This is a genomic window from Pseudoalteromonas sp. S554, from assembly GCF_005930865.1.
In the GTDB taxonomy this organism is placed as follows: Bacteria; Pseudomonadota; Gammaproteobacteria; order Enterobacterales; family Alteromonadaceae; genus Pseudoalteromonas; species Pseudoalteromonas marina.
Genome location: NZ_PNDV01000005.1, coordinates 115,343 through 200,710, shown reverse-complemented (window position 1 = coordinate 200,710; position 85,368 = coordinate 115,343). Strand labels below are relative to the sequence as shown.

Genomic DNA, 85,368 nt, shown 5'->3' with positions numbered 1-85,368 from the left:
TCCAGCTGAGCTATGCGCCCGTCTTTACGTTTACAAGATTTCGCCATTTAAAAAATGGTGGAGAGGGAGGGATTCGAACCCTCGATAGAGCTACAAACTCTATACTCCCTTAGCAGGGGAGCTCCTTCGGCCACTCGGACACCTCTCCGTCTTGTGGGGCGTATAATAAAGATTTCAGAAAATATGTCAAACACTTTTCTATCAAAAGTGTCTATATGGTTACAGAACACACATATGTTATGTTTTTATATTAAAGAAGCCTAATTTTTAAGCTAATTAACTCTCTTCGTTAGGCGTATGTGTGTCGTCGGTTGGGTCGCATTTATCTTTTAAACTAGCTAGGTACTGCTCTTGATAACCTAGTTGTTGAAACTCTGCAATGCATGCTCGGTAAAAAGCTTCTCGCTCTCGCTCTGTTTGACTGAGTTCTTCCGACTCTTCGATAGTTTTATCTGTCATTTTATTATTTTGTAAATCCGTTTTTATTATTTACAGCACCTAAAAGTTAGGTCGTTTAAAATTTGGCCGTATTGTAGCTAACAAAGTTACAAAAATACAACATAATGTTTAAATGTTACTCATTAATTTGTTATATGCACATAAAAATTTTCATAAAAAATTACAACTAAATATCAACAGCTTAATATATGAATAATGATCTTATTAGCTATGAATAAACAAAGTAAAAACAAAAACGCCGCAATTAAGCGGCGTTTCAAGGTGTTATTTTTCGTTAAGCTTAGTCAGCTTGCGGACGCATATGCGGGAATAAAATAACATCTTTAATTGTAGATGAGTCAGTAAATAACATTACTAATCGGTCAATACCAATACCCTCACCAGCAGTAGGCGGTAAACCGTACTCTAGTGCGCGTATGTAATCTTCATCGTAATGCATTGCTTCATCATCGCCTGCGTCTTTTTCTTCAACTTGGCGAGTAAAGCGTTCTGCTTGGTCTTGTGCATCGTTAAGCTCCGAGAAACCATTTGCAAGCTCACGTCCGCCAACAAAAAACTCAAAGCGGTCGGTAACAAATGCATTGTCGTCGTTACGACGTGCAAGTGGCGACACTTCCCATGGGTAACCTGTAATAAATGTAGGTTGGATAAGCATGTGCTCAGCCGTTTCTTCAAATATTTCACATAAAAACTTGCCTGGGCCCCAAACACAGTTTTCAGGAATTTTAACGTGCACTTGTTTAGCGTACGCTTTTAATTCTTCAAAGTGGTTTTCTGGGTCATTAAATACCGCAGCGTCAAACTCAGGGTTATATTTTAAGATAGCATCAGCCATGCTTAGGCGCTCAAACGGCTTACCAAAGTCGTACTCTACTGAGTCGATTACTTCGCCGTTCTCATCTTTCGTTGTATTAACAACAATTGGGCTGCCTAAAACGTTTGTTGCAACGGTACGTAGCATGTCTTCGGTGATGTTCATCAGATCGATGTAATCGGCGTATGCTTGGTAGAACTCAATCATAGTGAATTCAGGGTTGTGACGCGTTGATAACCCTTCGTTACGGAAGTTACGGTTAATTTCAAATACGCGGTCAAAACCACCTACCACTAAACGCTTTAGGTAAAGCTCTGGCGCAATACGTAAATACATGTCGATATCAAGCGCGTTATGATGAGTCACAAATGGACGCGCAGACGCACCGCCAGGAATAACCTGCAGCATTGGCGTTTCTACTTCCATAAAGTCACGATCTGCTAAAAAGCGGCGAATACCTTCAACTACTTGTGAACGAATACGGAACGTTTCGCGCGTCGCTTCGTTTGTAATTAAATCAACATAACGTTGGCGATATTTTGTTTCTTGGTCTGAAAGACCATGAAATTTTTCTGGTAATGGGCGTAGTGACTTAGTAAGTAATTCGTACTCGGCCATATCTACGTATAAATCGCCTTTGCCTGATTTATTAAGTGGACCTTTAACACCAATAATATCGCCAATATCAAGCTGACCATATTTTGCTTTTAAGTCTTTTTGTACGTCTTTTGATGCGTAAACTTGTACACGGCCTTTCATATCTTGAATAGACATAAATGGACCACGCTTAGCAAGAATACGACCAGCAATTGATACTACGTGCTGTAGCTCAATTAATTCTTCTTTTGTTTTATCACCAAACTCAGCTTGCAAATCAGCCGTGTAATGTTCACGACGGAATTGGTTTGGATGACCGTTGGCTGGGCAATTTTCGCGAATAGCATCTAACTTGCCGCGACGCTCAGCGATTAACTTGTTTTCGTCTTGGATTTTATCAGTCATTTTTTAGCTCTTTATTAGCTTGGTGGTTATAGGCCAGATTTAAGGCTGGCTTCAATAAATTTGTCTAGGTTACCGTCAAGTACCGATTGGGTATTGCGGTTTTCAACGCCGGTGCGTAAATCTTTAATACGCGAGTCATCAAGAACGTATGAACGAATTTGACTGCCCCAACCAATATCTGATTTTGCATCTTCTTGCGTTTGTTTTTCAGCATTTTGCTGCTGTAACTCAAGCTCAAATAATTTAGCTTTTAATTGCTTCATTGCTTGGGCTTTATTTTTATGCTGCGAACGCTCGTTTTGACATTGCACTACCGTGTTTGTAGGCACGTGAGTAATACGTACTGCCGATTCGGTGGTGTTAACGTGCTGACCACCTGCGCCCGATGCACGGTACACGTCTATACGTAAGTCAGACGGATTAATATCAATTTCAATATTGTCGTCTATCTCTGGGTATACAAACGCAGAGGCAAACGATGTATGACGACGGCCACTTGAGTCAAATGGGCTTTTACGAACTAAACGGTGTACGCCTGTTTCTGTACGTAACCAACCGTAAGCGTATTCACCAACAAAGCGAACTGTTGCGCCTTTTATTCCGGCCACATCGCCATCGGTTGCTTCTACTAGCTCAACTTTAAAGCCTTTTGCTTCCCCCCAGCGTAGGTACATGCGAAGTAACATGTTACACCAGTCTTGAGCTTCAGTGCCGCCTGAACCTGATTGTAAATCAAGGTATGCATCATTTGCGTCGTGCGTGCCCGAAAACATTCGACGAAACTCTAAACCTTCTAATTGCTCGTTTAGGCCTTCAAGCTCTGCATTTGCTTCGTCAAAGGTGTCTTCGTCTTCCGCTTCTATTGCAAGCTCAAGCAAGCCTTCAACGTCATCAGCGCCAGCAACTAAGTTGTCAATTGTTTCAACAACCGCCTCTAATGCTGACTTTTCACGGCCAAGTGCCTGTGCGCGTTCAGGTTCATTCCATACAGCTGAATCTTCAAGTTCGGCGTTAACTTCTTCTAGGCGCTCTTGTTTAAGAGCGTAGTCAAAGGTACCCCCGAAGCAGTTCAGTACGATCGCGAATTTCCTTGATTTGATTAATCACAGGATTCACTTCAAACATGTACATTACTCCAAAATGGCTAGATTATTACGGCCCGACTTGAGGAATATCCGCAATAAATTATCGTCAAATGATAAAAACGCCCGATTTTAACAAAAAATCGCGCGCTTTATTAGCCTTTTATGCATGTATTGTGCATATTTTTTAGTGCACTTTTTCAAGCTCTCGTACAATTAGCTGCAAGCTAAATTTACCTCTAAACTCGTTTATATCAAGTTGATAAGCCACTTTAACAAAGCGTGCTTCGGTATCTGGCCACTCTTTTACGTCTATACCAAAAGCAATAGCGTCAACTAATCGCCCTGATTGATGTTTAAGCACCAGTTTTAAATGCTTTTCACCAACAATACGTTGCTGAATTAATTCAAAGGTATGTTCAAACACAGGCTCTGGAAATTGCTGCCCCCATGGGCCTGATTGCTTTAATAATTGGGCAAACTCCATGGTAAAGCAGTCGTTTGGCAGCTCGCCGTCGGTAAATACAATACAACGCTTACTTTCTTCGCTTAATTGCGCACTGACTGCGGCATCAAACGCTCTTTTAAAGTCGTTAAAATTTTGCTCGTCTATGCTTAAACCCGCAGCCATTGCGTGGCCACCAAACTTATTTATTAAATGGGGCGTGGCGGTATTTAACCCTTCGAGTAGGTCACGCATATGCAGCCCTTCAATAGAGCGGCACGAGCCTTTAATTTCGCCATTTTCACCACCGGCAAAAATAACGGTTGGGCGGTGGTACTTTTCTTTTAAACGGCCAGCCAAAATACCAATTACGCCTTGGTGCCAGTCATCTTGAAACAAACAAATAGCATCGGGAATGTTATCGTCGGTAAAGGCGAGCCTATCAAGCACAGCTTGTGCTTCAGCTTGCATACCTTGCTCTATTTCACGCCTTGCATGGTTTAAGCTGTCGAGTTCGCTTGCGATACGCCTTGCTTGGTTTATATCGTTACTCAGTAAACACGCTATGCCCAAACTCATGTCGTCTAGTCGCCCTGCTGCGTTTAAACGTGGCGCAAGTGAAAAACCAAAATCGCTGGCGCTTAAACGCGCTGCATTTCTGTTGGCCACTTCAATAAGTGCTGTAATACCTGGGCGTGTTTTGCCACTGCGAATACGCGCTAAGCCTTGGTGTACTAATGTTCGGTTATTTGCATCAAGTGCAACTACATCAGCGACTGTACCCAGTGCAACTATGTCTAATAAGTTTGCTAAGTTAGGCGGTGTTTGTTGCGTAAAGTAACCTTGTTCGCGCATTAGGCTTCTTAGTGCTATTAATAAGTAAAACGCTACGCCTACACCAGCAATAGACTTTGACGGAAAGTTACATTCGTGTCTGTTTGGATTTACAATGGCATCGGCATTGGGAAGCTGTTCACCTTGTAAATGGTGATCTGTAACCAACACTTTTATACCTACCGATTTTAAAATATCAATACCGGCAATACAGGATATACCGTTATCTACGGTGATCACTAAATCGGGCTTTATTTGTACTATTTGTTCGGCCAGTGCGGGGCTTAAGCCATAACCTAAGCTAAAGCGGTCTGGAATGAGGTAATCTAAATTTTGAAAACCAAACATTTGCAACCCCTGCATTAAGGTTGCAGTACTGGTTGCGCCATCGGCATCAAAGTCGCCCACAATTAAAATGTGGCTTTGCGCCTTAAGCGCATCGACTAGTAACGCACTTGCTTTGTCGATGTCTTTAAACAATTTATAATCGTGAAGCGTAGCAACACCGTTATCGAGCTCTTGGGCATCAACCACACGACGAGTCGCGTAAATTTGTTTTATTACCGGATGCAAATGACTCGGTAAGTGCGAGTCGTTAACGTTTTCGCGCGCAATGATCAGTTTTTTCATGCAGTTTTTTAACTTATTAAGTCGTATTAAAAAGACAAAAAAAGGCCATTAAGGCCTTTTTGTAAACGTAAACACGTTATTAAGATGCTTTATTAGCATCTAACGCTGCTTTTAATGCAGCAGCAGGTTGGTAACCTGGGATCATTGTGCCATCGTCTAAAATAATGGCTGGCGTGCCACTAATACCAAAGCTTTGGCCTAGCTGGTAGTGTTCAGCAATGGGTGCACTACAACCTGCAACTGCCGTGGTACTCTCACCAGCTTTAGCTTCTGTTAACGCCTCTTGCTGATCTTTTGCACACCATACATTCATTAAATCTGCATAGCCTGAACCTTGAAGGCCACCACGCGGAAACGCTAAGTACTTAACGGTAATACCCGCATCAAGTAAATCGTTTAGCTCACGGTGTAATTTACGACAATAACCACAGCTAATATCGGTAAATACAGTGATGCTGTGTTTTTCGTTTGGTGCTTTGTACACAATCATCGACTCTTCGTATTCTGTAATACCTTCAGCACGCACGCTATTTAAAGCTTGTTCTGTTAGGTTATTACGGTTGTCTAAATCGATTAACGTGCCTTGCATTAAAAACTGGCCGTCTGGGCTTGCGTATAACACGCCTTTATTTGTAATTAGCTCTTTTAAACCAGCTACTGGGCTTGGATTTATTTGCTTAACCGTAACGCCAAGTGCCGCAAACTTAGTAACAATAGGATCATTAGCATTTGGCGTTACTGCAACGTCATTTGCCAATGCACTCATACTTGTGCACAACATGGCACCTGCTAACATTAATTTTTTCATAACTTCTCTCTATCCTAAAAATACTTAATATATTGACCGGCTTAATACTATTTAATTTCAAATTAAGCGCGCGGATGATGCTGCGCGTGTACCGATTTTAACCGTTCATTAGCAACATGAGTATAAATTTGCGTTGTTGATAGGTCGCTGTGTCCCAGCATCATTTGCACAACACGTAAATCGGCCCCATGATTTAATAAATGCGTAGCAAATGCATGGCGCAATGTGTGGGGTGATAATGGCGATTCAACCGATGCCAAAATAGCATAGTGTTTGATTCTATGCCAAAAGGTTTGTCGAGTCATGCCTACACCACGTTTTGACGGGAATACAAAGTCGGTGGCGTGTTTGATCATTTGTGCGCGGCCCACTTTTAAAAAAAGCTCAAGCCAATGCATGGCTTCTTCGCCCAGCGGCACTAAACGTTCTTTGTTGCCTTTACCTTTTACAAACACAACCGCTTGGCGTAAGTTAATTTGCTCCATACGTAGCCCAACCAACTCACTGACACGCAGGCCTGTGGCATAAAGCAATTCAAGCATGGCTTTGTCTCGTAACCCCATGGGTTCTTCAGTATTGGGGGCGTTAAGAAGCGCTTCTACTTCAGTTTCAGAAAGTGTTTTAGGTAACGATTGCCCCGCTTTGGGCTGGGCAATATTTAGCATTGGTGTGTCGGTAATCATTTTTTCACGCACAAAGTACTGATAAAACCGTTTTAGCGCACTGATACTTCTCGCTGTACTGCGCGGTTTTAGGCCTAAATCAACCCGATGCGCTAAGTAGCTTTCAATGTCATGCCCTGTTACCGTCATTAAGTTTTCGCCTTTTAAAAACTGGCAAAACTTATCTAAATCGCTACGGTAAGCACTTAATGTGTTTTCGCTTACACCTTGCTCTAAATAAAGGCTATCTAAAAAGGTTTCTAGGTAGTCGCTATTGGTGCTCATACTGCTTTTATTTTCTGAAAAATCGTCAGATAGCGTTGTCACATTATGCTCTCATGCTTTGCTAAGGTATCAATTAAAAATACCTTACGGTAAACTTGAGCCTATCATATCAGGCAATTACACAGTGATAAATACGATGCAAATTGGTTTATTTTTTGGCTCTACTACGTGCTACACCGAAATGGCAGCAGAAAAAATACGTGACCTTATTGGTGACGATATAGTTAGCCTTCACAATATTAAAGACGAACCACTAAAAAATGCAGAGCAGTACGACTTTATCATCTTTGGTATTTCAACATGGGACTTTGGCGAAATACAAGAAGACTGGGAGTCTAAATGGGACGACATAAAAGACGTAAACCTAAATGGTAAAACCATTGCTTTATTTGGCATGGGCGACCAACAAGGTTACGGACAGTGGTTTCAAGACGCTCTAGGTATGCTGCACGACGAAATAAACACACAAACATTTACACAACTTGGCTTTTGGCCGAACGACAGCAGCTACGAGTTTGAAGCCTCAAAGGCACTCACCCCCGACGGCAAACAGTTTGTAGGGCTCGCCCTTGACGAAGACAGCCAGTACGAGCTGAGCGATGAGCGCATAGCCAGCTGGGTTGAGCAAGTAATGACCGAGTACGGCGAAACGCTTTAACTGCTTAAGCGTAATACTTGCCACGCTATATAACAGCGATTTAACACATTACCAATATTGTTTATGGTAAAAAGCCAAACACGCTTAGGTGTTTGGCTTTAGTAATAATGCACATCGCTAAATTTAACGAATAGGTTTAAAAGTTACGAATATCTACATTTGAGCTATTAAATTCAAACATATTTATTTTTCCACATTGTGCCACATGGTTAGTGCTGGCAAAGGGTGTATTGGCTTGGTTTATATCGCTTTCCCAGCCTTGGCCATTTTTAACAAATGCTTTTACCTCAAACCACCCATTTACTGCTTTGCTGCAATCCATGTCTACATCCAGCATCCAATAGTGTTCGCCCCAAATATTAAGCGGCGTAACGCCAAAGCCGTCGTTAGTTACTGTTTTTTGGGCACCATATGTACTTGGCCACACGTTTGTAGTCCAATCGGCTGCGGTACCTTCTGCCTGGGCGCTTTGCCCGCTTTCAATACCGTACCAATCTAGATAGTTATCGTTTACTTTCCATGGGCTTGTAGTGGCATTTTTTAAATTGTTATGACGAATAGGCATCGCACATTCCACATTAGTTGTTTGACAGTTTCTACCTAAATTTGTATTTGCATAGGTATGATCTATTCCGCCGCGTACAAACATGTCTTGCCCACTTTGAGTTTGTGCGTTAATAAAAATGACGGTACGCTGCCAATCACCACTCGGATTTGAAGTCGAACCTTGTGATAACTTAGCGTTTTTATGAATTGCCATCGCATCCCAAGGTGCCACATTTAGATCAATAGTGCCGTTACTATTAACTGTAATAACCTCACCGCTACAACTTTTAGCATCGCCCGATAATTCACCTTTTAATACATTACAATATTGGCCAGGCGCCATGTCTGTTTGCACAGTAGCATTGAGCGCTGCGTCTTCTTTGTTAATGGCCATATGACCTGAGCTACCGCGGCCAAATGAAATCTGATTATTAGTGTTATCCCACCAATTTGTCACAGCCCAGTTGTCGGCGGTGTTATTTCTAAAATCGACGCCACCCGCTATGTATGACCAACGATGCTCACATTTCCAATTGCTTGCAAAACATTCTAAATTACCACTGTTATGAACGGGAACACTCGGCCCGCCCGCATCGGTATCACCATGGAAATCGTAACTCGACATTACTTTTGGATAGCCATACGGATACGCCAACATAAATACGTTAGCTAGGTCGTATAAGCGGCCATCTTCAAAGGTAATTACGTTACCCGCACCACCATGCCCCCGCTGATTATCATGATTATCTACAAATACGACCGCTGACGAGCTTGGCATAAAGCCCCACCCTTCACCAAAATTACTTAACCATGCAAGCGAGCCGTTTCTAAATGTATTACCGAGTTGTGTACTGTATTTAAACTCGGTAACTAGCCCTGTACTTAAATACTCAGAGGCATCAACGGCTTCAGTTCCCTGATCAATCACTTCATGAAACACTAACGGCGAGCCATTTATTTTAGCCATAAGGCTTTGAATATCGCTAGCTGCTACGTGTTTAGCCGCATCAAATCTAAAACCTTTTACTCCAATAGCCTGAAGGTCGTTAATATAAGCAGCGAGAGTATTTTGCACGTAATTTGAAGACGTATTCAAATCAGCAAGTCCTACTAACTCGCAGTTTTGAACGCGGTAACGATTATTACCGTAATCTTCTGGATTTATACTACAGCTTTCATGAAAGTCTTGTGGGCTATAAATTGGGTATTGTTTATTACCAAACGTGCTACCCGCAACGCCATTACCACTGCCAGCCGCCATGTGATTAATTAAGGTATCTACATAAATATCGACCCCTGCACTTTTACAACGGTTAACCATATCTACAAACTGCGTTCGGTTACCGCCTCGGCTTTGCAGTTGGTAGCTCACAGGTTGATAGCGAGTCCACCATTGGTTGCCTGTAATATGCTCGTTTGGCGGGGACACTTGTACAGCAGCATACCCTTTTGGCCCTAAAAACTGCTCGCATTCTTGTGCAACATCGGGCCAACTCCATTCAAATAAATGAACAAACGTAGTGGGTGCAGCAGCTGCAAGGTTAGGCAAAAGCAAACCTAGGCTTAAACCGGCGGTGGTGACCATTTTATTCAGCTTCATAGTGTGTGTTTCCAAATGTTGGCGGGCTAAACAACATGCCCAACGTTATTTACAAGTGGTTAACACTAGTCCTGAGGTTGATTAAATAACAACTGAATACGTATGCATTATGGGTAAACTATCCTTTATTATTAGATAATACCCCTCACAATTACGCCATCTTTAAATAAAATGCCTTACACAAAGTAATGTAATCAGTAGTGTAATTATTGTTTAACTCTCTAATGCATAGCGTTGAATTGTCGGTTTGTGATTCTAGATAACTAAACGTCATTAAACTGCGGCTTATGGGTTTGCTAGGTGTCGCTTTTACTTGGCAATGTGCATTTAAATAAAGCCCTTTTTGAGTAGCAAGCTCAATAAATACTAAAGCCTCAGTGTTTGGCAGTATTAAACTAAACCGTGACTGTGAATGGCTAAGCCGCTTAAACGCGTTAATTAGCTCCTCAAAGCTCAAACCATCGGTGTGACGCGCAGTGTTTCGGGCGGCATTATTGCCTTTTAAACTGTGATTGAAGTAAGGCGGATTAGAAATGATGACATCAAAGGGAGCGTCACTATTAAAGCTTTGAATAGTTTGATGCTTAATAGCTATATTGGGCCACGGACTATTTGCTACGTTTTGTAATGCTTGATTGTATGCGTTTTCATCTATTTCAACCGCAGTAATACTTAATGCTGGCCTGCGCTGTTTACACATTAACGCCAATAACCCCGTGCCAGTACCAATGTCTAGTAACGAGTTTGCACCAGCTAAGTTTGCCCACGCACCAAGCAAAATGCCGTCGGTTGAAACCTTCATTGCGCAGAGGTCGTGCTCAACCTTAAATTGTTTAAATGCAAAACCAGACATTTTTTCACCTTTTCATTCACCAAGCGCAGCATAGCGCGTATAATCAAGGTAATTGTCCACTATTTTAGACACTCTATGCAATTTTCTGAATTTGATCTTGATACCAAATTACTCGATGCCATTGATAAAATGGGCTACGAGAAGCCAACCAGTATTCAACAACAAGCTATTCCTGAAGCTCTTCAGGGACGTGATATTTTAGCGTCTGCGCCAACTGGCACAGGTAAAACAGCGGCATTTTTAATTCCTGCGATTCAATACTTATTGGATTTTCCGCGCCGTGAGCCTGGTTTTGCCCGCGTATTAATAATGACGCCAACACGTGAGCTGGCTTATCAAATTCATGAGCAATGTGAGTTACTAGCCAAACGTACACACCTAAAAATAGGTGTCGTGACCGGTGGTATAAACTACGGAACGCATAAAGAGATTTTTGAAAAAAATAACGACATATTAATTGCTACACCAGGGCGATTAATGGAATACCTTGAAACTGAAAACTTTCATGCTGAACATGTCGAAATGCTTATTATTGATGAAGCCGACCGTATGCTAGACATGGGTTTCAAAAAAGAAATGAGCCGTATTTGTGATGAAGCTAAAAACCGCCGTCAGTGTTTTTTATTCTCAGCAACCCTTGAGGGTGACAGCGTAGAGCGATTTGCAGAAACCACATTAAACGATCCGGCTTTGTTAGAAGCTGAGTCGTCTCGTAAAGAAAAAGCTAAAATTCACCAGTGGGTTCATCTTGCTGATGATTACCACCATAAACTCGAGCTTTTAGTCAACACCCTTAACGGCCCAGACGTGAGTAAAGCCATTGTATTTGTTAAAACCCGTGAGCGTTTAGAAACTCTCATTGGTGAATTAACTAATAACGGTGTAAAAGCCGCTTGGCTGCGAGGTGAAATGCCACAAGACAAGCGCATGAAAGCAATGGAAAACTTTCATAGTGGCCGCACTAAAATATTAATTGCAACAGATGTAGCTGCTCGCGGTATTGATGTATCTGACATTAGCCACGTTATTAACTTTGATATGCCACGTACCGCCGACGTATATGTTCACCGTATTGGCCGTACTGGTCGTGCAGGTAAAAAAGGCATCGCTATTTCATTAGTTGAAGCGCATGATATTGGTATTTTGTACAAAGTAGAACGCTACATTGAACAAAAGCTTAAACGCCGTGTAATTAAAGGAATAGAGCCTCAGCATAAAGAGGCTAAGCCACCGGTTAAAAAGCGCAAAGATCCGGTAAAAATGAAAGCAAAGAAAAAAGCGAAAGTTAAAAAGAAAAAGTAACTTAGCATATTTACCAAAGCCGGCGTATGCCGGCTTTTTAATGCGTGTAACATAGGTAACCGGTGCATGTAACACCTACCCATTTAAATGTAATTATTGCCCACCTGAATTCCCACTTAATAAAATAACCTTATATTTCAATAAATTAAAACTGGCACTGAACTTGTAATATTAAACACAGAATAGCCAGAATATTTAATGGTTTGGCTAAATTTTTAATTGATATAAAAGGATTGAGTTATGAACCGCTTAAAGTTAACTATCGCGTTAGTTTCGTTTTGTTGTTTATTTTTGTTAGCCTGCGCTACCAAAGTGAGTGCAGCAACACACCTAGCCGTAGTCAGCAGCGTAGCAACTCAACCTAACCTTCAGCAAACCATTACAAGCACGCTTCGTACTAACCCCAACTTTGCATTAAGCAATATTCGCGTACAGGTTAAAGATGGCGAGGTAATATTACATGGTCAAGCGCAAACCGGTTTTGAACGTGCGCTTGCTCAAAAGTTTTTAGAAAATATGGATGGTGTTAAAATCATCCGTAACAAAATTAGTGTTATTTGAATCGCATTTTTATTAACTCAATTGATCCTAGGCGCAGCATGTTACTCCAACACATGCTGCGCTTTTTTTGTGCCAGTATTTACTTGCAACTCACATTAACTACAATAAAGAACTCGCTTTAATTACCTCTTACTTACCGCCTAATACCAATTGTAAATTGCATACATTACAACCTAATATTTGCCAAAATAATCCGCTCTTTAAATAATAAATTTATATTAAGCCTAGGCCTGTTTAACTGACATTATTAAAGCGTGTTCTATCAAGGAGCAACATAATTACGGTGTGCGATTTGTGACCCAGTAAGCTAAGTACCTACTCCTGCATTATTTTAATGACTACGCCTATGTAGGTATAACTTAAAGTCGTATACAGCTTATACGCCCTACTTGCTCCTTATTACCTATTATTTAGGCAACAAGAAGAAGCAACCTATGAGGGAAGGGACCACAAAAGTTACTGCATGTTTTATATTTATGTTGCGTTATCGTCAGTTTCGGGAAGTAACTACACAATAGGCTTAGCCTTATCGATATATCACATAGCCCGCTTTCAATTTCACCCCAAAAGGTAAATAGGCCTTAATCAATAATCAATTAACGTTGCTCTCACCTTCTCAAACACTTAAATAGCCATAAAAAAATGCAGCTTTATAAAGCTGCATTTAGTCGTTGTGACTCATAAGTCATTTTTATTTAAGCCCACAACGCGTATTTAAATGTAAAATTGCGTTGCGAGTGAGTAAATAATTCCCACTGGTATTAATGGCTCATTTATTCGTTTTGGCCTGAATCAGCTCCACCAGCGTTGCCTTTATTTGATGATTGCTGACTTATTTTATCGCTGATCATGGCATCGAGTTTTTCACCGCCTTTAATACCAAAATCGAGCGTGCGAATAGGGAATGGAATACTAATATCAGCTTCATCCAACGCTTGTTTAACGGCAACTACACCTTTATGGCGTACTGTCATAAAGTCTGGTTCACCTGGGTATTTAATCCAAAACCACACCAATAAATTAATGCTACTGTCGCCAAAGCCTTCAGCATAAACATCGGTTTCGTTTTTACGAATGACAAAGTCCAAATCGTTAATTTTATCTACAATAACTTCTTTCGCTTTTTCAATGTCGTCACCATACGAAATGCCTACCGGTACCTCTATGCGCCTAACTCCAAGTGTGGTGTAATTTTTTAACACATTTCTGAATAATACCTTGTTAGGTACTAAAATTAACTGCCCATAAAAGCTCTCTATTAGCGTGTTACGCAGGTTTATTGAGTGCACTGAACCAAACACGTCGTCGGTTTCGATTACGTCTCCTGTTTTAAAGGGCTTGCGTATACCCATTGCTATGCCCGCAATCAAGTTTTCGGTCATATCTTGAAACGCAAAACCTATGGCTAAACCAACAATACCCGCACCGGCTAATAAAGAGGTAACCGTGCCTTTTAAACCCACAAAATCCAGCGCTATAAATACCCCAACGCACAGTACAATAACCTTAAATATTGACGCCATTAAATCGGCTATTTGTTGAGAGTCGAGTGAACGGCGCAATATGTTTTTCGTTAGGTTGCCAGCAAAGCGCGCTAGCATTGAAAATATAATGGCAATAATAACCGCCACTATAAAATTAGGAATGTGACTTATAACAACATCAAACCAACCGCCGAGTTTTTCTTCTATTAGCTTTTCAGCTTCACTAATTGAGGGAATACTAATCATTTAATTTGCACCTAATGTATGAAATGAATAGAACCACTTTGCAAATTTAGTACCAGCAAAAAAAGTTAACGACCTGCAAAAGGTCAAGTCGGTGCACATAGCGAAGGTTTAAAATAAAAAGTGACTATAGATGAAAGTTTTGTAATAAAAGACAATGCTCGCTCGGTTCAATAAGCGGTGCAAAAGAAATTGCCAAAAAAGTGAATACCCTGGCGCTGCAGGTGACGATTTAATGCATAACTAACGCATATAAGGGCTCAGATATAAGCCAGTGATGTTACTCTATATGCTATTTTTTGTGCGCACTAGAGTGATTATTCTTTTTTCCTACTACTGCATAGTAGGGCAAAATGACTCCAACACCTATGCAAATGAGAACTCGAAAATAAAATAAAAATGGGTCATTTTCTTTTGTATAAATACGATTTTTCCCCACCATTTCTCCCTCTATTGCACTATACCCTCCCCAGCAGATAAAAATAATGCCAAGGATGAACACAAAGACTCGACGACCCATCATTACATTTTCACAGGAGCTTGGAGGTATATCTGAGTTAGGGATGTTTGAGTTCGCTGCAACGGTTCGTTTTGTTATTTCACAATAAATTTGCTCTAGTCGCTCAGGGTATCTAGCTTTGTCTATCGTCTCTAGCGCTTCGCGCAGCTCTTTAAGAGAGTAACGGGAGTAATCGGGTGACAATGACGTGTTCCTCTAAATTTACTTTTTTTGCTAAATAAGGTAAAACCCCGGCTTACTTTGCTTTTGAAAAGCGAAATAAGCTTGGGGTTGTAAATATTAATTTCGCTCGTCGCGTAAAAATACCGGCTCTAATTCTTTCGCTGTCGCCTCTGCACTATAGTAATACCCGTCTACGGTAAATTCTTTTAACTGACTTAACTGCGTTACTTGGTTTTCTATAATGTAACGCGCCATCATGCCACGCGCTTTTTTAGCGTAGAAACTAATGACCTTATATTGCCCATTTTTACAGTCTTTAAACTGCGGCGTAATAATTTGCGCGTTGAGCGCTTTTTTATCTACCGCTTTGAAGTATTCGTTTGAAGCTAGGTTAACGAGATATTGTGCATCTTGTGCTTTTGTTACTTCATTTAGCTTATCAGCAATAATACTGCCCCAAAACTCATACAGGTTTTTACCACGAGAGTTTTCAAGCTTAGTGCCCATTTCTAGTCGGTACGCTTGCATTAAATCAAGCGGTTTTAACAGGCCATATAATCCAGATAATATACGCAAATGACTTTGCGCGTAATCAAGGTCGCTTGCAGTTAAAGTACTCGCCTCTAACCCACCGTATACATCACCATTAAAAGCAAGCGCGGCTTGTTTGGCATTATTAATGGTAAAGGGTTGCGACCATTCGCTAAAGCGAGCAGCGTTAAGGCCAGAAAGCTTATCGCTAATTTTCATTAAACTGCCAATTTGCGCAGGTGTTAGTTCACGGCATACTTTCATGAGTTCCTCGCTGTGCTCGAGTAATTCAGGCTGAGTGAACTTATCGGTTGCCGGTGGCGTGTCGTAATCAAGATTTTTTGCAGGTGAAATAACAGTGATCATAGTTAGCTATTGACTTGTAAATTATTTAATGTCAATTTCAACATTAAATGAAACGAAAAGCACGTTTTGTTTATATAAATCCTCCCTTAAAAATTCATACATTGCCGTTTTTTAATTGATAAGGACATAAGACCTATCAAGCATTGTCACACTGTTGCAGTATGGATGGTATATATTAAGGGTCGATTTTTCTTTTAACTTGCTTGGAATGAGGAAAGCAAATGACTTCAGCTCTACAAAGGCTAAAACAACATTCATCTATCGTAGCCGACACTGGCGATATTGAAGCGATCAAAAAGCATCAACCAGAAGATGCAACCACAAACCCGTCGCTTTTATTAAAAGCGAGCGAGATTGAAGCTTATAAGCCTTACCTAGATAAAGCTTGGAGCTATGCAAAAGAAACCGAGCAAGATCCAGCTAAACAACTAGAACTTGCATGTGACTACTTTGCTGTTTTACTTGGTAAAGAAATTAGTGAGATTGTACCGGGTTATATTTCTACCGAAGTAGATGCACGTTTATCGTTTGATACTCAAGCAACTATTGATAAAGCACACACATTACTTAGCCTTTACGAAAAAGAAGGTGTAAGCAAAGACAAAATTTTAATTAAAGTTGCGTCTACGTGGGAAGGTATTAAAGCCGCTGAGCAGTTAGAAAAAGAAGGCACTAAATGTAACCTTACTTTATTATTTAGCGACGCCCAAGCCCGTGCATGTGCTGATGCAAATGTATTTCTAATCTCGCCATTTGTGGGCCGTATTTTAGATTGGCACGTTGCTAACGGCATGGAAAAACCAACGGATCCACTACAAGATCCAGGTGTTCAATCAGTACGCAGCATTTTTGAATTTTACAAACGTCATGACTACAAAACAGTAGTGATGGGCGCAAGTTTCCGTAATACGGGCGAAATTATTGCACTAACAGGTTGTGACAAGCTAACTATTAGCCCTAACCTTTTAGAAGACTTAGGTAACCTTGAAGGCGCACAAGAATATTTACTAGAAAGTGATATTCCTAAAGAGCCAAAACCTGAGCCGCTTACAGAAGCTCAGTTCCGTTGGTTACATAACCAAGATGCAATGGCAACTGAAAAGCTAGCTGAAGGTATTCGCTCTTTTGCTGATGCACAAGAACAGCTAGAAGCACGTTTTAAAGCAATGTAATTGGTTTGAACGTACTTTAAAAAACGTCGCAATTGCGGCGTTTTTTTATGCCTGTAAAGTACGGACTAATAACCCGACCTCCCTCATACATTTTAGCTGTAAAAAAAAATAACCCTCATCGACTTAAATTTGTTTGTAAATTTTATACAACGTGTTTTTGTATTTAAAAGCAATACTTTACTTGTATAAATCTTCATTTAAACATCACAACTTTGTAACATCTCTGTCACTTTTTTATTCTATTTTAGCTGGGCCTGTGGTATAGGTACTCTTGAGGTCAATAAAATCAATAGGAGAAGTTCATGGATAGCCTAAACGATATATTAGAGATACTAGAAGGTCCTGATGAAAAAAGAAAAACCTCTCAGAAGAACAAAAAAAGAAAATGGCGCGAAATAGAAGCAATAAAAGATAAACAACGTCTACGTAAAGAATTAGAGGAGTTTGATTACTTTGCAGACACAATTGCAATTGATGAGCTAGATTTTTAATTTCTATACCCACCAATTACACAAAAGCCCTCATTTATGAGGGCTTTTTTAATGCTTAAGCTTATGAAGCTAAACCTGCCAATTTATAGGTTTTTTACCTTGCGCTAACAGCAGTTCGTTAGTTTTCGAAAAGTGCTTACAACCAAAAAAGCCTCGGTGAGCCGACAGCGGCGACGGATGTGGCCCACTCAAAATAGAGTGGCGAGTGCTATCTATGCCTTTCCCTTTTTTTTGCGCATGCGCTCCCCACAAAATAAACACAACTCCATCACAGTTCGCGTTGATGTGAGCAATAACATTATCGGTAAATTGCTCCCAACCTAAATGCTTATGAGAATGGGCTTGCCCTTGCTCTACTGTTAAAACAGTATTTAGTAAAAACACGCCTTGTTCTGCCAAGCTTTGTAAGTAACCATGCTCAGGAATAACAAAGCCCTCAATATCTGTAGCTAACTCTTTGTATATATTTTTAAGCGAGGGTGGGAGTTTTTTTACCTCGGGCATAACAGAAAAACACAGCCCATGAGCTTGTCCTTCGCCGTGGTAAGGGTCTTGCCCTAAAATTACCACCCTAATATTGTTTAGCGGCGTGGCATTAAATGCATTAAATACGTACGGCTCGGGAGGGTAAACAGCAATACCTTCCGCTCGGCGGTTTTCAACTGCATTTAAAGTTTGCTGCATATAAGGGTGCTGTAGCTCGTTTTGTAAAAATGTATCCCAGTCGCTCATTACATACTCTTTATTATTTTTCGTGACGCGTCTATTTTATCACACATATCAGCAAGGCCATCTAACATACGCGGTGTAAAGCGGTGCAGTAAATCGGCATTAACGCGAATAAACTGGTTATTTGTAACTGCAGGCACTTCTGGCCATGCCTGCCAATTAACATTAGGCTGCGGGGTGTTAGATTTTTCGTCAGGAATAATAATAATTTGAGGCTTAGTGACAATGACATTTTCAATGCTGATTTGTGGATACGGGGTCGTGCTATTAGCAAACACATTATTTACGTGACAGGTATTTACTAGTTGGCCAATCCATGTACTTTCACTGGTGGTCATCATAGGCTCAGCCCATAACTGATAAAAGCCAGATATAGGCTGCTTCCCTTGCTGGTTTTTAATAATAGCGGTTAACTTTTGCTTAAAAGCTTTAGCAACCTGTTGGCTTTGCTTTTCGTACCCTGTTAGTTTACCAAGTGTTAGTAGCTCAGTTTGCACGGCTTCTATGGTTGTAGGGTTACTTAAATGAACTTTAATACCCAAGCGCTCTATTTGTGCGATATCTTCCTGCTGATTTCCGCTTTTCCAAGCAATCACTAAATCAGGTTTTAAGGCTAATAATTTCTCAAGCGAAATACCATAGTACCCGCCAATGCGAGCTATATTTTTTGCTTCATATGGGTAATCGGCATAGTCAACGGTGCCCACAATATTGCCACCTGCACCAATGGCAAATAGGTTTTCAACTATGTGTGGGGCAAGCGCAACTATACGTAGTTTTTTAATCTCAGGCGCTGAGTTCGCCACAGCATTGCCGTGTAAACTAAGCAGCATTAAACCTATAAAAAGCAATTTAAACACTAGTAGTCAAACCCTTCTAACGCTTTTACACCTGAGTCGAATGCGTGTTTTACATTACGTACTTCGCTCACTGTATCGGCAAGGTCAGTCAATGCTCTGTGCGCTGCGCGTCCTGTGATAATGACCGACTGCATAGCTGGGCGATTATTAAGTGCGCTTAGTACTTCGTCTAAGTCAATATAACCATAAGTCACCATGTAGGTTAGCTCATCAAGTAACACTAAGTTAATACTGCTGTCGGCAAGCATGCGCTTTGCCTCTTGCCATGTTGCTTGTGCTGCTAAGGTATCGGCCTCTTTATTTTGTGTATCCCATGTAAAGCCAGTATTCATTACAGCAAATTCAACCCCTGCGCCTAGTAATAAATTACGCTCACCACACTCCCATGTCCCTTTTATGAATTGACACACAGCGGCTTTTTGACCGTGGCCAACACAGCGTGCTACCACGCCAAAACCAGAAGTCGATTTACCTTTACCATTGCCAGTAATAACCTGAAAAATACCTTTAACCTCTTGCGCGGCTTCAACACGGGCATCTACGTGTTCTTTTACTTTTTGCTGGCGCTGTTTGTGTTTGTCGTTTGTTTGTTCAGTCATTATTATGCCCTTTATAAATCGAGGTAATTTGCGCTATATCTAAATGTGTTTCGCACATGGTTGCTAAACGCGCTAACTGCTGTTCGCGGTGTGTATCAATACTTATTGGATCAATATTTAAATCTGGCTTTACCCATTTTAAAATTTCCATCGTGGCGTTGGGCTCATCAAATAAACCGTGTAAATAAGTGCCCGCAATTGCATTATCGTCACTTATAAAACCATCTGTTTTAAACCCATTTGGATGCTGACTAAAAGTAATTAAAGGGGTCTTTAATGCATTGCCTTTACTTACTCCCGCATGGATTTCATAACCACTACATAAAGTTTGTCGATTATTTAGCTTTAAAGTGGCCGTCACTTTACTTAATACTTTTTGCGATGTGAGTGTGGTTTCAAACTCACATAATGCCAACCCACTTACCCTTTTTAATGACGACTCAACACCCTCGGGGTCGTAAATTATATTACCCAGCATTTGCATTCCCCCACAAATTCCAAGTACTTTTCCACCATAGCGTAAGTGACGTTTTAACTGATTATCCCACCCTTCGTTTATCAAAAAGGTTAAATCGCCAAGTACGTTTTTACTACCTGGCAATATAATAAGATCAACATCAGGAATGACCTGCGTATGGCGTATATAGTTAACATTAATATTTGGGTGTAAACGCAGTGCATCAAAATCGGTATGGTTACTAATATGCGGCACTAATAATATTGCAATATTGATAGTTGCATGGGTAACGTTATTGTTTATTGCAACAGCATCTTCCGCGTCGAGAGTTAAATCGTGAAGGTATGGCAGCACTCCTAAAACAGGCTTACCCGTGTATTGCTCTAACCAGTCAAGCCCTCCTTGAAGCAAACTTATATCGCCTCTAAAACGGTTAATTACAAAACCCTTTACACGTGCTTGCTCTGATTCGCTAAGTAATGCCAATGTCCCCACTAAATGAGCAAATACACCGCCTTTATCTATATCAGCAATAATAATCACTGGGCAGTCTACTTTTTCAGCGTAGCCCATGTTAGCTATGTCGTTTTCACGCAGGTTTATTTCAGCGGGGCTTCCCGCACCTTCCACCAATAAAAGATCAAACCGTTTTGCTAAACGCTCGTGTGATGTAATGACAGCGTCCATGGCGACTTTTTTATAATCGTGGTACTTGCCGGCTTCCATGTTGCTAATCGCTTTACCATGAATAATAACTTGGGCGCCTGTATCGCTATTGGGCTTAAGTAATATCGGGTTAAAGTCGGTTTCGGGCTCTACCTTAGCAGCAATAGCTTGCAAAGCTTGCGCACGGCCAATTTCGCCACCGTCGTTTGTCACTGCGCTATTAAGTGCCATATTTTGTGGCTTAAACGGTGCGACTTTTATGCCTTGATTTGCAAATACTCGGCAAAGTGCAGCCACTAAGGTGCTTTTTCCCGCATCCGAGGTAGTACCCTGTATCATGAGTGTTTTCATGGCTACACCTTAGACTTTCTAAAAAAGAGTAAACTTAAGAAAAACGCACTCCCCATAGCGGCCGTGATCACCCCTACTGGCAACTCTTGATTTTGAAGTAAAGAACGAGACAGTACATCGACCCACACCATAAATGTACCTCCTACTAAGCTTGTTATTAATAGCCCTGCAACGGTTCCTTGTGAAATAAAAAAGCGCACAATATGTGGCACCATTAATCCAACAAAACCAATACCGCCACACATTGCCACCAGCACAGCGGTTATTAATGAGCTTAAAATTAGCATCAGCAACCTAAATCGATGCACTTTAACACCAAGGGTTATGGCACTTTCGTCACCTAATAACATGGCATTAAGCTGGCGCCTAAAACTAATCATTACGCAGGTGCACAGTGTAATCACTAAAAAGGGTATCCAAAGCGTTGCCCACTGGGCACGTGCAAAACTTCCTAAGGTCCAAAATAAAATAGCTGCAACGGCTTGCGGCTCGCTCCAATAAAGCAACAAACTCGTAAATGCACTAAATAAAAACGAGAGTGCAACACCAGCAAGTAACATAGACTCAACTTGCCCGCCCTGCTGCCTTGTGGCAATTAATATAAGTAAGCTCATTGCTAATAAGCTACCAAGCAAGGCTGCGGCCGAAAGCATAAAACCTGCGCTAATTCCCACAAATGCCATAAGTACAACTACACCAAACGAAGCACCTGACGATATACCGAATAAGTAAGGATCTGCTAGTGGGTTACGTGTCACGGTTTGTAAAATTAGCCCAGCGATAGCTAACCCGGCACCGGCTAAAAACGCCAATAATGTACGGGGCATTCTTAATTCAAAAATAATACGGCTGGTGAATGAAGCATCATTTAAATAAATAAAACTGTTAAATACATCCTGTATTGAGGTATCTGCAGCACCAAAGCTCAATGCTAAAAATAAACTTACTAAGGCAATAGTAATGCAAATAATCAGTGCAACTGAATGGCGTACATGCATTGCTAACATATTATTTGTAACCATAAAAGTAGGTAATATGAGGCGTAACTTTACCCAATTGAGATTCTTGAGGATGGTTACTAACCTGAGCGCATACACCAAATACATCATCAAGCATGTGCTCAGTCAGTACCTCTGCAGGAGAGCCGGTATGCGTTATTTCTCCATTTTTAATGACGACAAGCTCATCACACATAGCGCTAGCCAAATTAAGATCATGAAACGAAGCAAATACTGTAACACCAAGAGACTTTGCCAGCTCCATAACCTGTATTTGGTACTTAACATCAAGGTGGCTAGTGGGCTCATCCATAATTAACAGCTGAGGTTGCTGAACAATAGCACGTGCAATGAGTGCCCGCTGCTTTTCGCCCCCAGAGAGCGATTCAAAATTTTGATTTGTATGCAGCTCAAGCCCTACCGTTTTTATAGCTAGAGTGATTTGTTGTTTTTCGCTTTGCGATGTAGAGCTAAATAACGATTTATGAGGCGTTAGGCCAAGAGCCACAACATCAAATAACGACAAATTAAAATGCGATGGCGCCTCTTGTAAAACAACAGCAACGCACTTTGCATATTCATCACTTTTAAGCTGCCAAATATCATGGTTATTAAACTCTATAACCCCTTCATTAGGCTTATTAAAACGATATAAACAACGCAGTAAACTCGACTTACCTGCACCATTAGGGCCAATTAAGCCCACAAATTTACCTTCAGGTATTTGCACATTAATGTGTTTGAGAATAGGTTTATTTGCTATTCCCCACGAGAGATTTTGAACGTTTAATAATGGTGCTTTAGTTTGCAATACTCTGTCCTAGACACGAGTACCCACTTGTAATGCAACCACCAAAAAGGAGTACATTAAATTTAGCATGAGTAGGCCCGCTCATTAAAAATTGATTTGTATCTGACTTAAAGCATAGCGCTAATTACAGTTGCGGGAACAGTTGAGGAATTGCACCTCATTCCAAATGAAGCTCTATTATGGGCGGGTAAGTAAATAATTTAAAGCAAAAAAAACCGCGCTAATTACAGCGCGGTTAAAAAGGGAGTGTTTTAACTCGTCGTTAAAACTTATATTCCATACCTAAACCTAAGTAATCTTGGTCTACGTTGTTGTCCATATCAAAGCTTGAGTAAAAGCCAAATACTTTAATGTTTTTGTTAAGCTTGTGATCCACACCCACTGAAATAGCTGTTTTATCATCGCTATCGTCAAAGTCCATTGCTTGGTACTGAACTTTAAACGTGTTTTTACCCATGCTGTATGCTGCATTTAATAAGTAACCGTCACCTTCAGCTGAACCGTCTACTTTTTCTTGAGTTTGGTACATAGCACCGAGTTTAAAGTCTTCAACTTTACCTTGGATTGACGCACGTACTACATCGTAGCCATTTACTTCACTATCGGCTGCGATAGAGGCATATACTGCGCTCTTTTTAAGTGCCACGTCACCGTAAGTAACCGCCATTGAGTAACCGTTATCAGCGTCTACATCATCTTCAGCTACAAAAGTAGCAAGTACTTTAAAACCTTCGTATGAGTTTGATGAATAACTAACAGTATTCCCTAAACGGTTTTCACCTTTAAATACATTTTTAATATCGCCTTCAAGGTCGTTAAACAAGTCTAACTTACCTTGAGATTGTTTAAGCGCAGTATCGTTACGACCAATAACCACTTGGCCAAACGCACCTTTTAAACCAACGTATTGGTTACGCGCAGAAATATTGTCGTCGTTATCGCCTTTTGAATCAGCATCAGACACATCAACTTGAAACTCAAACTTATATACCGCTTCTAAACTATCATTTATTTTTTCAGAACCTTTAACACCAAGACGAGATGCATTACTTTTTATCTCAGTAAAAGATCCTTCGCCGTCATCAGATGATTGCACTGTTACATTCGCTTTACCGTAAATGTCTACATCGGCAAGTGCATTAAAAGATAAACCACTTAATAGTGCTAAGCATAAGCTCGATTTTACAAATTTCATGTTATTTCCTTGGATAATCACAAAAGACTAATTTTTAAAACGACTGCAGTTTGTCACCACTAAATGACAGAAATATTACAAATGAAATATTTTTGACTTTTAAAGTTAATAAAACTGCATTATTTATGAAATCAAAAGGACATGAACATCAATCATACAAATATGTACCCACTTAAAACCCAATTACTAAGCATGTGCCTTAATAGTAGGTAGTAAATTTATGAGTGTTTCTATCAGTTCCTTTTGTTCGTTATCTCTATGGTAGGCTACAAATATATCTCTTGACGTATTTTCTACATTTTTTACATGAAATAATTCACCATTTTCTAAATGTTGCTCAACCAAAACATGTGGAATAAATGCGCTACCACCACATTGTAGTATTAAATCTAACGCAATTCGTCCGGTACTTGTTCTAAAGTAAGGAGGCGTTTTACCGGTAAACTGGCGTGCATGCCAAAGTGAAAATGTCGTTCCCCAGTCAACATACACGTACTGATTATCAAAAAAGTTTTCGTTTGTTGCAGTGTCATACCCACTTACAGGAATAATAGGCAGTTCACAAATACGCTCAACAACTAACTCATCTACTTTTGGTGGATCAAATAAAATGGCTAAATCAAGCGTGCGCTCAAGCAATAGTCGCGTGCTTTCTTGTTGAGCTTTAACTTCAGCCACCAAAGAGACTCCAGGCATAGCCGACACAATATTAGTAATACCAAACTGCAAAAAGGCATCCCAAATATTAGGCGTCCCTGCCAAGCTAATTTGTTTATGCATATTATCAGCAAGGGCTACATCTACTTTGGCGCGCTGCATGCCTGTTATGATCATTTGCGCATGAGGTAATAACCGCTCACCAGGCGCTGTTAATTGAATATTATTACGCTGGCGAATAAATAAATTAACACCAAGCCCTTGCTCTAATTGACGAATACGAAAGCTAACCGCCGATTGCGTTATATAGAGGTTCTCTGCGGCTTTACCGAAATGACGCGTGCGCACTACTTCAACAAATGTTTTTAATAAATCGATATCCACTTTTTTATCCTCACGATAAAAATAACTTGTTTAAAAAATTGCCAAACTTGCATCATACTCCAACTAATTAATAGGGTATGAGGATATAGCTATGAGCATTAACATTTCACTACTACGCCAAGCATTTGTTAGCCAACGTCAATTTTATGATGATCAAAATTTTCCACGTGGTTTCAGCCGCAGCGGAAATTTCACCTTATTAGAAGCCAGTATACTAGAACAACATGGCATTGTTTTAAAAGGTTTATATAGTAAGACGATTGAACCACAAAATGAGCACCAAGAAAATTTTGTAGCCGTAGTAACTGGCTCACAAGAACCCACTAATCCGATTGAACGAGCATGGCTGAAATACCTAAAGCTCACTACTTGTAAAACGAAGTTTCATACCTTATTTGGCCGCTCAAAAATATCGAGCCCTGCGCCAATAAATCATGAACGTTATTCAGAATCAGATAGCCTATAACACACTCAGCTATTTGCTTTTTGGCGCTTTTACAGTTACAAAGTGTATTAAGCAATTTTTTTGCATAATATAAACTGGGTGTTCCGTGAAGCGAAAAATATTAATAGTTGAAGATACACCTGCTATAGCGCTTGTGCAGAAACATATAGCGCTAAAAGTAGGCTACGAAGTAGATGTAGCAGAAACGTTAGCACAAACAAAAATACTAATTAGTCAAAATAATTACTTTTGCGCTGTTGTAGATTTTATTTTGCCTGATGCGCCTAATGGTGAAGCAGTACCGTGCACAATTAACGCAGAAATCCCTACCATTGTCATGACGGGTAGCATTGATAAAAGAACACGTGATACTGTTGAAAAATTCCCAATAATTGATTACATAATAAAAGAAAATAAACAAGCTTATCAATACCTTGAAAAACAACTTAAGCGTTTGCCTCGCAACGAAAGTGTAAAAGTATTAGTTGTTGATGATTCTATATCTACCCGCCACTATATTGTGAGCTTATTGTTACGTCATAAATATCAAGTATCTGAAGCTGAGGATGGCAAGCAAGCACTTGAAATGTTGGCAAAGTCACCCGACATTTCAGTGATCATCACTGACAACGAGATGCCCAACATGAATGGCGATGAGTTATGCAGTGAAATTCGCAGATTATACAATAACGACGAAAAAGCAATTATTGGTATTTCAGGCGCTGACTCGTCGGAGCTATCTACTTTATTTTTAAAAAATGGCGCAAATGACTACCTCCATAAACCCTTTAATAACGAAGAGTTATATTGCAGGCTAAGCCAAAACGTCGACATGCTTCAACAAATAGCCACAATTAAGCGCCAAGCGAATACGGATTACCTTACTGACCTACCTAATCGTCGTTACTTTTTTGAGCAAGCAAATACGTCTTTAAAAGCGCTCAGCCTTAAAAAGGCAAACGGCTCACTGGCTATGATTGATATAGACCACTTTAAATCTATTAACGACACATATGGCCATGATGCAGGCGATCAGGTTTTAAAAGGGCTGGCTATTTGCTTTAAAAAATACTTTGAAAAATATTTAGTCGCGCGTTTAGGTGGCGAAGAATTTGCCGTTTACTTTGCTGATGAAAACACCCCAGAAGCACTGAAGATACTGGAAGGGTTTAGGTATTTTGTAGAAAATAACAGCCAAGAGTTTAGTAAAGAAAAAATAAAACTGACCATTTCAATAGGCTTTTCTGGCGGGCCCGTTTATCAAATGGATACATTATTAAAACAGGCCGACCAAAAACTTTATGAGGCTAAAGAAGCTGGTCGCAACCAAGTAACTAGCTAAATAAATAGTTAAGCAACTTCGGCGGCTGTAATGGCCGCTTTTTTACGCTTACGTGATTGATGATAAGAATCCCAACTAAAGATAGCCAGAGCACTCCAAATACATGCAAAGGTAATAAGCCTTTCTGTATCAAATACCTCATCGTAAAACACCACAGCAAGTATAAACATTAAACTAGGCCCTATATATTGAAAAAAGCCTAGGGTTGTATATTGCAAGCGCTTAGCGGCACCTGTAAAGCAAAGCAGCGGCAATGTGGTAACAATACCAGCACTAATAAGAAGTAAATTAGTAAGCCAATCGTTATTTGGCAGGCTTGAAGTAGCAGAAGGTGCCATCATCCACCAATAAACCAACGCCACTGGTAGTAATATTAACGCCTCGAGCAAAATGCCCGGCAACGCCTCAACAGGAAGCTTTTTTCGTAACAGGCCATAAAGTGCAAACGATATCGCGAGTGAAAAAGCAACAACAGGGAACGAGCCAAAACTCACCAACTGTAATATCACACCCGAGAACGCAAGCCCAACAGCCACACCTTGAAATTTTCGGAGGCGTTCACCTAAAAAAAGCATGCCTAATAAAACATTTAACAGAGGATTTATGTAATAGCCTAAACTTGCATCGAGCATATGGTTATTGTTAATCGCCCATATAAATAATCCCCAGTTAAAACCAAGTAGCCCCGAGGTGACAACCAGCATTAGCATCAGTTTGGGCTGTATTATAATGTGCTTAATTTTACGCCAGTACTTTAGAACACTCACCACTAAAATTAAAAATACGACTGACCACACAACACGATGCATTAATATTTCAAATGCAGTCACATGTTGTATTAACTTGAAGTAAATGGGAGCAAGACCCCACATAACAAAAGCAAGACAGGCAAATATTGCGCCTTTACGCTGCTCGGTAACAATTGGCATAGTAAACACTTAGTGATTTAAAAGGTCGCCAGTTTACTCGCCAAATAGGTTTTATCCAACTAAATACGTGCCCGTGCCAAAAGCGATTTGTACAGATTGCTCATTATGTAATTCCATTCGGCACACGCACACTTTATTACCCGAACGAATAAGCGTGGCACTGGCGGTAAACACATCCCCTTTTCCTGGGCGCAAATAATCGGTGCGTAAATCAATAGTGCCCAGTGTTGCTAATTTTTTTTGTACACTGTTCATATCTAAATCGGTCAGCTTATCTATCACACTCGCCGCTGCGAGCATACCACCGACGTTATCGAGCACCGCTGAAATAATCCCACCATGAAGAATTTTTTGGGCTGGGTTACCTATAAAAACATCCTGCCACGGGAATGTAATTTTAGCTTGTTCTGGGCTAAGTGATTCTACCGATATATTTAAAAATTGATTAAACGGCATACCATTTACGAATAGCGCTCCCATTTGTTCAATTAACATTTCTTTATTCATTATTATTCTCTGATATTAATAGGTACATCGAGTAAAACATACCTTGTTTAAAACTACGAGCGTAAAGCTAAAGACATCTTATAAAAAAAACACTAAAATACCCGCCAATGAATACATCTACACTACCTTCAAGCACCTTAGTGCGAAAACCCGAGACTGTCCTCAAGCAAGTGTTTGGTTACAGCGAGTTTCGAGATGGCCAAAAAGCCGTTATTGATGCCGCTTTAAATGCTCAGGACACACTTGTTTTGCTACCCACTGGTGGCGGAAAATCTGTGTGTTATCAAATTCCGGCGTTAGTTCTTGAAGGGGTGACCATTGTTATATCGCCACTTATTTCGCTTATGCAAGATCAAGTCGCGCAGCTTCAAGCTTTGGGTGTAAAAGCGGCATATGTTAATAACAGCCTAGCTCGCGAAGAACAACAACGTGTTTATCAGCAACTTCACCAAGGGCTAATTAAACTATTGTATGTAGCCCCCGAAAAAGTATTACAACGTGATTTTTTAGAGCGATTATCGCATTTAAAAATTAGCTTATTTGCGATCGATGAAGCGCATTGTGTGTCGCATTGGGGTCATGATTTTAGACCGCATTATTTTCGCTTAAACGAACTTAAGCAACGCTTTGCCCACGTGCCTATGATGGCCCTTACAGCGACGGCCGATAAAGCCACACGCTTTGATATTGTTGAACAGTTAAAACTTCAGCAGCCTTACATTCATACTGGCAGCTTTGATAGACCTAACATTCGTTACACCATAGAAGAGAAATTTAAACCTATGGTGCAACTATTACGCTACTTGAAAGAACAAAAAAACCAAAGTGGCATTATTTATTGTACTAGCCGAAAGCGTGTTGACGACATAGCAGAAAAACTTGCCGACGCAGGCCTTAATGCAGCCGCTTACCATGCAGGTATGAGCAACGAACAACGCCAGTTTGTGCAAACAGGGTTTGCCCGTGACGATATTCAAATAGTGGTGGCAACCGTGGCTTTTGGTATGGGGATTAATAAGCCCAATGTACGTTTTGTTTTGCACTACGACATTCCCAAAAGTATAGAAGCATACTATCAAGAAACAGGAAGAGCAGGACGCGATGGCTTAGCCGCCGAAGCAATTATGTACTTTGACCCTGCCGATATAGGCCGTGTAAGGCGCTTTTTTGAAGATATTGACGACGAACAACGTCGCCGTGTAGAAGAGCAGCGCTTTAATGCCATGGCAAGCTTTGCTGAGGCACAAACGTGCCGCCGTCAGATACTACTTAACTACTTTAGTGAATACCAACGCGAGCAATGTGGTAACTGTGATATTTGCTTAAACCCACCAAAAAGCTTTGATGGTACGCTTGTTGCCCAACAAGCGCTTTCGTGTGTATACAGAGCTGAACAGCGATTTGGTTTAGGATACATTGTAGAGCTATTACGTGGCGCCAATACGAGTCGTATTCGCGATAACAACCACCATCAGTTGAGCACTTACGGCATAGGTAAAGACAGAAGCAGTGAGTTTTGGCTAAGTATTTTACGCCAATTAATCCACCAAGGATTACTAAGCCAAGATATAACACAAGGCGCCTCTTTGCGCTTGACCGAAGCCGCCCGTGCTATATTAAAAAGCGAATACGCGCTGCAATTAGCTGAACCTCGCTTACAAGCAAAACACGTATATCAAGATAAGCTAGCGCAATTTAATTACGATAAAAAACTATTTGCTCGCTTGCGTTCATTACGTAAAGAACTTGCAGATGCCGACGATGTGCCACCGTATGTGGTATTTAATGATAAAACGTTAGCCGAAATGGCGCAGCTAATGCCCACGAACGACAGTGAGTTTTTAAAAGTGTCAGGCGTTGGTTTTACCAAGTTAAACAAATACGGCGGAGCTTTTTTAACAGCAATTCGCAACTACTTAGCCACACAATAAGCCAATTATGAGCAAAATAGATTACGACCACACGCACCAATGCATCATCATTACCCCAACAGAGCCGCCACACGATGAAGACTTTGAGCTGTGGAGTACCTTATTCCTACATTCAGACGATATCGCTATTAGCGAGTATTCGGCGGGAGCGGATAGGCATCAGGTACGTTTTTCTTATAGCCAACAAACGTTTAATTTAAATTACGAGCATTACAGTCAAAGTATTTGGATTAACGGCGAAGGGCCTGAAGCTGAGCACTTATTAGCAGCGCTGGCCTATTACTTAAGCTAAATTAATTATTTTGTTAACACCCATGCTTTTTACTTACAATTAAATAACAATGATGTAAGCTGATATCACGGTAGTCGTTTGCTACGCAGTAGATAAGAGGCTTAATGGTTAGTAATACGTGGTTTTCGCCCTATTGTGGTGGGTTAATTTGTCTTTTTTTATTAATGCCTTGCGCCTTTGCTGAGCAATTTCCTTCAAACATTGGTAGCTGTCCTCTTGAGTCATCAATAAATTTGAGCGAAGAAAAACTACGTCGCCAACTCAGCGATGAAACGCTTCTCGTTGCTACAAAACCAAATGCAAAAATTGCCACCATTACGCTTGAGCAACTCAACGTATTTAATACCCACCTTGAAGAAGAAAATAACGCACTGTTTAGATTTGCTAACCGCGCACACATTCAAACTGAGCCTGAGGTAATTAAAAATTTACTGCTTTTTAACTCTGGCGATCTTTACGATGCTAAAAAGCTTTCTGAATCGGAGCGCCTGCTGCGAAAAGAAAACTACCTATACGACGCACAAATTAGCGCAACAGAAAACTGTGATGGCGATATAGATGTTAAAGTAATTACCCGTGATTTATGGACGCTCTTACCAGAAATAAACTTTAGCCGTAGCGGAGGCGAAAATAAATCGAGCATTGGTTTTAGAGAATCAAACTTGTTTGGCTGGGGTAAAAGGTTGTCTTTTTCTCGCACAACCGACAGCGACCGCAGCGGTTATTTATTTGTTTACGACGATCCTAATATTTTTTCTAGCCGTTACCGTGGTCGCGTAGAGTATGCCGATAACAGCGATGGAAAGCGTCATTTACTTGAGCTTACTTATCCATTTTATGCCATAGACACACCTTACAGCTACGGTATTTTAAGCTACTCAGAACAACGAGAAGAATCCTTATATCGGCGCGGTAAAGAAATTAGTGAATTTGATCAAACAACCGATCTCAATCGCATTTTTATTGGTCATTCTAAAGCATTAAGTAATAGCTGGACCCAGCGAATTAGCTTAGGTTATGTAGATGAGCAGCATACATTTACTGCTATTCAAAACACGTTTGAGCCTTTAGCTAAAGATAGAAGCTACAGTTATCCCTATATTAGCGGCCATTGGTTTGAGGATAATTTTATTAAAGTACGAAATTTTGACAGTATTTATCGCACTGAAGATTTAAACCTAGGCTGGAATGCACAAGCATTACTCGGTTACTCAGATGAGTCATTAAGTAATGACGATAGCCGCTTGGTGTATTCGCTTAATGTTAAAACAGCGCATTTTTCTGGCGATAATACGCTTTGGCGTTTTAGCACAAACCTAGAGGGATTTTGGAACAAAGAACAAAAACAACTCGAAAATTTTAAAGCAATTTCGCAAGTACAATATTATCTAAATACGAGTGTTGATCAGTCTTGGTATGTCAAAGGTCGCGTACAATATGCAAAAAACCTAACAGCCGACCAACAGCTTACCTTAGGTGGCGAGACAGGCCTGCGTGGTTACCCTATGGATTATCAACATGGCGACCGTAGCTTTTTAGTGAGCCTAGAAAAACGCTATTACTGGGAGTACGATTTGCTACAACTATTTAAAGTAGGTGGCGCAGGCTTTATAGATATTGGTAGGGCATGGTTTAATGACCAAACAAATGGTGAAAATAATCATGTTCTCAAAAATGTAGGCGTTGGTTTGCGCCTAGCACCAAGTAGAGCAAATGCAAGAACTATGATCCACCTTGATATAGCCGCCCCCATAGATAGCGCCGACGATGTCGACTCTGTACAGTGGCTTGTCAGTGTAAAAAAATCTTTTTAAATAGCTACTTAGCACCAAAATAACACGCTAAACTAAGGCCTTTAAGCTAGTTAAGACTCATCTAACACGTTGCTTTATTTACTACTTTTAATTGTCACATAACTGCAAAAGGCGCTCTTTTGAAATTTTTAGATGTTTTAGAATTACTCACCAATCAATATAAACTTATAGTCACCATTATTGCCTTGTTACTGTTTCCAGTGCTTTTAAAGCTAACTAAAAAGCTACTTGAAAAAGCCATTAAAGGTAAAGTTGATTTGCACCGTAAATACCGCGCAGAGTTACTTCTTAAAATTATTCTTGCCTTTGTCATGTTGTGTTTAGTGCTGGTATTTTGGGGTATTGAACTAAGAGGATTATTGGTTCTGGGCTCGTCACTATTTGCAATGTTAGGTGTAGCGCTATTTGCAGCATGGTCATTATTAAGTAACCTGACCGCGTTTTTATTAATGTTTATTCAAAACGACTGCCGTGTTGGCTTTTGGGTACGCATTGTTGATGGCGCAAACCATATTGAAGGGCGAATTGTCGAAATGGGCTTAATGAATGTCGTCCTTGAACATATTGATGGGCACCGCGTCATTTACCCTAATAATTTATTTGTTACGCGCCCTGTACTCGTTTTAAACGCAGAGCCTAAACCATCAAAAGCACTTGCTGTTAAACGTATTATAGGCCCTAAAAAGTCATAATTTTTATATAAAAAAAGCCGCTTTAATGATTAAAACGGCTTTTTACTAATTGCTTAAGTATTAGTTATTTAGCTCTGCAGTTTTTAGCTCATCTTCTAAATCATTTATTCCATCAATAAATGTTTCTAGCTGCTGCTCAACCACGCTATTGTCGTTTGCAAAGTAAGCAATGTGGAATACAGCATCGCCTTCATTTACTAATGGCATAGTTTGCTGACCTATAATAATCCCACTTCGTGGCGCACGCAGTTCTAGCTCAGAATCACCAAGTGGACTACTTATAAACGCCAGTACTTGCCCTTTTGTAACACGCTCTCCTAACGAAACTTGAGCGCGCACAATACCATCTACTTCAGCACGCACCCAACTTGTTGAACGCGCAATGATAGGCTCAGGTATTTTTTTAGGGCGTTTACCACGCATCATTTTTAAATGACGCATTACATAATCAACACCTTGTACACCTGCGGCTATTGCTATGGGATCAAAACGCAGCGCTTCACCCGCTTCGTAAGTGATAACCGGTATGCCTAAATTCGCCGCTTCACTTCTTAATGAACCATTACGCAATGACGCATCTATTACTGCTGGGGTGCCAAAGGCTTTGGCCATCTGCGCCGTAGCTTCATCCGCCAAATTTGCACGTATTTGTGGCAAGTTTGTTCGGTGTATAGCCCCCGTATGTAAATCAATAATATGTGTGCAATGCACTGCAACTTGATTAAAAAACATATACGCCATACGACCCGCTAGCGACCCTCTTTCAGAACCTGGAAAACTGCGGTTCATGTCACGACGGTCGGGTAAATAGCGCGACTTATGAATAAAACCAAACACGTTAACAATGGGTACCGCGATAAGCGTGCCACGTAGCTGGCTTGGATCTATTTTAGCCAGTAATTGACGTACAACTTCTACACCATTTAACTCATCACCATGAATAGCGGCACATACCATCAATACTGGGCCTTCCATTACGCCATTAACAACCTCTATAGGTATATTAAGGGGTGAGTGGGTATAAAGCTTTGCAGCTTCTAAAGCTAACGTTTTGCGTTCACCAACACCAATGCTTTCACCTAATAAAGTGAAAGGACGGTTAATTTTAACCTTTGCCACGAGTTGCTGTTCCTTTGATTGAGGCATTTTTTTCAATGAAATCAATCACCATGCCCGCAATGTCTTTACCTGTTGCTATTTCTATACCTTCAAGACCTGGTGATGAGTTAACCTCCATCACTAGAGGCCCACGAGATGAGCGAAGTAAATCTACACCCGCTACATTTAAGCCCATAGCTTTTGCTGCAGCAACGGCGGTTTTACGCTCTTCAGGCGTAATGCGAACTAGTGTAGCGCTACCGCCACGGTGAAGGTTTGAACGGAACTCACCTTCTTGCGCTTGGCGCTTCATCGCTGCAATTACTTTATCGCCTAACACAAAACAGCGAATATCCGCACCACCCGCTTCTTTAATGTATTCCTGAACCATAATATTGGCTTTTAAGCCCATGAAAGCTTCGATTACACTTTCAGCAGCTTTGCGCGTTTCAGCAAGTACAACACCAATACCTTGTGTGCCCTCTAGTAATTTAATCACAACCGGTGCACCGCCAACCATTTCGAGTAAATCTTTCACGTCATCAGGTTTACTCGCAAAACCTGTAACAGGCATGCCTACGCCCTTGCGTGACAATAACTGCAATGAGCGTAATTTATCGCGTGAACGAGAAATAGCCACAGATTCGTTTACAGGGTATACCCCCATCATTTCAAATTGGCGTAAAACGGCACAGCCATAAAATGTTACCGATGCGCCAATACGCGGCACAATGGCATCGAAATCTTTTAAGTTTTCACCGCGATAGTGAATTTCTGGCTGTTCAGAGTTTATATTCATGTACGAGCGAAGTGCGTCTATCACTTTCACTTCGTGCCCACGAGACTCTGCAGCCTCGATTAAACGACGTGTTGAATATAGCTTTCTGTTACGAGATAAAATACCGATTTTCATAGTTAAAACCTTAACTAAATTTTATAGCATTAGTGCTTAATAGCTGCTTTTTATGCAACTTAAGCCCAATACTTTTTATAATAAATGAGATAATGCCGTGTCAACAATGACACGATTCTCCATGGCTGTTCGACCTAGCAACATTCTAAACTTCATGGTTGCACGGCTTGTGAGGGTGACTTCAATAGGCCAGCTATGTTCACCCGCATGTAATGTTGTTTCTATAAAATAACGTAGCTGTTTTTCACCACTGGAACTGGTTACGTATTTCATTTTTTTCACTTTAGCATTACAAGTAATTTGAGTTTCTTCGTCATCTTGTAACGGTTGAGCTGTAAATTTAACCCACTTTTCGCCATCAACTTCGTATTCTTCAATGTTAATTGCATGAATACATGAAGTGCGTGCACCAGTGTCAACTTTAGCCTTGATCCGCTCAATACCAAGCTCAGGTAAACTTAACCACTCACGCCAACCTATTGTTATTTTTGTCGTCATAAATGTGCCCTTAGTAAAAAAGAGGTTTATACGCTACGGGTGAAAAAACACCAACAAAATAAATTTATCTAGTCGATGAGTAAATTAAATTGATCTTTTAAGGTAACTCATCACACAATGCGCGCCTTGCTGAGCATAAAATTAAATCAGCACTATGACTCTACTTAAATTGAATATGTTTTAACTTATTAAAAGTAAATATGTTTTGGGTATGTAGATACACTATAGTTTACAGTATTAAAAATACACTATTATGAGACATTATTATGATTAATGGTTTGCTTCATGCCCTAGTGCTTGATGAAAAAGGCGGTACACGTGCTGTTAAAAGCAGCGAAGACCTTCACAACTGGCAACCTGAGCAAGGTAAATTATGGGTCCATATGGATTACAGCCAAACCGACGTAGTCAACTGGCTCAAACACTGTGAGCTTTTAACCGATTATGAGCTAGAGTCATTTACGGCGGATGAAACACGCCCACGTATCACGCAGTCTGCAAATGGACACATGCTGTTTTTGCGCGGTGTAAACTTAAACCCGGCGCAAAGCCCCGAGGACATGGTGTCGGTACGTTTATTTATTAACGAAAATATAGTCATCACTTCTCGTAAGCGTCGCCTTTTATCTATTGACGATGTACTTAACTCGTTAAAAGACAATAAAGGCCCGTGTTCTATATCAGAGCTTGTGTGTGCTATTACACAAAAGCTGACTTCACGTATGCAAAGTGTTATTAACTCTTTAGATGAAACACTTGATGGCTTTGAAGAAGAAATAGACGAGCCAAGTAAGCGTTTTGACAACCAAGCGCTATCGCAGTTACGCCGCCAAACTATTGCGCTTAAGCGTTATTTAAAGCCTCAAAAAGAGGCGCTCACTACAATGGTAAACGGTCATTATGAGTGGCTTTTAGATGACGATAAGGCAAAGCTAAACGAAACCACTAACTTACTTATTCGCTACCTTGAAGAATTAGACAGCTCAATAGAGCGTGCACAAATTATTCAACAAACAGTTACTAACCATGTTTCTGAGCAGCTAAACCAACGTATGTATGTGATGTCGGTAGTAGCTGCCTTGTTTTTACCGCTAGGCTTTTTAACAGGTTTGCTTGGGGTAAACGTTGGGGGAATTCCTGGTACAGACAACCCCTATGCATTTACGCTATTTATTGTGTTTTTAGTGATACTTACTGGTGGTATTGGTGTGTATTTTAAAAATAAAAAGTGGCTCTAATAGTATTAAGTGATCTATCTGGAGGCTGAAAAACCTTGTCGATGACAGGGCAAATATTTTGTTATTCTAAATACCTAAGTTTAAACAATTGCCTCCCAGGTTTAGCCCTTCAAGTTTATTAAGTATTGATATGAACCTGATATAGCAATCAATTAAAAACTAAAAAGGCGCGCATTATTAAATGCTCGCCTTTTTTATTTTTCATACTTGAGTCGCTAATTACTCTTGAAAGTAAGTGCCCCAACCGTCGTACTCAACGTCGCATTCAACAGCAAGTGCTGCTAGTTTATCAACGTCTTCCATAATAACGTCTACGTCTAGCTCAGCTTCTACTACTATGTCGAAGCTCCAAATTTTGCTGCCGTCTTCAAGCTCAAGCTCTGCTGGCTCTTCAACATCGTAGCCTAATTTAAAAGCAGCCAATGCTGCTTGCTCTAGTTTAGGGAAGTCTTCACACACAAAGTGGTGCTCTACTTCATAAAGTATTTCAGGATCTGATCCATCTTCAAGTAGTGAACTTACGATGTCTTCACTTATTTCGCGCCAGTTTTCCATTATTTCTCTCTCACTTGAGCATCTAATTCGTTTATTTTAGCAGCCATAACAGTATGTACGTTTTGAGCGTGCTCTCGCGCACTTATACTTTTATCAAGTGATATAGGCGCTAACATTTCGATGTAAATTGTACCATTATCCCAACGATTTAGCTTAATGGTTTTATGCGTTGTATTCATACACACGGGAACCACTGGCACGTCCGCACTCATCGCGGTATGAAAAGCACCTGTTTTAAAAGGTAATAAACCGCGCCCATAGCTTCGTGTACCTTCTGCAAATACCCATATAGATAACCCATTTTTCTTAATTTTTTCAGCTGCTTTTGAAATAGTACCAGCCGCTTTTGAACGATTTGCTCTATCTATTAAAATATTGCCCGACAGCCAATAAAGTTGACCAAAAAACGGGATCCACTTTAGGCTCTTTTTACCAAGACTTACACAGTTTTTTGGTACCATTGCTGGTACTGTAAATAAATCATAACTATTTTGATGATTTGCAACGTACACTGCAGGGCCAATATTTTCAGCATCTTGATGGCGTGTCAGCACTAATTTAACACCGATCATTTTGGCCATAGAACCAAACCAACCTGCAATTATGTGAACATTATTTGGGTGAAAAGGCCTGACTAATGAAAGTAATAAACCAAAAATACAACTCAATAATATAAACATAAACATAATAAAAACACGTATTACAGCTAACAAACTCGTTCTCCAAATCAATTGTGTGCGGTGCGCATGTCATTGTGCACTATGACACTATTATAGCGTTATTTTGTGACACAGACGAGACAATAGCGAACAACTGTACGCTGAAATAGAGTCAATGCTAAAATTAATTGCTCAACACATAACAATAAAATGGTAAAAACTGGGCTCTACATACAAAAACGGCCTGCAATTGCAGGCCGTAATACGTTAGCTCAAAGCTTATGATTCATCTGCCGTACTTTCAACAGGCTCTTCATCTTGAGGCGTTAGCTCAACAACAGCTTCATCAACACGCTGCAAGCCTCGCGGTAACTTGTTACCTCGACGACCTCGTTCACCATGGTAATGCTCTAAATCTGTTGGTTTAAGGGTTAGCTTGCGTTTACCAGCATGCAATGTAACGCTACTTCCTAGAGGGACAACAGCCAGTACTTTCACAAACTCTTCACGAGCCTGTACCTTTGCACCAGGGATAGAAATAATTTTATTACCCTTACCCTTACCTAGTTTAGGTAAATCGCGTAGTGGGAATAAAAGCATGCGTCCTTCGTTAGAAATAGCCATACAGTAATCGCTAGCTACATCGCTCACTCTAATTGGTTGGAGTAAAATACCGCCTTTAGGCACACTCACTAACGCTTTACCGTTTTTGTTTTTACTCACAAGGTCTTTAAAATCAGTGATAAAACCGTAACCCGCGTCCGATGCCATAAGTAATACTTGACTATCTTCAGCCATAACAACGTGCTCAAAATTTGCACCGGTTGTTAAGTTAAAACGCCCAGTCATTGGCTCGCCTTGGCTACGTGCCGACGGTAAACTATGTGCATCAGTTGCAAATGCACGCCCTGCTGAATCTAAAAATACGGCGGGCTGATTACTCTTACCGCGAGCTGAAGCTCTGTAGGCATCGCCTGAGCGGTAACTTAATCCTTGCGCATCCAAGTCATGACCTTTACCAACACGTGCCCACCCTTTGTCTGAAAGAACAACAGTCACTGATTCCGATGGAATTAAATCTTTTTCGTTTAAAGCTTTCGCTTCCGAGCGCTCGATAACAGGAGAACGACGATCGTCGCCATACATTTCTGCCGCTTCTTGAATTTCTTTTTTAAGCAACGTTGACATACGGCGGTCAGAACCAAGCGTGAGTTCTAATTTATCACGCTCTTTAGCAAGCTCGTCTTGCTCACCACGAATTTTAAACTCTTCAAGTTTAGCTAAATGGCGGAGTTTTAACTCTAAAATAGCTTCTGCTTGTATATCGGTTAAATCAAAGCGCTGCATTAAAATAGGCTTTGGCTTATCTTCACTGCGAATAATTTCAATCACTTCATCAATATTTAAGAATGCTGCTAATAAGCCTTCTAAAATATGTAATCGCGCCAGTACTTTATCTAAACGATACTGCAAACGACGACGAACAGTCTCGCGCCTAAATATGAGCCACTCACTTAAAATACTACGCAAATCTTTAACCTGCGGACGACCATCTAGCCCCAGCATATTTAAGTTTACGCGGTAGTTTTTTTCTAAATCGGTGGTCGCAAACAAGTGAGCCATTAATGGCTCTGCTTTAATACGATTAGAGCGTGGTATAATCACTATACGTGTTGGGTTTTCGTGATCTGACTCGTCACGTAAATCAGCAATCATAGGCAGTTTTTTTGCGTTCATTTGCGCTGCAATTTGCTCAAGTACCTTACCGCCTGAACATTGATGCGGAAGCGCGGTGATCACAATATCGCCTTGCTCTTCACTATACACCGCACGCATTTTAATTGAGCCTCGGCCGGTTTTGTATATTTTATGAATATCGGCTTTTGGGGTAATTATTTCGGCATCGGTTGGGTAGTCAGGTGCGTGTACTAGCTCTAATAATTCATCAAGCTCTGTCTTTGGTTTATCGAGTAATAAACAACATGCACTGGCTACTTCTCTCACGTTATGAGGCGGAATATCAGTTGCCATACCAACAGCAATACCGGTAATACCATTAAGTAAAATATGTGGTAAGCGTGAGGGCAATACAACTGGTTCGTCTAGTGTACCATCAAAGTTTGGTGTCCAATCTACCGTGCCTTGGCCAAGCTCTTTAAGCAGTACTTCAGAAAACTTAGATAAACGCGCTTCAGTATAACGCATTGCAGCAAATGATTTTGGATCATCAGCAGCACCCCAGTTTCCTTGACCATCGACAAGTGGATAGCGATACGAAAACGGTTGCGCCATAAGTACCATGGCTTCGTAACAAGCACTATCGCCATGAGGGTGATATTTACCGAGTACGTCACCCACGGTACGAGCTGACTTTTTGTATTTAGCTGCGGCCGATAAGCCTAATTCGCTCATCGCGTAAATAATACGACGCTGCACTGGTTTTAAGCCATCACCAACATGTGGCAAAGCACGATCCATGATCACGTACATAGAATAGTTTAAATAGGCGTCTTCAGTAAAGCGCCCCATTGTTTGTTGCTCTATTCCTTGCATTAGCAAGGTATCTGTATCACTCATTAAAGCTTACCTAGTTTTTCTTATAGCTTACGCGGTAGATTACATTGGCGTAATCGTCACTTACTAACAGACTGCCGTCACCTAACTCTGCAAATGCAACTGGGCGTCCAAATGTTGTTTCGTCTTTCATAAAGCCGGTAATAAACGGCGTGTATTTAGTCACACGGCCTTGCTCTATTGTGGCTATAGCTACTTTGTAGCCTGCTTTTTTACTACGATTCCATGAGCCATGTTCAGCAACAAATAACTGCTCTTTGTAGCTTGCTGGGAATTGTTTTGCGTTGTAAAAATGAATACCTAATGGTGCCACATGGGCAGGCAATGCGAGCGCAGGAGACGTGTAATCAGCAATATTTTTTCCTTCACCAAATTCAGGATCAACAATCGCACCGGCGTGAATATAAGGGAACCCAAAGTGCTCCCCTTCTTTACTTACGCGGTTTATTTCATCTGGTGGAATATCATCGCCCATCATGTCGCGGCCATTATCACTAAACCACAAAGCCTGAGTGCTTGGGTGAAAATCAAAGCCAACGGTATTTCGAACGCCCTGCGCTATTGTTTTAATTTGCTTGGTTTCTACGTTTAGTGAAAAAATACGACCAAAGCGCTCGTCTTCGGCGCAAATATTACACGGTACACCGACAGGAATAAGCAATTCGCCTGTGGGTGTGAAGCGTAAAAACTTCCAGCCATGATGGCGCTCTGAAGGCAATGCGTTGTAGATCACATCAAACTTTGGATCTTTTAATTGGGTGTCTATATTTTTAAAGCGAATAATACGATGCACTTCACCTACGTATAAATCACCCTCTTTAATAGCCAGCCCTGAGGGCATATTTAAACCCTCTGCAATCACAATTTTTTTATCGGCTACGCCATCGCTATTATGATCGATAAGCGCATACACATTACCTGCTTTGCGCGAGCCTGCGTAAACAATGCCTTTTTTTGATACTGCAATTTGGCGCGCATTTTCAACGTCGTCTGCAAATAAACTAAGTTCAAAACCAGGTGCAACACTAAGCTTGTCTAGTATGTTTTTAGCCATTGCAGGCGCACTTATTAAACTCAGTAACAATACACTTGCTAGTAGTTTATTCATTTCTATCTCCTAGTGGCCAACACGCATCATTATACTTGTGCCTTGTTACCATGATCTTCTAACCATTGGCGCCTGTCTGGCGAACGCTTTTTAGCAAGTAACATATCCATCATTTCCATGGTTTGAACTTCTTCATCAAGTGTTAGCTGAACTAAACGTCTTGTGTTTGGATCCATGGTGGTTTCGCGAAGTTGCAGTGGGTTCATTTCACCCAATCCTTTAAAACGCTGTACGTTTACTTTACCGCGTTTTTTTTCTGCTTCAATACGGGCCAAAATACTGGTTTTTTCATCTTCATCTAAGGCGTAATATACCTCTTTACCAATATCTATTCTAAATAATGGTGGCATTGCTACGTATACATGACCTGTTTTTACTAACTGCGGAAAGTGTCGAACAAACAAAGCACATAACAGTGTGGCAATGTGAAGACCATCAGAGTCAGCATCGGCCAATATACAAATTTTATTGTAGCGTAGCCCGCTCATGTCGGCTGAATCAGGATCGATCCCTAAAGCCACAGAAATATCATGCACCTCTTGCGATGCTAATATTTGCCCTGACTCAACTTCCCACGTATTTAAAATTTTACCACGCAGCGGCATTATTGCTTGAAACTCACGATCTCGCGCTTGCTTAGCCGAGCCACCAGCAGAGTCACCCTCTACTAGAAATAGTTCGGTACGGTCGTTATCTGCTGCGCTACAGTCGGTAAGTTTACCTGGTAATGCAGGGCCCGCTGTAACGCGTTTACGCACTACTTTTTTAGCGGCTTTTAAACGACTTTGTGCGTTTGATATACACAGCTCAGCTAACAACTCTGCTGTATCTGTATGTTCATTTAACCAAAGGCTAAATGCATCTTTTACAACACCCGAAACAAGTGCCGCACACGTGCGTGAAGACAGTTTTTCTTTTGTTTGGCCGGCAAACTGAGGGTCTTGCATTTTAACCGAAAGCACATAACTACAGCGCTCCCATATATCGTCTGGGGTAAGTTTTACACCACGAGGTAATAAGTTTCTAAATTCACAAAACTCGCGCATGGCTTCAAGTAAGCCTTGGCGTAAACCATTAACATGTGTACCGCCTTGCGCAGTGGGGATTAGGTTTACATAGCTTTCAGCTATCGATTCACCGCCCTCTGGCAGCCATACCACAGCCCAATCAACACCTTCTATAGCGCTTTTAAACTCACCTACAAATGGGTCTTGTGGCAGCGTTTCGAAACCTTTAACCGCTTCAATTAAATAATCTTTTAAGCCGGTTTCGTAAAACCATTCTTGCGTTTCTTTTGTTTGTTTATTAACAAATTTAATACGCAAACCAGGACAAAGTACCGCTTTGGCTTTTAATAAATGATTAAGCTTGGTAATAGAGTAATTAGCAGAGTCAAAATAGCTGGCATCGGCCCAAAAGCGAACGGTAGTCCCGGTGTTACGTTTACCGACAGTGCCTATAACGTTTAAATCTTCAACTTTATCACCGTTTTCAAAGGCCATTCTGTATTGCTGCGCATCACGGCGAACTGTTACTTCTACACGTGTAGATAATGCATTTACAACTGAAATACCTACCCCGTGTAAACCACCTGAAAACTGATAGTTTTTGTTTGAGAATTTACCACCGGCATGCAGCTTAGTAAAAATAAGCTCTATACCTGGAATACCTTCCTCTGGGTGAATATCAATGGGCATACCACGACCGTCATCACTTACTTCAAGCGAGTTATCTTCGTGTAGAATTACATCAATCTTAGTTGCATGGCCCGCCATAGCTTCATCGACACTGTTATCGATTACTTCTTGGCCTAAATGATTTGGGCGCACAGTATCGGTGTACATCCCGGGGCGTCTTTTTACCGGATCTAATCCATTAAGTACTTCAATGGCTTCGGCGTTATAATTTTGATCACTCATAGTTTTTATCTTTATATGCGCTAAGGCTGTGCTTAACTAGTTTTACGTGATTTTAAGAAAATCTACAATACTTGCAAAGGTTTGTTCAAAGCCAAGATAGCTATGATCGCCACCAAACTCGATCCTTTGCTTACATTGCGAATAATAGTTTACTGCGTGTTGAAAATTTAACACTTCATCGCCTGTTTGCTGTAATAAATACAGTAATTCAGGGTGCTTTAGGTCATCAACAGCCAACGCTTTTAAAGCCGCTATGTGGCTGCTATTCAATTCATAATGATAATCTTGATACGGATTATAATTTAAACCAAGCAACGGCTTTAATAAAGTGTATGGCGCAACCGCGGGATTTATAACCACAGCAGGAATTTGATAACGCTGCGATAAATACGTGGCAAAAAATCCACCTAATGAGCTACCTAATAAAACAGTATTAGGTGTAAGTAATTGCTCAAGCGCTATGATGGCTTGTATGGGCTCATGGTTTAGGCACGGTACACAATAGTCAACGTCATAGTGTGCCATAAGCTCGCCAAAGCGCACAGCTTTATATGATTTATCTGAGCTATTAAAACCATGAATATAGATTACCCGTTTAGCCATACTACTTCCATATCTGTGCTTATATTCTCTTTTTTCGTGCTAATACATATCAACCTGTATGCTGGCCCATAGTCTTGCTGTATCCATTCGGGGCTGTGTTTTTTAAACTGCACTGAGCTGGCTGGAGTCGCGTAAATGGGAAGCGCTCTAAACGTTTGCATGTATTCGTTATGCACATGACCATGAAACAAGCCGAAAACGTTTTCGCTATTAACTAATATATTAAGTAATTGCGGCCCGTTTTCGAGCATGTGTTTGTCTAGGTAGCCATCAATGGGGAGTGGGTTATGGTGACAAAACATAATTTTGGAACTCGCCGAAGCAAACAGCCGTTCGGTAATTTCATTCAAATGCGTGCCTGTTACCCACCCTGCAGGCGTTGGCCCTTTAGAATTAATAAGAAGTAACTCAACGCCATTTGCCACTATATGTTTAGCGCGATTTATTTGCCCACCACTCATTCGGTTAAGCTGGGCAATATCATCATGGTTACCTGGAACCCAAAAAACAGGGCATGTTAAATCACTTTGGTTAATCAGCTCACTAAATAAAAAATAAGACTCTGCGCTGTGATCTTGCGTAAGGTCGCCGCCAAATATTACAAAATCAAGGGATTGCTTAGCCATATGAGCCAGCGCCTGTTCAAAGTAAATCGCCGTATTTACGCCAAAGTACTCACCGGCTTTATTTGAGAATAAATGACAATCGGTAATATGTGCTATGCGTAACGACGACTTATCAATGAGGTAAGGTTCATCAAACCAAGCCATTATTTACATCCCAATTCAGCGTTGCTTGTCCGTGTTCTACACAGGCTACAAGCCAGTCGTATAAAAATGCATTAAGTTGATATTTTTCATCTTTTTGATGCATTTTTGGATTAGGGTAACCATAAGAAGGCTTAATACGCTGATGGTAATCGTGATGGATAATTTCAGCCACTTTAGCATCGTGATACAACCTCACAGTTAAATAAAGCGGTGCAATTCCCTTTACCATGCCGCTTAGCTGCTTAATAGAAATATCCATAGTGTATTTTGCACTGCCATCAACCTTAGTCGCAAACTCACTGTTCCCCAACTTCACTTCTCGGCTGCAGCCAATCGCTCGTTCAGCCGGTAACAATTTTAAAAGTCGTAAGTAGTTGTGCTCACAAAGCGTTAAATACTTTGGGAGGCTTTGGATATATCTATTTGTTGCTAATTGTACTGTCAAAATACCACCATTATACTGTGAGCCAATTTGTGGCTATGAAGAAGAATCTGTCCACTTGTGTTTCATTTTTTCATGGTTAAGCGCAAGCCACTGCATGCAAATAACGGTTGCAGCATTATCCATTTCACCATTGTTGAGGCGAGTTAGCGCATCATCAACGCTGAGTACGTGAGTTTTTATATCTTCACCTTCGGTTTCAAGGCCATACACACCAGACTCAACGTCACTTAAATCGGCTCGTGCAAGATATAAATGTAACCGCTCTGTTGTACCACCAGGGCTTGAAAGGTACGAAAGCATAAATTCAAGCTCTGTTAAATTAAGCCCAGCTTCTTCGTACGCTTCTTTCTTTACGACCGATTCATAATCGTCACTGCCGTCAGTCATTCCAGCAATACATTCTAGTAGCCAAGGTGAATGTTTGCTTTTAATAGCCCCTATACGTATTTGTTCTATTAAAAGCACAGTGTCTGATATGGGGTCGTAAGGCAACACAGCAATGGCGTCTCCACGCTCTAAAATCTCGCGACTAATAAGTTCTGATTTACCGCCCGCAAACAAGGCATGTTCAAACTGATACAAATCAACCTGAAAAAAGCCTTTATACAAATTTTTGACCGGCTTTACGCTGACATCTTTATGCGTAAACTGAACAAGTTTTTTATCTGGCACGTAAGCATCCTCTACTTATTAAAAACTTTGAAGTACGTTAATATATTCTGTTACATTTCGACGCACTGTTTTACTCTTTTTATTTTTAGTTATTACGTAAAACAGGTTACCATGGTTTTAGTATAAAAATTGTCTAAGGACCGAACAACATATGAAAAAGAACATTCTTGCGGCGCTAGTTAGTTTATCATGCGCATTAGGCACAACAGCAGCAAGCGCTGAAGATTTACTACAAGTTTTTGAAATTGCAACGGCCAACGATCCTACCGTTTTAAAAGCAAAAGCCCAAGCAGACGCACAATCTTACCAAGCAGATACTGCAATGGCTGCATTATTGCCGCAAATTGGTTTAACAATGGGTTATACAAAAAGTGACTCAACCTCTTTTCAAAGTGTGACGGACCTGACAAGCCAAGTTAAAGTCGAAAGCGACTCTGATCAGTTCACCCGTGGTCTTAGCTTAAGCCAAACTTTATTTGATTTAGGCGCATGGAACTCATTAGACATTGCAGACAAACAAGCGTTGCAAGCAAATGCTCAATACGACTCGGCGAAACAAAACTTAATTGTTCGTGTTGCGGAAGGCTACTTTAACGTTTTAAGTGCGATTGATAACCTTGAATTTATTAAAACGGAAAAACGCGCCATCGAACGCCAGCTTGAACAAACTAAACAACGTTACGCTGTTGGTTTAACGGCAATTACCGATGTACACGAAGCACAAGCACAGTTTGACAACTCTGTTGCACAAGAAATTATTGCTAATAACTCAGTAGAAACAGCGCGTGAGCAACTACGAGAAATTACGGGTAAATATCACGCTAAGTTAGACTTTTTAAATACAGAGACATTTTCTACAACTAAGCCAGCTCGAGACTCTAGCGACTTTTTAAATATTGCTAAAGATAAAAATATTAGCTTGCAAGTTGCTAAAGTAACCGTAGATATAGCGCAAGATCAAATTAAACTGGCAAGAGCGGGTCACTATCCAAAGCTAACCCTAAGTGCAAGTTATGGCGACTCTTTAACAGATACAGATATAAATGGTACAAGCCTAACTAGACAACCTCGTGCAGACTCAACCTCAGTAGGCCTTAACTTTAGCCTGCCTTTATACTCTGGAGGTGCAACAGTTGCAGCTACTGATCAAGCACGTGCATTTTACGTTGCAGCTAGCCAAGATTACGAAGCCAATTACCGCGCAATTACCCGCACGGTTATTACGTCTTACAATCAAGTAGTGTCTGACATTGCAACTTACAAAGCGTTAGAGCAAGCTGTTGTATCTGCCCAAAGTGCTTTAAAAGCAACAGAGGCAGGCTTTGAGGTCGGTACGCGTACAATTGTTGATGTACTTGTAAGCACACAAAACCTATACAATGCTAAACGTAACCTTGCTGATGTACGTTATCGTTATGTGCTGTCTACTCTGCGCTTAAAGCAAGCAGCGGGTACACTAACAAGCAAAGACCTAGTAGCTATAAACCAGGGTTTAAAAGCAGTCTAAGCAGTCAAAAAACACATACAAAGCCAGCTACATGCTGGCTTTTTGTATTTTACAGCGCTTAGCGTTAAACTAGCGTTTTTAATTTTAGAGCAATTTTTGTGGTCACCTCATCTCCTTTTAAAGCATCTTTTTTAGGCCCTCGATACTGGCTAACGTGGATTGGCGTTTTTTTCTTATACCTAATTTCTTGGCTTCCGCAAAAACTTCAATTAGCCCTGGGCAAACTACTTGGCCGTTTAGTTCATAAATTTATGAAACGCCGCCGACACATTGCCGAAGTAAATATTAAACGCTGCTTTCCTGATATGAGCGACGAAGATCAAAAAGCATTGGTGCTAAAAAATATGGAAAACACTGGCATTGCGATGGTTGAAACCGGAATGGCATGGTGGTGGCCGCAGTGGCGAGCGAAAAAAGCTTTAGGGTCTTTAAAAGGGCTTGAACACTTCGAACGAGTGCAACAATCTGGAAAAGGCGTACTGTTACTAGTACCTCATGTTTTACACCTTGAAATGGCAGGCCGATTAATGGGGTTGGGCTGTATGGGTATTGGTTTTTACCGCCCGCACAACAACCCACTAATGGAGTACTTTACGACTAATGGCCGCCTTCGCTCTAATGAATACTTGGTCGGTAAAAAGGACGTAAAAGGCTTACTAAAAGCCTTAAAAAATAAAAAAGTGTGCTACTACCTACCCGATCAAGACTACGGCCGTAATCGCTGCGAATTCGTCCCTTTTTATGCAGTGCAAGATACCGCAACTACAACAGGTACACTGATGTTTGCTGGCAGTAAAAATTGCGAAACTATGAGTTTGATTACCCGCCGAGACGAAAGTGGAAAGTACCATTTAGAAATTATTCCAGAGCTTGAAAACTTCCCAAGCGGTGATGACAAAGCCGATGTCACGCGTGTTAATCAACGCATGGAATTATCAATTAATGCCGCACCAGAGCAATACATGTGGCTACATCGCCGTTTTAAAACGCGACCAGATAAAAATACTCCTTCATTTTACAAATAGTAATGGTATAACAATAACAGGAACAAATAAGGGTGGTTGTTGTAATGTGGTTTTGGATTAGGTACTTGTCATTTGCAGTCATATTAATAGCGCTTGCTGCGTACTTTTTAATGGGAAATGTTCCAACATTAGATTTAAAAGAATCTAAAAATGCCGCTGCCGAAGGATTATCTCGCTTTTATGCCTCGATTCGAAATCAAGTTAAAAGCAACAAAGAGCGTGACCAATACGTATTGAGTTTAAAAAAGCCAGATCAAACTGTCGATAGAGTTTTAGAGCAGCGTACGCGTACTGTTACCCCCATGCCAGCAAGTTGGACAGGAAGTGTGGAGCCTAGGCGCTTCGAAAACGGTTCAACATTGAAAGATGTTTTAGTTGAGTATGCTAAAAGCGAAGGCATTGAGCTCTATTGGTACTTAAGTAAAGACTATGTCGTTAAAGATCATTTTAGGGTCGACAGTAATTTCACCTCAGCCCTGTACCAAGTAGGCAGAGCTATAAATGATGACTTTGAACACGAGGTTTACACCTACTTTTGTAATAAGCAAAGAGCGGCAGTAATTACTGAATTGCCCTCTGAGTTTGTGCGTGCTAACTGCTTAAAACTCAACATTTGAGTTAAATAAAAAATCACGCTTTTGCGTGATTTTTTATTAAAGCACATCACTTAGAGCGTGTTTGCTTATAAAGCAAATAAATATGATTGAACAAATCCTACAGCTCAAAAACCGCTTTCCAAATGGCAGTCACATTAGTGATGTCTTGTAAAAACTGCTCGCGTTCAACTAACTTTCCTTGCTGATCTAGGCTGAGTACGTGGTAACACGAACGGTAGTCAATATACGCTTTAATTAACTGCTGCTTTTGCTCTTTTGTAATACAGCCTATTTTAGCAGCATCAGTAAGTATTCTTACATTATCTGAAAATACACTTAGTTGCTCGCTATCGTGTGCATTTTTAAGAACAAGGTATTGTGTAATAAATTCAATGTCGGCCATGCCACCAGCATCTTGTTTTAGGTCAAATAACTGCGTGTTCCCTTTTGCAAGGTGGCCGCGCATTTTCTCTCGCATTTTAATGACATCATCTTTTAACACAGGCGTTTCACGCGCTTGGCAAAGTATATTTTTACGTATTTGCGAAAAGCGTTCTTCTAACTCATTTTGACCTAAAATAATACGAGCACGAACCAGCGCTTGATGCTCCCATGTCCACGCTTGTGTTTGTTGATAGTGATTAAAGCTCTCTAAATTGATAGCAAGTAAACCCGAAGCACCCTCTGGGCGAAGACGTGTATCTAACTCGTATAAAATACCCGACGCCGTTCGCGTATTAAATAAGTGCATTAAACGTTGGGCAAGTTTTAAATAAAACTGGCGAGAATCAATCGCTTTATCGCCATTGGTCTGACTCGAGCCATCGTGATTGTGAACAAACACAAGATCTAAATCTGAGTCGTAGCCCACTTCAAAACCACCCGTTTTACCATAGGCAATAACGGCAAAACCCTTGTGTTCATTGTCAGTGTTTGGCGGCATGCCAAAGCGCTTTACCGTGTTATGCCATGCAATGTTTACGGCCTGCTCGACTATAGCTTCTGCCAATGCGGTTAAGTGATCGCTTACTTTCATAACATCCAAAACGCCGGTGGCGTCTGCGGCAGCTATCCGTAATTGATGAGTTTGTTTAAACTGCCTTAACGACTCCATTTGTAGCTCTAAATCGTCGTGCTCTATGCGTAAAAAATATTGACGTATTTCGTCTTTATAAGCGCTAAGTGGTGTTGGTTTATAAAGCACAGCAGGGTCAATTAATTCATCAAGTAAAATTGGGTAACGAGAAATATGCTCGCCAATCCACTTACTATGGCAACACAAAGAAACTAACTGCTTTAACGTGCCTGGGTTTTCATATAGCAGTTCTAAGTAGGCAGTACGCGAAATAATTTTATTAAGAATTTGGCACACAGTACCAAATACTATGGCACTGGCATTAAAGTCGCTTAGCTGTTTAAGCATGGCTGGCATGAGTTTATCAAGAATCTCACGCCCTCGATTTCCAACTTTTACTTTAGACAAACGTAATTTAAAGTCTTGCAGTGGTTCTTGCCATTCGTCTTTAGGTTCATTTAAAAAACTGACATCACAATGATCCCACGCACTTATAAATGCACCTTCACACGTGTCTAGAGGCTCTGTTTCTTCCCCTATTACCTGAATAAACTCATTGTGCACCTGCGCCATTACCTGCTCAATTTCATTTACTGACGCTGCAAAGTCTGGTTGCGATAATAGGTAATTTAACCGTTGTTGGTTTATCTCATCATCAGGCAAAGTTTGCGTTTGCTGGTCGTCGAATATTTGCAGGTATTGCTCTACCTTTCGTAAATAAAGATAATTACTTTTCAGCTCTTTTGCTTCGTCGTCATCAATAACTTGGTTTAGTGCTAACTGGTTTAACGCATTAAGTAATGATTGCGTCTGTAAATTAGCCTCTCGCCCGCCGCGTACCATTTGTAGTGCTTGAACAATAAATTCAACTTCTCGTATTCCGCCAGCCCCCAGTTTTATATTATTGGTTAAACGTTTACGGCGAACTTCTTGCGCAATCATGAGTTTCATTTTACGAAGCGATTCAATAACTGAAAAATCAATATACCGTCGGTATACGAAAGGTTTAAGCAATTGATTAAATTCATCCCAATAGTGATTGGGCTTACCAATTAAACGACTTTTAAGCATGGCGTAACGCTCCCAATCACGCCCTTGCTCTTGGTAATAATCTTCAATAGCGTTAAAACTCATGACCAATGGGCCACTTTCACCAAATGGCCTAAGGCGCATATCAACCCTAAATACCTGCCCATCCCCTGTTGTTTGGTTAAGTGCTGCTATTAGCTTTTGAGCCACTTTTGTGTAAAACACCTGCGCCTCAATACTTTTTCGCCCGCCTTGAGTTTTAACACTACGAGGGTATGCAAATATAAGGTCGATATCTGAAGAATAGTTAAGTTCTTTACCACCTAACTTGCCCATACCAAGTACCATTAAAGGCAAAGATTGCCCTTGCTCATCTATAGGCTCACCATTAAGTGTGGCCACTTGCGCATGGGCCCACTCGTTAGCGCTTTGAATTAACTTATCAGCAAGCTGGCTAATATACTCAATGCTATCTGCAATTGGGTTTTCACAACATAAATCTAAAAAAGCGACTTTAAGCCAGTATTTTTCACGATATTTGCGAAGTATTTGATGACACTGTGCTTCGTTTATATCTGCCAGTGTTAAGTTGTCGAAGGGGGAAGGTATGTCTCTACTTTTAATTTCGTCTTCACATAGTAACCCGCTTTTTAAATCAGGCTGAGACTGAATACAGCGCCAAGCAAAGTCGCTTAACGCTAATAACCTTACAACTTCGTTTTCTATAGGATGCTGCGGGTACAGCTGCTCATAGCGCTTTAACCCAAGTTTTTGTAATTGAATAGGAAGTTGTATTGCGTTACTCATCAATCCTCTCTTTTATATCATCAGTAACCGTACTAGAATGATTAAAACCTTAAAGGTTAACTCTAATTAGGACAACCATGTCATATTTATCTTTATCTAACACTAGTTTTGTTGCGATTACTATTAGTTTTGCTGTTATTTGCTTAACTATTTTTTCATTAAGAATAATAACTCAAATTAAATTAAAACAAGCGCTTAAAGATGAATTAGCCCAGCATGATAACTTTGCCATGGGGATCAATTTTGCTTCAGAGATTTCGGTTGTTATTGCAACCATTGCCTTTTTATTTGATGAAATAAGTGTAAGTACCGCACAATCTAATCCACTTAAAGTAGCAATATTAGTGTTGCTGTTGTTTTCATTTATAAAAGTGGGACATTTGATTCACCGAAAGTGGATTTTGCATCGTTTTAACGAAGAAGCGGCTATTTTAAAACAAAATGTATGCGCCGCCTTAGTAGACTCTGGCATGCTAATAGCTAATTTCATTATGACCTTAGGCCTTTACACATGGACCCACACTCAAGGGTTCAGTAACTTATTAATCGCGTTAGTCAGCTTTTTTTTACTGCAAGGTATGTTTGCACTTGATAGTAAAATACGCGAACATCGTTTTGCAAAAGCCAATCAAGGCGCTTCGCTACAAAGTAATTTTAATTTAGAAAATACCTCTATTGGTATTCGCTATGCTGGTAAATCAATTGGTTTAGCGCTTGCCTCGTATGCAGGCTTGTCGAGTGCTACGTTTCAAAACGGTAAAATGGTTGAAAACCTGTTTACACTGGTAATGCATTGCGGTGTAATGTGGATACTGTTATATGCGTTAACATTTATTGTAAAAAAAATATCACTACCCAATATTGATGCAGCACTTGAAGTTGATCATCAAGACAACATAGGTATTGCTTGTATTGAATTTGCTGTTTTTTGTGCAATAGGCTATTTACTAATTAGCATGTTTTCTATTTAACATTAAACATTTTTCGCTTGGGCTTACACAAAACTTGCTTACATAACACTTTGCTTAATTGCACTGGGACATTATGCCATTTGAAGTTACTAACTATCTATTAATCGATATAGATAACGAATTTAGCAGAGCGTTTGCTGGTCACTATTTTAATAGTGCAAAGCGAGATGCCCCAAGTACCTTAGTCATTGCAGGTGCTAATACTCGCCAGTTAGTTAAAATGATGTTTGATGAACTCATTAAAGATTATTGTTATTGCGATTTTGAAAACGAAATTAGCGTTTCTGAGCTTGCCAGTTATTTGCATGAACATCATGATATTAAAGGTGTATTGTTTAATCAAACCGATTATTTACTGGCTGATGAAAAACAACGTTTTATTTATAACTCACTGCATGAAAAACGTTTTTTAGTCACTCAAGATGAAAGCGGTTTTGCTTTTAGCCCTGTAAAAGACGAAGGCTTTTCAAACCACCTATCTTGTCATACCGACATAGCCGATACATCAGTCGATATTATTGAGTTAACAGAGTTACTTAATAAACAATAAATAATTGCACCTAGCTCGCAGCTTACTTAACATAGCGGTATATAACTTTATCGCCAACTTATAAGTGAAATCACATGCGAGTTCCTCATATTTACCAAGCGTCTTCTATTACACTAAACACTCCCGTGTCACTCGATGACGATGCAGCTGGCCACATAGGCAGAGTACTTCGCATGAAAGTAGGCGAACATGTGTCTATTTTTAATGGCGAAGGTGGTGAATACCTAAGTGAAATTATAGAAGTGAGTAAAAAGAATGTAGTGGTTATGCCACAGCAATTTAATCCTCACGACGTAGAATCACCATTAAAAATTCACTTAGGCCAATGCGTATCGCGTGGCGATAAAATGGATTTTACAATTCAAAAGTCAGTTGAGTTAGGTATTACCGAAATCACCCCTATTTTTAGTCAGCGCTGTGGCGTAAAGCTCATTGGCGACCGCCTTGATAAAAAGCATCAACAATGGCAAAAAATAGCGATTGCGGCAGCCGAGCAGTCGGGGCGTAATTATGTACCGGTTGTTCACCCCCCTATAGACATAAAACAGTGGCTTGAGCAATCAACTAACGCGATAAAGCTCACGCTTCATCCTCGCGCAGAACACAGCATTAAAACCATTACTGTACCTAAAGATGGCGTTCGGTTTTTAGTCGGCCCAGAAGGCGGCTTTACTGACGAAGAAATGGCACAAACTAAACAACAAGAATTTGTTGATATTCGTTTAGGGCCACGTGTTTTACGAACTGAAACCGCCGCTTTAACGGTCTTAAGTGCATTACAGCTACAATTTGGTGATTTAGCTAATTGAAATAGCTAAAAACACCCTCATATCAAAGCTATTAGTAAACTCTAGTAGTAATTACACATAGATTAAGGCACAGCGCATGGCAATTAAATTAGGTATTATTTCAGATCCTATTAGTGGGTTTAACATCAAAAAAGACACCGGCTTTGCAATGATGATGCAGGCGCAAGAGCGTGGCTACGAAATTTACTATATGGAGATGGATGATTTATCACTTCGTAAAGGTAAGTCTTATGCCACCGCTGCCAAAGCGCGTGTATTTAACAACGAAGAAAAATGGTACGAACTAGAAGAAAAAACCACCATTGCCCTTGCCGATCTTGATGTAATTTTAATGCGCAAAGATCCGCCGTTTGACACTGAATACATTTACGCAACGTATCTTTTAGAGCGCGCTGAAGATGAAGGCACGTTAATTATTAATAAACCACAAAGCTTGCGTGATGCTAACGAAAAGCTGTTTACTGCATGGTTTAGCGAACACACGCCAGATACCTTAGTTACGCGCAGCCAAAAACAAATTCGTGAATTTTTAGCTGAGCATAAAGACATTATTTTAAAGCCACTTGACGGTATGGGCGGCGCGTCTATTTTTCGTGTAAAAGAAGATGATGCAAACATAGGTGTTATTTGCGAGACCCTAACCGAGCATGGCAGCCGCTATGCCATGGTACAAAATTATGTTCCTGCTATTACACAAGGCGATAAACGCGTTCTTGTGGTTGACGGTGAAGTCATTCCCTACTGCTTAGCGCGTATTCCACAAAACGGTGAAACTCGCGGAAATCTAGCCGCAGGCGGTCGTGGTGAAGCTCGCCCATTGAGCGAGTCAGATATGAGAATTGCACAGGCCGTTGCGCCCACGCTTAAAGAAAAAGGCCTTGTATTTGTTGGCCTTGATATTATTGGCGACAAGCTAACCGAAATTAACGTAACAGCACCTACGTGTGTGCGTGAAATTGAAGCCGCGTATGATATATCAATCACAGGTATTCTTTTTGATGCTATTGAGAGAAAATTAGCTAAATAGTCTAGCCTCAGGTTAAATAAGTTAAATTGGCTTAACGCAATGCGTTTAACGTTTAAATATTAATGCAGCACTTGCTGTATTAATATTTTAATAAAATCAGTTAACTTATTTAGTTATAAAATACAGGGTTGTGCCATACTCAAAATTCATTAACTGAAAGGGTGAAATCTATGCAGTCATTAGAAAATCATTTTTTAATCGCCATGCCGTCAATGCAAGACCCTTTTTTTAAACGTGCTGTTACGTATATTTGCGAGCACAATGAAGATGGGGCAATGGGATTGGTGATAAACCAACCCATCAACGTAACCGTTGGTGAACTACTTGATAAAATAGAAATCGATAACGACAAAACCCAACAAGCAGCTAAAGTAGCTGTGTTTGCAGGTGGTCCAGTTAAAACAGATAGAGGTTTTGTGCTTCACTCCCCTAAGCTCGGGTATACCTCAAGCCAAAAGCTCAGTAGTGATATTATGATCACCACCTCTAAAGACGTGCTAGCAAGTTTAACGACAGCACATGCCCCTGAGCAGTTTATTATCACCTTAGGGTATGCAGGTTGGGAACAAGGCCAACTAGAACAAGAACTGCTTGATAACAGCTGGCTAATTATAGAAGCGGATCCGGCCATTATTTTTAACACGCCCGCTGAAAAACGATGGGAAAAAGCCGTTTCAATGCTTGGCTTTGATATAGGCCAACTAAGCCCTGAAGCCGGGCATGCTTAAATATCTCCTTTCTAAATTAAGTTCATAATATAAATTCACTTGGAAATAGACACGCTATTACAAGTGAATTTTTTTATGTAAACCTTTAACATAACGGCTTGAAAAGCAGCCTAAGTAAAACATTATCAATGACAAAAAGAACATTTAAGCCACAAGGCGAGCGCACCGTAATGGGATTTGATTTTGGCACTAAAAGTATTGGTATTGCCGTAGGGCAAGAACTCACCGGCAGCGCATCAAGCCTTAAGGCCGTAAAAGCGCAAGATGGTATTCCAAGCTGGGATCATATCGCAGTACAAGTAAACGAATGGCAACCAGATTTAATGGTGGTCGGTTTACCGCTTAATATGGATGGCACTTCACAAGAGGTGACATTTAAAGCTAAAAAGTTTGCTAACAGGTTACATAATCACTATGGCATTCCTGTACAAACACAAGATGAGCGCCTAACAACTGCTGACGCAAAAGCCCGTTTATTTGAGCAAGGTGGTTATAAAAATTTAGGTAAAGGAAATGTAGATAATATGTCTGCGGTAATTATTTTAGAAAGTTTTTTTGAATCATTTTACGGTGAGTAACGCTGTAATTAGGTGTGTTAAATATTAAAAAAGCGCGGCTGGAAAGTCGCGCTTTTTTAATAACAATAACTAATTAGTTATCGTCATCCCCCATTCCATCAATAGTTACACCTTGTAAAAAGCCCGCACCTTGTTGTTCGTTATTGCGCAGTTTAATCATCAAGCGTAAGTCATTTGGTGAGTCAGCATGATGCAATGCATCTGCATAGTTAATACGTTGCTGCCTGTATAACTCAAAAAGGGCTTGGTCAAAGGTTTGCATGCCCATATCGTTAGATTTAGCCATAGCCTCTTTAATGCCGCCAATATCGCCGTTTTTAATCAGCTCTGCCACCATAGGTGAATTAAGTAATATCTCTATTGCGGCAACGCGTCCTTCGCCATCTGAGGTAGGTATTAATTGTTGAGCTACAATGGCACGTAAGTTAAGTGCTAAATCGTATTTAAGCTTGTCATGCTTTTCTTTTGGTACCAAATGCATAATACGGTCAATGGCTTGGTTGGCATTGTTGGCATGCAGTGTAGCCACACATAAATGCCCTGTTTCAGCAAAGCTTAATGCGTATTCCATGGTTTCTTGCGAGCGTATTTCACCAATTAAAATAACATCAGGAGCTTGACGTAATGAGCTTTTAAGCGCCGACTCAAAACTATCTGTATCGAGCCCTACTTCGCGTTGGGTAATAATACTTTTGCGGTGCTCATGAACAAACTCAATAGGATCTTCAATTGTTAAAATATGACCTCGTTGGTTTCGGTTTCTGTAGCCAATCAGGGCTGCTAATGAGGTCGACTTACCGGTTCCTGTTCCACCAACAAACAAAACTAAACCGCGCTTAGCCATAATGACGTCGGTGAGTGTCGAGGGTAGGCCCAAATCACTGATATCAGGGATCTGTGTCACAATTCGGCGAATAACCATACCTGCTCTATCGCGCTGCCAAAACGCAGAAATACGAAAACGCCCTTCGTCGGTTGCAATAGCAAAGTTACATTCTTTAGTAGCATGAAACTCCGCTTTTTGCTTTTCGCTCATCGCAGACTCAACCAACTGCAAAGACTCTTCGTCAGTGAGTTTGTCATCGCCCAATTGAATTAGTTCACCGTTTATTTTTGCACTAACAGGTAAACGGCTAGATACAAATAAATCAGAGCCTTTTTTCTCAATCATAGTGATTAAGTAACGGTTTAAAGATAGAGTCATTCTAATTCCTTAACCACCAAATTGTGTTTTGTCTTGCGCTTTAGCTTGCGCTGCGGTGTTGGTCACAATGCCTCGGTTAACTAAGTTTGTTAAACATTGATCCATTGTTTGCATACCAATTGAGGCGCCAGTTTGAATAGACGAGTACATTTGTGCAATTTTGTCTTCACGAATTAAGTTACGTATGGCGGGTACACCAATCATAATTTCATGAGCTGCCACTCGCCCACCACCAATTTTTTTAAGGAGCGTTTGCGAAATAACCGCACGCAATGACTCAGACAACATAGAGCGTACCATTGCTTTTTCTTCACCAGGGAATACATCAATAATACGGTCAATGGTTTTGGGCGCTGAGGTTGTATGCAACGTACCAAACACTAAATGACCGGTTTCAGCAGCGGTCATCGCTAGGCGAATAGTTTCTAAATCACGCAGCTCACCCACTAATATAACATCGGGGTCTTCACGCAGCGCACTACGCAGTGCGTTTGAAAAACTGTGTGTATCACGATGTACTTCACGTTGGTTAACTAAGCTTAACTTGTTATCGTGAACAAATTCGATTGGATCTTCAATCGTTAAAATATGGTGATGCTTATTTTGATTTATGTAATCAACCATGGCCGCAAGTGTTGTTGATTTACCCGACCCTGTTGGCCCGGTAACAAGCACTAACCCACGCGGGTTGTCTGATATTGTTTTAAAAATATCTGGCGCGCCTAAATCATCAAGTGTTAATACTTCACTCGGTATAGTACGAAATACTGCCGCAGGACCGCGGTTTGAATTAAAGGCATTAACACGAAAGCGAGCAAGATTAGGAACCTCAAACGAAAAATCCACCTCAAGGTTTTGTTCGTAATCTTTGCGCTGAGTATCGTTCATAATATCGTAAACTAAACTGTTTACGTCTTTATCTGCAAGGGCTGGTATATTAATGCGGCGAACATCACCATCTACGCGTATCATAGGTGAAACACCCGACGATAAATGTAAATCGGATGCATTGTGTTGCACACTAAACGCTAATAATTCGGTAATATCCATTTATGACTCCACAACTGGCTGATAATTATATGGTTACAATAGCAGAACGACTCACTTGCGCCTACGCAAGAATTTCAAACGCGGCAAAAAACACGCACAGAAGCAAAGATGAAATAACCTTGCTGGCGGTGTCTAAAACCAAACCTAGCGACGATATCGTTGCTGCATACAATCATGGCCAACGCCAGTTTGGTGAGTCTTATGTTCAAGAAGCTGTAGATAAAATAGCTCAACTGCACACATATAGCGATATCATTTGGCATTTCATTGGCCCTATCCAGTCAAATAAAAGTGCTTTAGTGGCAGAAAATTTTGATTGGGTACAAAGCGTCGATCGAATCAAAATAGCCAAGCGCCTCAACGCTCAGCGCCCAACCAGTAAACCACCACTTAATGTACTTATTCAGGTAAATATTAGCGCCGAGGAGGCAAAGTCGGGCTGTCATCCCAATGACATCGCAAATCTTGCTGAGTTTATTAGCCAATGTGATCAGTTAAGATTACGTGGTTTGATGGCTATTCCTGCAAAAAGTGACGATCCAACGACACAAACTCAATATTTTGAGCAATTACAAACTTGCTTTGATAAACTAAAGGCCCAATATCCACAGTTAGACACTCTATCTATGGGTATGAGTAATGACGTTGAAGCCGCAATTAGTGCAGGCTCAACTATGGTGAGGATCGGAACAGACATTTTTGGAACACGAACTTAAAAGGTAAAAACAGATTTATGTCAGATAAAAAAATCGCATTTATAGGCACAGGTAACATGAGCTACGCTATTATTGGTGGCATGGTAAAAAACGGCTTTGACGCAAACAACATCATTGCGACTAACCGCAACCAAGAAAAGCTTGCAAAGGTAGCAGCCGATTTCAAGGTGCAAACCACCAGTGACAATAACGAAGCCCTACGCGATGCTGATGTAATTGTTTTGTCTGTAAAGCCGCAAATGATGGGCGATTTATGTAAATCGTTTCAAGAGTCTGGCATCGATTTCAGTGATAAACTCTTTATCTCAGTAGCTGCTGGTTTAACAGTAAGCCGCTTGCGCGAAATGTTAGGGCAAGATGTAAAAATTGTACGTTGCATGCCTAATACACCGTCTTTATTAGGGCGTGGCGTGTCTGGCTTATTTGGCGCTGGCGAAACGCACCAAGAACATGAATTTGTTCAACAAGTATTTGAGTGCACAGGTATTGTGGTGTGGGTCGAACAAGAAGCGCAAATTAACGATATCATTGCAGTAACAGGTTCATCACCAGCTTACTTTTTCTTATTTATGGAAGCCATTGAAGAAAAAGCAAAAGCGCTTGGCTTTAATGATGAAGATGCTCGTCGTTTAGTACAACAAACAGCACTTGGCGCTGCCGAAATGGCGTTAAGCCAACCAGAAATTAGCATTTCTCAGCTACGCGCAAACGTAACATCTAAAGGCGGTACTACACATGCCGCAGTTGAGCATTTAAAAGACGAAGGCTTAACTAAAACCGTTGGCGATGCGATGGATGCGTGTATTGCTCGAGCTATGCAAATGGAAAAAGAACTTTAAAACTACTTTATTATTAAAGGTTACACTATGAATGCCATGCAATTTTTGATCAGTACTCTGTTTGATTTGTTTTTAATGGTGGTACTACTGCGTTTTTGGCTACAGTGGGCAAAAGCCGATTTTTACAACCCAATGAGCCAATTTGTGGTTAAAGCAACGTCGTTTGCAGTCAACCCTTTACGTAAAATTATACCCGGGTTAGGTGGGCTTGATTTAGCCTCACTATTGCTGGCATTTATTGTAGCTATTGCCAAAATTAGTACTTTAATGTTGGTTTTTACCGGTGCATGGTATGCCCAACTGGTTTTCACGGAAGCATTTGTTACGTTAATGCAAAAAGCACTTAGCTTAGTTTTTTATGTTTTGCTTATTCGCGCAATTCTCAGCTGGGTAAGCCAAGGCTACAACCCTATTGAAGCGGTTTTCCACCAGCTTACTGAGCCAATGCTCAAGCCACTTCGTAAAATTATTCCACCAATGGGTGGGTTAGATTTATCAGTACTTGTATTAATTATTGGTATTCAGTTTTTGCAAATGCTGTTAATGGACTTTTTAGCTTAAGCTTTTGTTTTAAGTAAAAGAGGCCTTATGGCCTCTTTTTTATATTTTTGGAGTGAACAATGAATCGGTTAATTAAATTTTGTCTTATTGCTTGTTTAACATTCGCATTTAACGCACACAGCGAACAAACATTGGGCGGGCAATATAAAGAACTTGGCCCGTGGCAAGTACATTACATTGCTTTTCCATCAACCTTTATTCAGCCACAAATTGCCAAGGCTTATGGGCTTGAGCGCAGTGGATATAAAGGGATTGTTAATATTTCTGTGTTAAAAAACAATACAGGCAATACAGCTCAAAAGGCCAAGTTATCTGGCACAGCCAGAAACCTACTTGGCAACAAACAAACGCTTAACTTTAAAGAAGTAATTGAAGGCGAGTCGATTTATTACCTTGCCCAAGTCGATTTTACAAACGAAGAAATACTGCGCTTTGAAATTGAAATACAGCAAAGTAATCAATTTCAAACACTGCAATTTCAGCAAAAATTTTACGTAGATAAATAATATTATGAACAAAACTTTAGTCCTTGCCACGGGTAACCCTGGCAAAGTAAGTGAGCTGGCCAACATGTTAAGCCCACTTAATATTAATGTAGTTCCACAAAGTGATTTTAACGTTAGTGAAGTAGCCGAAACCGGTACTACCTTTGTTGAAAATGCCATTATTAAAGCCCGCCATGCAGCTAAAATTACGGGTATGCCAGCCATAGCTGATGATTCCGGCTTAGAGGTTGATGGTTTAAATGGTGCACCGGGGGTTTACTCTGCTCGCTTTGCTGGTGAGAGCGCAAGCGATCAAGACAACATAGATAAACTACTTAATGATTTAGGTAATAACCCAAATCGTAAAGCGCGTTTTTGGTGTGTATTAGTATTAATGCGCCACGCCGATGACCCTACCCCGCTTATTTGCAGCGCAAGCTGGGAAGGCGAAATTACACAAACCCAACATGGCGAAGGCGGGTTTGGTTACGACCCGGTATTTTTTGTTGAAGAGCAAAACTGTACCAGCGCCGAGTTAACCAAAGAGCAAAAAAATGCTGTGAGCCATCGCGGTCAAGCACTACAGGCTTTGCTAAATAAGCTACAACTAAAAGGCGGCCTGTGACTCTTCCTCCTCTAAGTTTATATGTGCACGTACCTTGGTGCGTGCAAAAATGCCCTTATTGCGACTTTAATAGCCACGGGCAAAAAGGCGACATACCAGAAGCCGAATATGTTCAGCATTTAATAGACGATTTAAAAGCCGACTTACACTTAGTGCAAGGGCGAAAAATTCACAGTATATTTATTGGTGGCGGTACCCCAAGTTTATTGACCGGTGATGCTTATACACGCCTACTAAGCGAAGTAGATAGCCTTATAGGCCTTGCCGATAATTGTGAAATAACCCTCGAAGCAAACCCAGGCACAGTAGAAACGGGCCGATTTAAAGAGTATGTGAAAGCAGGTATAAACCGCATTTCAATTGGCATACAGAGCCTGCAAAGCGACAAGCTAAAAGCGCTTGGCCGCATTCATGGTGCTAACGAAGCAACCTATGCAGCAGAGCAAGCCAAAGAGGCTGGTTTAAATAGTTTTAATCTTGATTTAATGCACGGCTTACCAGGGCAAACCCTAGACGATGCATTAAGTGATTTAAAGCAAATTATTGCCCTCGATCCGCCACATATTTCGTGGTACCAACTTACCATAGAGCCTAATACTCAGTTTGCATCTAAACCGCCAACACTTCCTCAAGATGAAACTCTGTGGGATATTCAAGAACAAGGCCAAGCACTACTTGCAGAAGCAGGTTATATACAATACGAAATTTCAGGGTATGCAAAACCGGGCTATCAATGCCAACATAACCTAAATTATTGGCGGTTTGGCGATTATCTGGGGATTGGCTGTGGTGCTCATGGTAAGGTTACCAATGCAAAAACCGGCATAATTACCCGAACTGAAAAGGTCAAACATCCCCGTGGCTACATGGATATGGTAAAGCCTTATTTGTATAAAAGCTGGCACGTTGAGCAAGACGATTTGGCTTTCGAGTTTTTTATGAATCGCTTTCGCCTTGCAGAGCCATGCCCGATTGAAGACTACAGTGCGCTGACTAATCAGCCATTGCAAAGCCAACAAGCAGCTTTAAATAAAGCCATAAACACCGGTTTATTAATAGAAAAAGACGGTCACTGGCAAGTGAGCCTTAAAGGGCATCGCTTTTTAAATGACCTGCTAGAATTGTTCGTATAATGCATTGGGCGTTATACGTCATGTAAAGCGAATACATGAAAAATTAAAATACCCTAATGGGTTTCTAACAACAAAAGGGAAAACAATGCGTAAACTTACCTTTATTGCAGCAGCTGTGTGTGTTGCACTCCTTGCTGGTTGCCAACAAGCACCACAACAATCTGTAACCACTCCAATTGTACAAGCGCAACCTGTACAAAGCGAAATTGACAAAGCCAATGCGTTTTTTGAAGATACCTTTAACCGTGATGTGATGAGCAGCCCGGTTTACCAAACTTACATGGGTATTAAAAAAGATTACGATAAGTGGGATGACGGCAGCGAAGAGCAAAAACTCAAAGACCTCGCTGAAACTAAAGCCGACTTAGTTGCCCTAAACGCGATTAACCGCGACCTGCTAGACGATGCAACTAAAGTAAGCTACGACTTAAAAAAACAAGACTTAGAAAGCTCAATTGCTGACTTTAAATGGCGTTACCACAACTACCCTGTAAACCAAATGTTTGGTACACACTCTATGGTGCCTGCATTTTTAATAAACCAACATTCAATTAGTAATGTTAAAGAAGCAAAAGACTACATTTCGCGTTTAAATGGGGTGCCTACGGTATTTGACCAATTAGTAACTGATTTAGAAACACGAGCAAGCAAAGGCATTATTGCGCCTAAGTTTGTGTTTCCACATGTTATTGATTCAAGCAAAAACATTATTCAAGGTGCACCATTTGAAAAAGGTGACGATTCAACACTTTTAGCAGACTTTAAACGCAAAGTAACGGCACTTGAAATCAACCAAGACGAAAAAGATGCACTTATTAACGAAGCAACTGACGCGTTAAAATCAGCAGTTAAGCCAGCTTACTCAAAGCTTATTAACTACCTAGCACAACTTGAAAAGCGTGCTGACGATCGTGATGGTGCTTGGAAATTACCTGAAGGTAATACCTTTTACAATAATGCACTTAAACGCACAACTACCACTGATTTAACTGCAAAAGAAATTCATGCTATTGGCCTATCAGAAGTAAGCCGTATACATGACGAAATGCGTGAAATTAAAGATAAAGTAGGCTTTAAAGGCGATTTAAAAGCGTTTATGCAGTTTATGAAAACTGATAAGCAATTTTACTACCCAAATACAGCAGAGGGTAAACAGCGCTACCTTGACGAAGCAACAGCTATGATCGACACAATGAAAGTGCGTCTTGATGAGCTATTTATTGTTAAGCCAAAAGCCGACCTTAAAGTAAAAGCAGTTGAAGCTTTCCGTGAAAAAGCGGCGGGTAAAGCATTTTACCAACAGCCTGCGCCAGATGGTTCACGCCCAGGTATTTACTACGCAAACCTTTACGACATGGAAGCGATGCCAACGTACCAAATGGAAGCACTGGCTTACCATGAAGGTATTCCGGGTCACCACATGCAAATAGCTATTTCGCAAGAACTAGAAGGTGTGCCTAAGTTCCGTAAATTTGGCGGCTACACAGCCTACATTGAAGGTTGGGGTTTATACTCTGAGCTTGTACCTAAAGAAATGGGTATGTACTCAGACCCATACTCAGACTTTGGTCGTCTTTCTATGGAATTATGGCGCGCGTGCCGTTTAGTGGTTGATACCGGTATTCACGCAATGAAGTGGACTCGCCAAGAAGGGATTGATTACTACGTGAATAACACCCCTAATGCCACTTCTGACGGCGTTAAAATGGTTGAACGTCACATTGTAATGCCTTCGCAAGCAACGGCTTACAAAGTAGGTATGTTGAAAATTTTAGAACTACGTGAAGACGCTAAAAAGCAACTTGGCGACAAGTTTGATATTCGTCAGTTCCACGATGTAGTGCTAAAAAATGGCCCTGTACCACTTAACGTACTAGAAAACTTTGTAAATGAATGGGTAGCAAGCAAAAAAGCTTAATCCCAATTTATAAAGCTAACTAAAAGGTCGCTTATGCGACCTTTTTTGTATTTTGTACCATTTGGCAATAATAGGTTAAGCTAAACAAAAAGGTATTTAAAAGGCGCAAAAATTATGGAGTTATGCATACAGTTACTTAACGCACGTATTTCAAAGCATCAATTAAATGAACTTGATAATGACTTTAAGCAGTTAAGTCCAGCCCAACAAACACAGCAGCTTAATCATCTATACGAAAGCGCTTTGCGTATGAGTATTAAGTACGATTTTATGCAAAATGTAGCAACACGTATTTTAGCAAGCAATACCCCACCTGCACCTTTTATTAATCAGTTAACAACCACAGATGCCTTGACGTTTTTTACTCCGGCGCTGAGAGAAAATAAGGGCTTCTTGGCACAAGATACCCAAGGAAATAATGTGTTGCACACTGTATTTAAACACGCTAACGCCCAAAAGCTGGCGTTTAATTATGTGCGCTCATTAATGTTATTTGAATCTAACGATGACTTAGTAAAAGCGCTTGCCCAACCCAATGCTCGTGGCCTAACACCTGTTGCTTGTTATATTGCGTATGCAAATAAACCAAGCACGCCGGTTAAGCATGAATTTTCGGCACTGTTAGCCTTGATGGAAATAGAACAAAAACAGAACCCAACAGCTAAACAGCAGTTGGCAAATATATTAAAAGGCATGAGCCTAAACGAAACCAGTATTTTACTTAGTGCTGCTTACCTGCAACGTTCAACCGCGCAAGTTGCACATTTAGTTAAAGCAGTTTAGGTCGTGAAAACCTTGATAGATTAAGCGTTGGCCAATCGAGTAACTATTTTACCAAGTTACGAGATTTGTAACCTAATGAGTTACATAAATACTAAACACACCGCTATAAATTTAACCTAAAATAATAAATAGATCCTAGTCGTTTAAGTAGTATTCAACAGTGGTTACTACTCTTACGTTTTTTATTTGTGGTGTATTTGAATCGCGATTAGTAATACTAAACTGCCCTTGGCGAGCTGTTTTTATTTTTCCTAGTTTTGAATTGGAATCCCTAGCAAACTTGTTAGCTACTTCGCGGGCTTTTTCAGTTGCTTGTTGAACCATGGCCGGTTTCACATCGTTTAGCCCTGTAAAAATATACTCAACACGTGTTTCGTAACTATCTTGTACTATGGCAATATTTTGTTTAGCTAATTGGCTTACTTTGCTCAGCGCATTTTGCACCTTGTCTACAGCGCTAGAATAAACGGTCATATTTGAACGAACAATGTACCTAAATTGCTGGTTTTCATTGCCGTACTCGCGCGCCTGTTTATCAACAATAGATTGGCTACCAAGTGATATTTCGGCGTCATCAAAACCATGCAGTTTTAAAAATGCGATCACGGCAGCGTTTTTTTTCTCAACCCTATTTACCAACTTTTCAAGGTCGTTATCTGCATCGCTAAATTGCAAAGGCCATATAACAGTATCGGCAATCACCTCTTGCTCTGCTAATCCTTTAACTTGTACTGTACGCTCCATTTCTTTTACATTTAGTGCTGCACTTTTTAAAATAAACCCTAAGCTAATTAAGCCTAGGCTTAAAAAAATAGCCGCCAGCACAGTGTGAAAACCAGGTGTTTTAATCACAGTAAACTCCTTGATTGATATCAATAATACGTATCTATAAACTCGAAATAACCTGTTAAACAGGGTACATTGAGACAATGTATAACGCAAAATTTTAAAGCTAAGGAAACGCAATGAGCCTAAAGCGAATTAGTCAGTTTTTTAATCCAAGCTCAGTGGCAGTGATAGGCGCGTCAAATAATGCCTCTCGTGCCGGTTTTGTCGTTATGCGTAATTTATTACAAGGCGGTTTTAAAGGACCAATCATGCCTGTAACGCCAAGCTATAGCGCTGTTCATGGCGTACTTGCATACCCGTGTATTAATGATCTACCTAAAGTGCCTGACCTTGCCGTTATTTGTACCAATAAAAATACCCTGTTCGACATTATTAGCCAACTAGGCGAGCTGGGCTGTAAAAGCGCTATTATTATTGCCGATGGCTTAACGAACGATCAAAAAAGTGCGCTAAAAGCATGCGCCCATAAACACAACGTTACTTTATTAGGCCCTAATAGCTTAGGGCTATTAATTCCCCATATTGGCTTAAATGCCAGCTTTTCTCATACAGTGGCAAGCCCAGGTAAAATTGCCTTTGTGTCGCAATCTGCAGCAGTTTGTTCCACTATTTTAGATTGGGCTAAAAATAAAGATATTGGCTTTTCGTACTTTGTTTCTGTGGGAGGGTGTTTAGATATTGATTTTGATGAGCTGCTCGACTTTTTAGGGCGTGATTCAAAAACTAAAGCTATTTTACTTTATATTGATAACATTGAAGACATCCGTGGCTTTATTTCGGCCGCAAGAGCGGCTGCATTTAGTAAACCTGTTATTGCCATAAAAACAGGAAAGACAAATGCTGGCGCTCTTGCTGCAGAGATCCATTCCGGTGGAAAACAAAGCTCTGATGCCGTATACGATGCGTTATTTCAACGTGCGGGTATGCTGCGCGTTAACGACCTACGAGAGCTATTTGCTGCAACACAAACGCTCGCCATGCACCCAAAATTATTGCAAGTTGAACAGCTCACTATTTTAACAAATGGAGGAGGTCCGGGTGTTATGGCGGTCGATGAGCTAATTCAACGATCTGGGAAATTAGCAGTTCTTAGTAGTGAAACACGCAGTGCGCTTAATCATGTTATTCCCCGCTCAGAAGCAACCTCCAACCCGATTGATATTTTTGGTGACTCGGCACCAGCGCGTTACAAACAAGCATTAGAAATATTATTGCATGCAAAAGAAGTAAAAAACTTATTGATAATACATACCCCATCGGCACTGGCTCCAAGTGAAGACTATGCCAGTGTTATTGTTCAAGCGCTGCAAACGTTGCCCAAAATGGCTCGCCCTTATGTGTTTACCAACTTTATGGGTGAAGATGCTTCATTCGCAGCCAGAAAAATATGCGCTAACAATGCAATTCCTACTTATCGAACACCTGAAGGCGCTGTCGGTGCGTTTATGCACTTGGTATCGTATCGTCGAAACCAAAAACATTTAACGCAAACGCCAGAGTCTAACACTGACGATGGAAAAATAAACAAAGCTGCTGCCACAACGTTAATAACTGAATATTTAGATGAAGAACAAACCTATCTACCCACTCATAATGCAAGCCAAGTACTAAGCCACTATGGTGTTGAATGTATTGAAACTAAAGTGGCGTACACACCCACTGAGGCAAAAGAGCAAGCAATAGAGCTTGGTTTTCCCGTTGCGCTTAAGCTTATAAGCCCAAGTATTGCTTCTAAGTCTGAAGTCGGCGGCGTGGTTTTAAATCTAAACGATGCCAATGAAGTTGAGCAAACCGCATTTGCGATGCTTATTCGTATTAAAAACACTTATCCGGATGCCACTATTGATGGGTTTTCACTCCAAAAAATGGCACCGCGTGCAGGTGCAAACGAGCTGCGGATTGCAATTAAAACAGAGCCTAATTTTGGCCCCGTTATTTTACTTGGTGAGGCAGGTACAGGGCTTGAGTACGCTCAAGCGGCAGTGGCTCTCCCTCCACTTAATATGAACTTGGCTAAATATTTAATTGCTGCCGCACATGATAAAGGCGTATTAAAAGATCGCATTTTACCTGAAAAGGTCGACAAATATCGTTTATGTGCGTTGCTCACGCGTATTTCACAGCTCGTTGTGGATCAACCCGATATTAGCGCAATGGAACTTAACCCAATACTTGCAAGTAACGGGCAATTTTTAGTACTTGATGCCACCATAACGCTAAATCGATACCAGTCAAAAAGTAACCGCAAACGGTTATGTATTCGCCCCTACCCTATAGATCTTGTAGAAATAGTAACGCTAAAAAATAATACTCAAGCAACGCTTAGGCCAATAAAACCTGAAGATGAACAAGCCCATAAGGCATTTGATCAATCACTCAATAAAGAAGATCGTTACAAACGCTTTTTTGGCGAGTTACCTCAATTTAACCACGATCAACTCGCTAAAATGACTCAAATTGATTACGACCGAGAAATGGCGTTTATTGTTTGCCAACGCTTAGAGGGAAAAACACGCACCTTAGGGGTGTCGCGTGTGATTATGGATCCCGACAACGTGCATGCTGAGTTTGCTATTGTGGTTCGTTCTGACTGCCAGGGCTTAGGGCTAGGTCGAATTTTAATGAATGCTGCAATTAACCATTGTAAACGCCAAGGCGTTGAATGGATTGAAGGTATAACACTACCAGAAAACACAGGTATGATTGAACTTGCCCGCAAGTTGGGCTTTAAAGTAAGCCGCGATTTTGAAGAAGGCAGCATTAACATGGTGCTCAACACAAAATAAACTCAGCCCAATAACTTAAGTTATGTTCAGAGCGCCTAAAACCAGTAAGGCGCTATAATATTGCTTTAACAACTTAACGTGCACTGTGCTCAAAAGGGCTAATAACACTATTTTTGATATTTATGACCGCTTATCTATGATCCGCATGCAGGTCACTACCAAAAATATCTTGCCAGTCACGTACTATAAGAGCTGGTACATCTTCTCTTGGAACAGGCTTACTAAATAAATAGCCCTGAAAATGCTTGCACCCTAACGCGGTTAAAAATAGAAGCTGCTGCTGGCTTTCAACGCCCTCAGCCACACACTCTTTGCCTAAACTGTGTGCCAATGTGAGTGTTGATTCAATAATTGCCTCATCATCAGAATCAATGCCGATGTCTTGAACAAAACTTCGATCAATCTTAAGCACATCTATAGGAAAACGCTTTAAGTAAGTTAGCGATGCATAGCCGGTACCAAAGTCGTCCATATAGAGTTTACAGCCTAACTCTTTTAGCTTTTTCATACTTTGCAGTGCAAGGTTTGAGTCACGCATTAAAATAGATTCTGTTATTTCAAATACAATAGCCTCTGATGGCACGTTAGCATTAATAAGCGCTTTTTTAATCTCTGGCACAAGCTCTATAAATTCAAAATCTAATGCCGATAAGTTAATCGATAAATACAAATCAGGAGATGCTTTTCGCCATTCGTTAAGCTCATTTAATGCTCTGCCAAAGGTTTGTAGCATTATTTTAGTTATTAAACCAACACCTTCAGCCGCCAACGAAAACTCTTGTGTTTGGATTCGCTTATTTTCAGGCCAGCGAAGTAATACTTCAAAGCCTTCAGTTTGATGTGTGTGAGCATTTATAATAGGTTGGTAGTAATTACAAAACTCATGCTCTTGATAGGCTTTTGTTAACTGTGATTCTAAATGAAGGGCTTTTTGAACATGCTGATTCATTTCTTGTTTGTAAAATTGATAATTACTTTCAAGCGCACCTTTGGCATGATAGAGCGCAATGTTTGCCGCCTTCAGTAAGGCACCACTTTGTGTTGCATCATCAGGAGAAATAGCAACACCAATGCTTAAATTAATATTCACTACTTGGTCGTTAATACTTATATTTTGATTCACGCAATCCATAAGTTTGGTACAAATAAGTAATACCTCTTCTATTTGGTGAATATCTTCAACTAGGACCACGAATTCATCACCACCAAATCGTGCAATACTGTCTGATGTACGTAGTGAGCATTTTAATCGCTCTGCAACTTTTTTAATAAGTTCATCGGCGACTTCGTGGCCTAATGAATCATTAAAATATTTAAAGCGCTTAATATTAATATGTAAAAGCGCAGCTTTGCATAAGTGCTTTTGGGCTTGCTCAAGGGCATGCTCAACCCTATCATTAAACAACGTACGATTTGGTAAGCCGGTTAACACATCAAAGTTAGCGAGTTGGTGCAGTTCACTCTCTGCCAGTTTTTGTGCATGTATATCCGTTAAAATAATAACGTAGCTGCTTAAGCGTTGTTCTGTATCGGCAACCGCACTTATTTTAACTAGCACATGGCGCGACTCTCCATTGTGAAGGCGTACCATATCTTCACAAGAAAAATGCTCCCCTTCTGAGAGCTTTTTCATAATACGTAAGTAATCAACACGGCTTTTAGGCGACATACCTAAGTTTAACGCCCTACTTGAAATGGGCTCTGCAGCAAAGTTAAAAGCGGTTTGAAGTGATTTATTAGAGGCACGAACATTAAAGTTTTTATCGAGAATAAAAACCCAATCACGAGTTTGTTCAAATGCAGCGGTAAATAAGCGTGCGTGCTCTTCAAATACCATTTCACGGGTCATGTTAGTGTATGTACCCGCTACTTTTTGAGGCGTTTTTTCATCCCACTCAACCACTTTGCCAAAGTCTTTATACCAACGCCAATAACCTTTCGCATGGCGTACACGGTATGTGCAGTTAAAGTAGCCTTTATCGGTCGACAAAAACTCTAACCACTCTAAACGAAATAGTTGTTTCTCTTGCGGATGTATTTTAGCCAAGTATTCATCAAGGCTTACAGTATCGTGTTTATAACCCAGCTCATTACTTAAACGAGGCTGATAAATACTTGGATTACTTGACTGCCAATCCCATACGCCAGACTCACTGCCTTCAAGGGCAAGCTTTAAACGGGACTCACTGTCTTTACTTTCTTTATGCGCAGCCAATAAGATACGTTGGATTTTATTACGTCGCCTGACCCACATGGCAATAAAAAATAAAAATAAAGCGCCGTATAACACCATAAAATAAGGCGCACGCCAAAGTGGGTATTTAACCTTTATTTTTAATGTAGCTGGCTTGGTAAAAATTCCCGTTAAGGGGTCTTTAGCCCAAACTTTTAATGTATAACTACCTGGGTTTAACTTAGGAAATAGTACTCGGTTATTATTTCTTGCGTAGGTTTTTTGCCCGTTATCAAGCTGGTACTCATAAATAATACGTTCTTGATTACTAAAAGCCATTGCAGAAAAAGCCACTTCAAGACCAATATCATCGTGGTTTAAAACGACTTCATTCAGAGGTTGCCTTAAATCGCGAGATAACTCTCGGGACATTAAATTTACCCGCGTTATATTTACATGCTCTATAAGCGGCTTATAACTTTGGTTTTCCATTGGATGAAAATACGTTATTCCTTTTAACCCCCCATATACAATGCGGCCATCGTTAAGCTGCGCCATTGCTGAGCTATTAAATTCAGCCGATAAAAGCCCCTCGGCTGTACTAAACTGCTGAAAGTGGAGCGTTTCTGGATTTAAACGCCATATTCCTTTATGGCTACTCATCCAAATCATACCGTCGTCGTCAAGCACCATACTGTAAAGTAATGTACCTAGTTTATTCTTATCAAGATCAATAGTATGAAGGTGTTCATACGTTGATGAATCAATACCAATTAAGCCAAAGTTAGAAAGAGAGATCCACAACACGTTGTTATTATCAATTACGTATGAAAGCACACTAATTGCAACGTTTTCATGTTGTTTGGGTACTTTATAAATCATTTCTAACGCTAAGTTGTTAGGGTTTAATTGATATAAAATACCGGCATTAAAAAAGAGTGGCCAATCAGGCTTATTTGGTAAAGCGGGTAAAAAACCATGCGCTAAAAAAGGGTTAAATTGTGCCAATTCACCGCCCAATCGTGTCACAATTTTGGTGTCTATACTATAAACAAACGCGCCATGGTCACGATGCATAAAATATAAATCGCCATTTGGCATTAAAGCAACACCGTGTACCCACCCTGAGATATGATCTTGGTTTGCCACATTTTTTGTTTTAGGTTCAGTGACTTGGTACGTATTTGGATCAAAAATATACAAGCCTCGATTTGTATTAAGCCAAAGCATATTTTTATAGGGCATAATTTGCCAAACGCTAAACTCACGTGTGTAAGCGTCAGCTTTATAATCTTTTAAATATACTTTGCTGGTATTGGTTTTTAAATCAACCTCAGTTAAGCCATTATTGGTTGCAAGCCAGAGCTTTTCGTTAAATTCGGTTATTCCCCATATTGAATGGTGAGATAGACCTGCGCCACCCAGCACACTGCCATCAACATTGTTAAAATGATACGTATCTTTTGATAGATAAAAGGCACCATCACTTTTTGTGGCCACCCATACGCCACCAGACTTATCTTTGGCCATATCAATAATGCTGGTGTCGGCTAAGGTATATTTACTTTGAGTGATTCGTGTATTTTTTATTAACTCACCACTGTTTAAATCAAATTTGAATAAACCTTTGTCTGTCGCAAGATCGATTTCACCTTGGTTGTACTCTATTTTCCACACATTTAGGTCGGCAAGTAATACTTTATTTTTGAATGCAATATCGGGACGTTCAAACATGCTTGGTAAATCACTAATATCAACCTGATACATACCTTTAACCGCACCGACTAATAACTGGTTATTTTCACCCAGCTCAAACGACTTAACATTATTTTGGTAAACATGCGCCGCCTCACCTTTTAAATGCTGTAATGGACGAGTTAGATCATTAGCAATATCATGAACGTAAGCACCGTGAGAGGTCGCTATAAAAATGTAACCGTTATAATGAAACAAGCTTCTTACTAATGTATTTTTGTATTCTTTAGGCAGCTCAAAAACAGATTCAATCACACCGCTTTGAATATCGAGCTTCGCAAAATCTCGACCTCGTCCAATCCACAGTGTTTTAGAATCAGCCGCTAGCATGGTAAATACTGATTGATTAAAAATTTGCTCTTCGTTGCTTGGAGGACTTAAAAATTGCTTGTAAGTATCTGTGGCTGGATCATATCTAAAAAGGCCCTCGAGTAATGAGGCAATCCAAATATAACCGTCTACGTCTTGGTATATTCTGTCAATAATTGCTTCTTCTAGCTCTCCATTTGGGCCATTAATCGGGGTTACTTGATATCCATCGTAACGGTTTAACCCCCCTTCGGTAGAAAGCCACAAATACCCGTTGTTATCGATAAGTATGGTATTAACGTAACTTTGTGATAGGCCTTCACTGGGTGATAAACGCTTAACTTGTGCACCAGCCTGGCAACTCACTATAGTTATTAAAACTAAGCAGCAACTTATAATCCAATTAACGCCCTTACTCATGGTCATTCCATATGGTTTTTTATTTTTATGGGTACTCTAGTGCGACAATATTGCGGTGCTTATACATATCAAAAAGTACGTGTAGCTCAGCAGTATATGTTAACACTTGGTTAAAACCAATACTGAGGTATAAATCGACTATGTTTTTAAATGCAAAGGTATAAACATGCATGTGTTGATGCTTCAAAAGATCAGTTATTAATTGCTTTGCTAGCCCTTTTGAGCGGTGTTCTTTGGCAACATAAACCGTGGATAAAAACAAAAAATTGTATTTATGTTGCACCCTACATGCAGCCACTATTTGCTCATCTAAGTATATAACCCAGACTTGATCTTGCTTATTAGCGCGCCCGCTAGCCCCATGTAGTTTGTAAAATTTATTTACTAAGGGTGTTTTTACTTTATCTAATAATTGGGTGGTATACATTTTTAACTAAGCATTAGTGCCAAATATTGCTCAAATTTTTGTTTTAATACCGTTTGCTCTGCTACTGGACGGCTATGGATTGTATTATAAACTTGCTCGCGTGTTTTTTTATTACGCTTAATTTGGTATGCCCAAAATGAGGCTTCATAGTCGAGCTGGATTTGGTACTTATCTTCACGTGGTAATAAACATAGGTTAAAACTCACAGGATTTCCTCATTCTTTATATGGCTTAGGGTGTAATACATAGCTTGCAATGCTGGGCAAAAAGCAAGCACCTTGCTATTATACGCCTCTTATTAATTTATCTCAGCAGTAATTGGAAATGATAATGCAAAGTCGCTTTAGTGTATTGTTTCTATTAACGTGTTTTATGTTGAGCACGGCATGTTTTAGCAATCAAAACACGCTCACATTTAACCGCCCTGATAACGTACCGCAAGCAAATTATGTTCTTGAGCTTCTTACACTCGCCTACAAGGACATAGGCTACGAAATACACCTTATCGATTTTAATCCCCAAAATGCTCTTCGCGCTGCTAATAATGGCACACTAGACGGACAGTTGGGTCGAGACAACAGTATAGAGGTAGATTTTCCTAATTTGCTGCCTGTTAACTACCCATTGTTCAAGTTTAAATTAATACTGTATAAAAACTGCCAGCAAAGCATATTAAACCGGCTCGATAACGTCGCTATTTTAGCTGATTGCCCCATACAAGCACAGTACATAAAAAATACGCAATTTGATGGTAATGTAATTGAAGTAAAAAATATAAGTACGCAACTAAACCTGCTTACTCAAAAAAAAGTAAAAGGTATATTGCTACTCGATTTTGCATCTGACAGTCTACCAATCCAGCATCCTGATGTTTGCTACCAAAAAGAGACACTACGTGTAACACCTGTTTATCATTACTTAAACAAACAAAATGCGCACCTAATTGAAGGCTTAGAAGCGGCACTCAATAAACTTCATAACAATGGCACGGCTTATGCGCTTAAAGCTAAATACAATATGTATGATTAAAAATCGAATCCGTGCTGCTTTGCCGTGTTAGTTGCACTTTCTGCTTCCTGTTTTTTGAGAAGATATCGCTTGTAGCGTTGCTGGCATAGGCTCAAAACTTTTTTCTTTTGTGCATTGGTTAAAGAGTTCCATAAAAATCGCTCGTCACGACTACGGTAACACCCTTTGCAATACCCTCTATTGTTAACTAAGCAAATACTTTTACAAGGACTTGGAATATCAAATATTTCAATTTGTTGCATAGCATACACCGCTTAGTTAAGGTCATAATTGCAGTATAGCGTTATTTTTAAACAAAAAAAAAGTAGCAATACTATTGCTACTTTTTACTTTATTTACTTAATGCTAAAGCGATTCAGGGCTTTTAACATTTATTTGTGCTTTACGATGAAATGGTTTTGCATACATAGCCAATACAAGTGGCTTAAGCTCTTCAGGTACCTGCGCAATACGTTGTTCAAATGTTGCCGTATCTGGAGAGTTAATTACCGACTCTTTACAACCACCAGCAATATAATTGCCTGGATGTAAGTAAAATGAATCTATTATTTGCTGGTCAATAGTGTTAGCAAGTTCCTCAGCGCTATCGCATTGTGACTCAATAGGCTGCCCAAAAGCTAAATGAACATGGCCCTTTGCCGTACTAAAGCCCTCAACAATGCTTAAAATATCTTCACCTACCGACTTAACATATTCACCATGTTGTTGCTTATGATAAAGCTCTTTAGCTTTTGCTATAGCGCATGGCTCATATTGATAAGAAATAGAAACAGGCACAACTTTTAACTCTTTAATGTACTCACCAAACTCTTTCTTTTGCTTACGGCCATTAAGTTGCAACATTTTTAGTAATGCAGGATCGGTTTGATCAAAGCCATCTTTAGCGCGCCCTTCTTTTTGTGCAATCCAAATGGAGTGCCCGCCCATTAGTGAGTCATAAATATACGATGACAATTGCGTAAGGGCTTTTAGCATTTCTTTAGGGGCTTTAGCTGAGCGCTTAACAATAAAGCTTTTATTTAAACGCATCAGCTCTGTTATGTAGGGTATTTGCAGTAAATTATCGCCAATAGCTATTCGTACCGTTTTCATTTTATGTTGGTATAACCCCCAGTTAACAAGCGCAGGATCAAGCACTATATCGCGGTGGTTAGAAACAAATAAATAAGCTTGATTAGGATCTAATTTATCTAAACCTGAAAAGGTGACTTTTGACGTGGTGCGTTTTATAAGTTTATCTAAATACGTAGCAACTTCATTTTGAACATCTTCAACGCTCGTTACTTTTCCCCACTTTTTGCGTAGTTGGCTTCTTACCAATGGGCGGGCAATAAACGGTACTGCGGATAGAAAGCGCGGTAGATTATACTTCGCAATGACATCTATAAATGCATCATCACTCATTAAACGCGCTAATGATGCGTTAACCTCATTGTCGTTGTAAGGTCTTATGTCTGCGTACTTGTCTTCTAATTCACTCATTACTGCATCTATAAAGTTAAAAAACGGCACGTAAAATACGTACCGTTTGTTTTATTGGTTTGAGTATAACTCAGGCAAACTGAAATGCGAACTAAGTCAGGCTATTGCATTTTTATAAAAACTAACAAGCACTCTAAAAAGTACATATATAACAAATAATTAAGTAATGCTCTTACCAGTTACCTTTCGCCTTGCTTGTAATGCTATGACAACTAAACGCAGAATAAGTGCGATTAAAATTACACCACAAACAAAGCTTAGCCAATATGGCAGCACCTGATGCTCTTCACCTAGTTGCGGGGAAACAACAAAGCCAAACTCAGTTACTAAATAATCCGTTAAAAACCCAAAAATCAATGCAACCCCAATAACCCCTATCAAATAAGCGAATACAGCACGCTTGCCAAGCTCATTAGCTACAACACCTAACGTAGCAATATTTGTTGCCGGCCCTGCGAGCATAAACACTAACACCGCTCCAGGCGATACTCCACTCAATAACAAGCCTGCAGCAATAGGCGTAGAAGCAGTGGCACAAATATACATGGGTATACTGATCAAAATCACCACAAGCATGGCAACAATGCCACTGCCCCACTGTGTTAAAAATGACTCTGGAACATAGGTCTGTACCAACGCGGCAAAGAATAAACCAATCATTAACCAGACCATGGTATCCGACAGAAGTTTATTGCAGCTAAAACTTATCGCTTGTTGTACTTTCTGCCATTGACTTTGTAATGCCTTGTTTGGTTTATCACAACAACTGGTTTGAACTTTAGGCTCCGCCGTTTTAGACGCACAACAACTGGTTTTTGTTTGAGCATCTGCGGCTGGCTTAGTCTGCAGCCTATCGGTATCTCGCCCAACTAACACACCTGCAACAATAGCACTGCAGATAGCAGCTATGGGACGAATAATAGACATAAACGGACCTAATAACACATACGATACTGAAACAGAATCAACCCCTGTTTCAGGCGTCGACACTAAAAACGCAGTAGTGGCACTTTTTGAAGCACCGGCGCGTCTCAATCCTATTGCAGCAGGAATAACACCACATGAACACAAAGGCATTGGCGCACCAATTAAAGCCGCTTTCACTGTGGTCAAAAAGCCTTCTTACCTAAATGTTTATTTAAAAAATTTGCCGGTAAATATACATTCAATAACCCAGCAATCAGCAAACCAAGCATTAACCAAGGGGCAGATAATAAAAATAACTGCCAAAAATTATTAAGTAAGTCCATCGATGTCCTCCAAGGTTGTTAATATTGAACAGTTATAAGCGGGTTCTTGTCCACCACAGCACTTATCTGCCAGTATCGATAGCGATTGATGAAAACGTGTTAGCTCAGCAATACGCTCTGCAACTAGATCGCGTTTTTGTATCGTTAAATCTTTCACTTCACGGCACGAATGCTGGTGTTTTTTAAATTTAATTTGCAGTAACTCTCTGATCTCTAACAGGCTAAAACCAACATTTTTAGCACGCAAAATAAACTTCATTTGTTTGAGAGCTGCCTTATCATAATCGCGATAACCTGCCTCGGTTCGACTTGATGGCGTTAACAAATTGTGTTTTTCATAATATCTTAGGGTATCTGTTGAGACACCTAACTGATTTGCAAACTCACCTATTTTCATTTGTTTCTCCAATGAGTATATTCTCAACTGATGCCAACTATAAACCTTAGAGCACACACCAAGGTCAAGTATTAAAATTTATTTTATTTAATTAGGACACATCATGAAAATTACTGTTCTCGATAACGCCACATTAGCAAATACATCACTTGCCTGTTTAGAGCAACTAGGGAGCCTTAAAACCTACGAACTTACTAGCCCAGAGCAAGTTGTTGAGCATAGCCAAGGGGCTGATATTTTAATTACCAATAAGGTCGTGTTAAACCGCGAAACAATTAGCCAACTAAAAAATCTAAAACTAATATGCGTGAGTGCTACGGGAACTAATAATGTTGATCTAGAGGCTGCAAAAGATCACGGCATTGCAGTTACAAACGTTGCAGGTTATTCAACACCTTCGGTTGTTCAACATACCTTCTCTTTAATCACAAACCTGCTAGGTAATACACACCGATATCAAGCTGATTGTCAGCAAGGTGCTTGGCAGAAAAGTGAAATGTTTTGCCGTCTTGACTACAGTTTTAATGATTTACAAGGCAAAACACTAACAATCATAGGCGGTGGTACACTAGGACAGGCTGTTGCAAATGTAGCCGAGGCTTTTGGTGCAAATGTAGTTATGTCTGAGCGCAAAGGTGCACCATGCCGCGATGGCAGAACGCCTTTTGACGAAGCCATAAAAACCGCAGACATAATTAGTGTGCACTGCCCGTTAACAGAAGAAACGCGCAATCTAATTACCTTAAACGAATTTAAAGTAATGAAACCAAGCTGCATCATAATTAACACAGCACGAGGCGGTATTATTAATGAGGCGGATTTAACCAGTGCACTAGAGCAAAATATAATTGCTGGCGCAGGCGTTGATGTATTAACAAAAGAGCCTGCTGAGCTTTCAAATCCACTGGCAAATTATAAAGGGAGTAACCTATTGCTAACGCCGCATATTGCGTGGGCAAGCACCGAATCAATTGTGCGATTAGTTAAAGAGGTAAGTTTAAATATTAAAGCATTCAAACAAGGGGAGCCTCGTAGCCGCTTAGTTTAATACTCACCTTAGCCAAGTAACCTGAGCTCTGAATAGTAAATACCTTAATCATTGCTTGGGTTAAATAAACTAAAAAGTGGCTGTTTTTACCAATTTTTTTATTTTTTAAAATTAACGAAATACCACAAACAACGTAAGCAATTGATTATAAATAAAATTTAAACTTGGCGTATACTTTGCGTTACTATCATTAATAATTAAGTAAAAATGATTAAGGTACATACAAAAATGAATAAATCTCTACTAGCAGCGGCACTTATTACTCCATTTTTAACGGGTTGTGTTATCGCCGTATCTGATGGTGAAGCAGAAACGCACTGGGCAGGTAATGACTCAACTAGCTGGCAAACTAAGTACAAAAATAATCGCGAAGCGATTTCTGAATTAAAAATGGATAGCAGCTACCAGTCGGTATTAACAACACTTAAAACCCCTAATTTTACAGAGTTACTAAAAAAAGGGGATGATGTGTATCAAGTCTTATTTTATGCAACTCATAGCATTCATTCTGATGGTAAAATGACTAAAGATGAGTGTACGCCACTTGTATTCAAAAACGATAAACTTGTCGGTATTGGTGACAGCGCATTAAATATGGTTAGCCACTAAAATACAAAAAGGCCAGTAACGTTACTGGCCTATTTTATTAGTGAGCGACCACTCTATTACGGCCAGCCTCTTTTGCTTCATACAACCCTAAGTCAGCTTCTTCTAATAATGAATGCTCTGAGGTTGAGCGGCCATCTTCCATAGTTGCAACGCCAATACTGATAGTTATGCATTGTGCATTTAACGATGTTTTGTGCTCTATATTTAATTTGTTTACAGCATTTCTGAGCTTATTTGCAAACGTAATTGCTTCCTCTTTAGATACATCAGGTAAAATAGCCGCAAACTCTTCCCCACCGTAGCGGGCAATAAAGTCACTTCCACGTTTACATTGTGCCAATAAAGATTGTGCTACTTTTTTTAAACATTCATCACCGGCTCTGTGGCCATATGTGTCGTTGTATCGTTTAAAGTAATCTATATCCATTAGCAGTACAGATAGCACTGAGCCCCCTCGTTTACTTCTTCGCCACTCTCGAGACAAATTTTCATCAAGGTAGCGTCTGTTGGGTATTTCGGTTAATCCATCTATGGACGCTAACATTTCAAGTAAATCGTTTTTTTGTTTTATCAGTAATTGATTTCGTACTCGCACTCTAACAATAGAAGCGCTGAATGGCTTAGTAATATAGTCCATCGCGCCTAGCTCTAATCCTTTTGATTCATCAGCATGCTCTTGATTAGCAGAAATAAAAATAACTGGAATAGCCTGGGTAATAGGATTTTCTTTTAACTTAACAATAAGCTCAAAGCCGTTCATAACGGGCATTACAATATCAAGCAGAATCAAATCAAACTGTGTAGTTCTTACAAAAGCGAGTGCCTCTTCTGCACTTTTAGCTAAAAACACGTCATGCTCTTCACACAACGTTTTTTCAAGCACTAACCTGTTAAGTGGATCGTCGTCAACTACAAGCACTTTAGCTTTTTTTGACATCCACCGCCTCCAAACCTCTAATAAATACAATAACCTGCTTCAACTGCATAATAAGCTCTTTTATGATTTGATCTTCAGGGTCATTGGTTGCTTTAAGACTTTGTTCGCACTGAAGCGCACAAGACGATAACCGCTTAAAACCCAAGTTACCCGATACTCCTTTGATACTATGCACTAAACGTACCAATTCACCTTTAACAGTACATTCGTCAATTTGTTGTAATTGGGTCTCACATAGGCTAGAAAATTTATCAATCATAGTATTAAGTAACGCCTCATCAGCGCTAAATTGAGCTAAGGCAAATGCCCTATCAAAAAATACCGTTTTAGTGATCTGCATATCTGCAATAGCATCAAGTAGTACTTTTGCTACAACGGGCTTTGTTAAATGTTTATTCATACCGCATTTTAACGAACGCTCTATATCCGCAGGCTCACAATGGGCTGTCAATGCAAATATAGGCAATTGCTTATCGTCAAACTGTTGACGAATCAACGTAGTAGCTTGACAACCATCTATATGCGGCATTTGCACATCCATTAAAATCAGATCTGGTTTTAAAACTTGTAGCAGCTCCATACCATCAGATGCATTGGTTGAGGTTACAACATTTACATTAGCTTTTTCTAAAACACTACTTATAATTTCTAAGTTTAGTTTATTATCGTCAATTGCCAAGATCAGTAAACCTGACACCTCTCTACTCGGTTGCTGTGCCTGTATATTAGCGTCACTTGCAATTTGCTTTAATGCAAAACCACTACTTAAATCAAATAATCGCTGCCCAAGTGCAGATGCTTTAACATGCTGCGCTAATAAGCCTTTACTCATAGATGAACTAAAGGTTAGCTGATGATTAACGATAATGACCGATACAGTGTGTGAAGTAAGCGAGTCATATATTGCTTTTACACTTAATAGCTCAGGTAAATCAGCTTCATCAACAATAAGCTGATTATATCCAGAAAGTTTGATTGGGTAATTCAATGCTTCATCTAAATCAATACTGGTTAACTCTGAATAGGCTGCTACAGCGCGTATTAAAGCTCGGCTTCGCTGGGATATAATAGCCAGAGCATCAACAGGCAACAGCTGATTTTTTGTATCGTCTACCTGTAAACTAATGCTGAAATAAAACTCACAACCAAGGCCTTTTTCACTGTTTACGGCTATCTCGCCGCCCATGAGCGATACAGCATGTTTTACAATAGCCAACCCTAACCCTACACCTTGATGGGCGCGTGTTGATGATTCATCGCCTTGTGTAAAGGCATCGAATAAACGTAATTGGTCAGCCTCATTAATCCCGCTGCCAGTATCTTTTACACTAAAACAGATCGCTTGCTCGTTACTATCTCCCTCAATTAGCTCCATTTTTAAGGTAATACTGCCATTGTGAGTAAACTTAACAGCATTAGTTAATAAATTACCCAACACCTGCTGTAGTCTTATGCTATCGCAAATCAAACTAGGTGCAATTAAAGGGTCAACATCAATAATAAATTCAACCCCTTTTTGCTCACACAAGGGCCCTGTTAAGCTATCGCAAATATCAACAAGTTCCACAACCGTAAATGGGGCTAGTTTTAACTCAGCCTGTGCGCTTTCAACTCTAGCAAAATCGAGCATGCGGTTGAGCATTAAGAGTAAACTTTGCGCAGCTTGCTTAGCTTGATCTGTTTGCTGAATTTGTCTTTGCGTAAGCCCTTGCTCTATAAGCATGTCAAGCAAACCTAACACTGCATTCAAAGGGGTACGTATTTCATGACTTAAGTTAGCAATGAAGCGACTTTTAGCAAGGGTTGCGCGCTCAGCATTGTGCTTAGCTTTAGTTAATGCACTCACATCTTGTAAGTGGATAACATAATACGAAGGATCTCGCTTTTCATCCCACACGAGCGATACACTGAGTTGAAGCCAGCTAGTCAAATTTCCTCGTGCTAATGTTAAATGATAAACCTCTTTCTTATCATCAAGCAGCTGAGCTAATCTTGTTTTAATTTCTTGCCACTGACTATCATCAAAGAGTAGTTTAAGTTGTTCACCTACCAACACATCTTGCTCAGTAAATAGTTTTCTTGCTGCTTTGTTTACCTGCAATATAGTCTGATCAAGCGAAAGAAGCACAACACCGTTTGCAGCAAATTCAATAGCACTTCTAAATTTAGACTCAGACGCTTTTAGTGCATGTAAAGTTTGCTGCTGTTCTGTTATATCTCTACCGATCCCCATTGTGCCTAACAAGTGCTGCTGCTCATTGTAAAAAGGCGCAATCGTCAGTTGGTAAGACTTATCATCTGTATCAACGCGTTGCTGAACATTACTGCGATTTTGTAAAACCTGTTTTTCAAGAATACTTATTTGTTCGTATTCGTCCGTTATATCTTGTATACGCCTACCCACTAGCGCGCTTTGATCGCATCCAATGTAAGCTTCAAACGCCTTGTTACACCCTAAAAAAGACCCATCAATATTTTTAAAATATATAAAGTCAGGAACACTGTTTAACATTGTGTTTAGTAAAGCTAAATGTCGCTCTTTAGCTTGATAACTGCGTGTTAGTTTTTCTGATTGCAATTGCAGCTTTTCGTCAAGTTCTCGGTTTACATCTTGCAGCGAATCGACTAGTTGTCTGTTTTTAGCAAATACTAGTTTTATTTTAGTGAACCATGGCTGCCAATTAATAGGGATTTGATAATTAGACTCTTTGCTGTTGTCGCTATTGCTTTGCTCTAAGTAATGCATGAGATGTGTCATAGGTTTTAAAAATATGCGCTGACTTAACCAAAAGAACACACAAAACATTAAACTTAGAAACAGCGTTAAAAATGTAAACTCGAGTAAAATTTCATACCGAATAACATTTACAAAACCGGATTTAGACTCATAAAATGCAGCATGTATTGGGAGGTTGCTTTTTGGCTGCATAAAAAAGTTTGTGCCACTGGTTAACACCGTTAATTTTTGTTGTGATGCCGCCATTTCAGGCCAGTATTCTTTAAGTGTGATCCCCTCAGCTATTGCATTTTTTGTACTTGCAACAACCTGATCAAACCGATTAACAAATATATATTCTCCCTGATTTGGCGTAACTTTTTTTAGCCAGGCAGAAATAACCTCCACATCGTAAATAACGATAATATAATCACGCGAGCCAAGTTCTCGCTGGCGTCCGATTGAGTAGTAAGCCTTCCCGTCTATATTTACAATCGGGCTTGAAGATAAAAGGTTGCCTGAAAAGTCTGGTTTAAATCGCCCTTCAAGAATCTCTGTTAGTAATAAACTCTTGCTCTTATTACGCCTCGCTACAAATGCAGCGCCATTTTCATCAACATACGCAACGGCGCTAAGCGACTGCATAAGTGCCAGAGTTGTATTAAACGAAGGACCTAATTTAACTAACTGTTGCCACTTTGAAAGTTCATTTGGTGAAAGATTAAAATCCCCTTTACCTACAATCTCGGTGCCTTGTTGAGTAAAATGGCGATAGTAATAACCTTCATACTGATTAATACCTTCAAATAAATTACGATTAGCAAGACTCAGTGCAGGCTGCTCGTATAAGTTAAGCATATTAGCCATTAAATCACTGATTGATTGCATGCCATGATTTATTTGGGCGGATATATTAAGAAAATCAGCGTCACGTTTTTCTACTG

Annotated in this window: 78 protein-coding genes, 1 tRNA gene, 1 pseudogene and 1 riboswitch (1 of these 81 running past the window's edge); of the genes and pseudogenes, 33 read left to right on the top strand and 47 right to left on the bottom strand. The window is 40.2% G+C overall.

The features are described 5' to 3' along the window. Nucleotides 1-55: 55 nt before the first annotated feature. The 7 genes from CWB65_RS03390 to xerD all read right to left on the bottom strand — a co-directional run bounded on the left by CWB65_RS03390 (nucleotide 56) and on the right by xerD (nucleotide 7,063). Nucleotides 56-148: transfer RNA gene (locus CWB65_RS03390), tRNA-Ser, on the bottom strand. A gap of 128 nt (nucleotides 149-276) precedes the next feature. Then, entirely contained in the window at nucleotides 277-459 is a 183-nt protein-coding gene (locus tag CWB65_RS03385; RefSeq protein ID WP_006793136.1) for a hypothetical protein, read from the bottom strand. Nucleotides 460-739: 280 nt separating this feature from the next. Continuing rightward, entirely contained in the window at nucleotides 740-2,275 is a 1,536-nt protein-coding gene (lysS, locus tag CWB65_RS03380) for a lysine--tRNA ligase (RefSeq protein ID WP_006793137.1), read from the bottom strand. Between the two features lie 26 nt (nucleotides 2,276-2,301). Then, nucleotides 2,302-3,400 (bottom strand): peptide chain release factor 2 gene (prfB, locus tag CWB65_RS03375; RefSeq protein WP_096801177.1). Its coding sequence is split into 2 segments (ribosomal slippage): nucleotides 2,302-3,324 and nucleotides 3,326-3,400, totalling 1,098 coding nucleotides; the frame shifts between segments, so codons are not numbered across the junction. Between the two features lie 144 nt (nucleotides 3,401-3,544). Then, a complete protein-coding gene (gene recJ, locus CWB65_RS03370) occupies nucleotides 3,545-5,266 on the bottom strand; it encodes a single-stranded-DNA-specific exonuclease RecJ (protein WP_008129007.1) in 1,722 nt (573 codons plus the stop codon). Nucleotides 5,267-5,345: 79 nt separating this feature from the next. Continuing rightward, nucleotides 5,346-6,074, bottom strand: coding sequence for a bifunctional protein-disulfide isomerase/oxidoreductase DsbC (gene dsbC / locus CWB65_RS03365; RefSeq protein ID WP_006793140.1), 729 nt, complete (start codon nucleotides 6,072-6,074; stop codon nucleotides 5,346-5,348). A gap of 62 nt (nucleotides 6,075-6,136) precedes the next feature. Continuing rightward, entirely contained in the window at nucleotides 6,137-7,063 is a 927-nt protein-coding gene (xerD, locus tag CWB65_RS03360) for a site-specific tyrosine recombinase XerD (RefSeq protein ID WP_006793141.1), read from the bottom strand. Nucleotides 7,064-7,157: 94 nt separating this feature from the next. Here xerD and fldB point away from each other — a divergent pair, with 94 nt between their 5' ends. Then, nucleotides 7,158-7,679 carry a flavodoxin FldB gene (gene fldB / locus CWB65_RS03355; RefSeq protein WP_006793142.1) on the top strand — a complete coding sequence of 174 codons (522 nt, stop codon included), beginning with the start codon at nucleotides 7,158-7,160 and terminating at the stop codon, nucleotides 7,677-7,679. Between the two features lie 136 nt (nucleotides 7,680-7,815). Here the strand turns inward: fldB and CWB65_RS03350 are convergent, their stop codons facing one another. Continuing rightward, the gene (locus tag CWB65_RS03350) at nucleotides 7,816-9,825 is read right to left on the bottom strand and encodes an alpha-amylase (protein ID WP_138739879.1); all 2,010 of its coding nucleotides are present in this window, start codon (nucleotides 9,823-9,825) and stop codon (nucleotides 7,816-7,818) included. A gap of 151 nt (nucleotides 9,826-9,976) precedes the next feature. Further along, nucleotides 9,977-10,678, bottom strand: a complete 702-nt coding sequence (locus tag CWB65_RS03345; protein WP_008129000.1) for a tRNA1(Val) (adenine(37)-N6)-methyltransferase — start codon at nucleotides 10,676-10,678, stop codon at nucleotides 9,977-9,979. A 75-nt stretch (nucleotides 10,679-10,753) separates the two neighbouring features. Here CWB65_RS03345 and srmB point away from each other — a divergent pair, with 75 nt between their 5' ends. Both srmB and CWB65_RS03335 read left to right on the top strand, forming a co-directional pair. Beyond that, the gene (gene srmB / locus CWB65_RS03340; protein WP_058429728.1) at nucleotides 10,754-11,980 is read left to right on the top strand and encodes an ATP-dependent RNA helicase SrmB; all 1,227 of its coding nucleotides are present in this window, start codon (nucleotides 10,754-10,756) and stop codon (nucleotides 11,978-11,980) included. Between the two features lie 240 nt (nucleotides 11,981-12,220). Continuing rightward, entirely contained in the window at nucleotides 12,221-12,541 is a 321-nt protein-coding gene (locus CWB65_RS03335) for a BON domain-containing protein (protein WP_008128997.1), read from the top strand. Nucleotides 12,542-13,314: 773 nt separating this feature from the next. Here CWB65_RS03335 and CWB65_RS03330 read toward each other — a convergent pair. The 3 genes from CWB65_RS03330 to yaaA all read right to left on the bottom strand — a co-directional run bounded on the left by CWB65_RS03330 (nucleotide 13,315) and on the right by yaaA (nucleotide 15,847). After that, the gene (locus tag CWB65_RS03330; RefSeq protein WP_008128993.1) at nucleotides 13,315-14,271 is read right to left on the bottom strand and encodes a mechanosensitive ion channel family protein; all 957 of its coding nucleotides are present in this window, start codon (nucleotides 14,269-14,271) and stop codon (nucleotides 13,315-13,317) included. Between the two features lie 289 nt (nucleotides 14,272-14,560). After that, nucleotides 14,561-14,971 carry a hypothetical protein gene (locus CWB65_RS03325; protein WP_033025331.1) on the bottom strand — a complete coding sequence of 137 codons (411 nt, stop codon included), beginning with the start codon at nucleotides 14,969-14,971 and terminating at the stop codon, nucleotides 14,561-14,563. A gap of 96 nt (nucleotides 14,972-15,067) precedes the next feature. Continuing rightward, nucleotides 15,068-15,847 (bottom strand): peroxide stress protein YaaA, encoded by a 780-nt coding sequence (gene yaaA / locus CWB65_RS03320; protein WP_008128991.1) that lies wholly within the window; start codon nucleotides 15,845-15,847, stop codon nucleotides 15,068-15,070. 221 nt (nucleotides 15,848-16,068) lie between these two features. Here yaaA and tal point away from each other — a divergent pair, with 221 nt between their 5' ends. Both tal and CWB65_RS03310 read left to right on the top strand, forming a co-directional pair. Further along, entirely contained in the window at nucleotides 16,069-17,019 is a 951-nt protein-coding gene (gene tal / locus CWB65_RS03315; protein ID WP_006793149.1) for a transaldolase, read from the top strand. Between the two features lie 302 nt (nucleotides 17,020-17,321). Beyond that, nucleotides 17,322-17,510 carry a DUF3545 family protein gene (locus CWB65_RS03310; RefSeq protein ID WP_006793150.1) on the top strand — a complete coding sequence of 63 codons (189 nt, stop codon included), beginning with the start codon at nucleotides 17,322-17,324 and terminating at the stop codon, nucleotides 17,508-17,510. A 69-nt stretch (nucleotides 17,511-17,579) separates the two neighbouring features. On the opposite strand, the gene ung is transcribed toward CWB65_RS03310, so the two are convergent. The 8 genes from ung to CWB65_RS03270 all read right to left on the bottom strand — a co-directional run bounded on the left by ung (nucleotide 17,580) and on the right by CWB65_RS03270 (nucleotide 25,217). Then, the gene (gene ung, locus CWB65_RS03305) at nucleotides 17,580-18,242 is read right to left on the bottom strand and encodes a uracil-DNA glycosylase (RefSeq protein ID WP_008128988.1); all 663 of its coding nucleotides are present in this window, start codon (nucleotides 18,240-18,242) and stop codon (nucleotides 17,580-17,582) included. After that, nucleotides 18,242-19,099, bottom strand: a complete 858-nt coding sequence (locus tag CWB65_RS03300) for a cobalamin-binding protein (protein WP_138739878.1) — start codon at nucleotides 19,097-19,099, stop codon at nucleotides 18,242-18,244. The genes ung and CWB65_RS03300 overlap by 1 nt, the downstream gene beginning before the upstream one ends. Further along, entirely contained in the window at nucleotides 19,099-19,698 is a 600-nt protein-coding gene (gene cobO / locus CWB65_RS03295) for a cob(I)yrinic acid a,c-diamide adenosyltransferase (RefSeq protein WP_138739877.1), read from the bottom strand. Before cobO ends, CWB65_RS03300 begins: the two co-directional genes overlap by 1 nt. Then, nucleotides 19,691-21,172 (bottom strand): cobyric acid synthase, encoded by a 1,482-nt coding sequence (locus CWB65_RS03290; protein ID WP_138739876.1) that lies wholly within the window; start codon nucleotides 21,170-21,172, stop codon nucleotides 19,691-19,693. Before CWB65_RS03290 ends, cobO begins: the two co-directional genes overlap by 8 nt. A gap of 2 nt (nucleotides 21,173-21,174) precedes the next feature. Continuing rightward, nucleotides 21,175-22,179 carry a FecCD family ABC transporter permease gene (locus tag CWB65_RS03285; protein ID WP_138739875.1) on the bottom strand — a complete coding sequence of 335 codons (1,005 nt, stop codon included), beginning with the start codon at nucleotides 22,177-22,179 and terminating at the stop codon, nucleotides 21,175-21,177. Nucleotide 22,180: 1 nt separating this feature from the next. Next, complete coding sequence (locus CWB65_RS03280) at nucleotides 22,181-22,981, bottom strand: ABC transporter ATP-binding protein (protein WP_008128979.1); 801 nt, start codon at nucleotides 22,979-22,981, stop codon at nucleotides 22,181-22,183. Nucleotides 22,982-23,057: 76 nt separating this feature from the next. Next, nucleotides 23,058-23,196: riboswitch (cobalamin riboswitch) on the bottom strand. Between the two features lie 47 nt (nucleotides 23,197-23,243). Then, nucleotides 23,244-24,176: a porin gene (locus CWB65_RS03275; RefSeq protein ID WP_008128978.1), complete on the bottom strand. Its 933-nt coding sequence runs from the start codon at nucleotides 24,174-24,176 to the stop codon at nucleotides 23,244-23,246. Between the two features lie 186 nt (nucleotides 24,177-24,362). Beyond that, nucleotides 24,363-25,217: a LysR family transcriptional regulator gene (locus CWB65_RS03270; RefSeq protein WP_008128976.1), complete on the bottom strand. Its 855-nt coding sequence runs from the start codon at nucleotides 25,215-25,217 to the stop codon at nucleotides 24,363-24,365. A gap of 91 nt (nucleotides 25,218-25,308) precedes the next feature. Between CWB65_RS03270 and CWB65_RS03265 the strand changes: the two genes are divergently transcribed. Both CWB65_RS03265 and CWB65_RS03260 read left to right on the top strand, forming a co-directional pair. Further along, complete coding sequence (locus tag CWB65_RS03265; protein ID WP_008128975.1) at nucleotides 25,309-25,683, top strand: MaoP family protein; 375 nt, start codon at nucleotides 25,309-25,311, stop codon at nucleotides 25,681-25,683. A gap of 85 nt (nucleotides 25,684-25,768) precedes the next feature. Next, complete coding sequence (locus tag CWB65_RS03260) at nucleotides 25,769-27,004, top strand: diguanylate cyclase (protein ID WP_138739874.1); 1,236 nt, start codon at nucleotides 25,769-25,771, stop codon at nucleotides 27,002-27,004. A gap of 8 nt (nucleotides 27,005-27,012) precedes the next feature. Here the strand turns inward: CWB65_RS03260 and rarD are convergent, their stop codons facing one another. After that, complete coding sequence (gene rarD / locus CWB65_RS03255; RefSeq protein WP_010556565.1) at nucleotides 27,013-27,933, bottom strand: EamA family transporter RarD; 921 nt, start codon at nucleotides 27,931-27,933, stop codon at nucleotides 27,013-27,015. A 51-nt stretch (nucleotides 27,934-27,984) separates the two neighbouring features. Beyond that, nucleotides 27,985-28,440 carry a thioesterase family protein gene (locus tag CWB65_RS03250; RefSeq protein ID WP_171047556.1) on the bottom strand — a complete coding sequence of 152 codons (456 nt, stop codon included), beginning with the start codon at nucleotides 28,438-28,440 and terminating at the stop codon, nucleotides 27,985-27,987. A 107-nt stretch (nucleotides 28,441-28,547) separates the two neighbouring features. On the opposite strand from CWB65_RS03250, the gene recQ reads away from it, so the two are divergent. The 4 genes from recQ (at nucleotide 28,548) to CWB65_RS03230 (ending at nucleotide 33,169) form a co-directional block, all read left to right on the top strand. After that, a complete protein-coding gene (gene recQ, locus CWB65_RS03245) occupies nucleotides 28,548-30,371 on the top strand; it encodes a DNA helicase RecQ (RefSeq protein WP_008128967.1) in 1,824 nt (607 codons plus the stop codon). Between the two features lie 7 nt (nucleotides 30,372-30,378). Beyond that, on the top strand, nucleotides 30,379-30,663 hold the full coding sequence (locus tag CWB65_RS03240) for a DUF3630 family protein (protein ID WP_138739873.1): 285 nt from the start codon (nucleotides 30,379-30,381) through the stop codon (nucleotides 30,661-30,663). A gap of 164 nt (nucleotides 30,664-30,827) precedes the next feature. Then, the gene (locus CWB65_RS03235; RefSeq protein ID WP_491062389.1) at nucleotides 30,828-32,477 is read left to right on the top strand and encodes a BamA/TamA family outer membrane protein; all 1,650 of its coding nucleotides are present in this window, start codon (nucleotides 30,828-30,830) and stop codon (nucleotides 32,475-32,477) included. A gap of 119 nt (nucleotides 32,478-32,596) precedes the next feature. Then, nucleotides 32,597-33,169 (top strand): mechanosensitive ion channel domain-containing protein, encoded by a 573-nt coding sequence (locus tag CWB65_RS03230; protein ID WP_138739871.1) that lies wholly within the window; start codon nucleotides 32,597-32,599, stop codon nucleotides 33,167-33,169. 60 nt (nucleotides 33,170-33,229) lie between these two features. On the opposite strand, the gene CWB65_RS03225 is transcribed toward CWB65_RS03230, so the two are convergent. From CWB65_RS03225 to CWB65_RS03215, 3 genes are all read right to left on the bottom strand, one after another. Further along, complete coding sequence (locus CWB65_RS03225; protein ID WP_006793167.1) at nucleotides 33,230-34,288, bottom strand: succinylglutamate desuccinylase/aspartoacylase family protein; 1,059 nt, start codon at nucleotides 34,286-34,288, stop codon at nucleotides 33,230-33,232. Further along, nucleotides 34,275-35,180, bottom strand: coding sequence for a 30S ribosomal protein S6--L-glutamate ligase (rimK, locus tag CWB65_RS03220; protein ID WP_138739870.1), 906 nt, complete (start codon nucleotides 35,178-35,180; stop codon nucleotides 34,275-34,277). Before rimK ends, CWB65_RS03225 begins: the two co-directional genes overlap by 14 nt. 75 nt (nucleotides 35,181-35,255) lie before the next feature. Next, entirely contained in the window at nucleotides 35,256-35,678 is a 423-nt protein-coding gene (locus tag CWB65_RS03215; RefSeq protein ID WP_006793169.1) for an ATP-dependent zinc protease family protein, read from the bottom strand. A 266-nt stretch (nucleotides 35,679-35,944) separates the two neighbouring features. Between CWB65_RS03215 and CWB65_RS03210 the strand changes: the two genes are divergently transcribed. Next, on the top strand, nucleotides 35,945-36,916 hold the full coding sequence (locus CWB65_RS03210; protein WP_010556568.1) for a zinc transporter ZntB: 972 nt from the start codon (nucleotides 35,945-35,947) through the stop codon (nucleotides 36,914-36,916). 219 nt (nucleotides 36,917-37,135) lie between these two features. Here the strand turns inward: CWB65_RS03210 and rraB are convergent, their stop codons facing one another. The 9 genes from rraB to CWB65_RS03165 form a co-directional block, all read right to left on the bottom strand. After that, nucleotides 37,136-37,471, bottom strand: a complete 336-nt coding sequence (rraB, locus tag CWB65_RS03205) for a ribonuclease E inhibitor RraB (protein ID WP_006793171.1) — start codon at nucleotides 37,469-37,471, stop codon at nucleotides 37,136-37,138. Then, entirely contained in the window at nucleotides 37,471-38,184 is a 714-nt protein-coding gene (locus CWB65_RS03200) for a 1-acylglycerol-3-phosphate O-acyltransferase (protein WP_006793172.1), read from the bottom strand. Before CWB65_RS03200 ends, rraB begins: the two co-directional genes overlap by 1 nt. A gap of 225 nt (nucleotides 38,185-38,409) precedes the next feature. After that, complete coding sequence (gene parC, locus CWB65_RS03195; protein ID WP_008128962.1) at nucleotides 38,410-40,707, bottom strand: DNA topoisomerase IV subunit A; 2,298 nt, start codon at nucleotides 40,705-40,707, stop codon at nucleotides 38,410-38,412. A 10-nt stretch (nucleotides 40,708-40,717) separates the two neighbouring features. Next, nucleotides 40,718-41,812 carry a PQQ-dependent sugar dehydrogenase gene (locus CWB65_RS03190; protein WP_138739869.1) on the bottom strand — a complete coding sequence of 365 codons (1,095 nt, stop codon included), beginning with the start codon at nucleotides 41,810-41,812 and terminating at the stop codon, nucleotides 40,718-40,720. Nucleotides 41,813-41,841: 29 nt separating this feature from the next. Beyond that, the gene (parE, locus tag CWB65_RS03185; protein WP_006793175.1) at nucleotides 41,842-43,731 is read right to left on the bottom strand and encodes a DNA topoisomerase IV subunit B; all 1,890 of its coding nucleotides are present in this window, start codon (nucleotides 43,729-43,731) and stop codon (nucleotides 41,842-41,844) included. Nucleotides 43,732-43,773: 42 nt separating this feature from the next. Then, a complete protein-coding gene (locus tag CWB65_RS03180) occupies nucleotides 43,774-44,334 on the bottom strand; it encodes a YqiA/YcfP family alpha/beta fold hydrolase (RefSeq protein ID WP_008128958.1) in 561 nt (186 codons plus the stop codon). Next, the gene (locus CWB65_RS03175) at nucleotides 44,319-45,104 is read right to left on the bottom strand and encodes a metallophosphoesterase (protein WP_008128956.1); all 786 of its coding nucleotides are present in this window, start codon (nucleotides 45,102-45,104) and stop codon (nucleotides 44,319-44,321) included. The genes CWB65_RS03180 and CWB65_RS03175 overlap by 16 nt, the downstream gene beginning before the upstream one ends. Then, the gene (locus CWB65_RS03170; protein ID WP_008128954.1) at nucleotides 45,091-45,549 is read right to left on the bottom strand and encodes a DUF1249 domain-containing protein; all 459 of its coding nucleotides are present in this window, start codon (nucleotides 45,547-45,549) and stop codon (nucleotides 45,091-45,093) included. The genes CWB65_RS03175 and CWB65_RS03170 overlap by 14 nt, the downstream gene beginning before the upstream one ends. Nucleotides 45,550-45,582: 33 nt before the next feature. Further along, complete coding sequence (locus tag CWB65_RS03165) at nucleotides 45,583-46,221, bottom strand: NUDIX domain-containing protein (RefSeq protein WP_008110587.1); 639 nt, start codon at nucleotides 46,219-46,221, stop codon at nucleotides 45,583-45,585. A 151-nt stretch (nucleotides 46,222-46,372) separates the two neighbouring features. Here CWB65_RS03165 and tolC point away from each other — a divergent pair, with 151 nt between their 5' ends. The 3 genes from tolC (at nucleotide 46,373) to CWB65_RS03150 (ending at nucleotide 49,370) form a co-directional block, all read left to right on the top strand. After that, the gene (gene tolC, locus CWB65_RS03160; protein WP_008110585.1) at nucleotides 46,373-47,728 is read left to right on the top strand and encodes an outer membrane channel protein TolC; all 1,356 of its coding nucleotides are present in this window, start codon (nucleotides 46,373-46,375) and stop codon (nucleotides 47,726-47,728) included. Between the two features lie 98 nt (nucleotides 47,729-47,826). Then, on the top strand, nucleotides 47,827-48,753 hold the full coding sequence (gene lpxL / locus CWB65_RS03155) for an LpxL/LpxP family Kdo(2)-lipid IV(A) lauroyl/palmitoleoyl acyltransferase (RefSeq protein ID WP_008128950.1): 927 nt from the start codon (nucleotides 47,827-47,829) through the stop codon (nucleotides 48,751-48,753). 44 nt (nucleotides 48,754-48,797) lie between these two features. Further along, entirely contained in the window at nucleotides 48,798-49,370 is a 573-nt protein-coding gene (locus CWB65_RS03150) for a toxin co-regulated pilus biosynthesis Q family protein (protein ID WP_033025327.1), read from the top strand. 97 nt (nucleotides 49,371-49,467) lie between these two features. On the opposite strand, the gene glnE is transcribed toward CWB65_RS03150, so the two are convergent. Further along, a complete protein-coding gene (gene glnE, locus CWB65_RS03145) occupies nucleotides 49,468-52,260 on the bottom strand; it encodes a bifunctional [glutamate--ammonia ligase]-adenylyl-L-tyrosine phosphorylase/[glutamate--ammonia-ligase] adenylyltransferase (protein WP_138739868.1) in 2,793 nt (930 codons plus the stop codon). A gap of 77 nt (nucleotides 52,261-52,337) precedes the next feature. Between glnE and CWB65_RS03140 the strand changes: the two genes are divergently transcribed. From CWB65_RS03140 to ruvX, 6 genes are all read left to right on the top strand, one after another. Continuing rightward, nucleotides 52,338-53,231: a DUF350 domain-containing protein gene (locus CWB65_RS03140; protein WP_006793184.1), complete on the top strand. Its 894-nt coding sequence runs from the start codon at nucleotides 52,338-52,340 to the stop codon at nucleotides 53,229-53,231. Between the two features lie 73 nt (nucleotides 53,232-53,304). Continuing rightward, entirely contained in the window at nucleotides 53,305-53,781 is a 477-nt protein-coding gene (locus CWB65_RS03135; RefSeq protein ID WP_006793185.1) for a hypothetical protein, read from the top strand. Nucleotides 53,782-53,855: 74 nt separating this feature from the next. Next, nucleotides 53,856-54,590: a 16S rRNA (uracil(1498)-N(3))-methyltransferase gene (gene rsmE / locus CWB65_RS03130; RefSeq protein ID WP_008132394.1), complete on the top strand. Its 735-nt coding sequence runs from the start codon at nucleotides 53,856-53,858 to the stop codon at nucleotides 54,588-54,590. Nucleotides 54,591-54,666: 76 nt separating this feature from the next. Continuing rightward, nucleotides 54,667-55,617 carry a glutathione synthase gene (gene gshB / locus CWB65_RS03125; protein WP_008132396.1) on the top strand — a complete coding sequence of 317 codons (951 nt, stop codon included), beginning with the start codon at nucleotides 54,667-54,669 and terminating at the stop codon, nucleotides 55,615-55,617. A gap of 170 nt (nucleotides 55,618-55,787) precedes the next feature. Beyond that, the gene (locus CWB65_RS03120; RefSeq protein ID WP_008132397.1) at nucleotides 55,788-56,345 is read left to right on the top strand and encodes a YqgE/AlgH family protein; all 558 of its coding nucleotides are present in this window, start codon (nucleotides 55,788-55,790) and stop codon (nucleotides 56,343-56,345) included. Nucleotides 56,346-56,473: 128 nt separating this feature from the next. Beyond that, nucleotides 56,474-56,923 carry a Holliday junction resolvase RuvX gene (ruvX, locus tag CWB65_RS03115; protein ID WP_138739867.1) on the top strand — a complete coding sequence of 150 codons (450 nt, stop codon included), beginning with the start codon at nucleotides 56,474-56,476 and terminating at the stop codon, nucleotides 56,921-56,923. A 73-nt stretch (nucleotides 56,924-56,996) separates the two neighbouring features. Here ruvX and CWB65_RS03110 read toward each other — a convergent pair whose 3' ends face one another. Next, a complete protein-coding gene (locus CWB65_RS03110; protein WP_138739866.1) occupies nucleotides 56,997-58,127 on the bottom strand; it encodes a PilT/PilU family type 4a pilus ATPase in 1,131 nt (376 codons plus the stop codon). Between the two features lie 9 nt (nucleotides 58,128-58,136). Beyond that, entirely contained in the window at nucleotides 58,137-59,177 is a 1,041-nt protein-coding gene (locus CWB65_RS03105) for a type IV pilus twitching motility protein PilT (protein ID WP_006793191.1), read from the bottom strand. A 2-nt stretch (nucleotides 59,178-59,179) separates the two neighbouring features. On the opposite strand from CWB65_RS03105, the gene CWB65_RS03100 reads away from it, so the two are divergent. The 8 genes from CWB65_RS03100 to CWB65_RS03065 all read left to right on the top strand — a co-directional run bounded on the left by CWB65_RS03100 (nucleotide 59,180) and on the right by CWB65_RS03065 (nucleotide 66,237). Continuing rightward, on the top strand, nucleotides 59,180-59,893 hold the full coding sequence (locus tag CWB65_RS03100; protein WP_138739865.1) for a YggS family pyridoxal phosphate-dependent enzyme: 714 nt from the start codon (nucleotides 59,180-59,182) through the stop codon (nucleotides 59,891-59,893). Between the two features lie 17 nt (nucleotides 59,894-59,910). Further along, the gene (proC, locus tag CWB65_RS03095; protein ID WP_138739864.1) at nucleotides 59,911-60,732 is read left to right on the top strand and encodes a pyrroline-5-carboxylate reductase; all 822 of its coding nucleotides are present in this window, start codon (nucleotides 59,911-59,913) and stop codon (nucleotides 60,730-60,732) included. 27 nt (nucleotides 60,733-60,759) lie between these two features. Further along, nucleotides 60,760-61,293: a YggT family protein gene (locus CWB65_RS03090; RefSeq protein ID WP_138739863.1), complete on the top strand. Its 534-nt coding sequence runs from the start codon at nucleotides 60,760-60,762 to the stop codon at nucleotides 61,291-61,293. Between the two features lie 59 nt (nucleotides 61,294-61,352). Next, complete coding sequence (locus tag CWB65_RS03085) at nucleotides 61,353-61,799, top strand: DUF4426 domain-containing protein (protein WP_138739862.1); 447 nt, start codon at nucleotides 61,353-61,355, stop codon at nucleotides 61,797-61,799. A 4-nt stretch (nucleotides 61,800-61,803) separates the two neighbouring features. Further along, a complete protein-coding gene (locus tag CWB65_RS03080; protein ID WP_008132404.1) occupies nucleotides 61,804-62,403 on the top strand; it encodes an XTP/dITP diphosphatase in 600 nt (199 codons plus the stop codon). Further along, nucleotides 62,400-63,536 carry a radical SAM family heme chaperone HemW gene (gene hemW, locus CWB65_RS03075; protein WP_008132405.1) on the top strand — a complete coding sequence of 379 codons (1,137 nt, stop codon included), beginning with the start codon at nucleotides 62,400-62,402 and terminating at the stop codon, nucleotides 63,534-63,536. Before CWB65_RS03080 ends, hemW begins: the two co-directional genes overlap by 4 nt. Nucleotides 63,537-63,621: 85 nt before the next feature. Continuing rightward, nucleotides 63,622-65,454 carry a DUF885 domain-containing protein gene (locus tag CWB65_RS03070; RefSeq protein ID WP_138739861.1) on the top strand — a complete coding sequence of 611 codons (1,833 nt, stop codon included), beginning with the start codon at nucleotides 63,622-63,624 and terminating at the stop codon, nucleotides 65,452-65,454. A 114-nt stretch (nucleotides 65,455-65,568) separates the two neighbouring features. Next, nucleotides 65,569-66,237: a hypothetical protein gene (locus tag CWB65_RS03065; protein ID WP_138739860.1), complete on the top strand. Its 669-nt coding sequence runs from the start codon at nucleotides 65,569-65,571 to the stop codon at nucleotides 66,235-66,237. A 135-nt stretch (nucleotides 66,238-66,372) separates the two neighbouring features. Here CWB65_RS03065 and CWB65_RS03060 read toward each other — a convergent pair whose 3' ends face one another. Then, complete coding sequence (locus CWB65_RS03060; RefSeq protein ID WP_010556584.1) at nucleotides 66,373-67,089, bottom strand: SIMPL domain-containing protein; 717 nt, start codon at nucleotides 67,087-67,089, stop codon at nucleotides 66,373-66,375. A gap of 113 nt (nucleotides 67,090-67,202) precedes the next feature. On the opposite strand from CWB65_RS03060, the gene CWB65_RS03055 reads away from it, so the two are divergent. Further along, complete coding sequence (locus CWB65_RS03055) at nucleotides 67,203-69,872, top strand: bifunctional acetate--CoA ligase family protein/GNAT family N-acetyltransferase (protein ID WP_138739859.1); 2,670 nt, start codon at nucleotides 67,203-67,205, stop codon at nucleotides 69,870-69,872. A 130-nt stretch (nucleotides 69,873-70,002) separates the two neighbouring features. On the opposite strand, the gene CWB65_RS03050 is transcribed toward CWB65_RS03055, so the two are convergent. Genes CWB65_RS03050 through CWB65_RS03040 form a run of 3 tightly spaced genes read right to left on the bottom strand, consistent with a single transcriptional unit; the run spans nucleotide 70,003 to nucleotide 75,162 of the window. Next, a complete protein-coding gene (locus tag CWB65_RS03050; protein WP_138739858.1) occupies nucleotides 70,003-74,529 on the bottom strand; it encodes an EAL domain-containing protein in 4,527 nt (1,508 codons plus the stop codon). 25 nt (nucleotides 74,530-74,554) lie between these two features. After that, a complete protein-coding gene (locus CWB65_RS03045; RefSeq protein WP_138739857.1) occupies nucleotides 74,555-74,956 on the bottom strand; it encodes a GNAT family N-acetyltransferase in 402 nt (133 codons plus the stop codon). A 2-nt stretch (nucleotides 74,957-74,958) separates the two neighbouring features. Then, complete coding sequence (locus tag CWB65_RS03040) at nucleotides 74,959-75,162, bottom strand: DUF3283 family protein (RefSeq protein ID WP_006793205.1); 204 nt, start codon at nucleotides 75,160-75,162, stop codon at nucleotides 74,959-74,961. A 124-nt stretch (nucleotides 75,163-75,286) separates the two neighbouring features. On the opposite strand from CWB65_RS03040, the gene CWB65_RS03035 reads away from it, so the two are divergent. After that, entirely contained in the window at nucleotides 75,287-75,985 is a 699-nt protein-coding gene (locus tag CWB65_RS03035) for a substrate-binding periplasmic protein (protein ID WP_058433140.1), read from the top strand. Here the strand turns inward: CWB65_RS03035 and CWB65_RS03030 are convergent. The 4 genes and pseudogenes from CWB65_RS03030 to zntR form a co-directional block, all read right to left on the bottom strand. Further along, complete coding sequence (locus CWB65_RS03030; protein WP_138739856.1) at nucleotides 75,982-76,227, bottom strand: DUF1289 domain-containing protein; 246 nt, start codon at nucleotides 76,225-76,227, stop codon at nucleotides 75,982-75,984. The two genes, CWB65_RS03035 and CWB65_RS03030, sit on opposite strands and share 4 nt — an antisense overlap. A gap of 103 nt (nucleotides 76,228-76,330) precedes the next feature. Next, entirely contained in the window at nucleotides 76,331-77,467 is a 1,137-nt protein-coding gene (locus CWB65_RS03025) for a 1-acyl-sn-glycerol-3-phosphate acyltransferase (protein WP_033019396.1), read from the bottom strand. Nucleotides 77,468-77,626: 159 nt separating this feature from the next. After that, nucleotides 77,627-78,717: pseudogene (locus CWB65_RS03020) on the bottom strand (SO_0444 family Cu/Zn efflux transporter). Further along, nucleotides 78,704-79,114, bottom strand: a complete 411-nt coding sequence (zntR, locus tag CWB65_RS03015; RefSeq protein ID WP_006793210.1) for a Zn(2+)-responsive transcriptional regulator — start codon at nucleotides 79,112-79,114, stop codon at nucleotides 78,704-78,706. The pseudogene CWB65_RS03020 and the gene zntR overlap by 14 nt, the downstream one beginning before the upstream one ends. Nucleotides 79,115-79,217: 103 nt before the next feature. Here zntR and CWB65_RS03010 point away from each other — a divergent pair, with 103 nt between their 5' ends. After that, complete coding sequence (locus CWB65_RS03010; RefSeq protein ID WP_008128005.1) at nucleotides 79,218-80,162, top strand: D-2-hydroxyacid dehydrogenase; 945 nt, start codon at nucleotides 79,218-79,220, stop codon at nucleotides 80,160-80,162. Nucleotides 80,163-80,390: 228 nt separating this feature from the next. Then, nucleotides 80,391-80,771 (top strand): DUF3192 domain-containing protein, encoded by a 381-nt coding sequence (locus tag CWB65_RS03005; RefSeq protein ID WP_138739855.1) that lies wholly within the window; start codon nucleotides 80,391-80,393, stop codon nucleotides 80,769-80,771. 37 nt (nucleotides 80,772-80,808) lie between these two features. Here CWB65_RS03005 and CWB65_RS03000 read toward each other — a convergent pair whose 3' ends face one another. Together CWB65_RS03000 and CWB65_RS02995 are read right to left on the bottom strand one after the other, a co-directional pair. After that, complete coding sequence (locus CWB65_RS03000; RefSeq protein ID WP_008128007.1) at nucleotides 80,809-81,708, bottom strand: diguanylate cyclase; 900 nt, start codon at nucleotides 81,706-81,708, stop codon at nucleotides 80,809-80,811. Next, a protein-coding gene (locus tag CWB65_RS02995; protein WP_008128009.1) for a PAS domain-containing hybrid sensor histidine kinase/response regulator crosses the window boundary here: on the bottom strand, nucleotides 81,692-85,368 show its 3' portion. 115 nt of this gene lie beyond the right edge of the window; only the last 3,677 of its 3,792 coding nucleotides appear in the window; the start codon falls outside the window, past its right edge — the gene reads right to left on this strand; its stop codon occupies nucleotides 81,692-81,694. Before CWB65_RS02995 ends, CWB65_RS03000 begins: the two co-directional genes overlap by 17 nt.

What these genes read in the sequence shown, in the direction of transcription:
- CWB65_RS03350 (WP_138739879.1), bottom strand. Translation starts at nt 9,825, where the DNA reads ATGAAGCTGAATAAAATGGTCACCACCGCCGGTTTAAGCCTAGGTTTG.
- CWB65_RS03135 (WP_006793185.1), top strand. Translation starts at nt 53,305, where the DNA reads ATGCCATTTGAAGTTACTAACTATCTATTAATCGATATAGATAACGAA.
- tal (WP_006793149.1), top strand. Translation starts at nt 16,069, where the DNA reads ATGACTTCAGCTCTACAAAGGCTAAAACAACATTCATCTATCGTAGCC.
- CWB65_RS03345 (WP_008129000.1), bottom strand. Translation starts at nt 10,678, where the DNA reads ATGTCTGGTTTTGCATTTAAACAATTTAAGGTTGAGCACGACCTCTGC.
- CWB65_RS03005 (WP_138739855.1), top strand. Translation starts at nt 80,391, where the DNA reads ATGAATAAATCTCTACTAGCAGCGGCACTTATTACTCCATTTTTAACG.
- CWB65_RS03100 (WP_138739865.1), top strand. Translation starts at nt 59,180, where the DNA reads ATGACTCCACAACTGGCTGATAATTATATGGTTACAATAGCAGAACGA.
- CWB65_RS03330 (WP_008128993.1), bottom strand. Translation starts at nt 14,271, where the DNA reads ATGATTAGTATTCCCTCAATTAGTGAAGCTGAAAAGCTAATAGAAGAA.
- CWB65_RS03275 (WP_008128978.1), bottom strand. Translation starts at nt 24,176, where the DNA reads ATGAAATTTGTAAAATCGAGCTTATGCTTAGCACTATTAAGTGGTTTA.
- CWB65_RS03210 (WP_010556568.1), top strand. Translation starts at nt 35,945, where the DNA reads ATGATTAATGGTTTGCTTCATGCCCTAGTGCTTGATGAAAAAGGCGGT.
- yaaA (WP_008128991.1), bottom strand. Translation starts at nt 15,847, where the DNA reads ATGATCACTGTTATTTCACCTGCAAAAAATCTTGATTACGACACGCCA.
- CWB65_RS03385 (WP_006793136.1), bottom strand. Translation starts at nt 459, where the DNA reads ATGACAGATAAAACTATCGAAGAGTCGGAAGAACTCAGTCAAACAGAG.
- CWB65_RS03180 (WP_008128958.1), bottom strand. Translation starts at nt 44,334, where the DNA reads ATGGCTAAACGGGTAATCTATATTCATGGTTTTAATAGCTCAGATAAA.
- glnE (WP_138739868.1), bottom strand. Translation starts at nt 52,260, where the DNA reads ATGAGTAACGCAATACAACTTCCTATTCAATTACAAAAACTTGGGTTA.
- CWB65_RS03080 (WP_008132404.1), top strand. Translation starts at nt 61,804, where the DNA reads ATGAACAAAACTTTAGTCCTTGCCACGGGTAACCCTGGCAAAGTAAGT.
- ruvX (WP_138739867.1), top strand. Translation starts at nt 56,474, where the DNA reads ATGACAAAAAGAACATTTAAGCCACAAGGCGAGCGCACCGTAATGGGA.
- CWB65_RS03285 (WP_138739875.1), bottom strand. Translation starts at nt 22,179, where the DNA reads ATGTTAGCAATGCATGTACGCCATTCAGTTGCACTGATTATTTGCATT.
- CWB65_RS03310 (WP_006793150.1), top strand. Translation starts at nt 17,322, where the DNA reads ATGGATAGCCTAAACGATATATTAGAGATACTAGAAGGTCCTGATGAA.
- CWB65_RS03000 (WP_008128007.1), bottom strand. Translation starts at nt 81,708, where the DNA reads ATGTCAAAAAAAGCTAAAGTGCTTGTAGTTGACGACGATCCACTTAAC.
- CWB65_RS03110 (WP_138739866.1), bottom strand. Translation starts at nt 58,127, where the DNA reads ATGACTCTATCTTTAAACCGTTACTTAATCACTATGATTGAGAAAAAA.
- CWB65_RS03250 (WP_171047556.1), bottom strand. Translation starts at nt 28,440, where the DNA reads ATGAATAAAGAAATGTTAATTGAACAAATGGGAGCGCTATTCGTAAAT.
- CWB65_RS03335 (WP_008128997.1), top strand. Translation starts at nt 12,221, where the DNA reads ATGAACCGCTTAAAGTTAACTATCGCGTTAGTTTCGTTTTGTTGTTTA.
- CWB65_RS03235 (WP_491062389.1), top strand. Translation starts at nt 30,828, where the DNA reads ATGCCTTGCGCCTTTGCTGAGCAATTTCCTTCAAACATTGGTAGCTGT.
- CWB65_RS03240 (WP_138739873.1), top strand. Translation starts at nt 30,379, where the DNA reads ATGAGCAAAATAGATTACGACCACACGCACCAATGCATCATCATTACC.
- CWB65_RS03140 (WP_006793184.1), top strand. Translation starts at nt 52,338, where the DNA reads ATGTCATATTTATCTTTATCTAACACTAGTTTTGTTGCGATTACTATT.
- srmB (WP_058429728.1), top strand. Translation starts at nt 10,754, where the DNA reads ATGCAATTTTCTGAATTTGATCTTGATACCAAATTACTCGATGCCATT.
- lysS (WP_006793137.1), bottom strand. Translation starts at nt 2,275, where the DNA reads ATGACTGATAAAATCCAAGACGAAAACAAGTTAATCGCTGAGCGTCGC.
- CWB65_RS03085 (WP_138739862.1), top strand. Translation starts at nt 61,353, where the DNA reads ATGAATCGGTTAATTAAATTTTGTCTTATTGCTTGTTTAACATTCGCA.
- CWB65_RS03150 (WP_033025327.1), top strand. Translation starts at nt 48,798, where the DNA reads ATGTGGTTTTGGATTAGGTACTTGTCATTTGCAGTCATATTAATAGCG.
- rraB (WP_006793171.1), bottom strand. Translation starts at nt 37,471, where the DNA reads ATGGAAAACTGGCGCGAAATAAGTGAAGACATCGTAAGTTCACTACTT.
- rimK (WP_138739870.1), bottom strand. Translation starts at nt 35,180, where the DNA reads ATGAAAATCGGTATTTTATCTCGTAACAGAAAGCTATATTCAACACGT.
- CWB65_RS03030 (WP_138739856.1), bottom strand. Translation starts at nt 76,227, where the DNA reads ATGCAACAAATTGAAATATTTGATATTCCAAGTCCTTGTAAAAGTATT.
- parC (WP_008128962.1), bottom strand. Translation starts at nt 40,707, where the DNA reads ATGAGTGATACAGATACCTTGCTAATGCAAGGAATAGAGCAACAAACA.
- CWB65_RS03105 (WP_006793191.1), bottom strand. Translation starts at nt 59,177, where the DNA reads ATGGATATTACCGAATTATTAGCGTTTAGTGTGCAACACAATGCATCC.
- CWB65_RS03215 (WP_006793169.1), bottom strand. Translation starts at nt 35,678, where the DNA reads ATGACGACAAAAATAACAATAGGTTGGCGTGAGTGGTTAAGTTTACCT.
- parE (WP_006793175.1), bottom strand. Translation starts at nt 43,731, where the DNA reads ATGAGTGATCAAAATTATAACGCCGAAGCCATTGAAGTACTTAATGGA.
- CWB65_RS03175 (WP_008128956.1), bottom strand. Translation starts at nt 45,104, where the DNA reads ATGGCTTGGTTTGATGAACCTTACCTCATTGATAAGTCGTCGTTACGC.
- recJ (WP_008129007.1), bottom strand. Translation starts at nt 5,266, where the DNA reads ATGAAAAAACTGATCATTGCGCGCGAAAACGTTAACGACTCGCACTTA.
- CWB65_RS03190 (WP_138739869.1), bottom strand. Translation starts at nt 41,812, where the DNA reads ATGAATAAACTACTAGCAAGTGTATTGTTACTGAGTTTAATAAGTGCG.
- CWB65_RS03290 (WP_138739876.1), bottom strand. Translation starts at nt 21,172, where the DNA reads ATGAAAACACTCATGATACAGGGTACTACCTCGGATGCGGGAAAAAGC.
- gshB (WP_008132396.1), top strand. Translation starts at nt 54,667, where the DNA reads ATGGCAATTAAATTAGGTATTATTTCAGATCCTATTAGTGGGTTTAAC.
- dsbC (WP_006793140.1), bottom strand. Translation starts at nt 6,074, where the DNA reads ATGAAAAAATTAATGTTAGCAGGTGCCATGTTGTGCACAAGTATGAGT.
- recQ (WP_008128967.1), top strand. Translation starts at nt 28,548, where the DNA reads ATGAATACATCTACACTACCTTCAAGCACCTTAGTGCGAAAACCCGAG.
- tolC (WP_008110585.1), top strand. Translation starts at nt 46,373, where the DNA reads ATGAAAAAGAACATTCTTGCGGCGCTAGTTAGTTTATCATGCGCATTA.
- rarD (WP_010556565.1), bottom strand. Translation starts at nt 27,933, where the DNA reads ATGCCAATTGTTACCGAGCAGCGTAAAGGCGCAATATTTGCCTGTCTT.
- zntR (WP_006793210.1), bottom strand. Translation starts at nt 79,114, where the DNA reads ATGAAAATAGGTGAGTTTGCAAATCAGTTAGGTGTCTCAACAGATACC.
- rsmE (WP_008132394.1), top strand. Translation starts at nt 53,856, where the DNA reads ATGCGAGTTCCTCATATTTACCAAGCGTCTTCTATTACACTAAACACT.
- CWB65_RS03010 (WP_008128005.1), top strand. Translation starts at nt 79,218, where the DNA reads ATGAAAATTACTGTTCTCGATAACGCCACATTAGCAAATACATCACTT.
- CWB65_RS03065 (WP_138739860.1), top strand. Translation starts at nt 65,569, where the DNA reads ATGGAGTTATGCATACAGTTACTTAACGCACGTATTTCAAAGCATCAA.
- CWB65_RS03025 (WP_033019396.1), bottom strand. Translation starts at nt 77,467, where the DNA reads ATGAGTGAATTAGAAGACAAGTACGCAGACATAAGACCTTACAACGAC.
- CWB65_RS03090 (WP_138739863.1), top strand. Translation starts at nt 60,760, where the DNA reads ATGAATGCCATGCAATTTTTGATCAGTACTCTGTTTGATTTGTTTTTA.
- CWB65_RS03070 (WP_138739861.1), top strand. Translation starts at nt 63,622, where the DNA reads ATGCGTAAACTTACCTTTATTGCAGCAGCTGTGTGTGTTGCACTCCTT.
- fldB (WP_006793142.1), top strand. Translation starts at nt 7,158, where the DNA reads ATGCAAATTGGTTTATTTTTTGGCTCTACTACGTGCTACACCGAAATG.
- CWB65_RS03035 (WP_058433140.1), top strand. Translation starts at nt 75,287, where the DNA reads ATGCAAAGTCGCTTTAGTGTATTGTTTCTATTAACGTGTTTTATGTTG.
- CWB65_RS03050 (WP_138739858.1), bottom strand. Translation starts at nt 74,529, where the DNA reads ATGAGTAAGGGCGTTAATTGGATTATAAGTTGCTGCTTAGTTTTAATA.
- proC (WP_138739864.1), top strand. Translation starts at nt 59,911, where the DNA reads ATGTCAGATAAAAAAATCGCATTTATAGGCACAGGTAACATGAGCTAC.
- CWB65_RS03120 (WP_008132397.1), top strand. Translation starts at nt 55,788, where the DNA reads ATGCAGTCATTAGAAAATCATTTTTTAATCGCCATGCCGTCAATGCAA.
- ung (WP_008128988.1), bottom strand. Translation starts at nt 18,242, where the DNA reads ATGAGCGACTGGGATACATTTTTACAAAACGAGCTACAGCACCCTTAT.
- CWB65_RS03055 (WP_138739859.1), top strand. Translation starts at nt 67,203, where the DNA reads ATGAGCCTAAAGCGAATTAGTCAGTTTTTTAATCCAAGCTCAGTGGCA.
- CWB65_RS03265 (WP_008128975.1), top strand. Translation starts at nt 25,309, where the DNA reads ATGAGCATTAACATTTCACTACTACGCCAAGCATTTGTTAGCCAACGT.
- CWB65_RS03045 (WP_138739857.1), bottom strand. Translation starts at nt 74,956, where the DNA reads ATGTATACCACCCAATTATTAGATAAAGTAAAAACACCCTTAGTAAAT.
- cobO (WP_138739877.1), bottom strand. Translation starts at nt 19,698, where the DNA reads ATGACTGAACAAACAAACGACAAACACAAACAGCGCCAGCAAAAAGTA.